Source organism: Paraburkholderia sp. BR10954, from assembly GCF_040965775.1.
Lineage (GTDB): Bacteria > Pseudomonadota > Gammaproteobacteria > Burkholderiales > Burkholderiaceae > Paraburkholderia > Paraburkholderia youngii.
The window spans coordinates 1-113208 of sequence record NZ_JBFRCK010000026.1 but is presented as its reverse complement, the minus strand read 5'-3'; the positions used below and the strand labels follow the sequence as shown (position 1 = coordinate 113208).

Here is a 113208-nt window from a genome sequence, read left to right as displayed (position 1 = left end):
ACGCGGGCATCGTCGTTGCTGCGTGCCGGTTCCAGCAGATCGATCCACTGTGCGTCGCCATGACCCAGCCCTTCCAGTTCCAGCGCAGTCAGAAAACCCTTGAGCGCTGCCGCGCGCCAGAAGTCGATGCTGATCGCGTGTCGCGGCAAACCCAGACGCCGGCCGCGCAGATCGCGCGGATGCTGGATGCCTTTGCCTGGCAACGTGACGATCGCCTGAAACTCGTTGGTCCACGAGAGACCGACCACTCGCGTCGCGGCCCCTCGCGAACGCGCCCACAGCGCAGGAATATTGCCGCCCTGGCGAAACGACGACGGCAGGCTGTGATCGAAATGCGACTCGTAGATCGCCGGCTCCCGAGTCTCCTGGAGCGAATTCAGCGTGATGCCGTCGGGCCCGAACTCCTCGGCGAACCAGCCACGATGAACCGCAATTCCAAGCGCTGTCGGCACGGGACAGCGGGTGTACCACAGTGCATCGCACGTCGCGGCTCGCGCAACGGTTGTACTCATCGTCGGATTCCTTGCTTGTTGTTGTGTGCGGCTGCCTCCTCTTAGAAGCGCAGCCACTTCCGTTACGCCGTCGCGACGCGCAGCGCCGCTGCGTTCCTGCCTGCGCCGATCGCGCCGGCCACCAGCGGCAACACTTCCTCGCCTACTCGATACGCTTCTTCAAGATGCGGATTGCTCGCGAGAATGAAGGTCGACACGCCGATATCCACGTACTCGGCCAAACGTTCGGCCACCTGCTCGTGACTGCCGACGATCACGCAGCCCGGACCGCCGCGGATCTTCGACATGCCCGCCCACAGGTTGGGACCCACGATCAGATTGTCGAAGTTCTGCGTATTGCCCTGATGCAGGGCGAACTGTCGCTGCGCGCCCACCGATTCGGAGTCGCCCGTGCCAAGCGTGCGGCGCGTGCCGCCAAAATGCGGGCTATCGCTGACGGTGGCGAACATCTGCCGCAATTCGGCCCACGCCTGCTCTTCCGTCTCGCGCGCCAGAATGTCGATGCGCATGCCGAAACGCAGATCGCGCTCGGCGTTCCGTGCGTCGAGCGCGCGTCGCACGTTGTCGATCACTTCCTTCTGTTTGGCGAGCGGCTCGCCCCAGCTCAGGTGCACGTCGCCGTGTTTGGCCGCGACTGCCATCGCAGCTTCGCTTGCACCGGCCAGATAGATTCGCGGCACTTTCTGGCTGCTCAACGGGGCGAGCAGGCCACCTTCTTCCACCTGGTAGAAGCGTCCGTGATGGGTGTACGGCGTGCCGGCCGAATAGCCCTTGACGACGTCGAGAAATTCGTCGGTGCGGGCATAGCGGCTATCGTGGTCGATAAAGTCGCCATACGCGCGTTGATCCGCGCCGCCACCGCCCGTCACGATGTTCCACTCCACGCGGCCACGGCTGATGCGTTGCAGGCTCGCAGCCATCTGCGCGGCATAGGCCGGATGCATGAACCACGGCTGCATCGCGATCAGCAGGCGCAGATTGCGCGTTTCGCGCGCGAGTGCAGCGGCGACTACCCAAGGTTCCTCCGTGAAGCGAAAGATCGGAATCAGCGCGCCGTGAAAGCCGACAATATCCGCAGCACGGGCCACCTGCGACAGGTAGTCGATATAGGCGAAGTCGTCTTTGTCGATCTTGGGCGCGACACGTGAAGCCGTTTGATTGTTCCACTCGCCCCGGGTGTGCCGGTCGTGTGCTCGCCTGCCGTCGCCATGCATCGGCAAACGCCACAGAAATTCGACAGCCATTGTTGTGCTCTCCTTGATGTTCGCGTTCGGCGCGGCTCATCGAATGCCATCTCCTGTATCCATGCCGCGACCGGTTCGGACCTCTTAAAGCACGGCCTATGCCAATCAATCGCGGAGCGTGCCAGCGCGCCGCACAATCTGCCGTGTTCGCCGAGCTTGCGGCCACTTCGGCGACGCACGAAAGCCAGCGCCGCAGTCTTTGACGAAGCTGTTGCGTCAACACCTGCTCTGTTGCTGGTGCAGCACACCGGCGAGGGGATGTTGCTGCAGCAACACCCCGTCACGCGTGATGCACCACTTGCTGGCTGCCCACGCAGTGCTGGTTCGGTCGGCAACCATTGCCAGACCGACACGAGTCGCCTCGAAGTCGAGGTACTGCCTGCCTGGCCTGGTACTTGCATCAAGTAGCCGCGCCGCCGCGCTCGTTCTTAGGCAACGACCGGCAGGCAAGATGAACCTCAACCCGGAAAGTGAACATGACAGACAGGCCCGATTCGTCACCGGACAAACCTCGCCCCTTGTGGTACGCGCGCTCGCCAGTGCCGACCCCGCTCGGCATCGCCGTGCATCTCGGTTGGCTCAACGGCGAGTTGTCGGCGGACGGCGTGGCGATCCGCTCGCTTCGCGATTCGACGGGACACGATGCCTCATCGCTCAGCGATCACACGCTGGCCATGTCATTCCGGCAGGGCGGCAGCATTCCGGCGATGTGGGCACGCTCGCAACAGGCCAATACACGCGTGATCGGTCTGTCGTGGGTCGACGAATCGCAATTGATCCTCACGCTGCCGGGCTCCGGCATCGAGTCGGTCAAACAGTTGCGCGGGCGGCGTATCGCCATTCCGCACAGGCCGACGGATCGCATCGACATCTTCCGGGCGTCGGCGCTGCGAGGCTTTGTCAACGCGCTGAGCCTCGAAGGCCTCACAACGCGCGACGTCGAGTTGATCGACGTGCAGGCACGCACGCTTCAGGCCGTCGGCAACGATCCGTCCGCCGAACTCTTCACCCTGCCGCTCGGACTGTCGAGTCGTTCGCTGTATGCCGCCGAAGCGGGCGCCTTGCTGCGTGGCGCCGTGGATGCGATCTATGTGAAAGGCTCGATCGGTCTCGAAGTCGCGCAACTGATTGGCGCGCGCGTCGTCATCGATATCGGATTTCACCCGGAACGCCATATCCGCAACAACAACGGTACGCCGCGTCCGCTGACCGTCAACGGCGAGGTTCTCGCCCACCATCCCGATATCGTCGCGGGCTTCCTGAAACTGGTGATCGCCGCCGGTGACTGGGCGCGCACTCACCCTGACGAAACCGTGCAGTATGTGTCGCACGAAACCGCTTCGGCGATCGAGTGGGTTCATGCGGCCTATGGCGCCGACCTGCATCACCATCTCGGCGTGAATCTTGAAGAAGAGTCGGTCGCCGCGCTGCACGACTTCAAGAATTTCCTCGTCGAATGGGACTGTCTCGAAGCCGACTTCGATATCGCCGACTGGATCGATCCGCGCCCGATGGCTGACGCCCTGCGCGACACCTTCGAATCCACCAGTCGGCGACGCGCGTGACCGAATGCTTCGCGCCGTCGCCCCTTGTTGCTCCTGTTATAAGGCTCTGTCCGTCCATCATGAAACGCTCCCCTACGCTATCTCTGCGCCGTGCCTTGCTCGCCTGGTCCCTCGCCGTTCCGCTTACCGCTGCGAGCCTGTTCGGGCCGACGTTCGCTCGCGCTGAAGACGCACCAAAGGTCGTGCGTATCGCTGTAGTGGCCTATTCGAGCGGCGGTAAAACGCAATATGCGGGTGCCTCCGCCTTGATCGACGCGGACAAGTCTCTTGAGAATGCGCTGGCCGCACGTCACATCAAGCTGCAATGGGTGCCGGTATCGGTGGCGGCGGTCGGCACGCTCGTCAACGAGGCGTTCACCAATCACAGCATCGACTTTGCCGGTTATGGCGATCTGCCCTCGGTCGTCGTCAACGCGTCCGGAACACACACCAAACTGATCGTGCCAGGCGGCGTCGGCAGCAATACGTATCTGGTCGTGCCACCCGATTCGACCGCGAAATCCATTGTCGATCTGAAAGGCAAGCGCATCGCACTGAATCGCGGCCGGCCGTGGGAAGTGCCGTTCGGCAAGCTGCTTGCCGCCAACCATCTGAAACTGTCCGACTTCAAGATCTACAACCTCGATCCGCAGGCCGGCGCGGCGGCTGTCAGCGCGGGTCGCGTGGATGGCTTCTTCACGTTGTCGGATGCCTATTCGCTCGTCGACAAACAGGTCGGCAAGATCATCTGGTCGAGCAAGGAGGCACCGAGCGCGTGGAAAATGCGCGCTGAACTGTGGGCCTCGGACGATTTCGTGCGCCAGTATCCCGACGTCACTCAACTGGTGGCGAGCGCTTACGTGCGTGCCGCCTACTGGATTTCGCAAGCGCAAAACCGCGATGCTTTCATCAGGATCCTGAGCGCGTCCGGTCAGCCCGAAAGCGTCGTACGCCGTGAATACGACGACGAAAAGCTGCCATGGAAAGATCAATGGACGCCTCTCTTTACGCCCTCGCTCAGCGCGCACTATCGCGATGTGTCGGCATACAGCCAGCAAGCTGGACTCACCTCCGATGGCGCGGATGTTAACAGTCTGCTCGCGCCGCAGTTCGTCAACAACGCATTGAAGGAACTGAAGCTTGAACATTACTGGGATGCGAGCGCTGCAGCGAATGTCGCCAACCGCTGATACCGTCGAGGACGCCGTTGCTCGGGCGGCAATCCCAGGCGCGCCTCGAACGCTCGACTCCCAACCCGGCAGCCGTCGCATGTTATTCACGGGGCTTCGCGGTCTCGCGAGGCGCGCGTCCGTCCTGCTATGGTGGGTTTCGCCCGCATTGCTGTTTCTACTGTGGTGGTATATCAGCGTGCGGCACTGGTTCGCTCCGCAACTGGTGGTGCCACCACAAAAGGTCTTTACGACCCTCAACGCGCTCGCGGCGGGGGGCGACCTGTGGGATAACCTGCAAATCACCTGCCGTCGTCTCGCGATCGGCTTTGTATGGGGCAGCGTGACGGGCGTAGCTTGCGGCGCGTTGCTCGCGCTCAGCCGAACCTTCTCCGATTATGTCCGCCCTCTTTTCGACGTCCTGCGTCAGGTCCCGACCTTGACGCTGATTCCCGTGCTGATCCTGCTGATCGGCATCGATGAATCGCTCAAGGTCGTGGTGGTCGCCAAAGCGGTGTTCTTCCCGGTCGCGCTTGCGACGTACGGCGGCGTTGAAGGCGTGCCGCGCGATCTGGTCGAAATGGCTCGCCACTATGGGCTGGGACGCGCGGCATTGTTTCGCGACGTGCTTCTGCCTTCGGCCATTCCATCGCTGCTAACCGGCATCCGCATCGCGATCGCGCGTGCGTGGCTCTCGCTCGTCGCGGTTGAATTGCTGAGTGCCGACAGTGGCATCGGCGAAATGATGGAAATGGCACGACAGATGCTGCGTATCGACGTGGTCCTGGTCGACGTGATCCTCATCGGTCTGATCGGCTTCGTGCTCGATCAGAGCGTTGCACTCGTCCAACGCTGCGTGTTGCGTTGGCAGATCTCCCCTCGCTGATTTCAGCGTCCCGTTGGGTATTTGATGATGAGCACGCTAACCGCCACTCATTCGCTGCGTCGCCGCGCTCGCGGCTTTGCCGTGCCGTTCGTCCTGTTAGCGCTTTGGGAGTTCACCGCGCATCGCGACGCCGCGCATCAATATGCGTTCGTCCCGCTCGAACAGGTGGCGCGCGCGAGTGTCGAACTGATCCGCAGCGGGGAACTGTACGTCGATCTCGGCGCAAGTCTGCGTCGCACGACGATTGGCCTCGTGACCGGTGCTATCGCGGGCATCGCACTTGGCGCGCTGACCGCCCTGTCACGCAGTGCGGAGAAGCTGGTACATCCGCTGTTTCAGGCCCTCCGGCATGTGCCGCTACTGGGCCTGATTCCGTTGATCAGCCTGTGGTGCGGTACCGGCGAATTTGCCAAGGTCTTCGTTATCTTTCTCGCGGCGTTTTATCCGATGGTGACGAGCAGCTTCGACGGAGTACGCAGGATCGACCATCGCTATTTCGAACTCGCTCACTCCTATGAGCTGACCCGAATGAACTGGCTGCGCGACGTGCTGATTCCCGGCGCATTGCCAGACGTGTTCGCCGGGATCCTCCAGGCGGTTCCGTTTGCATGGATCACCGCCACCAGCAGCGAACTATTCTTCAATGCGGGCTCGGGTATAGGCAGCCTGATGCAGTCGGCTCAGGCTGGCGCACGTGTCGACGTGCTGATGGTCTGCGTGGCCGGCGTAACCCTATTGGCGGTCGCAATGGGTGTGCTCTGCGATCGGGTCGCCCGGCGCGTGCTGCGTTGGCGCGATCACGCCTGACGGCGACCGGCGGCGACGCCGCCGGAGTCGGCGGGGTCGGTGTCGGCGCCGTCAGGGTCGGCGCTGTCGCGCAGTTTGAGAATGCCCAGTTGAGCAAGACGTGCGCGCACGATGTTGCGCGACAGGTCGAGCAGCCGCGAGGTGCGCAACTGATTGTTCTCCGAGAATTCGAAGGTGCTGCGATAGACCGTATCTTCGATATGTTGCCAGAGCCTGGGCGTGCCGAGCTCGAGCAGGTCGACGATTGCGGTGCGCAAGGCTTCGGTGGCTTCGGTGATGTCGCGCGGCCGGCGTGACGGGCTCGCCGCCGGGGGCGCGGCATGCGCATCGGCGGTAGTGGGCGTGAGCGAAAGCGCTGAAAACTGCAAGTCATCCACGTCGATGAATCCGCCGCTACTGACAAGCAGCGCGTGGTGAATCACGTTCTCGAGTTCCCGAATATTGCCCGGCCAGGTGTGCGCATGCAAGCGCTGCAAGGCCGCCTCGGTGAGCGTCGGCGGGGTGATCCGCAAACGCTTCGCGTAGCTCTCCAGAAAGTGCTGAATCAGCGGTCCCATGTCGCCTGGCCGCTCACGCAAAGGCAACAGGCTCAGCTTGACGACATTCAAACGGTAGTACAGATCCTCGCGGAAATTTCCAGCTCGCACCGCCGCTTCCAGATTGACATTGGTGGCGGTGACGAGCCGGACGTCGATCTTGACGGTCTTGCGCGACCCGACCGGCACGACCTCGCGCTCCTGCAACACACGCAGGAGCTTGACCTGAGCAGCGAGTGGCAGGTCGCCAACCTCATCGAGAAACAGCGTGCCACGATTGGCCGATTCAAACCAGCCCGGCTGGCTGCTGATCGCTCCCGTAAACGCGCCGCGTTCGTGGCCGAAGAGTTCGCTCTCGATCAGGGTCTCCGAAAACGCCCCGCAGTTCACGGCGATGAAGGGACCGTCGCGCCGGTCGCTCAACGAGTGCACGAGCCGCGCGATCAACTCCTTGCCGGTGCCGCTTTCGCCGGTCACGAGCACGGTGGCATCGCTCGGTGCGACCAGACGGATGCGTTCGAGCAGGACCAACGATTTGGGATCGTCAAACGTCAGTGCCTTTGCACGAATCGTAATGGCGTGCGAGGTGGGATCGGGAAAGCTGAAGACTGCCATTGATCAACTAGCCAGAAATGCGAAGGGAACCTGGAAGATATCAAGGGCGGTGTCCAGCACGAACCAATTCATCGAGCTAACGGTATGACATAACTGGCAATAGCATATGGCGAGCGTGGACCAAAAGAATGGCACGACTGGCAAGGTCGTGCCGTGGATCGAAGACAGTTGTGTGGGCTGGTCGGCGCTTGCCGTGCTCAGGCGAGACCCGTCATCTTCCATTGCTGTTCGAGCACACCGGGCCCGAATTCCTTAGATCCCCCCAGCGATTCGGCCAGCGCCTGAAAATAGGCGCCCTCTTCGAGAATAAGAATGTACTGCGACACCTCGAGGATATTTTTACCCCAGAATGTCGCACCGCCGTTCGCTTCGAGAATCGCCGGAATGTTTGGGTCACGCCTGATGGTGTCAACAATGAAGCGGGGCTCTCCGGGACGGCGATCGATATAGATTGGAATCTCGCGCGCCTTGGTGTAGCGCTGCGCGGGTGCATAGAGAATAGGCAACGGACGGTGCGCGCTAGCCCACGCGCCGAGATACGGGCCGTGCACGTGGATCACCACGTCCACCTCCGGCGCTTCGAGGAACACTCCTGCATAGCGCGGCCCGTGAGCCGACGCCTTTGGATCGCCGTGGACGACCTTGCCGTCCAGCGAGACGACCACCGCTTGCACCTCTTGCGACTGCGCCCATGGCGTCGGCGCCGACACGGCTACCACGAGGTCGGTGTCCGGTACACGCTGATAGGCCTGGAAGGTATTGGTCGCGGAGAGCGTGCGGGTCTCCTTGAGTACTCGTGCGGCTTGCGCAAATTCGCGGCGCACGCGTTCAACAAAGGCTACCAGGGCGCCGCTTTCCAGCGTGTGCGGAACAGACATGTCGAGTCCTTTTGATAAGTGATTGTGCGGCCCCCTTAAAGCAGCAAGCGTGCCAAATTGCTGTGACGGGGCGATAGCCCTTCCGTTCGGCGCATACAGCAGATGCAGGGGCGCGAGGCTCGGTCTCGAGAGCGGCGGTTCTGCTGCACGACCACCAGCGCGGCATCAGCGAGTGTTGCGCCTGAGGCAATGCGAAGAGTCAGAAGACCAAAAAGCTGCGATGCCACGCGGTTTGTGCGCGTATGACGCGATGGTTCGAAACTTGCGTTGAGAGCGCCCCGCGGGTTTCGTGGAGTGCGGTGGGCGTCATGGTCGGCCTGCGCACGATCCCGCACCTTTCTCACCATCGATCAGGGCATCACAATGAAAGAAGAAACTGTTCGCGCACGAGGTTGGCGCGCTTCGAGATACGCTGCACTTGGCGCCACTTACGCGGCTTTTCTGTTGTCCAACGTCGCATTGGCCGCGGGGGCAAGAGTGCCGCCCCCGGATCCCTTACAAGGCGATGGCCGCGTGTCCTCTTTCTACACCTGGGACGACGAGATCCCCGCCCACCCCGGCGAGCTGCTCCGCTCCGAGCAACTGCCCCAGACGCTCGGCCTCGCCAGCGCCGGTCGACAGCTGCGGCTGCTTTACAGCTCGACCGATGGCGTGGACGGCAAGACGCCGATCGCCGTCTCGGGCGCGCTGTTCGTGCCCAAGGGTCAAGCACCGCAAGCAGGTTGGCCGATCGTCGCGTGGGGCCATGGCACGTTCGGCATGGCCGATATCTGCGCGCCCTCCTGGTTCGGCCGGTCCTATCGGGACGTGCGCTACCTGAACGCCTGGCTTCAGCAAGGCTTCGCGGTGGTGGCCACCGACTATCAAGGGCTCGGCACGCCGGGCCCGAATCCCCAACTCAACAATCGCTCGAATAGCTACACGATGCTCGACAGCGTTCGCGCGGTCCTGCACAGCGTTCCGGGGCTGGCAAATCAGGTGGTGCTGGTCGGCCAGTCTCAAGGCGGCTCGGCTGTTGTCGCGGCAGCCGGCTATGCAAGCACCTACGCTCCGGATCTGAACATCCGAGGCGCGGTGGCGACGGGCGTGATCTACAACGCGTCGAAACAGACGCTGGCATCGCTCGCGCCGTTTCAGAGCGCTTACCACCGTGATCCGAACCGGATCGACAGCACCCTTGCCTATCAGTTCTATTCCGTGCTATCGGCGCAGCAGATCGATCCGAGCCTGAAGGCATCGGAGGTCCTCACCGACTCCGCGCTACCGCTGCTCGAACAATCGCGTATCAGTTGCCTTGCATCGCTTGAAGACGATTCCGCGTTTGCGCAACTGACTAGCGCGAACACCGTGAAACCCGGAGGCATGGCCCGGCTGGAGGCCTGGTGGAACGACTATCTGAAGTACCCGACCCTGAAGCTCAAGACACCGCTCTTTATCGGCATTGGCGCGGACGACGGGCTCGCACCGCTAGAACTGTCATTGGCGAAAGATGCCTGCGCTGCCGGTACCAGGGTCGAGGCTCATCTGTACGCTGGGCGCGAGCATAACGGCACGGTCAACACCTCGCTCGAAGACTCGATTCCCTTCGTCAGGAAAGTGCTGGCCGGGGAAACGGTGACGCCAGTCTGTACGCCGGTCGAACAGCAGCCCAGGCTCTGATTGAAACGGGCCGACCCAGTGCCAGATGCACACGGTAGCCATCGTTCCTCGACTGAACCTCGAGCCAGAACCAGTTGCTTCGATAACCACTACCACCAGTTCTTCGCGGTGCAGAGCAGCGGCGCACGGACTTTCTATGCGGCCGCTCACGCGGCAACCGGCAGCAACAGATCCTGATCGGGAACGCGACGCGTCAGCGCCGTTCCCTGGCTGTCGAACAGGTGCAACGCTCTGAGCGTCAACGTGACCGCGATGCGCTGCTCCGGCGTCGCATGTGCATGGCCAGGAGCTTTCGCGACAAGCGGAGGCAGGCTAGCCCCGTCGTCAAGGTACGGAAACGTCGACTCACCGAGCCGCTCCTGCCATTGCAAGTCGCGCACAGTGTCTCGCGACACGCCGCCAAGCTCGATGTGCTGTGGTCGTACGCCGACCGTGGACATCCACACCGGCTTGCAGTGCGCTTGCATCAACTGGCGCTTCAATCGTCTCGCCGGTGCGAAGCCGTACAATTGCCCCATCCGGTCGCCCTGCCACGAGCGTCCCTGGGAGGAAAGTTATCTTCAGCGATCCGATGAACCCCGCGACGAACAGATTGCGGGGATGCTGATGCAGCTCGAGCGAACCACACTGCGCGACACTGCCTTCGCGCGGGACTGCGTCGCCGCTATTGACCAGAATGATGCGCTCGGTGAGCGTGTTGTCCATTTGTCGTCTGAGGGAGAGTCGCCTTCGGTCAGCAATTCGATCGATAGGAAATTTAAGTGAGCTGATAGTAGGTGTGTCGCGACTTGGCCATTGGTGATTTTGCCCTGAGGTGGAGTGCCGCCGTTGAGGCATGCGCGGCTCGTGGCATGAACGGATGCGGCTTCAGACAATCGCGCCGCAGTTCGAGCAATGGTGGGCCAGGGGCTGTACGAGCCCACACGAGATGGAGCGGAAAATGACCCAGGAACTTCGAATTGAGAACGAAACGTTGCGGCAGCAAGTGCGCGCACTTGCTTCTGTTAACGAAGCTCTGCGAAGAGAGCTTCATATACAGCACGCCATGGCCGGCAGAAATGTCGTAGCGTTCAAAGGGCACGCGGACGGACGATGAGACGAGGTAAAGCCGAACGGCGGCAAGGCGAAGCGTATCCGTTACCTCGGCTAAAGGCCGCCGGCAGACCGTCCAACGACAGTGACCTGTCGCTCCTGTCGCCTCTGCAGGCTCTCTTAACGGATACCAATTGGCATCATAGCCACCAGGGATGGCTTCGCTTCGGGCTCCGCTTTCAAGAAATATAGCTGACCGCTTCGGGTCGGTTTCGGGCGACCGCGTCAGGCAGTGACCGGCCCATGCGCGTCGTTCGACGCTCCGCCTGTCTGGTTCCGCCCGCATCCCTAAGCGGTCACTCACGGATCGGCGCCGGCCCAATCAAAGCAGATGCCCTCCGCGAATTCCGGAGGCGGATCACCGCAGGCGGATCTGACAAATTCACTCACTCGGCACTGGGAAAACGTCGCTGACGCGACAGGCGTCGCTTATTGTGGCTATGCGACAGACCATCTGCGGACAGCGAAGGGATTGAGGAGTGCAGCACGGCGAATTCGCCGGCTCGCCGTCCCGACCCTGCTACAAGCATTCCTGCGCTTGCTCAGGTAACGGGCACCTACTCTCCTTCGGCGAAGAACCACGCCGACATCGTCCGTGCCAGTTCGAGCACGACCTCCGCGTCGGTCCGACCGGAGGACGCGCGCACGTGGAACGAATGATCTGCGTCGTCCACCACATGCAGCGTGGCGCGTGGCCCCAGCATCTCGACTACCGACCTCAGCAGGTGAAGCTCGGCCAGCTTGTCGCGCGTGCCCTGCAGGAAGAGCATCGGCACCGTGACGTCCGCCAGGTGCCGTGCCCGCTCCATGCCGGGCGCGCCCGCCGGGTGCAGCGGGAACGCGACGAAAGCGAGGCCACGCACGCCGTCGAGCGGGGAGATGGCCTGGGCCTGGGACGTCATGCGGCCGCCGAACGACCTGCCGCCCGCGAAGAGCGGCAGGGCTGGCAGCCGCCGGCGGGCCTCTGCGACGGCTGCCCGCACGGCAGCATGTGCCACGGCCGGCGAGTCCACCCGCTTGGAGCCCCGCTCCATGTACGGAAACTGGTAGCGCAATGTGGCGACATTGGCCGCCGCAAGCGCGTCGGCCAATGACGACATGCCGGCGTGCTGCATGCCCGCCCCGGCACCGTGCGCGAAGACATACAGGGCTCGCGCGTCCTCCGGCACCCGGAGGAGCGCAGAGACCTTAGTGCCGTCGGGCAGTGCCATGGAAAGCGATTCTGGGTCGTCCATCGTATTCAGGTCGTGTCGTTGTGGCCTTAGCGCCGATTCTGTATCAATGAGGCATCGCGGAGCGTTCGTGGCGGCCTCCGGCAAGGCATTGCGCAGGCGGAGCTTGCCGGCCGATCCATGGAGCGCGCGCCCATCGTGAACGGCGCCGCAGTCGCGATGTGTCGGTTGACGACCGCAGTCCCGACCTGTGGGCCGCAGGATTCGCGCCGTGCGAATCGAGCAGCATCAGCATGGCTGCTGATGCCAGTCCAGTCATTCAACGACCATTCTAAGCCCCGCGCTTCGTCAGCGAATTGACCCATATCGGATGTGGGCCGGATCGACGCTAGCCGACCAGTCGCTGTCTGCCGTTCACCACATGATGTAGAAAATGCGTTACCGGTGCACACGGGGGTGCCGCGGCGTAGCGGATGGTATGGCAATGCCCGCGCCTACGCGTCTTGTTGTTCGAGCTAGTTAGCGGTACGTCGCGGCAGTCCCGAACCACACCGGCCAGCCTCGGTTGCTCAGGCAGCATGACGCGCCCCAAGTCAGTACTGACACGCCAAAGGCAAGAATGGTGCAAAGCATCATCGCTGGCATAGTTTCGCGAGCCTATACTTCGCAAGACCGCTTCACCCTTGGGCGTTTTGCGATGATGTCATTCGCGATCGCGGACGCTGTAAAACCAGTAGCATTGTCCGTGCAGGGATGCACGTCCCAGGTCGAGCAGCGCAATACGACTTACCTACGCCGATTTTCCCCAAACGGAGAAGCGCATGAAATTCCGCCGCGGCGTCAGAGTAGTGCTGCGGACAAACGTAGCGGCGATCGATTGCTTTTCTCGGACGTCTGAAGAGGAGAAGCGACCATGAAAATCCTGTGGGTCGATGACCACGAACTTCTGTGCGTCGCCCTTTCCGAATATTTACAAACACACGCTTCGGAGCTGAGCGCAACCCCAATCGACGTCACGCCCGTCTTTACGCTTGCCCGCGCGCTTGAAGAAGTCAACAAGGCACCTCCCCCCGATCTGGTATTCCTGGATCTTAATCTGGACGATGAGAACCGTGGCGCCGCGACACTTGAGCATTTCCAGGCCGGAAATCCATCTAAAGTTCCCGTGGTCGTCTGCACAGGACTCACTCCCGGGAACGATCAGGAAGTTGAAATTTTGCGCATGTGCATGCGTGACTACGCCGCTCGGGGAATCCTGTTGAAAGGAGGCGCGCACAAAAAAATGTTCATTGGACTGAGCAGGATCCTGGGAGGTGAACTCTGGATTCCGGAAGAAGTCCTGCTCCGCTTTGCCCGCTCGACACAAGCGCCCTCAGCTAGCCGGAATGAGCACCATCTTGGGCTTTCTCCTCGAGAGTGGGACGTAGGGCGTTGCATTGCACGTGGCCTCTCGGGAAAACAGATCGCTAGAGAGCTTAACGTCACCGAAGGACATGTCAGACAGGTATCCTGTGTTATCTACGACAAACTTCGAGTCAGAAACCGCGTAGAAGCGGCACTTAGAGTCAATGCCGAGTTGGGTGGTGGAAGCGGGCCAGACAAGGGACCGTCATGAAGATCTTTGCTATACCGCGATTTATGTTGCACTGCGAACACTAGCACCCGCCTTCGGCCGATTTTCCTGGGGCTTATGTTTTGCAAGTAAGGTCAATAAGGTCTGTTCGGAAACCGGTTTCGACAAAAGCTTCATGCCGCTGGCGGCGACTTTTTTGAGCACAGCTGACGAGGTGTCCCCCGACCACAGGATCGCCGGGATCGAAGCGTCGGTAGCAGCGCGGACCGCCAGAATCGCAGCAATACCGTCCTCGTTTTCCAGCCGGTAGTCTGAGAGGATGAAGTGAGGACCACTTGCCAGCGCTTCAATGCGCAACTGTTCGATGACGTCGGATGATGATTCCCCCGCCACGACGTAGCAGCCATGCTCGATCAGGCGCATCGATATTTCGATTCTCAGGTCGCTGTTGTCTTCGATGATCGCCACGACCATATCGGTCAGGTCCGCTTCGCCGTTTTCAACCGTTTGAACCTCGCTGAGCAACTCCGGCGGTATGCGTTCCACGAAGGGGACCGTCACGGAAAAACGCGATCCCCGCCCGGGTGCCGAGTTCACATCCAGTTTGTGACCAAGGAGGTTCGCGAGCCCCTGGACAATGGCCAGACCCAGTCCGAACCCTTTATCGCGATTCCTCTCGGGATTGGCAACCTGGACATAGCTTTTGAAGATATCCGCCTGTCTATCTTCAGGGATACCGATCCCGTTGTCCCAGACACTTATCCTTACGCAGGTGCCACGTCTCTGGCAACTCACCAGAACATGTCCGTTCTTTCCTCCCTGCCCGGAAGGCGTGTAACGGACCGCATTGATCACCATATTTCGGACGATCCGGTCCAACGCATGCCGATCGGTGCGGACCAGATAAGGGCGACTATGGAGTCGTAATCTCAGCCCCTTCGCCTCAGCCAGCGGCTGCATATCCGCAACTATGCCGCGTAAAAGGGAAGTCAGCGCTACCTCCTGAATTTCCACATTCCAGGTGCGGGACTCGAGGCGGCAGATATCCAGTGCCCCGTTAATCATCCCTTCCATCGCAGCCACCTGCCTTTGCGCAATTGAGACGTCTACGGCCAGGCTGGTCGATTTAACGCATCGCTCGATAAAACCTAACTTCAGGCCGAGCGTGGTGAGCGGCTGGCGCAAGTCATGGCTTATGGCAGCCATAAACTGGTTCTTTTCCAGCATTGCGGCTACCGCCTGAGCTCGCGCTTCCTCGAGAACAACCTCTTTTACACATATGAGTTGCTGATCGTTGCAGATGTACCAGGCGACAACGCAATAGCCAATTAGTTGAGCCGTATACCAGTCAAACATTCCCGGCCGGTGAATAAAAAACCCCGGTGCCATGTCAAATGCGAATGGGATCGTGCCGACCAGCAGTGCACCTAAAGCCGCACGAAAACTGGGTGCGAGCAGCAGCAACGTAATTGCCTGGCCGATCATGGTCAGTTCCATGAAGCCATACCTGGCAAATCTGAAGTGGTGGCTATGGACGATCACGCCGATCACGTAGGTGGGTGGTATTAGCCCAAAGCTGGCCGCAGCCCACCAGAACGATGTCAGCATGACCAATGCAGCCCATGCCCAATGTAGCTGCCCGACCGCGCTGACGCCGGCGTGCTTCGGGAGCATCATTGTTTTTTTCAGTAAGTATGCTGCGAAAGGAGCCGCCAGCCCCCAGAGTCCCATGATCCAGACGACACGGAACCATGGATAGATATCCGACGTTTTGGTCCAGGCTCCAACTATGAACCAGAACGGGCTTACGACCAACAAAAGCGCGATCCAATATACCGACCGGCGGGACAGCGATTGCAATAACTTGTGTTTGACGAGGAGATTCTGTTCAGCACTGAGTGCTGCAACGGCAACCGGTCCGACAAAAAATCTTCTGAATTCAGCGAACCTGCGGCGCGCGATTTCCTGAATCGTTTCACTCACGCCCACTGATGTTCTGGCCCTGACATTTTCGCTCGCGGCAGAATCACTTGATGTTCGAGAACAGGACGCCATAACAGGCCTCCGGGCGGGAGTCAGGGGCAGCTACAGACTATTGTGCTAGCAGTCCGCCAGCAAGTCGATGACAAGTGTGCTGTTTTAGGCCGAACAAATGTTCGTGATCCACGCAGGTGGTTCCAACCGCCCGCAGTACCAGCAAGCCCGGCTCGCCAGTTGCGATATTGGTCGCTCCATGTATGCCGCGTCGAACTACTTCCGTAACCGGGCACGCTCCTTACTCTGACAACGGCATCATGCCGAACAATCGTAAAACGACACCGAACATTTATTCTCCAGCAAAAGGAACATTTAATACCGAACATCAAACTATCGACGTAATTACAACTGACACGGTTTCACGGCGAAATAACGCAACATAATTTGACACAAGGAGGGCGTTAATGACCGCACAACTGGGCCGCCTTCTTCTCCTGTCAAGTGCCTATTGTGAGTACGTCTCCATAACCGGCCGGCGCGGAAAACGCAGTGCGTACGGGCGCCCGTGTTGCCGCAGTGCCGGATGGACAACCATGAGGGGGTGCATCATGAAGTGGCTTATCCAGGCAGTTGCACTAGCGGGCGCGATCGCCGCGCCGATGGCGTCTTTCGCGCAATCGGATCGGCCGGTCACGCGTGACCAGGTCAAGGCAGAGTTGCTGCAGCTCGAACAGAATGGCTATAACCCTGCTGCCAAAAACGATGCCCAATATCCCGCGGATATTCAGGCTGCCGAAGCGCGCGTAGCCGCGCAGCGCGCAAATGGCCAGGATACGTCGGGATATGGGGCGCCGCTGGGCGGCTCGTCGCAATCCGGTTCTGGCCAACATCCGATGGTGGTTAATCCGGACGGTCAATGACGCGTGGTGAACGGCCTGCCGTGACGATACCGCCGCTGCGGGTCGTTTTCGTCCTTAGCGCCGCTCTGGGACTTGTCCTCGTGACGCACGTTGTTCATTTTTTGCCATCGTCTCCCGTCTATCGTCTGTCGGCACCCGTATTGCCGCAGTGCCGGATAGACCACTATGAGGGGGCCATCATGAAGTCGCCTTACCACGCAGTTGCGAAAACTGTCGCGTACCTTTTGGTCGCATGCTCAGCATCGCTGGCTGCACCTGCTTTCGCAGGCGCGTACGTACCTTGTCGCTCCGGCAGCGCAGCGACAGCAACGCAAAGCGGTAAAACGATGCCGTTGCACCACGCCAGCGTGGTTCACAAGAGTAATGGCGGCGTCAACGGCGGCATGCCGACCCCGTCGCAGTCCGGCAAACGCGTTCCCGGGGGCGACTCCATCGATCCCATGTATCGAGGAGGTTGATGCGCCCAAGACAGCACACTTCGAGAAAACTGGCACGCTGACCAGATGTTTCCGAAGCACGCTACGGCCGGGAATGGTGATCGTGCTTACGTGAGGAGGTCGCATGCGCAAGTTCAAACCCGTAGTTGCGCTCACACTCGTCGCAGTGCTGCTGGGAGTCGGTCTGGCGAATTACGTCAGTCTGGCACACGACTGGCCGCCAGACCCGCTTTTCGTCCGTAACGCCGAGCCGGGGCCTGTCCTGATAAAGGACGTTCTTGATTTTCTGGTCATCGTCGATGCGCACCCGCATCGCCGCAGTACCGGATAAACAACTGTTTGGAGGTGCATCATGAAGTTGCTTTTGCAGGCAGTAGGGCTTGCGGCCGCGATCGTCGCGCCGATCGCGTCTTTCGCACAATCGGAGCAGCCGGTCACGCGCGCGCAGGTCAAGGCGGAGATTCTCCAGCTTGAGCAGAATGGCTATAACCCGGCCAACGCGCTCGATGCCCAGTATCCCGCGGACATTCAGGCCGCCGAAGCGAAGATCGCTGCACAGGACAGCCAGCAGGCGGCCGAAAGTGACGTTGGCGGCGCGACGACCAACGCCACTGCACAGGCAAGCCAGCAGGCGGGCAGCAATGACGTTGGCGGCACGACCGTTGGCACCTCCGCTTCCAGCAGTGCCCAGCATGTGTCGAAGCCCTCGCCGTCTTCGTGCGTTGGTCCCGCAAGTTACTGCAACCTTTTCTTCGGTAATTGACCGCTGATGGGGCCGTCCGACACCGCGCCGACGATCCGGGTAACGTGCCTCTGGATCGTCGGGGCGTCATGGCTGTACAGAGTACGACAGCTACCAGCTCGATTTGGCCTTGAACGGTCCGCAAAATGAGGACAGTCCATGGACATGAGCACCAGAGAAACCAGCCCGGCGGCACCGACGCAGAGCGGCGTATCTGCTGCACCAAAGGCGTCGACGCCAGATAGTGGGGTCGCGCGATCGTTTGCAATCCTCCTTGGGTTTCAGTGTCTCGGCGAGTTAATCGCCTATGTCACGCGAGCTCCTGTTCCCGGACCCGTGCTTGGCATGGTGCTATTACTTTGCTTGCTCTCGGCCAAACCCTCTGTCGTGCCTGCCGTCGAGCAGGTCTCTCGCGGACTGTTGAATCACCTTTCACTGTTTTTTGTGCCCGCCGGTGTGGGCGTCATGGTCTTCGCGCCGCAGCTGAAAGGCCAACTGTCCGCACTCGCCCTTGCCATCGTTATCAGCACGATTCTTTCGATGGCGATTGCTGCGCTAGTGACAGGCATGTTGCTGACGAGGCTCGACCGAAAGCAATCACACCACAAGGCTGCGACGGCGCCACGCGCTTAGGCAGATTCTGCCGCCGCAAGCAGGAGGGGCCATGTCAATCGGTGAACTGTCCGTGTCTGTCAATGCGATCGTGGGCGCGTCGCCTCTGCCGGCGCTCACGGCAACCGTCGGTGTCTACATCGTTGCCTGCCGCCTTCACACTCTGGCGCGGAAGAATCCCCTGGCCAACCCGGTAGCGATCTCCGTGTTGCTCATGATCGCGATACTGTATTTGACAGGCACCTCCTACAGCGCATATTTCGCGGGCGCGAAACTGATTCACTTTCTACTGGGCCCGTCGGTCATTGCATTGGCTATTCCGCTACACCATCAGATGCCCAGGCTCAGACGAGCGCTTGTGCCGCTGCTTGGCGGGCTGATCGCCGGCTCGGCCACGGCTGTTGCCTCTGCGATTGCGATATGTGTCTGGCTACATTGTCCGTTTGTGACTGTCGCGTCGGTCGCTCCGAAGTCGGTCACTACGGCCGTAGCAATGCTGATCTCGGCAAAAATTGGTGGTTTGCCCTCGCTCACCGCGGCGATCGTCATCCTGACAGGCATTACCGGTGCGACGCTGAGCAACGTGGTCCTGGATACCGTTGGTGTGCGGCGTGACGACGTGCGCGGCTTTGCAATGGGTGTTGCTTCCCACGGCATAGGTACTGCCAGGGCGTTTCAGATCAGCGAAGAAGCAGGCGCCTACTCGGGACTGGGCATGGCGATGAACGGCACTATGTCGGCGTTTGTCCTCCCAGTGCTCCTGCCCATCCTGAGCGGTTGGTTGATTTGACGAACGGCGGATCCCGGCATGCGCCCGCGTTCCTATCGTTACCGGGCGGCGTGTGGGCCGTCCGGTGGACGGGCGTTCAAGGCAGTGGCGGCAGTGGCACTGGCCACGCTATCGCTGACCTGCGTCGCTCAGACAGATGGCAGATGCACAACCGCGACCATACGAGGAACGTACGGTACAAAAATCCACGCGGACCTGCTCGGAATTATCACTCGAACAGCGTCCACCCAGACGCATTGTCCGAAAAAAACGAATGCCTTTGAACGGCTAAAGCGCCCCAGTCTGTGGAGTTGATGTCGACACGTGATGAGTGATAGTTTCGACGGCCTGCTCAACAGAAACGGTAGCTGTGTCGACTACAAGATGCTCTGATTCCCATGCATCATATCGGCGCTCAAGCACGCTCTTCCATGTCGGCAGGTTGTGGCCAGAGATATCTGCCCGTCGCCCCTCGACTCTCAGACGGTGCGCAACAGTATCAGAACATATCAACTCTATCTCGAAGACGCGTGCACCTGCTTCGAGCGCCACACCTCTCCAGTGACTTCGCGTGATATGCAACGCATTCACCGAGTCCGCGACGACGGTCAACCCGAGGCGCAAATTGTCTTTCGCAACTGCGTAGCCGGCCAGATAACCGGCAGGTCCAACATCCTTCCCGCCGACCCCAGAAGCGAGAAACGCCTGTTCCAACGTATCAATACGCAGATAAGCTGCGGCGAGTTTGCGAGCGAGTGTTTGCGCTACCGTTGTCTTTCCGGTGCCCGGTAATCCACCGAAAACAATCAACATTTTTCGTGCTCCCTGGTTTTCGAATATTTGCTGATTGTCGCGGATTGCTGCCGCGATCTCCAGTGGCCATGGCCGATCGGGTGAAATCGCCAACGGCCGCTCATTGGCACTCCGGTTCGCAAAAACTGAATTCATTTGACTGACCGGTTTGGAGAAGGTCATCTGACCGGAGGGTCGATTTCGGATATTTGATCAGTCTGACTCCGATCACGTTCGAACGAGAGAGGGTGTAGCGACGCGTTGCCCGCCGTCTATTAACCGTTGCAAAGGGTCACTGCTTTACACTCAGAAGCCGCGGCCTCCTCTGTCTGATTCGAAACCGACACCTTGAGAGAGGTTGTGTCGAAAAACAATCCATGGCTCTTTACTTCGACAGACGCAGCTTCTTCGATAGCACGATACCCCGCTGCGGGCTCACCAACCAGATGGCGTGAATGTCGGTGTAAAGGGTCGAGGTTCTTGTCGTGATGTCGGTGGGCTCGTCATTGCTGGGATCACTATGTTCGCGCCGGTCGGTCAGGTAAGGCGGCGCCATGCTGCACATCAGCACAATCGCGAAGTCTCCATTCGCTTCGTCGAACGCCGCCTGCGAGAGTGTCACGCGTCCGTGAACCCTGGTTTTGGTCCGTTCACCGGACTTGAGCACAATCAGATCGATATGTTGGATGTACCCCTTAGCCTTCGCCTCTGGCGCCACCACCAGCCCTCGACCGCGTTGTCCGGTAATGGTTTTCTTGAGTAGGATCGCTCCCGGCTTGTTGTCGTCGGATAGATCTACGTCTACCGTCAGCAGGTGCGTCTTTGACTGATATCGTATTCCGTAGGGCGCAGGTACGACGAAAGCAAGGTCGCGCTCGAGACTGGCTTTCGGCGAGTCGAGCTCGCTTGGCGCCTTAGGGACAGGGACGTGGATCAGGTTCCTGATGCGATCGCTCAACGAAGGCGAGTCGGCATTGAACCTCTGGCCCGCCAAAGCGTCCCTGATGGCAACCGGGTCGTCGCCGACGAAAGGCTGAGTCGACAGGACATCTGCAGAGGCGGAAATTTCAGCCTCAATCGCATTGGGAACAGTGGCTGAGTCTGCCGACATCCCGGCGTGCGCCAGGAGCGACATGCAAACAAGGGTGCAAGCGACGTTCGAACGGACCAACACGGTTTTGAGATCAGCCACGACAAACCCCTCCAGGATCAAGGCAGTCTATCGCAAAGCCTTACATGGGAAACTCGACCGCATCAATCTGAGCGGCCAACAATGCTCGCTCTACCGAGCGGGGGCGTCTCCCCTGTTAATCCCTGTCAGCGTGCCGGATTGCGTGCCATGACGATCCACGCCGCGCCGTCGATCATCACCGACCGCTCGCCGGGCAGGCCCGCGAAGGCGGCACGAACCGCGGCCGAGGCGCGGGCGCGGATGTCGTCAGGCTTATCAGCGAGCGCGCGCGACAGCGGGCCGACCTCGAGCGTCATCTTCACCGCGTCGTCGATCGCAGCGTCCCGCGTCCCGCCCTCGCCGAACGGGACGGAAGCATCGAAGGGCGCGATAGCGATATCGGTGAAGCCGGCCGCCGTCAGGATGCGTGCCACGCGACCCCGGTCGCCGAACGAAAATGGGCCGGGCGCTTCGGGATCAGGCGCCGCGCTCGGCGGGAGGATGCCCTTGATCGCGCCCATCGGCAGGCGCACCCAATCGTTCTCGGCCGCGCCGCGCCAGCAGACGAAAGCGACCCGCCCGCCCGGCCGCAGCGCGCGTCGCATATGGGCGAACGCTCCTGTCGGATCGTCGAAGAACATCACCCCGAAACGCGAGAACAGGATGTCGAACGCGCCCTCGGGCAACTCGGCGCTGCTGGCGTCGGCCACTCGGAACAGGGCCGGCGTATCCTGTGGCGCAAGCGCGCGCGCCCGGCTGATCAGCGGTTCGGATATGTCCACGCCCAGCACTTGGCCCCCCGGGCCGACGCGGGCGGCCAGAGCCAGACTCGACGCGCCCGCGCCGCAGCCGACGTCCAGCACGCGCTCGCCCGCCACGGGCGCGGCGGCTTCTATCGCGGCCTGGCCGAACACCGCCACCATAGCGTCGAGCCGGGCCTGGTTGGCGACCCAGCGCTCCCCGCTTTGACCACTCCAGTCGGTCACCTGATAAGCATTTTGCTCTGCCATGTCATCTCCTTGCTCTGATTCGTTCTTAACTAGCTACCCTTTGTTCGAGGCAAGGGGGAGCCGAACCTCGCCCGCATCGTAATGACCGAAGAGCCGCGCACGTTCATGGATGTACTTCGCTTCGCTGCATTGCGTACATTGATCATAAGGGGAATGCACGGAGGCGAAGTTGGGCTGTTGCCTACCGATTGGAAACGGGAGCGTGCTTACTTCGATTCGAACGGGCGGCCACCTGGCGAACTCGGTGGTATCTCTACTTCCCTGATGATCCGACATTTCGCGAGAAACAGCAGGACGAAGAGTCTGATAGCCGGGTACTTCACGAGGAGACTCAGCCAGCGCCGGACATGTTCCGGGCGCTGCTAACGGAGACGCTTGATCGCGTAGCCGCAGTCACAGCCCCCCGCCCCCGACATTTGGATCTGGCTTTGACAAATGAATGGGCGCCATGTCATCAGCTTTTTAAGGGACTTCCCGAGGGTCGTGACTTTTGGATTGCGTCGTCGTGCCTTGGCGGGTTAATGTAAGCGCTAACACGTCTCGACTTGCAACCTTCACCGGTCCTCATCGCATGTCATCCCTAAAAACATTTGGAAATGTAAGCGCTAACATGCACTCGACCGAAGCATCCTCCTCGGTCCGGCTCATCGTCGCAGGTAGCGCGAACATGGATCTCGTGGTGCACGCGGAGCGTCTGCCGGCGCGGGGGGAAACCTTGCTCGGCGGCGCGTTCGCCACATTCGCCGGCGGCAAAGGCGCCAATCAGGCGGTCGCAGCGGCGCGGCTCGGCGCTTCAGTTGCGATGCTCGGCTGCATCGGAGACGACGACTTCGGCGCACAGCTCCGCGCGCGTCTGGACCGCGAGCACATCGACACGGCGCACCTGCACATGGTGAACGACATGTCGACCGGCATCGCCGCCATCACGGTGGCCGCGGACGGTGCGAATACGATCGTCGTTTCGCCGGGCGCCAACGCCGCGCTTACTCCCGCTCACGTCGATGCGGCGCAAGACGCCATCGGCGCCGCCGGCATGCTGATTTGCCAACTCGAGGTGCCGCTCGACACCGTGCGGCACGCCATTTCAGTTGCGGGAAGGCTCGGCACGCCGGTGCTGCTGAACCCGGCTCCGGCGCAGCCGCTTGCGGACGCGCTTTACCAGCAGGTCAGCTATATGGTTCTCAACGAGACCGAGGCCCACTTGTTGACGGACGTGCCCGTCGATGGCCCGGCGTCCGCGCGTGAAGCCGCAGCGCACCTGCGTGCGAAAGGCGTGGAGACGGTGATCGTCACCCTCGGCGCCGAGGGCGTCTGGTACGCGACAACCGGGGAAGAAGGTCACCTGCCCGCGCCGCGCGTCGATGCGATCGACACCACGGCGGCCGGCGATACCTTCGTCGGCGGCTTCGCAGCCGAGCGCGTGCGCGGCGCCAGCATTCGCGACGCGATCGAGTTCGGACAGCGGGCCGCGGCGCTCAGCGTCACGCGTCAAGGCGCGCAGGCATCCATTCCGACCCAGGCCGAAGTGCGGGCGCAACCCGCGTTCCCGGCAACGGTTCGATAGACCCGGCTGCGCGGGATCGCAGCCTATCCACAACACAACATGGAGACGACAGCATGAACCCAACCCCCGTGTCCGAGCAGGCACCTCCGCGCGTGCGCCGCGCCCAGATCGTGGCGCTGACGCTGCTGATGGTGAGTGGCATCGTGAACTATCTCGATCGCGGCACGCTCGCGGTCGCGAATCCGTTGATCCGCAAGGATCTCGGTCTGTCGCTCGGGGAAATGGGGCTGCTGCTGTCGGCATTCTCATGGAGCTACGCGCTCTTCCAACTGCCGGTCGGCGGCCTCGTCGATCGCATCGGACCGCGCAGGCTGCTCGGAGTCGGCCTGATCATCTGGTCGCTCGCGCAGGCCGCGGGCGGCATCGTGTCCACCTTCGGCTGGTTCGTCGTCGCGCGCATCGTGCTCGGCATCGGCGAGTCGCCGCAGTTTCCGTCGGCGGCGCGCGTCGTGAGCAACTGGTTTCCGCTGCGTGCGCGAGGCAAGCCGACCGGCATCTTCAATTCCGCGTCGCCGCTCGGCACGGCGCTCGCACCGCTGTGCCTGTCGGTGCTCGTCGTGGAATTTCACTGGCGCTGGGCCTTCATCGTTACCGGCGCGCTCGGTCTCGTGGTTGCGGTGATCTGGCTCGCTATCTATCGCGATCCAAACCCCTCTGCGCTCACTGCAGAGGAACTGCACTACCTCAAAGGCGACGCCGCGGAGACGAAGCCTGCCGAGCAGCTCAGCTTCGCCGACTGGCGCGCGCTGTTCTCGAACGTCACGACCTGGGGGATGCTGATCGGCTTCTTCGGCTCGGTCTATCTGAACTGGGTTTATCTGACCTGGCTGCCCGGCTACCTGACGACAGAGCGCCACATGACTCTGATGCACACGGGAATCGCGGCCTCGGTGCCCTTCTTCTGCGGCTTTCTCGGCGCGCTCTGCGCAGGCTGGTTCTCCGACCTCATCACGAAGAGGAGCGCCTCGCCGGTGGCGAGCAGGCGCAACGCGGTCGTCATCGCGATGCTCGGCATGGTGGCGTTCACCGTGCCGGCCGCACTCGTCGAAAGCAATACGATCGCCATCGTCTGCATCTCGGTCGTGATTTTTCTCGCCAATGCAGCATCAGCCTGCTCATGGGCACTGGCAACCGCAGCCGCACCGGCCAACCGCGTCGGCTCGCTCGGCGCCATCCAGAACTTCGGCGGCTTTCTCGGCGGCGCACTCGCGCCCATTCTCACGGGCTACATCGCGCAGTCGTGGTCCTTCGTGCCGGCTTTGCTGACGGCCGCGGGAATCGCCTTCGTCGGCGCAATGAGCTATCTCTTCCTCGTGCGCAAGCCGATCGAGTTCGAGATCGAACCGGGTACGCCGGCTCGCGCTCACGCCTGAGAAGCGTCATTTTCAATTCTCAAGAGGACAACACCGACATGACCCTCCCCACTTCCCTGCCGCGCTCGACGCGCTCGATCGAAGGCATCGTTCCCGTCATGCTGACGCCTTTCGACGACGCCGGGACCATCGACTATGCCGGGCTCGAACGACTGATCGAGTGGTATCTCGCGCATGGCTCGGACGCGCTCTTCGCGGTCGCCCAGTCGAGCGAAATGCAATTCCTGAGCCTCGACGAACGCGCCGCGCTCGGCCGCTTCGTGGTCGAGCACGTGGCCGGCCGCGCGCCGGTCGTGGTCTCAGGCCATATCAGCGACGATCCGGACGCGCAAGCCGAGGAGCTGAACGCGGCCGCGGCGACGGGCGCGGACGGCATCGTGCTGGTGACGAACCGGCTCGATCCGCGCCGCGAAGGCACCGAAGCGTTCACGGCGAACCTGCGTCGCCTGATGAGCCGCCTTCCTTCCGACATTCCATTGGGGCTGTACGAGTGCCCCGCTCCTTACCGGCGCCTGCTGTCCGACGACGAGCTCAAGATGTGCATCGATACCGGCCGCTTCGTGATGCTGAAGGACGTCAGCTGCGATCTCGACACCGTGAAGCGCCGCGTCGCGCTGGCGAAGGGCTCGCCCATGAAGATCCTGAACGCGAATGCCGCGATCGCGTGGGACGCGATGAAAGCCGGCTCGGCAGGTTTCAACGGTGTGTTCACGAACTTTCATCCGGACCTGTACAACTGGTTGCGCAGCCGCGCCGACGAGAATCCGGCGCTCGCCCGCGAGCTTTCGACTTTTCTCGTACTCGCTGCGGTGTCAGAGGCGCTCGGCTATCCGGCGCTCGCGAAGATGTATCACCAGCGCATCGGCACTTTTCAGTCGATTCGTTGCCGCGCAATCGACTACGACGTGCGCGAGCGCTTCTGGGCGCTCGACGCGGTGCTCGACAGGATCGTCGAAGGCACCGAGCATTTCCGTTCGCGCATCGCCGCCGGGATTTGACTCACTCATCACCCCGCCGCGGGTAAGATGACGGGCGTTCTTTTCGAATCACACCGTTGATGCCTCGCTCCTCTGACTCCGCCTCCACTCTCGAAGAACCGTCGCCGACCGGACGTTCGGCCGGCGCGCGCGCCCGCCGCGGCGCGGGCCGCCCTGTCCTGTCGGATGTCGCAAAACGCGCGGGCGTGTCCACGGCGACGGTATCGCGCGTCTACAACGAGCCCGGCAAGGTGTCCGACAGCGTGCGCGAGCGCGTCGAACAGGCCGCGCTGGATCTGAACTGGTTTCCGAATGCGGCCGGGCGCGCGCTCGCGTCCACCCGCAGTCATATTGCGGGCATCGTGATTCCGACGCTCGACGATCAGGTCTTCGCCTCGCAGGTGAGCGGCATGCAGGCGGAGTTCGCCGCGCGCGGCATCACGCTTTTTCTAGGATGTTCGAACTACAACCCCAATGAAGCGCTCTCTCAGGTTCACGCGATGCTCGCGCGTGGCGTAGAGGCTATCGCGGTCGTGGGCGAGGCGCATCCGCCGGAACTCTTCGAAGCGCTGCGCGTGTGGCGCGTGCCTTACGTCGTGCTCTATGCGTGGCGCGAGGGAAGCCCCCACGATTGCATTGGCTTCGACAACCGCGCGGCCTATGAGCAGATCACCGAGCATCTCGTCGCGATCGGACACCGGTCATTCGCGGTCTGCATCCAGCCGACGCGGGATAACGACCGCGTGCAGGCGCGGCTCGCGGGAATTCGCGTCGCGCTCGAACGTCATGGTCTCGCGGTTCGGCCGGAGCATCTGATCGAAGGTGAATCCACGCTCGATTTTGGGCGGCGGGCGTTGCGCGCGCTCTGGCAACAACCGGGGCCGCGTCCAACCGCCGTGATCTGCGGCAACGATCATATTGCGCTGGGCGTCTTACGGGAGGCGGAAGAGCTCGGCATCGCGATACCCGAGCGGCTTTCGGTCACCGGCTTCGACGATCTCGCGATCGCGCGCGAAGCGCGGCCGCCACTGACCACGATGCATGTGGACACGCGCGAGATCGGCACGGTCGCCGCGAAGCATCTGCTCGATGCGCTGGATGGACGACCGACGCGACAAGGGTATGCCGTGCCGGTGGAATTGAAAGTGCGCGGGTCAACCGGGCCGTGCGTGGGATGAGTGTTGTTGATGTCCTGCAGCCTAGGGGCACGGAGGCGCGCTCTTTGAAGTAGCTCGATAATCTGATCGAACCGCACCATCGTCGCATTACAGCGATGCCTGGATTCGTGCTCGTGGCGCGGTCCGCAGCCGTGCTACCGGGACGCTTGCCGGGGCAGCAGCTCCTCCCGTTGCGTGCGCAGCGGCCTGAGAATCCAGACGGAAGAACGAAACGGCCTGGTTCAGCTGCCGGCCCTGATCCTCGAGCGATTTCGACGCCGCCGCCGCTTCCTCCACCAAAGCGGCATTCTGCTGCGTCACTTCATCCATCTGCGTGATTGCCTGATTGACCTGCTCGATCCCGCGGCTCTGCTCGGTCGACGCGGCTGCGATTTCCCCCATGATGTCGGTCACCCGCGCGACGGCCTGGGTCACCTCCGCCATCGTCTTCCCCGCCTCGTTGGCAAGCGACGACCCATTCTGGATCTTCTGCACGGACGCGTTGATCAGATCCTTGATCTCCTTCGCGGCACTGGACGAGCGCTGAGCGAGGCTGCGCACTTCGCTCGCGACCACCGCGAACCCACGTCCCTGCTCGCCTGCACGGGCGGCCTCCACCGCGGCATTCAATGCGAGGATGTTGGTCTGGAAGGCGATCCCCTCGATGATCCCGGTGATATCCGCGATTCTGGTGGAACTCGTCCTGATTTCGCTCATCGTATCGACCACCTCGCCAACGACCTGATTGCCCCGTCCCGCCACTTCGGATGCGTTGGCCGAGAGCGAGCTCGCCTGCTGTGCGTTCTCGGCGTTCTGCTTCACCGTTGACGTCAGCTCCTCCATGCTTGCCGCAGTTTCCTGCAGTGACGCAGCCTGCTGTTCTGTACGCGTGGAAAGGTCCACGTTGCCCGACGCGATCTGGCTCGAACCCGTCGCGATACTGTCGGCGGAAGTACGAACCTGACCGATCAGGTGAACGAGGCTAACCTGCATCTTGCCCATCGAGGCGAGCACGCTTCCGGTCGGCGCACTGTTCGCCCCCGGCACCGGGCTCAGATCGCCGCCGGCCACGCGCTGCGTCACTTCGACCAGTGCCACGGGCTCGGCGCCCAAAGCGCGTAGCAGGCTGCGGGTGATGACTGCACCTGCCACGACCGCCAGCACGAGCGCAGCCAGACAGATTGCAATCAGCAGATTCCGCTGAGTCGCGAATTGATCGCTCGATTGGCGGACCATTTGTTGTGCGCGTTCACGGGTGAAGTCCTCGTACTCGTTGGACGCCTTGATCAGAGCCGAAAGCAGTGGCCTGCATTTGGTATCAATTGCCGCAATCGCCGCGTCGCGCTGATTACTCACCGCCAGCCTGTTGATTTCCAGGGCCACGGGGCGGTAAAGCGCCTCGATCCTGGGAAGTTCGGCCGCGAGTCTGCGTGCCTTGTCGCTCATGTCGGAAGCGCCCGCTACCATGGCATTGAACTTTTCCAGGTTAGCCTCGACTCTGCGTTCAGCGTCGATGACGGCGGCCTTTTCCAACTCGATGTCCTCAGGCGTGGTGACCAGCACCAGATTGCGCACCGCCACGGCACGATCATCAACTGCGGTGCGGACAGCTTCAGCGATTGTGGCCCGTGCGTTAATACCATTGATGTAGCCGGAAAAGCGGTCATTCGCGTCGTTCAGCTCCTTCAAGGCGAGTCCTGAAACGATCAGTACAACAACGGCCAATGCTCCGAAAGCCACCGTAAGCTTCGTCTTCACAGACAAGTTATTCAGGATCATTTTTCGCTTCCATTTTCGACGGAAAGACACGTAAATGCGGGCGAGCGTTCTTGATGCCCGAGTCACGCACCGGTATGCGCCCGCGCCCGTGAAAACTGATGCGCCTCGCATATGCATTTACGGCGGCAGACCTAATGAACTGAAGCCAGGATTGCCCCGTCTATCGAATGCGCAAACGTTGGCGCGATATTGATTTGTTCTATCGGGAATTAGGTATTGTTTAAGCGCGTTTTTATCAGACAAAATAGGATCGGTGAATATAGGAAACCTCACCGATTTTCTCTGGCGTTGTAAATCAATCGTGATATTCGCGAAAGCGAATTTTAAAATCGGTTGGCAGTCCAGACATGAATCGGTAGGCGACTTCACGAGAGTCCAAATGTCTTTCTCAGGTTTGCGTCGAGGGGTCCAGCAGGCACGAAGCGACGCAATTTGCTTAGGAGAGAAGCCTGGCCTTTTGGAGTGCGCCTCATTCTCCATGCGCCCAACGCGGAATCGACAATCGTGGTTGCGACGCCATCAGGTGCCGGCGCCTCATTGACATTTTTTTGAATCGCGCGGGACACGATGGCGCGCTCATCGTCATAGGCTGCGATTTTGGAAGCCGCATGCGGTGCATTGAGATCCAGATTGGTCCTGGTATAGGAAGGCTCGACAAGCACCACGCGGATTCCTAACTTGCGCACCTCATGGTCCAAGGTTTCAGACATTCCCTCGACGGCATGCTTGGATGCCGAATAGAGCCCCATGTACGGAGCCGGAAGGAAGCCCAGCACTGAGCTCACATTGACGATTCTTCCCGAACGTTGCGAGCGCATGTGCGGCAGTACCGCTTGTGTTGTGCGCAGAATCCCGAAAACGTTGGTATCGAATAGCGACTGAGCCTCGGCAATCGACGTTTCTTCCGTCGCGCCGAGCAGCGTCACGCCCGCGCTATTGACAAGCACATCGATGCGGGTGGCTTCCGCGATGACGCTCTGGATTGCATGTTCCACTGAGGCGTCGTTACGGACATCCATCTCGACCAGCACAACACCGGGTATCGATTGCGCGGTTGTAGCGTTGCGTACGGTACCGAATACCCGGCAACCCCGGCTGGCAAACTTCTCCGCGGTGGCTCGTCCGATCCCCGACGACACACCAGTAACAACGACGACTTTAGAATTCGACATGGCAGTTCCCTTCGATGCAGGTGAATGGAATAAATAGCGGATCAGCCGCTCCGATTGATCTTGCAACCAAGGTTCATTGCCTGGCAGCGAGCACATCCTGCGGCATTTCTTTCGCAGGCTGCGCCTGCTCATGCCTGCCTCTGCGCAGATTAGTCGTATCGCCCGGCCGAATCCTGAACCAGATGGAATACATGGCCGGCAGGAACACCAGCGTCAGGATCGTTCCTGCAAAAGTGCCACCGATCAGCGTATACGCGAGCGTCCCCCAGAACACCGAATGGGTCAGCGGGATGAACGCCAGGATCGCCGCCAGCGCGGTCAGGATCACGGGCCGCGCACGCTGCACGGTTGCCTCGATCACGGCATTGAACGGATCCAGCCCGGCCTGTTCGTTCTGGTGAATCTGGCCGATCAGAATCAGCGTATTGCGCATCACTATCCCCGATAGCGCAATGAGGCCGACCAGCGCATTGATTCCGAACGGCTGCCGGAAAAGGATCAAGGTTGGCACGACACCGATCAGTCCCAGCGGGCTGGTCAGAAAGACCATGACCATCGCGGAGATCGAGCGCACCTGCAGGATGATGATGAGCAGCGTGACCGCCAGCATGATCGGAAAGAGCGGCAACATGGCTGTCGTCGCCTTGCCTGATTCTTCGATCGAGCCGGCCTGCTCGATGCGGTAGCCGTCCGGCGACTTGTCCATGATGGGCCGAAGCTGCCTCGTGATCGCCGTCGATACGTCTGGCGGCTGCAAGCCATCGGCGATGTCACCGCGCACGGTGATCGTCGGCATCCGGTCGCGCCGGCGCATGATCGGTTCCTCCATGCGCACGTCGACCTTGCCCACCTGCGACAGCGGGATGCGCTGGCCGTTGGCGCCAGCCAGCGTGAAGTCGCCGATCCGCGCCGGGTCGAGCCGGACCTCGCCGGCCGAGCGCGCGATGACCTGCACCGTGCGAATGTCCTCGCGCACGACGGTGACAGGCACGCCGGTGAGCAGGAATTGCAGTTGTTGCGCGACCGCGCTCGATGTCAGCCCCACGGCCTGCAGCCGGTCCTGCTGCAAGGTGAAGTGCAGCGTGGGCGTGCGCGTCCCCCAGTCGGTGTTGACGGTGCGCATCATCGGGCTCGCCGCCATCACCTGCTGAACCTGCTCCGCGATACGGCGGAGCTTGTCCGGGTCGGGACCCGTGACCCGGTAAGCGACCGGGTACGGCGAGTACGGGCCGAATACGAGCTGCGTGACGCGCAGGCGCGCCTCAGGCGCAAGCCCATCGGCGATTGCCTGGCGCAGCCGCTGTTTGAGTGCCTCGCGCTCGTCCTGGTTATCCGTTCGCACCACGATCTTGGCAAATGACGGATCGGGCAGCTCCGGTCCCATCGAGAAGTAGAACCGCGGTGCGCCCTGACCGACATAGGCGGTGACGATTCTCGCTTCCTTCTGTCTGGCCAGCCAGCCTTCGACCTTCGCTGTGGCGGCGCTGGTCTGGGCGATCGACGTGCCATACGGCATCTGCACCTCGATCAGCACTTCAGGGCGGTCGGAGATCGGGAAGAACTGTTTCTTGACTACCGCCATGCCAAGGACGGCCAGCACGAAGAGGCCCACGACCGAACCGGCGACGAGCCACTTGCGCGCAATGACGCGCTTCAGCAGTTGACGGAAACCGTTGTATCGCGGCGTGTCATAAAGCGCGTCGTGGCCACCTTCGACTTTCTTGAAGTCGGGCAGCATCTTGACGCCGAGGTAAGGTGTGAACACCACGGCGACCACCCACGATGCGATCAGCGCGATCCCAACGATCCAGAACATGTTGCTCGTGTACTCGCCCGCAGTGGATCGGGCGAAGCCATTGGGCATGAAGCCGACCGCCGTGACCAGCGTGCCGGAGAGCATGGGCGCCGCGGTATGACTCCAGGCATAAGCGGAGGCGGCAACGCGGCTGTAGCCCTCTTCCATCTTCACCACCATCATTTCGATGGCGATGATGGCGTCGTCCACCAGCAGGCCGAGCGCCAGGATTAGCGATCCCAGCGTGATGCGGTCGAAGTTCTTGCCAGTTGCGAGCATCACCAGGAAGACCACCGCCAGGGTCAGCGGCACGGCCGCGGCAACCACGAGGCCCACGCGCCAGCCCATGCTCACGAAGCTCACCAGCATGACCACCAGCAGGGCCGCGAAAAACTTCACCATGAACTCATCGACCGCCGAACTGATGTTGACGGCCTGGTCGGTGACCTTGGTCAGGCTCATGCCGAGCGGCAGCCTGCCGTTGATCGCGCCCACCTCGCGGTCCAGCGCGCGACCCAGGTCGAGGCCGTTCCAGCCGTCGCGCATCACGACGCCCAGCAGCAGGGCAGGTTCGCCGTTATTGCGGATCAGGAAGGTCGCCGGATCTTCATAGCCACGCGTGACGGTGGCAATGTCCGATAGCTTCAGCGTGCGTCCCTGCGCCACGACGGGCGTATCGCGGATCTTCTGCAACGCGTCGAACGCGCCGTCGAGGCGGATGAACACCTCCGGGCCCCTGGTCTCCACCGAGCCGGCGGGCGTCAGCGCATTCTGGCCGTTCAGCGCGGCGAACACGTCCTGCGGACTGACGCCCAGCGTTGCCAGACGGTCATGCGAAAACTCGACATAGATCCGCTCCGCCTGCTCGCCAATGATGTTGACCTTCTTCACCCCCGGCACGTGCAGCAGCCGCTGCCGCAGCGTCTCGGCGTCGCGTACCAGCAGGCGCTGCGGTTCGCCTTTGGCCTTGAGCGCAAACAGCGCGAAGGTGACGTCTGCGTATTCGTCGTTGACCATCGGCCCGATCGCACCAGGCGGCAGGTTGCCTGCCTCGTCGCTGATTTTCTTGCGGGCCTGGTAGAACTGTTCCTGCACTTCCGAAGGCGGTGTGCTGTCGAGCAGGGTCAAGGTCGTGAAGGCGAGGCCCGGCCTTGTGTAGGTCTCCGTACGGTCGTACCAGCGCAGCTCCTGCATGCGCTTTTCGAGCTTTTCGGCGACCTGGTCCTGCATTTCCTGCGCGGTGGCCCCCGGCCAGGCAGTGATGATGGTCATCACCTTGACCGTGAAGGCGGGATCTTCGGCACGGCCGAGCTTGAAGAATGAAACGAGTCCGGCCAGCGAGATCAGGCAGATCAGGAACAGGGTGATGGAGCGCTCGCGCACAGCGAGCGCGGAAAGGTTGAAACGACCTTCGCTCACGGACGGACTCCCTCGGTTGCGGTCACGGGAGCCTGGCCCGCCACACGGACCGGTTCGCCTTCGCGTAGCAGATGCGCGCCGAGCGCGACGATCCGGTCGCCTTGCTTGATCGGGCCGTTGATGCGGACGTCGTCGTCATCCACGTGCTCGACCGTGACCGGCCGCCAGGAGACCTTTGGCGGCTCGCCGTCGACGACCCATACTCCCGGTCCCTTGCCCGCATCGAAAAGGGCGCCAAGCGGCACCTTCAGCGCGCTTTGCACGGAACGATGCGCATCCGGAATCTGGATAGTGACCGTTGCTCCTAGCGGTGCATCGGACAGCGTGCCGCCGAGCACGTACCGAGCCTCGAAGGTGCGGGTGAGCGGGTCCGCAGCATCGGATAGTTGCCGCAATTCGGCGGGAACCGTGACGTCTTGCTTGCCGAAGAGCGTTGCCTGCGCGACGGAACCGACCTCAGGGCGCAGGGTTTCCGGCAACTGGATGACGGCCTCGCGACGTCCTGCGTGAGCCAGGCGCACCACGGTCTGCCCGGCGTTGACGACCTGCCCGGGCTCGGCCAGCGTTTCCATGACGACACCATCGGCGTCGGCCATCAGCTCCGTATAGCGACTCGCATTAAGCGCGACGTCGGCTTGGGCTTCGGCTGCGCTGAGCTGGGCTTTGGCCGCATCGGCCGCGGCCTTGACCTGGTCGTAGGCCGAGGCGGAAATGGCGCCCGTGCCGCGCAGATCGCGGTAGCGCGCTTCATCCTCTGCCGTCTGCTGCGCCCGTGCCCGCGCGGCAGCGACGGCCTGCTGCTGCGCCTGCGCGGCCAGCTTCAGATCGACGGGGTCGATGCGCATGAGCGGCTGGCCGCGCCTGACGCTCTGCCCGGCATTGACCAGCCGCTCGAGCACCTTGCCGGAGACCCGAAACCCCAGGTCGCTCTGCACCCGGGCGGCTACGGTTCCGGTAAATGAGCGCGAGGCGGGCGGTGCGTCCCGAACGATGGCGGAACGCACCAGCGGCGCCTCCGTGCGCGGATCGGGCGGTGCTTTTGCGCCGCAAGCGGCCAGCGCAAACGGCAACGCGAAGACGACGGCTGAGGTAGCGAGGCGGCGCGCAAGCATGAAAGACCCATCGACGAAAGGATGATGGATCCGATTATGGTTCTAGTGACCAATATAGTCAATAGTCACAAATGGTGCGCGTTAAGGTGAGAGGCTGCGGAGCACCAGACTGGACAATTTCGCCGGCGCCTCCTCGGTGTAATCGAAGCTGTGCTGCAGGATCAACGGGTTGAGGTACGGGCGTAAAACCAGGTAGATCGCCATCGCGGTCTCATCCAGCGGCGTCTTGCGCTCGAAGTCCCCGCTTTGCCGCCCCTCCTGGAGGATGTCCTGAAGCAGCTTCTGGATGCGCTCTTCATAGGCGCGCGTCGCCTGCCATTGCTCGGTGGCGGCCGACGCGGCAATCTCGTAAAGCTTGCGGTCCTGGGAGAACAGGCGAAGGCTCGCCTCGACGATCGCCTTGAACATCCGCCGCAGTTTCTCTGGCGGCCGGGCGACCTCTTCGACGGCAGCTTTGACCTCGCTTTCGATCTCGCGCAGGCAGTTCGCGCAGATCATCTCGCCAATAGCCTGCTTGGACTCGAAGAACTTGTAGATATACGCCTTTGAAAAGCCGATGGACTTGGCGAGATCAGAGACGGTCGTTTTCTCGTAGCCATACCGGCTGAAGTGCTCGGTGGCCGCGGCAACGATCTGGTCGCGCACGTCATGGTCGGCTGGGCCGCGGGCCGAAATGGGATAGGTGGCTGCATTTTTCATGGTTCCTAGCTTACCGCCGCCCCCAAAAATCGACAACAAGTGACTAAATTGTATTATAGTCACCTTTACTCGTCCTCGTCGCCCGGATGAAGCTCATGCTGCCCAAACGCACCCTTGCCATGCTTGTCGTCGCCAGCCTTTCGGCAGGCTGCGCGGTAGGTCCCGATTACGTTCGGCCCGATGTACCGATGCCGGAGCGGTTCATGGGCCAGACAGCGGTCGATCATCGGCATGCAACGGCCACTGCGGACCTCGTGACCTGGTGGACGGCGTTTGGCGATCCGCAACTGACGCAATTCGTCGCGCTTGCGCTGGAGCAGAACCTTGACCTCGCGCAAGCTTCTGCTCGTGTCGCCCAGGCACGTTCAGCACTGGGGGCGGCGAATGCCGCGCTGCTGCCTTCCGGCAATGTCAGCGGCCAGGCAGCCAGGGTCTACCAGTCCGTTGAAACGCCCCTCGGGCGAGTTTTGAACTCGACGCCCGGTTTCGACCGCTACGGCAACGAGTACGAAGCCAATCTCAGCGCGAGCTGGGAACTGGATGTGTTCGGAGGCCTGCGTCGTGGACGGGAAGCGGCGCTCGCCGAGTACGAGGCTTCGGAAGCCGGCGCCGCGGCCACACGCCTGGCCGTGGCTGCACAGACCGCCGACATCTATATCAGCATCCGCGGATTGCAAGCCCGTCTGAACGTCGCGCGGCGACAGGTGCAGACGCAGCAGGATCTGCTCTCCACCATCAACCTTCTGTATGGCAAGGGGTTGGCAGCCGAGCTTCAGGTAAGACAGGCCGAGGGGGCGCTTGCCCAGGTCCGGGCCTCCGTCCCGGTCCTCGAGACGGGCCTCGACGCGGCCATGAACGCACTGGATGTGATGCTCGGCGCCCAGCCCGGCGTACATCGGGCCGAGCTGCTCGAAGCTGGCGACATCCCCGTCCCCCCGCAGATCGGAGCCACCGGATCGCCGCGCGAGTTGCTCAGGCGGCGGCCAGACCTGATCGTGGCCGAGCGACACCTCGCCGCATCGAATGCGCGTATTGGAGTGGCCATCGCCGAGTACTACCCCAAGGTCTCCCTCAGTGGGCTGATCGGCAGCGCGACATCCGTGGCCAGCGGCAATCTGTTCTCGAGCGGCGCCAGCCAGGCCGCCGGCGTGCTGGGTCTGCGCTGGCGTTTGTTCGACTTCGGCCGGATCAATGCGCAGATCGGCCAGGCCAAGGGTCAGGAGGCCGAGATGCTGGCTGCCTATCGGCTTGCCGCATTACATGCGACTGAGGACGTGGAGAACGCTTTTTCGGCACTGGTCAAGCGCGAGGAACAGGCTGCTGCGCTCACGCAGGGCGTGGACTCGCTCGGCCGCGCAAGAGCTGCCTCGTTTGCAGCCTATCAAAAAGGCGTGGTCAGTCTGATTGAAGTCCTGCAAGCCGACGACAGCCTGCTACGCACTTCCGATGCGCGAGTGCAGGCACAAACGGAGTCAGCCCGCGCAGCAGTCGCTGCTTTCAAGGCGCTCGGGGGTGGTTGGCAACCCAGCGAATCCGAAGCGACGGTTGCCACCAGGTAGCTAGCGCACGCGCCGAAAGCACGCAAAGCGGCGTCGGGAATTTGGCAATCTTTGTTCTTCGATGGCCGTTGATGAGGACTCCGCTTCTCCCGCGCAGCGGAGCGGCTACCTGTCGAAAGGTCCCTGCAGTCACTTGCCATCAGGAAATGGAAGCGCAGCGTTTCGTCTACACCGCCTTATCGCATGTCACGCAAACGATTGACCCGGGAAGAATCCCGCAAAGAGACCCGCAGGCGCCTGCTCGGTGCAGCGGCCTTGTGCATTGCCAGCAAGGGGTTGGCCGCCACGAGCGTAGAGGATATCGCCGCCCGGGCCGGCTATACCCGTGGTGCGTTCTACTCGAACTTCGACAGCAAAAGCGACCTGTTCGTCGAACTGCTCCGTCTCGATCACCAGAACATCCAGGAAAACTTGCGGAAGCTGTTAGAGGCCGGTTCGTCCAGCCAGGACCTGCGAAAGCGGCTCACCTTGTTATACGCGCAGCGTTATCGCGACGACAACAACTACGTCATGTGGGCCGAGGCACGCCTGCATGCCATGCGTGACGCTAAGTTCCGACAACAGATGAACGTCCTTTGGCTAGAAAAGCGCGAGATGATCGCCTCCTTCATCGAGCAGTTCTGCAAGCACGTCAACATGCAAGTGCCAGGAGCCTGTGCCGCCCAGGCACTTGCCACGATCGCATTGATGGACGACGTCCTCTATTTCACCATTACCATGCCCAACGAGCTGTCGAAGACTTCAGCCGAAGCGGTTGTGAGCAACATCCTTGCGAGAATGTTCACAAGTTCATCGTTCTGAGTGAACCTTGATTGGCGCAAGGTCCGTTCTAGCTGGTTGATCAATCCGTACCCGACGACGACACAAAGCAGCGGTCGACGCGTACGAGATCGAGTTGGATTTCAGTAATCTCTTCCGCACGTTGGGTGCCAATCGCATCGTCGATGCGCTCGTCGGACCCATTTCGACGTGTCTCGTGGTCCTTACCCGTTCATCGCGGAGACACGCCGATATAACGCGTCGCGGCGCAAGGTGGAAAGCGCAAACATCTTTGCGCCCCGTAATCAGCAAAGGCCTCCCGCGCAAACGTCCCCATTTTCGATGGCTGGCAGCGAATCCGCGCACGCGTGTGGGCCGTTAACCGCGTCTTTCGGACAGGCATAGGCCAACCTCTGAGGCACGTGGACTGCTTGCGAAACATGTATCGAAGCGTAGAGGCCAGAGAGGATTCAGTGCACCGTCTGGGCGCTAATGGCTCATGGTCGAACGTATCAACCCGGTTACGCGCTTCACGCCGCGTAGAAGACCCACTTACTACGGAGATTGGTCGCACCTGGCAAACGGGAAGGCGTCCATACAACTTAGAATGACCGACGTATCATGGCAGGTGACGCATCGGGAGTGGGTGATTCGTTCCTCACCGGAGAAGAGAGGCTTTCACTACCACGCTCGCGTGGAGGTTGAGCGCCGCCCTCAGGACTACGTAGACAATCGCCAAGTCTTTCGCTTCACCGACATCGGCTATTTCGATACCCAGGCTTCCGCAAATGAGCGCGGTGTGGCCTGGGCGAAGGCATGGCTCGACGTCAACTTCTAAGCGTTGGCAATTCCCCTCACATCAAGCAAGTCTCGTCCTCTTGACACGCAGCCGATGCTTTTGCCAGCACGGTTGCGCCGTTTTTTGCCGCCTCGACGTTTTCCCAAAGATGCTTCGATATCCGCGATGGCCAGGGAATGCGGCACTCTCCACCTGTGCGAAGACATATCGCGAGCCCAGTGAACGTCGCTGCGGTGAGGACCATTGACGATCCCCACTGGCGGCCGCCGGTTTGAATGCGTGTGGGTCCGTCTCGGGCATATTCGTTGCGCCAGTGAGGGCTCTAAACAACCTTTTAGGAGCTCACAAATGTCACAGCGAAAGACGGTCGATGATCTGTTCGTGCACATGCTTTCCGATATCTATAGCGCGGAGAAGCAACTGACGCGAGCACTGGCGAAACTCTCCCGCGCCGCTTCCGACCCGGCGCTGAGCGACGCATTCAAGACTCATCTTGAAGAAACGCAGGGACAGGTCGAACGGATCGACAAGGTGGTGGAAACTTGCGACATCCGCCTGAAGAGAATGAAGTGCATCGCGATGGAGGGATTGATAGAAGAAGGACAGGAACTGATCGACGAGATCGAAAAAGGTCCGGTCCTGGATGCGGGCCTCGTGGCCGCCGCGCAGAAGGTCGAACACTACGAGATCGCCACCTACGGTAGTCTGTGCGCCATTGGCAAGCAACTGGGTTTCACCGAAGCCGTGAAACTGCTGACAGAGACGCTGGACGAAGAAAAGGCCACGGACCTCAAGCTTACCGAGTTTGCGGAAAGAGCCGGTAACAAGAAGGCTACGCAACAGTAAACCATGAGGACACAGCGCAGGCGTACCGGTCGAATGGTCTGCCTGCGCTCGCCATCACGTGATTTACCTTCGATTTGTGCCTGTCACATTGGTCCGTGGGTCCGATGCTTCGATTCATCACTGGCCGTTTTGCTGCTTGCCATCCGTATTGTCGTTCGTGCCGTGGCCGGTGTTGGGACGGGTGCTATTGTTCATCCCGCTCGACCGGTCCCTCGACGGGTTGTCAGGCGCAGCGCCAGTTCCGGTTCCCATACCGCCACCGGTTCCTGTCGCACCCGTCGCCATCCCTCCGGCGCCCCCAGCATTGCCGCCGCCAGCGGCCACGCCGTTCCCAGCTCCGCCTCCGCCGCCGGTCCCGCCCGCTCCGCCCCCGCCACCACCTTGCGCATAGGCGCCGCCCGACAGTGCCGTCACCAGCGCAGAAGCCAGCATCGCTTTTGTCGTGAACTTCATGGTTCGCCTCCATTCCATTGGATCGATGTCGCCAGCTGTCGGGCGCAACGCCGCAGTCGCTTCGTCACTTGCGACAGCCCGCCACTGCCGAACGTCAGTCTCGCGGCAGCATCACCTGGAATGAGCAGGGGTTATTCCCGGGACCGGACTGGAGGTTCTCGATAAGCCCTCGCTTCACGCCTCCGGCTGAGCGCCGACGCATTAAAGCCAAGGAATCCGAATCGGGCATGCCGTTGTGTCGTGCCGTGGCATGCCGGATGCGCGATCGCCATACATTTGTCGGCATTCAACGAGTCATGTCGCGGATTGCTCACTGCGTGATCATCGGAAAGATCGACCGGCCGATGCCGCCGGGAGAAAGGATGCCCGTTCCCCGTGGCAAGCGAACAGGTGAAAGATGCTGATCCACATGACGATTCGCCTCGCGGACAGGTCAGGCCTTCTGCTTCTATGCCGGGCGTTGCACGACAGCGATGCGCAACTTGCGGGCAACGTCAGGCAGTTCAACGACCAGACCGTTGAACTGTGTATTTTCGCCACGTGCGCGTCAGACGTGACATGGCTATGCAGAGAACTCGTCAACACACGGCTTGCGGAAAACGTGCTGGTGCGACGACTCGACATCGACCCGACAAGCGGAAGCTGATAAGCGCAACAGCCGCTTTGCGAGTACCCCGCATGCGTCAAGATACTCACGGATTCGACGTGCGCGAATGCCAAGGCTTTCGTGAAGCCAGGTTGCTCCCGATTGCGCACACACCGCCACTGCTCCACCAATTGAGCTAACGGCCCGGCCAGCCAGAAAGTCCCCGCTGCCAGGCAATTCTGGCCTGGGTGCTACCCAATATCGATGGTCCGACTAGTGGAGCGCGCCGGTTCCGTTTTCGGCACGGTCAATGTAAGAATGCCGTTGTCAAACTTTGCCAATGCATGGTCTGGATCGGCATTGTCCGGCATCGGAATTCTGCGCACAAAGCTTCCATAGGCTCGCTCCAACCGATAGCATCCGTCCTCCTCGCTGCGCACGTCCTGCTTCTTCTCGCCGCGCAGCACGATTGCCCCTTCCTCGACGCTCACGTTCAAGTCCTCGCGTCCCATCCCGGGCAGTTCCGCAGTTACGCGAAGCACCGGCCCTTCGTCCACGACGTCGATGCGCGGCTGGAAGCGCGACGAACTGAAGTCGCCAAACCATCGTTCAAACGCACCACCGCCTGCAAATGGGTCACGAAAAAATTCCTCCACGGCACGCCACGGTTCACGAAGAGATAGTCGTGGAATGTCAGGCCATGCGGCCCGCCACTCATCCGCGCGCCGACCGTCCGTGTCGTCCGCATCGGATTTGCGGGCGGCTCCGCGAAGGAACTTGAAGGGGTTCCATTTTTTCGGATCAGTGTTCATCATGTGCTCCTTTCCTATCAGCGTCGAAACGGGATTCCGGTCTCCGCACCGCGACTGCTTCGACTCGACAGCCGAAAGGCGGTGGCCGGAGGACAGCATCCAGCTTCTTGCTACTGCTGTCCCCCTCCCCCGGCCGACTTCAGTCGGTACTCACCTCGATGCGGCGCGGTCGCGCTTCGTCGCGGCGCGGTATCGTCAGCTTCAATACGCCGTCCTTCAGATTGGCTTCGATTTTCGACGCATCGAAGTCGGCGCTCATCGAGAACGCCCGCGCGAAGTGAGGCTGCCGGATCTCCGCATGCTGCAGGCGCAGTTCCGCCGGTGTCGGCACCACCGCTTCTGCTTCGATGTACAGGTTGCCATCGTGGACCTTGACGTCCAGCCGCTCCCTGGTCACGCCCGGAAGATCCGCCCACAGCGTGATGCCGTGGCTGTCCTCGAAGATGTCTACCGGCGGTGTCAACGTGATCCGGCGTTGCGACGCATCACCGTCGCGCTGGGCCACCGCCGTTTGGTCCTTTCTGGCGAGTTCAGTCGTGTCGTTCATGATGTCCTCCGTAGTTCTGCCAGCCGCTCACTGAACGGTGATCGCCCGCGGCTTTGACGCCTCGCTTTTGCCGATGCTCACCATCAGGCATCCATTGGTGTACCGCGCGCTGACCTTGCCAGGGTCCGCGTTTTGCGGGAGCTCGACCACGCGCCGGAACGTGCCAGCGAATCGCTCCTGCGCATAGGTGCGCACATCGTCGCCGCGGGTTTCCGGTTGCGAGCTCGCGCGCTCGCCGCTGATGGTCAGCAACCCCTTGTCTAGCGATACGTCGAGCCTGGCCGGATCGACCCCCGGCGCGAACGCGACGATCTCGATCGAGTCGTCGGTCGAACCGATGTTGATCTGCGGGAAGGCGCCAGCGCGGCCTGAACGGATACTGGAAGGGAAGCCGCCGAAGAGGCTCGCCATCTGCCGTTGCAGACGGTCGAACTCACTGAACAGGTCGGTCCCGAAGTAAAGGTCACTCATGATCGTTTCCTCCTTGGATGCAGCACGGAAACGAACCGGCCTACGCGCTCCAGTCCGTCTGCCGGGCTGCGGCAAACAAATCGAAACACGCAGCGCGCCGCATGGCGGGCGCGGCTGCCTGAGCGGAATTTAGAATAGTATGCACGGAGAAAATTTCAAGGTGGGTAGCGCAAGTTCCATGCCCTTAGCCTCGACGCTCGCCCAGCCGGTCGCAGATTCTGATTCCGCGTCCCTAACCGACATTTACGGACGGCTTAGCAAAATCGCGAAGCGACATGCACCGGCCCTGACAAGCTCCTAATCGCTAACGAGCGGCATTCGTGGCACGCCGGTTGCACACTCACGATGCCGCGCATTGCGCGCGGGCATGGTGGCAGTGCCCGGTCGCAACAGTGCGCAGGAGAGGACCACTGCAACCGCGCTCAATCTGCCACCACCGCTCCAAGGATGACGGATGAGTCAAAGTCGGGCCAACACAAGCAGCGCACGGGCCGCGTACGCTGGGACCCGTTCTCACGACGATCACTGCGATGTCGGCCGCACGGAAACGGGCGACACGCGTATGCATCGCAAGATCGCGCTGGTTGCCAGCGCCATCGCCGGGAGTGCCGCCGCCGTGGCGCTGCTCCGCTACTGGGGGCGCCTGCGTCAAACGCCGGAGCTGACTGAGGCAAGCCGGCTCTCTGGAATTCGAGGGCGCTGGGTGCAGGCGGGTCCTTACAGGATGTTCGCGCGGACCGCAAGCCCGACCGACGCCACCGCCACGAATGGATTTGCCGCTCGCCCGCCAGTGATACTCGTCCACGGTCTCGTCGTCTCCAGCCGCTACATGGAACCGCTTGCACTAGCTCTAGCCAGGTGGTTTCCAGTGTTTGCTCCCGATCTACCTGGCTTCGGTGAAAGCGCATTGTGCGGCCGCTGGCTCGATCTGCCCGGTCTCGCCGATGCTTTGCACCTGTGGCTGGTTGCCACCGGGCTCCGACCGGCCGTTCTTGTGGGCAATTCGTTCGGCTGCCAGATCCTGACCGAACTCGCCGCGCGTCATCCCGGCGACGTCAAGGCATTGGTGCTGCAAGGGCCCACCGCGGATCGCCGGGCCCGGCATCTGCCGGTCCAAATCCGGCGCGCCCTGGTCAACGGCCGCCGCGAGCGGCCTCATTCGCCGGCCGCGCCAGGGCGCATCGATTACGCCAAGGCCGGACTGCTGCGCGCGCTGGCCACGATGCGCATCATGATTCGCGATCGCATCGAGAACCGGCTCCCGCTCGTTCGCGCTCCCGTCCTCGTAGTGTGCGGCTCCCGGGACCCTGTGTCGCCGCGCGAGTGGGCCATCGAGGTGACGGCGCGGCTGCGCTGCGCGCAACTGGTCATCATCGACGGCGGCACACACACTCTGAATTATGTGTATCCACACAGTCTTGCGCTGACGATCCGTCAGTTCGTCGACGCGTTACCCGGCGAACCTTCCGGGCGAATGGAGCAGCCATGAGCAGCGCACCGCGAGGAATTGCGCGATTCGATTCGGCCGCCGCGATGGTCGGTGCACTGGGCGCCTGCCTGCACGGCAAGCCTTTTAGCAGCCCGAGCGGGTCACCACTGCTCGACCGCAGCATGCCGCTGATCAATCTCCTGCCTCGGTTCGCTCGCGAATGGGCGTACTCCATCGGCGGCGCAACCGAGGCGATAGGTGAGCGCGCGGCGCGGCGCCTTGACATCGAGACCATAGCGACGTGGCTTGCCGATCGTTATCCGCGCCGCCAGTACCCGGCCGCCTTCGTTGGCTCGTCCAACGGCGCGCTCGTGCATCTGGCCGCCGCCATGGGCGTGCCCTGGCTGCCGCAGACCTTTCTCTGCCCCGTCCGTGCGCCCGGCAGCGATCCCGATGATGCCGCAGCAGGCCTGCGCGACGGCAGACATGCGCGCGAGGCGCTGCTCGCGGCAGACGGACGAATCGCCGTTCACCACATGCACGATCCAAATCAGGACCGGCTCATGTTGCGTACGATGCGCTACTACCGCATCAAGCAGCGCGCGCTGGCACTCGGGTTTCGCGAGTTCCTGCTACGCAGTCTGCCCGCCGGCGCGACGCTGTATGTAGACATATGCACTTTGCAGTGGCCCGTCACGCGTATCGGCGAGCGCGCCTTCTTTCAGTTTGGCGCGGCGGGTGGCGCGACACGCGAGGAATATTTCGGTGGCGGCCCGCGTGTGCGGGAATACCTGGCCCGTTATGGCAGCGCCCGCACCCGCTGGGATCCGCCCTCGCCAGATGCGCCCGCGCCTGAAGCCGAATGGGGCTTCGACATGAGCCTGCTCGACTCTCTGCGTGCCCTCGCGCAGCAGGCCGACTGGCGCCTAGTCGAGTTTCGCTTCGAGGAACCCGAATCGCTGAGCTTTTTCGCGTTCGACACGCTGCGCGAATGGTACTGTGATGAAGGTATCGAGCCGCGGCACCTCGTCGTCGATAGCTTCGTACTGCTCGATCCATACACGACGATGCATCTTGGCGCGTTGCCGTTCTGGCTGGTGTTCTGCACCGAGCCATCGGCGCGAAACCTCACGCGGCTGCTTCAACGGGAAGGCCGTTTCGAACACATTGACCTGATGCTGTTTTCGCACGGAACCGAAGGCGTCGGCGTGGTGCCCGCGCGCGAATGGCAAACGATCATCGCGTCGGCCTCGCCCGACGCGCGTCTGTGCGGCGTCGATGCGAAACGCTTTCCTCGCGACTTTGCCACCTTTGTGCGCTTCGACGAAGCACTCGCTCGACGCGGCAGCGAAAGGCCACGCATGCCCCTACCGGCGCCGCTGAGCGTGCAAGCATTCGACGCCGCCCTGCTGCGTCACGGGAGCCGGTATGGCGTCGCCGCGACGCTGCCACGCGCCGAGCAGGTCTCATGATCGGCGCCACCGCGCTGCTGGCCTGGTTTTGCGGGGCCTGCGCCGCGACATACGGCGCGGCGGCCGCCACACTTTTCTGGATGCAGGGACGCCTGATTTATCCGGGGGAATGGCGGCGGCGTGAGCCGAACGAAGCGGGGCTCGCCGACATGTCGGTAGTCACCGCCACCACAGCGGACGGGCTCGATCTGCATGGCTGGTACAAAGCGCCGGCATCGTCACGACGCTTGACCGTGGTGCTTTTTCACGGCAACGGCGAAGACCTCTCGCAACGCGGGCATATCGCGCGCGCACTGCTCGACTGTGGCTACGGAGTCTACCTCGCCGAGTATCGCGGCTACGGAGGCAATTCCGGCATACCTCACGAAGCGGGCCTTTACGAGGATGGGCGCGCAGCACTTCGCTTCGTCGAGCGTACGAATGCGCGCATCGTTCTACACGGCTATTCGCTCGGCTCCGGCGTGGCGGTGCAACTCGCGGCCGAAGCACAGGCTCCAGGGCGGATCGAAGGCCTGATCCTCGAAGCGCCTTTTACACGGATCGCAGATGTCGCGGCACGGGTCTTCTGGTTCATGCCAGTGGGCCTGCTGGTTCGCGATCAGTATGACAATCTCGCGAAGATCGCGCGGGTGCGGGTGCCCGTCGTGATCTATGGCGGAACAAATGACAACGTGATCCCACCGCAGCATTTCGCCCACCTATATGCGCACACTGCCGCGCCGCGGCGACTATTGATGCTGGAGGGTGCAGATCACACCAATTGCTGGGAACGCGGCGGCGGCGAGACCGTACTGAGACTTCTCGAGGATATCGAAAAGGCTTCGGGGACACGCCGCTAGCAGCACAGGACAGGACCTCGTGCGCTCCTGGGCGGCCCTGCGCGCTCGCCGGCTCGAATAGCTGCGCATTAGTGAGTCCGCTCGAACTCGCCACCGGCGTTCCCGAGCCCACCCCGCAGTCGCCCCGGACGACTCGCTATTCCAGAACACTCTCATTCGATGATGCCCCGCGAGCCTGTTTGCGTGATGTTCAGATTCGTTCCGTCTGGGCAATGCTTCCTGATCCGCCTACGAAGCGGCCGCCTTGCGGCAGCGGTCCTGCCGCGAGAGTGCGCCTCTCGGTGGTCCTGTCCTTCCCGGTATTCCGGGAAGGACCGCTCATGCGTTGTCTGCGAACTGGCCGGTCACGCGGGAACGAACGATGCTTTGGCATCGCTGTGCTCAGCGGGAGCGGGACGGATGAAAAAGCTGCTCGAGATTTCTCTCGGCATTGTGACGAGCGTTGGGGGCTTTCTGGAGATGGGGTCGCTGTCGACGGCGGCGCAAGGAGGCGCCGCGTTCCGTTTCCAGCTGGCTTGGCCGATCGTCGTCGGCACGGTATGCATCGTCTTTCTGACCGAGATGTCGGGACGATTCGCCGCGGTGAGCAGCCATACGATCGCCGACGGAATTCGTGACCGGTTTGGCATCAAATTCTTCCTTTTCCCCTTCGTCACGACGCTCATCGTCAACGCCCTGGTGCTGTCGGCGGAGATCGGAGGCGTCAGTGTATCGCTCGAACTGGCCAGCGGGGTAAGACACGAGTGGTGGGCCTTGCCGGTTGCCGTGCTGGCATGGTTTGTCCTGTGGCGTAGCACGTTCGGGCTGATCGAAAAAGGTATGTCGCTGCTCGGCCTCGTCACCTTGAGCTTTGTCGCGGCAGCAGTCGTGCTCAGGCCCGATTGGCATCAGGTAGCGTTGGGCGCGATGCCTGGCTTGCCGCGTAACGATCCGGCGAACTACTGGTTCACTGTCGTGAGCATTCTCGGCGCGTCGATAACGCCATCACTGTTCCTGTTCTATTCGTCCGGGGCGATCGAGGACAGTTGGGACCGGAGCTATCTTGGCGCGAACCGCGCGATCGCCGCCCTCGGCATGGCGTTTGGCGGCGTCATATCGCTAGCCGTGTTGATCACTGCCGGATGCGTGTTTCGCGCGTACGGCATCACGCGCGTCGACAGCTATCACCAGTTGCCACTGATGCTCGTCGCGGTCTTCGGCTTCTGGGGATTCATTCTGTTCATCGCGTCGCTGTCCTTCGCGTGCTTCGGTGCGACGCTGGAGATCGCGCTCGAGCAGGCGTACTTCTTTGCCCAGGGCTTCGGCTGGAACTGGGGCGAAAACCGCAAGCCGCGCGAGGACCCGGCATTCAGCCTCGTCTACACGTGTGCGCTTGCGGTCAGTGCGATACCGATCGCGGCCGGCATCGACCCGCTCAAGCTAACCGTATTCTCCATGGCTCTGACTGCGCTGAGCTTGCCGCTCACCGTGATTCCGTTCCTGGCGTTGATGAACGATGAGAGCTATCTCGGGCGTCACTGCAACGGCGTATTTTCCAATCTTGTTGTCATCGCGATCGTCGCGCTCAGCTTCGTGCTGGCGATCGTCACAGTGCCACTACAGATACTCGGAGGTGCGTAATGGATCTTGTTCGAGACGTGCTCGATAAACAGCTTGTCGATCGCTATGGTGCGAAGATGGGGCGGGTCGACGGTATCGTCGCCGAATTGCGGCCGGGACGGCCGCCAGAATTGGTTGCGCTCGAGACGGGTTCAGTCGCGATGGCGCGACGCATTGGCGAGCAAGCCGGGCGTCGGGTCGCGCGACTCGCTGGCAAAATCGGCGGCGCGCGTTACGTCGAACCGTACTGGATTCCCTGGAGTCGGGTCCGTCGCTTGGGGGTCGACATCGAGGTGGACCTGGATGCGCGCGATACCCCGCTTGGCAACTGGCAGCGCTGGCTACGCGAGCACGTCGTCGAGCGCATTCCGGGATCGCGATGATGGCGCAGATCAACATCGATCTGATCGTCGGTCGGCAAGTGCTGACGCGAGACGGCTCATCACCAGGCCGCATCGAGGCAATCAAGCTCGTTCAAGACCACGACGCCTGGATGATCAGCGAATTTCACATCGGTCCGAGTGCCTTGGTCGAGCGGCTCGCCGTACGCTGGCTGCCAAGGCTGTTGCGTGACGTGGCGCAGCGCAAGGGGCGCTGGCGGCATCATCGGATTGCGTGGAACCAGATCGACGTGTCCGATCCCAGGCACCCGCGCCTGCTGTGCGATGTGGCTGAGATTCAGGGACTGGCGTAGCCGCTGAAGATATCGACCGGAGGCCGGAACGCGGCACAGAGCGTGCTTCCCGCTTAAGCGATAGAAAAAAGGACGGGGCGCCAAATGGCCGAGTATCTGAGCGCAATCTTCCGCTCTTATCGCGACGCTTCTGACGCACGCCAAGCTCTCGCTGAGTCCGATTTATGTGAGCTGGACGTGTTCGTTTTCTCACTCGCGGCTTCGCCTGGCGCCGCGAAATGGGTGCTCCCGACGCACGAAATGGATCATGCAGAATATGCGGCTCACGGGGAATGGGGGTCGATCGCCGTCAACCGGTTCATCGAGCCGCAAGCCGACTGTTTCGTAGCGAGCATAAGTGAGGACAGGCGTGCCGGCCACGCATTGCTGGTCGCCGCCGATCCGCCGCCAGCACTGCTGGTACAGATCTGCGCAAGGCTGAAAGACTGCGGGGCGTTCGCCCTAAGGCCGCCGGGATCCCGCTGGCGACTTTGCAACTCGCACTGACGTCCGAAGGCCAGCCGCCCTTCTGCTCAAACACATGAAGGGTCGGCTGTGCGCCTTTGTTGTCGCCACCGATAGGAAATGGAAAAAGTGCCTGGAAGTTCTACGGTTTCATCACCACCTTGATGCAGCCGTCTTCCTTCTCCCGAAACACGCGGTACATGTCGGGCCCTTGTTCGAGTGGAACCGTATGGGTGATCACGAACGACGGATCGATATGCCCATCCTGGATCCGCTTCAGCAGATCGTCGGTCCAGCGATTCACGTGCGTCTGCCCCATGCGAAACGTCAAGCCCTTGTTCATTGCGGCGCCGAACGGGATCTTGTCGATCAGGCCGCCGTACACGCCCGGAATCGACAGCACGCCCGCCGGCCGGCACACGTAGATCATTTCGCGCAGCACATGCGGACGGTCCGTTTCCAGCATCACCGCCTGCTTTGCGCGGTCGTAAAGCGCATCGAACGAGCGCGTCGCATGCGATTCCATACCGACCGCGTCGATGCATTTTTCCGGACCCTTGCCGTGCGTTAGTTCCTTCAACCGGTCGAGCACGCTCTCGTCCTCGAAGTTGATCGTGATCGCGCCGACGGCGCGCGCCATGTCGAGGCGCTCGGGAACGCGGTCGATCACGATCACCTGCTTTGCGCCGAGCATGATCGCACTGCGGATCGCGAACTGGCCGACCGGGCCCGCGCCCCAGATCGCGACAGTGTCGGTCGGCTGTATTTCGCATTGCACCGCGGCCTGCCAGCCGGTCGGCAAAATATCGCCAAGAAACAGCACCTGCTCGTCGGTCAGGCCGTCGGGAATCTTGACCGGCGTGACGTCCGCGAACGGCACGCGCACGTATTCGGCCTGCCCGCCCGGATAGCCGCCCGTCAGATGCGAGTAACCGAACAGGCCAGCGGTGGTATGGCCGAACACCTTGTCGGCCATCTCCTTGTTGCGATTCGAACGCTCACACACCGAAAAGAAGCCACGCCGGCACTGATCGCACTCGCCGCAGGCGATCGTAAACGGCACGACTACGCGCTCGCCCACTTTCAGCCTCGCGTTGCCGGAGCCGACTTCGACGACCTCCCCCATGAACTCATGGCCGAGGATGTCGCCCGACTTCATCGACGGCATAAAGCCATCGAACAGATGCAGGTCCGAGCCGCAGATCGCGCAACTGGACACCTTGACGATCGCATCGCGCGGATGCTCGATGACCGGGTCCGGGACGTTGTCGAAGCGGACGTCTTTCTTGCCGTGCCAGCAAAGGGCTCTCATGTCGTGCCTCGTAGTCGATGGGCCCGTCGCGCGGGCCAACAGGGTCGGGATTCGCGGATGCGCGTGCGACGACGCGGCGTGTCGATCGCGCCGACGCCATCGCAAGCGCCACCGTGTAGGAGCAACGGACGTGCCGTCGTCAACCCGGCTGTCCGAACCTATCGCACGACAGCGACGAAAATCATCAACATCCCCATGTCTCGCGCGCGTGGTACAGCCATTGCTGGTCCGGTTTATTCATCAACGGAGTAGTCAACATGGCAGGCGATAACTCTTTCAAGCCCGGCGAGATCGTCAAAACGTCCGGCATCTATTCGGTTGTCCATGACGATGGCAAGGGGACTTTCGAAGTAACGTGCGTGGAAGGAGAGCATTTTCCCCCGACACGCAGCGGCAAAGGAGCTCACTACGAGCTCAAGTACGCAGCGACGCATTCGCACCGGCACGCTGAGCTGAAAGGCACCGAGCAGCGCGGCAGCTAGCGCTTCATGCCCACGGCGCGGCGCATCGCGGCGGTGATTCCCTGCCGCGTGCGCCAGTAGTCTTCCCATGGATCGAACTTCAGGGAACGCTGACGTTCGATCGCCTTGCGCATGGTCCATTCGTCGCCTCGGCCGACCCCCCGCAATTCGTCCCACGACACCGGCATCGAAACTGCCATTCCGGAACGGGCCCTGACCGAGAAAGGGGCAACGGTGCTCGCGCCGCGGCCATTGCGAAGATAGTCGATAAAGATTTTGCCGATGCGGTTTTTAGGACCAAGGACCGCCGAAAAGCGGTCTGGCACCACCCGCGACATGTGACGGGCGACCGCCTGCGCGAACTCCTTTGCTTCACTCCAGGCCTGACGTCGCGTCAACGGCACGACGACATGGAATCCTTTGCCTCCGCTGGTTTTCGGGAATGACCGCAAACCTATCTCGTCGAGCACGACCTTCAGCAGCTCGGCCGCTTCCAGCATTGCGCTCCATGGTAGGTTCGGGTCGGGATCGAGGTCGAAGATGATCCGGTCGGGATGCTCGAGGTCCGGTGCTGCGGCGTTCCAACAGTGCAGTTCGACAACGCCCATCTGGGCGAGACCGATCAGCGCCTCCGGTTTGTTGGCAACTAGCAGCGGCGGATGCCTCGGATGCAATTCGGCAGGCAGTTCTTCGACGCCGGGAATCTGGAACTTTTCGCTGTGTTTCTGGAAGAACAATTCGCCCTTAATTCCGTTTGGCGCGCGAACCAACGCCAACGGCCGGTTATGCAGATGCGGCAACGCCCATTCGGATATCGCAGCGTAGTACTCGACCATGTCGCGCTTGGTGTGCCCGGTCACCTCATCCATGACCCGCTCGGGGTTGGATATCCGGATGCCGCCGATCGTCACGGCTCCTTTCGGCCCTGGACGCTGGCGAGTCGAGCCCATATCGGCCTCGACCGGTTCGTCCGACTCGACGGCGATCATCGGCTCTTCGGTGATCGAGCCCGCGGCCTTGTCTTCCCGGATCGCATGAAAAACCGGATGTCGGACTTCGCCAGCGGGCGTCCATTCGAGGAACGAACACTCGACGACGAGCATCGGCTCCAACCAAAGATAGTCGCGGTTTTTTTCCGGTTTGGGAGGGTTGTAGAACGCTGTTTTGCTAGCGGTGACTGGGCTGGCGCGCCGCAGGAAGGCGTGCGCGGCGCGACTGGACAAGTATGGCTTGACGTTGCCCGCGTAGCGCAGCGACCCATCCTGTTCGTACACGCCGAGCAGCAGGGAATGAACACCTGAGCGCGCACCTTTGGTCCGGGTGAAGCCGCCTACCACGAACTCCTGGCGCAAATTGCATTTGAGCTTGATCCACTCGGTGGATCGTCCGGAGCGGTATGGCGCGTCGCGGCGCTTGCCGATGATCCCTTCGAGCTTCATGCGGCAAGCGGAAGCGACCAGCGACACCGGGTCTTTCGCGAAGTCTTCCGACAATCGCAACACATCGGCGTCCGTTTCATGCATCAATGCGCGAAGAAGCTTGCGACGCTCACGCAACGGGTGTTCACGCAGATCGGTGCCGTTCAGCCAGAGGATATCGAAGACGAACAGGACGATGTCCGCGGTGCTGCGCCGGTCAAAGGCATTCTGAAGCGCATTGAAGTCGGGGCGACCCTCCGCGTCCAACACGACTACCTCGCCGTCGAGCCACACCTCCTCGACTGGCAAAGCCGTGAGTGCGTCGGTCAGACTGGGCATACGTGAAGTCCAATCATGTCCGTTGCGGGTAAAAATCTGGACGGTGCCACGCTCGATGCGGACCATCATCCGATAACCGTCGAACTTGATTTCGTACGACCAGTCGCCGCCTGCCGGTGCGCGATCGACCAGCGTAGCGAGCTGTGGCTCGATCAGAACGGGGAACGTTCCGGGCTCACCCACAGGAGCACGGGCGCGACGGGTCCGCGAGGAGTTCCACCGGCTGCTCATGTGATGAGCCTATTCGGCTTCATTGACGACGGTCAATTCGATCGGCATCGCCACAACTGCGTTCGCGCATTGAACGATCTGGGCCGCGTTGCCTGCCGGTCGGCCAACCAGCCTCTTCACCTCCTGCGGTAAGGAGCATCTTTTCAAAGCAGCACGCGTCGGACTGTTCTACGTATGACCCGTACCGTTGAGCCGCCCTGAAGCCGTTGCGCTCATAAAATCGGATCGCGCGCCTGTTTACCGCGCGAGTCTCGAGGACCAGCCTTTGATAACCGGCGGCTGCCGCGTTGACTTCAAGCTGCTGCAGAATCACTTTACCGACGCCTGAATAATGCGGCCTGCTGTAGATTCTCTTGAGTTCCGCCGTGCGCGAGTCGAAATGCCAGAATGCGCCGCATCCAACCGGTTCCCCGACCAGGGTGCGGGCAACGTAAAACCTTCCATTCGACGAGTGAAAGTCGGCGAGACAAAACCTCGACTGCCCGCCATCGCCTGAAAATACCGCCAGCGTGGCGCTGAGTTCATCAAGCAGGATTTGTCCATCAAGCGAGGCAGGGTCCTCGCGCCGGACGGTTATGGCAATGCATGACTGAGTCATTGGTCCTCCGTTGACGCGCCTTCGGCTTCAGCCTGTTTTCGTTGCATCAGTGGTCATTCCTGAAACCTCATGCGTCCCCGTCGGGATGCAACATGCGACTGACAAAACGAGTGCCCGAGGAATCTGCTCATCGGACATCGCCTCGCTGTGCCTGTTTACTGCGCGCCTGATGCAGCCGTGTCCGACGCGCCTTTAGCGTGTGGGGCTTTCTGTGGGAGTCGGGTTGGCGACCCCGCCGTCGAACCTTTCGACATGGATGTCGAACCACTGGTCGCGCCTGTGTTCGGCGCACTGATTCCCGCACCACCCTGGCCCGCTCCGTTGGCTCCTCCCGCCACGCCAGCACCAGCGCTCGTCCCACCGCCTCCACCGCCTCCACCGCCTCCACCGCCCTGCCCATAGGCCGCGCCGACCGACGCTAGCGCCAATGCAAGACAGACGATTACTGTCTTCGTTGCTTTCATGATTGCCTCCCTTGAATGACCGCAAACTCGCGGCAACGCCGTTGGGCGAATCTGCGCTATACCCGGTGGGGTGCCAGATTTCGCAAGCCGGCATTTCCCGAAGCGCAACGAATATGCCAGACACGCATCATGAGTCGCCGCGCCTCGGGTGCTGCACAACCGCAAACTCCCATCGACGCCCATCCGGGCAGCCAGCAATGGCGTCCTTGCCGCGAGATTGACGACGATATGGAAACGTTGACCGCATGGGGGCGCTATCTGCGCCGCCGAATGATTGAAGTAACACGCGCTAGCGCCGGACAATCGACCTGGTCCACGGGATGCATCGACGCGACGGCAAGGCGGTCGAGCACCGCGCTCGCCTCGGCGAGATGGCAACGGCCCGCTTCTGTCGAGACTTCGAAGCCGCCGGCCGCGACGAATGAACCGGGTGGTCATTCGTCGGACCATCCATGGAGTACTGCGATAGCTGGCTGATTCCGTTCCCGTGGCATTCATATGCCTGGTCCATCCGGTGAGGAACGGGAGTTGCTATGACTAAAACGTCAAGCGTGCATATAACGCGAGCTGCCCGCGATGGGAGGAGGACACATCATGTTGTATTACGCCCTTGTATTTTTCATCATTGCGATCATTGCCGCAGCGTTCGGCTTTGGCGGCATCGCTGCAGGTGCAGCCAGCATCGCAAAAATACTTTTCGTCATATTCGTTGTGATTTTCCTGGTCACGCTCGTGATGGGCCTCATGCGACGGTGACACGAGACATTGCAAACGCGGGCGCCGTTATGTTGGTGCGAAACATCAGAAAACGCCTCTAACGTCAAACACGGGAGCAGCGCGAACACGCCGACTTGCTGGGTGAGACGAGATAACCGTCGACCTCGCGGCAGGGTCACCCCGACTCGCCATGGCGCCTTGCGACGCAGAACATCACCAGGCCAAAAAGACTGCGATGCAGCCATGCCATGAGCCATGCATAGGGTGCTGCCGATCGGCATCGGAACCAGCAGGGCCGAGGACATGAAGTTGCCGAACCGCTGGACGGTGACGTAGCAGCTTGAGGCCGGCCAGGCCGCGTCGCTCCCAAAGCAATCCCCGACGACGACGAGGTCGGTCGCAAACCGACGAGCAATCGAGAGGCTGCGAATAGATGGCTGGTTTCGGTCCGGAAACAGCCCGTCGCGCCGTGTAAAACTTTGTTTGTCGAGTGCGGACACGCGCAATAGTGTTCGATGTCTTCATGGATCAGAAAGCGCGTCTAGCTTCGTCGCAGTTCTAAAGTTCATACCTGGGATGCCGATAAATGGCTTGCCGGTCCCTGATTTCCCGGGATGGCCATTATTCAAAAAGGCGCTGGGCGTCGACGCTCTCAATCCACAGATACACAATCATGAAGACCAAAGCACTTTCAAAGTTCGTGCTCGCCGCGGGTTTTGTCGTCACAACACTGCTCACCGGTTGCACTTCGCTTCCGAAAACCGACCTTGCCGCCAGCAATCGACAAAAGCTCCATACGATCGCCATGTTGGACGTCAAGGAACCGCGCGGAGAGAGCGTGGTCAACTTCGGTGGCGCTGCTGGAGCATTTGGATTGATTGGTGGATTGGTGCAAGCAGGGGTCAACGCCAATCATACGAGTACGTACACGCAGCGTGTGGCGAGCGAAAAAATCGTTTTCGCTCCCGTTGTTGATGATGGCCTTACAGCGCGACTTTCCAATGCCGGCTATCAGATCGTTGCGTTGCACGGCCAGAGCGTCAAGCTCGCAAGCGATGGCAAGTCGGACGACTTCTCAGATATCAAGACCGACGCGGATGCCATCCTGAACGTGTGGATTACTTCCTTTGGCTATGCATCCCCACCGGACACGAGCGACTTCATTCCGTGGGTCGTTATCCGTGCGCGCCTGCTCGATTCCAAGTCCAGGCAGGACATGTACTTTAAGACATTCGCTTGCGGCTGGGACATCAAGGCCAATTCGATTCATATCGAAGCAGACGCCAAATATCGTTATGGCAGCTTCGGCACGCTGACCGACCAGTTCGATCAGTCGGTGACAGGTCTCAAGGATTGCGAACAGGCAGTCGTCGCAGCAATTGGGCAGGATTTGACGAAGCCGCAGTAAGCGGCTGATAGCCGAAGACGCCGGGCCAACTGCAATCAATGCGGCAGGCACTCAGTTTGGAACCAATAGTCGACCAGGCGCTGGGCCGCTTGCAGATCATCCGGGTAGTACGGGTCGTCATTCCACGGCGACGGGTCGTAACCTGCTTTCCTCAAGGCCGCGAGTTCGTTCTGGTGCTGTGCCAAGGTCGGAGGCGCGTTGGTTTTGAGCGCCGCCAGGTCGCGGCACTCCGCCGGGCTGAGATGCCGCCCGGTATATGGCATGCCGCCGACGACACAGCCAGCGAGCAAAAGTACCACGGCAGGAAGCGTCAATCCTGTCTTAAGCGACTTGGTCATAGTACGTGGACTTCCCTTCATTGCATGATAGTACGTCGTCGCGACTGGCGCCTCGTCGCCAGGTCGTTCCTTCATACCGCAGCAACTGGCAAAACGGCCCCGCCACCATCTGAACCGCGCTGGCATCGCGCTCACGTCGTCGAGCGCGCAGCGGCAACTGGCATTGGTCCAGAGGAACGTTGCTTTGTACTCAGTCGCGATTTGCCTGCAACACCGTGAGCGCGGCCATATTGATGATCCGACGAACCGTCGAACTGGACGTCAGTATGTTGACGGGTGCATTGACGCCGAGCAGGAACGGCCCCACAGCAACATTACTTCCTGCCTCCGTCTTCAGCAGGTTATACGCAATATTTGCCGAATCGACATTCGGACAGACCAGCAGATTGGCGGCGCCCTTCAGTCGCGACGTGGGTAAAACACGCTGACGCAGCGCTTCATCCAGCGCGCAATCTCCGTGCATTTCACCGTCGATCTCGATGTCGGGCGCCTGTTCGCTAACGAGTGCCAGTACTTTCCGCATCTTCTCGCCCGATGCAGAACTGCCCGAGCCAAAATTCGAACGCGATAACAACGCAACTTTGGGCGACAGATTCAACCATGCCATTTGCGCTGCGGCCGCAACCGTGAACTCCGCAATCTGTTCCGCCGTGGGGTTGTCGTTGACGTGTGTGTCGACGAGTGCCAGCGTGCGCCTGTCGAGCAGCAGGATATTCACCGCCCCATAAGTTTGTGCGTCGTGTTTCCTGCCGATCACTTCGTCGATGAAGCGCAAATGCTTGTGATAAGCACCGACAGTCCCGCATATCATCCCGTCCGCGTCGCCCAGTCGCACCATCATGGCGCCGATCAGCGTCAGGCGGCGGCGCATTTCAACCCGCGCCATTTCCTTCGTGATCCCATCGCGGCACCGCAGTTCCCAATACGTCGTCCAGTATTGGTGAAAGCGTTCGTCGTTTTCCGGGTTCGTGACCTCGACGTCCTCGCCGAGCTTCAGCCGCAGGCCGAATTTCTCTATTCTCGATAGCAGCACTTCCGGTCGGCCGACCAGAATCGGCCGCGCCAGCTTCTCGTCGACGATCACCTGAACCGCCCTCAGAACACGTTCCTCCTCGCCCTCCGTGAAGACGATGCGCGAGTTCCTACCCTCGCGCACGAATTGCTTCGCGGCGGCGAACAACGGCTTCATGAACGCGCCGGAGTGATAGACGAACTGCTGAAGCTGATCCGCGTAAGCATCGAAATCGGCAATCGGGCGCGTAGCCACGCCGTCCTCCATCGCAGCCCTTGCGACGGCGGGTGCGATGCGCACGATAAGCCGGGAATCGAACGGCTTTGGAATCAGATACTGCGGCCCGAAGGAAAGATCGTACGCACCATACGCGGCCGCGACGGAGTCGTTCGGTTCCTCTTGCGCGAGGCCGGCAATCGCGTGAACGGCGGCCACTTCCATGTTCCGCGTGATGGTGGTCGCACCAACGTCCAGCGCTCCGCGGAACACATAAGGAAAGCACAGGACATTGTTGACCTGATTCGGATAGTCCGAACGGCCCGTCGCGATGACCGCATCATCACGGGCTTCGCGCGCTTTCTCCGGAAAGATCTCCGGCGTGGGATTGGCGAGCGCGAGAATCAGCGGACGCGGCCCCATCTGCTTCACCATTTCCGCCGTCAGCACTCCCCCCACCGAAAGCCCAAGGAATACGTCGGCACCTTCGATGACATCGGACAGCACCCGCGCCGACGTGGCCTGTGCAAAGCGCGCCTTGTCGGGGTCCATCGCGGCCTTGCGTCCTTGATAGACCACACCTTCGATGTCGGTCACCCAGACGTTTTCGCGGGGCAGTCCGAGACCGACCATCAGCTCGAGACACGCGAGCGCCGCGGCACCTGCGCCTGAAGTGACGACCTTCACCTTCGAGATGTCCTTACCCACCACTTTCAGACCGTTGAGAAACGCGGCCGATACGGTGATCGCAGTACCGTGCTGGTCGTCATGGAAAACGGGAATCTTCATACGGTCGCGCAGCTTTTGCTCGACGATAAAGCAATCGGGCGCCTTGATGTCCTCCAGATTGATGCCGCCAAATGTCGCCTCGAGGCTCGCGATGATATCCACGAGCTTGTTGGGATCGCTCTCTGTAATTTCGATGTCGAAGACGTCAATGCCCGCGAACTTCTTGAACAGGACCGCCTTGCCCTCCATCACCGGCTTGGACGCGAGCGCACCGACATTGCCGAGACCCAGCACCGCCGAGCCATTCGTGATCATGCCGACCAGGTTTCCTCGGCTCGTGTAGCGGAACGATTCGCGCAGGTCCGCCGCGATTTCCTCGCATGCGACCGCCACGCCCGGCGTATACGCGAGTGCGAGATCGCGCTGCGTGACGAGCGGTTTGCTTGCGCTCACCGATATCTTGCCCCGCGTAGGAAACTCGTGATACTGCAGGGCTGCCTCGCGTTCGGTCCTGTCCATATGTGCCGTGCTCCTGTGTGTACGCCGGGCCCATCCCGGCTGATCGTCATGGAACACATTCTAGGAACGAGGCATGCGGGGTTTATTTTGTTTTATTATCGGGGCATCACCTTTCGGTTATGGCTGGATTCCCACTATCGTGTCATTCAACACGGATGAAGTGATAAGGCGCTTGAGCGCGCGCCTGAAAATGCGCCATCTCATGTTGCTGCTGCAAATACGGCAACATGGCTCTCTAACACGCGTAGCCGAGCACATGGCGAGCAGTCAGCCAGCCATCACGAATGCCCTCGCTGAACTGGAGGATATGTTCGGGGGCGCGCTGTTCGAGCGTTCGTCGCGCGGCATGATTCCGACGGCGCTCGGCACGACCGCCCTCGCACGCGCCGAGTCGATGCTGCACGATCTCGACCACCTCGCATCCGATGTCGGTGCGCTGATCTCCGGTCACGCAACGCGGTTTCACATTGGCGTGATTTCCTTCATTTCAGGAAAGACTCTGGCGTCGGCAATCCGTCATACGCAGTCGGAGATTTCGCAGCGGCTCACGTTTTCCATCCACGAAGGCACGAGCGAAGGGCTAATGTCCCAATTGCGCGACCATACGCTCGACATCGTGATCGGACGGGCATCGTCGAGCGTCGATCTCGACGACCTTCATTTCGAAGTAATTCATCAGCAAAAACCCCGTCTGATCGCGTCCCGACGCCTCGCTGCCAGACTCTCGCGCAGCGCAATGAACTGGCGAAAACTCGCCGAACTCGACTGGATTCTCGGTGCATCGCAAACCCCGATGCGCGACCAGATATCCGATCTGTTCCTGTACGCCGGCGTTACACCGCCCTTTCCCGTTGTCGAAAGCCTTTCGCCGCGGCTGATTGGCGAGACGGTCGCATTGAACGAGAACGCGGTGTCCATCATGCCCGCAGACATCGCGGAAGAACTGGTACGGATTGCGGGTGTGGCGATTGTCCCCTATGCGTTCGACTGGACCTTGCCACCCGTTGCGCTGTTCACCCGCCCGGGTATTCCGCGCGAGATAGATACGATTTTCGCCGCATCATTGCGTGCGCAATACCAGACCAAGGTAGTGAGCGATCCAGCGTCGCTCGGGTAGCGTTGGTCGCAAGGCGCTGCTTGAGAAACGTGACCATTTTCTATTGCGCCCGCATGATCCTATGCCTAAACCTTCGGGACGAACCAAATGACACTCGACGAAAGTGCACAAGCAGCCGACTGACCCCGACCGCCGAACTGCTGCAGGACGCCGCGCAACGTGCGCTCGCCTATGTTCAGTCTGTGCATGACAGGCCTGTCAACGTTTCTACCCAGGCATTGCAAGGCCTGAACGAATTCCGGCACTCACTGCCAGACGCTGGGCTGGATGCACGTGAAGTCTTGCGCCGCCTCGACGAGGCTGGGTCACCCGCTACCGTCGCGACAACGGGCGGACGGTACTTCGGTTTGGTGATCGGCGGCGCGCTGCCCGCGACCATCGCAGCAAACTGGCTCGCCACTGCCTGGGATCAAAACGCGTGTTTTCGGTGGACTTCGCCGATCGCGGCAACGCTCGAAGACGTCGCGCTACGCTGGATCGGCGACCTGTTCGGCTTGCCGGACGACATTGGAGGAGCCTTCGTTACGGGTGCCTCGATGGCGAACTTTGCGGCGCTGGCGGCAGCACGCCACGCCCTGCTATCCCGCCTGGGCTGGGACGTGGAGGCGAAGGGGCTCTACGGCGCTCCGGAACTCCGCGTAGTCGTCAGTAAAGAGACTCACGTGACCGTCTCCAAGGCGTTGTCGATGTTAGGACTCGGACGCGAGCGGGTCATCGTAGTGCCAACAGATCACCAGGGCCGGATGCGAGTCAGCGAGCTTCCGGAACTGGATGAGCAAACGATCGTGTGCATCCAGGCTGGCAACGTGAATACCGGCGATTTCGATCCGGCGCGCCAGATATGCCGGCTTGCGAGGAAAGCCGGGGCTTGGGTCCATGTTGATGGTGCATTCGGTCTATGGGCGCTTGCAAATCGTCAGTTCGACACTCTGACGGATGGCGTCGCCGAAGCCGACTCCTGGGCGACGGATGGGCATAAATGGCTCAACGTACCGTATGACAATGGCATCGTTCTAGTGCGCAGAGCTGCCACTCTGCGTGCGGCAATGTCGTTGAATGCCGCATACCTGGCAGAGGGCGATGCGACTGACCGAGAACCGTCGCACTACACGCCGGAATCCTCGAGACGAGCGCGTGGTGTGGATATCTGGGCCGCGCTTCTTAACCTGGGCAGAGATGGCGTTGCGGGGCTAGTCGAACGTACCTGCCGCTATGCCCGAATGTTTGCCCAAGGTCTCCAGGCCAGTGGCTTTGAAATCCTGAATCGTGTCGTACTCAATCAGGTGCTCGTCTCATTTGGTACCCCGGAGATGACGCGCGCCGTAATTGACCGTCTTCAAGCCGAGGGGATTTGCTGGTGTGGCGGCACAGTATGGCAGGGCCGCGTCGCCATGCGAATCAGCGTCTCCAGTTGGGCCACCACTGAGACGGATGTGCAGACGAGCCTTCGGGCAATGATTCGCGCCGCGCAAGCAGGTGTGCCGTGACGCCGTGCAGACACTGATCAGCAGCCCGGCTGCGTAACTGCTGACGAAGGGGCGCGACGCATTTCCCGCGTCTATTTGTGGGCTGATTGGTTTAGTTACCAATGGAAGCTATTCATATAGCAGCGGCCCTGCTTGTTCCTTTGCTGTGGGGATTTCAGTATGTCGTCGTAAAAGCGGGGCTCACGGTGCTGCCACCGCTATTCTTCGCTGGGCTGCGATTTGCCGTGATTGCCGCGATTCTCATTCCCTTCGTGGCACGAATCCGCGGCCCCGAGATTTGGCCCATCCTCCTCATCTTTTACACAACTCCAGACCAATACACTCACGCAACCGGTTTCTTGCGACGAGGGTGAGGCCGAGGCCATGCCGACAGCGCAATATCAGCCAGCCGCTTCAATATTGCCCTGCATGCCCCGTCACAGGCTTGCGCCGACATGCCTTGCACAACCGCCTCGTAAAAGCGGGCGAGAGCTTCGGTGTCGGTCTCAGCGGCAAGCTCACCCTCGGCGACGGCACGGTCGAAGCGTGTCTTGACGGCCTGGAACCAGGACTCCCGCCGCTCGGCGACCGTCCGTGCGACGGACTCGCTCTTTTCGGCATATTGAAGAACAGCCGTCGAAATCATGCAGCCGCGCGGCCTTCCCGGGTCGGTAAAGCGTGCCGCGGCGTCGTGCAGGTAGAACGCTATCGCATCGTAGGCCGGCATGTCTCCTTGCAGCGCTTCCAGCCACTGCCCGTTCTCACGCTTGCTGATATGGTCGACCGCCTGTCTGTAAAGCTCCTCCTTCGAGCCGAACGTTGCGTAGAGGGACGGCGGCGGGATACCCATGGCCTCGGTCAGGTCGGCTATCGAGGTGCCCTCGTATCCATGCTCCCAGAACAGCCGCGCGGCGACATCAAGCCCCACGTCGCGCTCCAGCAACCTCGGTCTGCCACGTTTTCGGGCGGGGTAACTCATTTTGTAGCGATTCCTATAAAAAACATTGACAGCGTGTTTCCAGCGTCATTAATATAACGATCACTATTCAATTCGGAAAGGAGTGAATGATGTCTGGAAAGCTTTCAAGCAAAACGGCCATCATAACGGGAAGCTCGCGTGGTATCGGCCGTGCTGGGGCACTGGCCTTCGCGCGAGAAGGAGCCGCGCTCATCGGCGTGCATTACGGCAGCAACGCGGATGCCGCTCACGCCACCGTTCGCGAGATCCAGGCCCTCGGAGCAAAAGCCGTCGCCATCAAAGCGGACTTGACCCGCGGGAAGGAAGCAACGGACAGTATCTGGGAGCAGTTCAAGGCAGCCGCGATTGCCGCCACGGGCGAACCTCGGCTTGACATTCTAGTCAACAACGCCGGCATTGCACCCGGGATTCCCTTGTCCGAGACCAGTGAAGCGACCTTCGACGAGGTCCTGACGGTCAACTTCAAGGCACCGTTCTTTCTGATCCAGGCCGTTGCCGATCATCTCCGCGACAATGGACGAATTATCAACGTTTCGACTGGCTTTACGCGTGTGGCCGCGCCAACGCATCCCGCGTACGCCGCATCGAAGGGTGCCGTTGAGACCCTGACGCTGGCGCTTGCTCCCGAGTTCGGGCGTCGCGGCATCACGGTCAATACGGTCATGCCGGGTGTGACGGACACCGACATGAATGCGGAGTGGCTGACCGTACCGGAGGCGCGCGCCGGCGCGGAGGCCATGTCAGTATTCTCGCGAGTGGGTCGACCTGACGACGTGGCTGACGTGATCACCTTCCTGGCCTCGAATGACGCACGCTGGACTACGGGACAGGTGATCGACGCGACCGGCGGCGCCCGGCTCTAAACATTGATCCCGGGACTAAGCACCGCTTGGGTCTACCGCGATCCCGGCGTCTCCGACGCGAGCCGCCACGTGAGATTCCCGCGAGCACGCATCTCGCATCTCGCGTGGAAATAGTCCGTGAAATAGATGCGAGGTCGTGCAAGCAGGCTGCCCAGAAACTTTCGCTCCTGCAAGTCATATGCGAGGTCGTCAAGGTCCGAGCGCTCTCTGCGCACGCGCACTCCTTCCGCGAGAAACCGGGATCTCGCTGCGCCCAGGACAGCGAGGTCTATGTCGCATGTAAAGCGCTCGTCGAGCTCTTCCGGCGCGCCGGTATGTCGGGTAGCGAGGATCATTGCGCAGATTCGCTCACACATCGCGATGCGATCGCCGGCCGAGCGTCGAAGCCAGTCCGCGCTGCGCCGCTCGTTGTCGCTTGCGCCTGGAACATAGATGATGTCGTGGCACCACAGCGCAAGTTCCACGAGATCAGGATGCGGGATCGCGCTGCGTGCCGCATCGAAATAGCGCAGACAGCGGCGAACGTGACGCAGCGTGTGATAGTGACGAATGGGTTCGCTGTAACGTTGCGCGAGATCGGCATAGACAGCCTCGGCGCGTGCGCCGCCGCAGCGCGTCCATAACTCGACGAAGCGTTCCTGCAAGTGGCTCATCTCTGCTCCTTTGCGCACGTGGCTCACTACGACTGTCCGCCGCTTTCTTCAGCAGGCTGCTCAGAGAAACTCCGCGCGAATGTCGATGCTGGAGCGTCGACCGATATCCGCGTAGTGCCGCGCGAGCCACGCATCGGCCTCGTTGCGGCCGTTGTCGCGCAGTTCGCAGAGAAAGCTCCAATCCGCGTTGTACTTGCTGGACAGGCTGAGCGCGCACATCGCGGCGTCGGAGCGGATCGAATGAATCAGCATTTCCTTCATCTCGTCCCGAGCGAGTTTACCTTGCTGAATCAGATCCGTGACAAATGCAATTGCACGCATCTCGCGCATCAGCGATGAATTGAAGCTGATTTCGCTGATCCGATTCAGAATTCCGGCGGCCGTGACTGGCACGCCGGCGCGTACGAGCGGATTGATGTGGACGATCACCACGTCGCGCGTCTTGCAGTGATAGATCAGCGGATAAATGGCGGGGTTGCCCATATAGCCGCCATCCCAGTAGTGCTGGCCTGCGATCGTCACCGCATGGAACAGCGTCGGCACGCAGGCGGAGGCGAGCACCGCGTCCGCGCAGATGTCCTCACCCGTGAAGATGCGTATCTTGCCCGTCTCCACGTTGGTCGCGCACAGATATAGCAGTATCGGACACCGTTGGCGCAGTGCCGCAAAGTCGACCTGGCGTTCGAGCACTTCGCGCAACGGATTCAGACTGTGCGGATTGAACTGATAGGGAGAAAACACGCGCAACATCATGTCCGCGAACGCATAAAGCGGTGAATGATCGAGACCGAAACTGTGCGAGCCCTTGAGCCACGGCATCCAGCGCAGCACCGTTATCGGCGCACGTCATCGATCGTTCGCGCGTTGCTCGATGGGAGCGCATCGAGCAACGCCTTGGCGTCTCGCAAGTCGCCGGTGTCCAAACCCTCCGTGAAGGTGTCGAAGACTTCAGACAGCACCTGCCTCGCCTCGCCCAGTCTGCCCGCACGCTGCCACTGACGGGCCAGATTCGTTGCCGCGCGCCGGATGCACCATGGGAGCAGTCCGGCTATTCACCTGGTGTTTCGGCCGCCGAATCCCCGGGACACGTATACTCCCCCCAAGTATTGTCCTATACTGCCCCCTAGTATCAACACATCGTTGCTGTCATGCCTCATTCCGCCGAAGAAAAGAAACGTGTGCTGACACGCGTGCGCAGGGTTCGCGGCCAACTGGACGCGCTCGAGCGCGCGCTGGAGGACGGCGCCGATTGCGCCCCGGTGCTCCAGCAACTGGCGGCCATCCGCGGGGCGATCAACGGTGTGATGGCCGGTGTGCTCGAAAGCCATCTGCGCGAGGAGTTCTCGCACCTTGCGGGATCCGCGGATGCCTCATCGGGGTCGATCGACGATGTCGTGACCCTCGTTCGAACCTATCTACGCTAGTTCAATGCGGGAATTCCACCCCGCAATTGGCGCCCCTTTCTTAACAGGACCACTATGAAATCGCGTGCTGCAGTTGCGTTTGCGCCAGGTAAGCCCCTCGAGATCGTCGAGATCGACGTCGAACCGCCTCGCAAGGGCGAAGTGCTGATCAAGATTACGCATACTGGTGTGTGCCACACCGACGCCTTCACCCTCTCGGGGGACGATCCCGAAGGCCTTTTCCCAGTCGTGCTCGGTCACGAGGGCGCCGGCATCGTCGTGGAAGTGGGTGAAGGCGTGACGAGCGTCAAACCCGGCGATCACGTGATCCCGCTCTACACCGCGGAATGTGGCGAGTGTCTGTTCTGCAAGAGCGGCAAGACCAATCTGTGCGTGTCCGTGCGCGCCACGCAGGGCAAGGGCGTGATGCCCGACGGCACGACCCGCTTCAGTTACAACGGCCAGCCCCTCTATCACTACATGGGCTGCTCCACGTTCAGCGAGTACACCGTGGTGGCCGAGGTGTCGCTCGCCAGAATCAACCCGCAGGCCAATCCCGAGCAGGTGTGCCTACTCGGCTGCGGCGTGACCACGGGGCTGGGCGCGGTGAAGAACACCGCGAAGGTGCAGGAAGGCGATACCGTCGCCGTATTCGGGCTGGGCGGCATTGGCCTCGCCGTGATCCAGGGCGCCAAGCTCGCCAAGGCTGGCCGCATCATCGCCATTGACACCAACCCGGGCAAGTTCGACCTGGCGCGCGCCTTCGGGGCGACCGACTGCATCAACCCCAAGGATTACGAAAAGCCGATCCAGCAAGTCATCGTCGAAATGACGGGCTGGGGCGTGGACCACAGCTTCGAATGCATCGGCAACGTCAACGTGATGCGTGCGGCGCTGGAATGCGCGCACCGTGGCTGGGGCCAGTCGGTCGTCATTGGCGTGGCCGGTGCGGGTCAGGAAATCTCCACCCGTCCGTTCCAGCTCGTGACCGGCCGCCGCTGGCTCGGCACCGCCTTTGGCGGCGTGAAGGGCCGCTCGGAACTGCCCGGCATGGTGGAAGACGCGATGAAGGGCAAGATCCAGCTCGCGCCGTTCGTTACCCACACGAGGCCGTTGTCTGGCATCAATGAAGCTTTCGATTTGATGCACGAGGGCAAATCGATCCGGACCGTGGTTCATTACTGACACCGAAGGACGGAGAGAGGCCCCGGTCTCGGCAGGCTAACCGGGGCATCGGGAACGCGCGCGAACTTCGCGGGCGCCGCCGCTCGTAGCGGCGGCTGGCCGCGCTATCCGCGCCCTGGGTCCCTCCGGAATGGGAAAAGCTACAGATCGAGAATCAGATCCGAAGTCGGTCGGCTGCAGCACATCAAGCGCATGCCCTTGTCGATTTCACGCGGGCGGATGCCTCCGTTGTGCCTCATGTCCACCGAGCCATCGAGTACTTTCGTCTTGCAGGTCCCGCATATGCCCTGGCTGCATGACGATGGCAAGGGCACACCGGCCTTGCGCGCAGCGACGAGCACCGTCTGCGATCCGTCCATCGTGAACGTGCGACCCGAGCGCGCCAGCTGCACCGTATAGCCTATCTGCCCGCTCGCTTCTGCGCTGGGCTCCGCGCCCGGCCCTTCAGCGCACTCCATAGTCTCCGCGAAGTTGAAGCTTTCCTGATGATATCGGGAAAGATCGTGCCCACCTTCCTCGAGCATCTTTCTGCAAGCGTCCATATAGCCGCCCGGGCCACAGATGAACACTACACGAGCGCGGTAGTCCGGCACATGCTGGCTCAACAGTCCAAGACCAAGACGCCCCACGGGACCCGACCAATCAGGCTCACTCCCGGGCGCCTCGCATACGTGCACGACCCGGAGCTTGTCCGAGAGCGCGCACAAGCACGCAAGCTCGTTGCGAAAGATGATGTCTTCCGGCGTCCGGGCGCTATGAATAAACACGATATCGCGATTCAGGCCGAGGTCGAGTGCCGCCCGCGTCATTGACATAAGTGGTGTCACGCCCGATCCCGCCGAAAGATACAGAAGCTTTGCAGCGGGGCCCGAAGAAGGTGTGAATACGCCCGAAGGCCCGAAGGCTTTCAGCTCGCCACCCTCCCTCATGTTCTCGTGCAGCCAGTTCGACATGACGCCGCCCGGCGTGCGTTTGACCGTAATGGAAAGCGTATGGGGGCGTGTCGGCGGCGAAGAGATCGTGTAGCAACGGCTGACCTCCTTGCCGGCGATCACGGCCGATACCGTGATGAACTGCCCCGGCTCAAAGCTGAAGAGCCGGCCGTCCCGGGCGCTAAACACGAATGTCCGGACATCGTGCGTTTCAGCGGACACCCGCGTGCACGTGAGCGTGCGCTGCTCGTGACTCGGCCACTGCGTGTCCGCGAGTTCCCACGTGCTCGCACTGCAAAAGCGATCAGGCATTTCCCGACCCGGCTCGATGAAACATGAATCCACGGCAACGTTCATGGCGACCTCAAACTCCGTGCGCTCTCAGCTTCGCGTCGTACCACCGCGAAAACTGATCCAGCGCTGCCTCTGTATAGCTCGAAAACGGCCCAGGGATATAAGCCGGATCCTGCGTGCCTGCGTGCGTGTTCGCGACGAGTTCCGCGTCCTGGTTCGTCGTCGCAATCCAGACCTCGGTTAGCCGCTTCAGGTGATAGTCCACACCTTCAACAGCGTCCGCGTGGACGAGCCAGACCGTGCGCACGAGCGTCTTGTCCGGCGCGAGAGGCAAAAGATAGGCGATCACCGCATGGTCGCTCATCACGTGAGTCCACGAATGATGACCCCACATGTGGACGTCACCAAGGTCGCGCCGGCTGACTCCGCCGAGCAGTTTCGTGCATGCGACTTTCGTGTCCAGCGTCTGCGATTCGTTGGACCCCGAGATGACGAGGCGCTGGGTCCGGAAGTTGGTATCCACAGTCTCGTCGAGCGATTCGAACGTTGCGCAGAGATAGCCGTCCTTTTCCCAGTTCTCCCTGCAAGCCGCGTTGCGTTTCAGGTAGTCCTCGTAGCTTCGCAGCGATTCTTCGCTCTGGCCGTCCGGACAAAAACCGAAGTCCTCCGCCAGGAACGAGTTTGTCAGTTCCGGATGGGTGCCGGCGCAGTGGTAGCACTCGCGGTTGTTTTCCATCACGAGCTTCCAGTTGCCGTTTTCGACGATCTCCATCTCATGGGCGATCTTCGTTCGCGTCAGATCGTACGGCGCGAAGCGCGGGGCCATCACGGTCTCGAGCTTCTCGAAGTCCGCGGGCGGAACGTCGGCGAGGCAAACGAAGATATGCGCGCCCACCGTCTTCACATGGACGGGAATCAGGCTGTGGCAGCTTGCGTCGAAGTCCTTGCCCATATGCGTCGAATGCTTGAGGCTGCCGTCGAGATCATAGGTCCACTGATGGTATGGGCACACGAGCATCCCCACGCTGGCCTTGCCGGCCTTCTTCATGATCCGCGAGCCGCGATGGCGGCAAACGTTGCGATAGGCGCGCACGTTCTGGTCGTCGTCCCGCACGATGACGATCGATGCCCGGCCGATGTCGACCGTGTGGACATCGCCCGGTTCCGGTACATCGGCTGTGACGCCAACGAGAATCCAGAGCTTGTAAAAGAACACCTCGACGTCCGTCTCGAAGACGTTACGACGCCCGAACAACTCGCCGGGCATGCCGTGTCCCTTCTTGCGGCTTTCGATTAGTTCGCGATGCGTTTGAAGCTGAACTTCAGACATGGTGGACCTCGTGATGAGAACGTTTCGCAGCGCTCGCGGCACTGATATGGCGTCGAGTATTGGATCGTCGAAACGCATCGTCAACGTCCTTTATAAGCCGGTTCACATTCCTTTAAATCATGCGAGAATCCACGTGAAACCGGACTCCTGAACCGGGCATCATGGATCTGCTCTCAAACCAGGGTTCCGCCTGAGCAAGATGAAAACCACCAAAGCAACCAAAGGCTATCGTCGGATCGTTCCCTCGCTGACCGCCCTTGTCGAATTCGAAGCCGTGGCTCGGCTTGGGAGTTTCACCTATGCCGCGAGTGAATTGGGCGTCACGCAGTCCGCGGTGAGTCGACAGGTTAGATTCCTCGAAGAGACGCTCGGCGTTCAACTCTTTCACCGGCTGCACCGTTCGATTGATCTGACGAGTGAGGGCGAAGCGTTGTACATGGTCGTCGCCGAGTCGATGCAGAAAATCGCCGGCGTGTTCGATCGGCTGGTGACGGGAACCGAATTGCGGGAACTGGTGCTGGTGTCGACGGCCGCCTTTTCGCAATTCCGGCTCTTGCCGCGGCTCGCGAAGCTAAAGAAGCTCGTCCCCCCATTGCAACTGCGGCTGTCGACCGACATGTTCAAAGCGGACCTGCGCCATGTCGAAGTCGATGTCGCTGTGCGCTACGGGGACGGCAACTGGCCGGATGGAACCTCGACGTTGCTGTTCGACGTCGAAGTCTTCCCTGTATGTTCCCCGGAGTTCCTTCGGGAATACGGCACACCTCGCTCACTCGATGAACTGGCGAAGCTGGCGCTCGTCGAGTCTGACGCTACGACTGAAGGTTGGATGGGCTGGAACGAATGGTTTCGCGCGGTCGGGTACCGGCCTGGACGACTCAACAAGGTGCTGCGGTGCAGTCTCTACACCGATGCGATTCAAGCCGTGAGATATGGACAGGGAATTGCGTTGGGGTGGAGCCGCCTGGTCGATGACCTGTTGCTCTCAGGAGAACTGGTCCGGATGGACGTGGCGACGTTCCGGCCGAGCGACGCCTATTTCGTCGTGGTTCCGCATGGTCGGACCATCACACCGGTCATTACGCAGCTAATCGAATGGCTGCGGGGAGATCCGGCGCCCCGCTGACTTCTCGCGCAGGGCAGCGTCGGTTGTCGCTCAGGCCCAGATATCACCCCGATCACCACCACCGGAAGAGCGCTGTGGTGTTTGCTGGTGTAAAGGCACCTCGGCGACGGTTAGCGGCATCCGCCGAGTTCGACATATCGGCCTGCTTCTGAGAGCATCCATCGCTCGAACGCTTGCACCAGCGGCATATTCTGTTTGCACTCCGGATATACGAGGTAATAGCCCTTGTCGCTGCGCAAGGACAAATTGCACGGCACGATCAATTCACCCAGTTCCAATTCGTGCGACACGAAGAATCGAGGTACGAGCGCGATACCAAGGCCCGCGCGCGCGGCTTCCACGAGCATTGAAAACAGCTCGTAGCGCTGCCCACCCGATACTGGGAATTTTTCGCCTCACGTTCCTTCCTCAAACGCACAACGTTGCGAGTTTATATCGTTTGCGGGGCGGTAGCCGACGACGCCACAATTAATTCCAACTTGCCGAGCGACGGACAACGCACCCGTCCGTTCGGTTGGCTTCACGTCGCAGAAATTCCTTTCGCTTCGATTCATCATCGCCCGGCAACAGTGGCGGTGTTCGTCAGCATCTTTCCAAACCTCACGAAGGATCAGGCCATGACTTTCGACTCGCCCCCTGTAAAGTTCAAACCATATACCCGGCAGACGATCAGCCAGGCGCCACAGTGGCAACATCTTCCTGAATCGCTGCGTGAGGCCGTGCAGGTCGTATCGCGTGTCATGCGTTTCGTACCGACCAGTATGTGATGGACGAACTGATCGACTGGGGCAAGGTGCCCGACGATCCCATCTATCGCCTGACGTTCCCGCATCAGGACATGCTCTCGCCCGCCGACTATTCGAAGCTGCGAGACCTGGTGCTCGTGAAAAAGGACGAGGCCGCCAGCGAGGAAACAGTTCGCGGTATCCGGCTGGCGATGAATCCGCACCCGGCCGGACAGATGACACACAACGTGCCGTTCATGAACGGGCAGCCCGTGAGCGGACTTCAGCACAAGTACAAGGAAACGGTACTGTTCTTCCCGAGCGCCGGGCAGACATGCCACGCGTACTGCACATTCTGTTTCCGCTGGCCGCAGTTCGTGGGCATGGACGATCTCAAGTTCGACGCTCGCGAATCGAGCGAGCTCGTTGCGTACCTCAAGCTGCATCCCGAGGTGACCGACGTGCTGATCACCGGTGGCGACCCGCTCGTCATGAACACGCGTTCGCTCGCCGGGTATATCGAACCTCTGCTGGCACCCGAGCTTTCGCATATCCAGAATATCCGCATCGGCACCAAGTCGGTCGCTTACTGGCCACAACGCTATGTGAGCGACAAAGACTCCGACGACTTGCTGCGTCTATTCGAAAAGGTCGTAGCGTCCGGCAAAAATCTCGCGATCATGGGCCACTACAATCATCCGGCCGAACTGCGAACCGAGATCGCACAGCGCGCGGTCAAACGGATCGTCTCGATAGGCGCGACCCTACGCATGCAGGCGCCGCTGATCCGGCACATCAACGAGGACCCCAACGGGTGGGTGGAACTATGGACGACGGGCGTGCGTCTGGGCGCCATTCCCTACTACATGTTCGTCGAACGCGATACCGGGCCCAGTCATTACTTTGAACTGCCGCTCGCAAAAGCATACGAGATATTCCAGTCTGCTTATAAGCAGGTGTCGGGACTTGCGCGTACGGTTCGCGGCCCGTCGATGAGCGCGTTTCCCGGCAAGGTGGTCATCGACGGCATCGTCACGATTGCCGGCGAAAAGGTGTTTGCCTTGCAGTTTCTCCAGGCACGCAACCCGGACTGGGTGCGTCGCCCCTTCTATGCCAGGTTCGATCCCACCGCGACGTGGCTCCACGATCTCGTTCCGGCTTTCGGTGAAAAGAAATTCTTCTTCGAAACCGATGAAGACACGCGGCATAAAACCGTACATATCATGTCGCGGCACGCTGGCCGGCATGTTCCTGAGTCGACAGTCGAGATACCCGCGGTAACGGCCGAAGCGTAATCCATTGCCAACAACCGGTCCGCTCCCGGCGGACCGGCGTCTTATCGACTCATATTGATAGGGATTCGAAATGACTTACGTGGTAACCGAAGCTGCATCCGGTGTCGCTATACCGACTGCGTAGAGGTCTGCCCCACCGACTGCTTCCGCCAAGGTCCGAACTTTCTCGTGATCGATCCGGATGAGTGCATCGACTGCGGAGTTTGCGCGCCAGAGTGCCCCGTCGACGCGATTGTGCCGTCCGAGGACATTGCCGAAGACCAACTCGGGTTCGTTGAACTGAACGCCGAGCTTGCCAAACAGTGGCCGACGATCGCCGCCCGACAGGCGCCGCTTCCCGACGCCGAGGACTGGAAAGATGTTCGGTCGAAGCTTCGATATCTTCAGAAAGAGTCCGTTGCGTGCTAACCGTCGCCCGGCAACTCACTTGGCACCGATGGTCGTCACGGGCACCCACTTGCCGCCTTTCACCTGATAGAGCGTCGACGTCGGGTATTTCAGATCTCCGTACGAATCGAATTCGATCTTTCCCGTGATGCCGTTGTACTGAATAGTTCGCAACGCAGGCATAAATACCTCGGGTTTTGAGGAATTCGCCTGTTTCATGGCGGTGATAGCGACCCACGCGCAGTCGTAGGCGAATGGCGCGTAAGTCAACGTATCCGCGCCGAATCGTTTTTTGAACTTATCCGCGAACGCTTTGCCTTGAGGAAGGGACTCGACTGGCCGTCCGTACTCCCAGGCCATTGCGCCTTCGGCGGCGCTGCCGGCAACGCCGATGAAGATGCTGTCGGCGATGCCACCGCTCCCTACGAACTGCGTCCGCATGCCGAGTTGTTTCATCCGCCTGGTAAGAAGGGCCGCCTGGTTATCGAGGCTCGCAAAGTACAGCAGGTCCGCGTTCGACGCCTTGATATTCGTGAGCTGTGCGTTGAATTCGACGGCCTTGTCGTTGGTGTATTCCGACGCGACGATATGGCCGCCGGCCGCGATGACGGCCTTCTTGAATTCTTCCGCGGCACCCTGGCCAAATGCCGTGCGATCGTCCATCACTGCAATGCGCTGCGCCTTGGTGACCGCTACCGCGTACTCCCCTGCATTGCCCGAGTTCTGTGCGTCGGTGGCGATAATACGGAAGACGTTCTTCAGCCCTTGTCGGGTTATGGCCGGGTTCGTGGCGGCGGGGTCTATCAACGGAATGCCGGCCTTGGCGAATATCGGCGACGAGGGCAACGCTACTCCGGAGTTGTAGTAGCCCACCACGGCGACCACGCCATCATCGACGAGCTTCTGAGCGACTTGTACGCCAATGCGTGGGTCGCCCTGATCATCGACGGAGTCCAGCTCGAAGCGCACCTCCTGGCCGCCCAACTTCGTGTGCTGGGCGTTGGCTTCTTCGACGGCGAGCCGAACACCATTCTCGATGTCCTTACCGTTGGCGGCTCCGGCGCCGGTCAGCGGGGCCGATACGCCGATCTTCACGACCTCCTGTGCGAACGCCTGACTGCTTGCGAGCAATAAGGCGACGGCAGCCAGTCCAGCCGCAAAGCATTTTTTGGAGGTGTCGAGCATCTGTTAACTCCTGGACGTGCGAACTCCAGCTTCGAGCGGGTGCAGCCGCGCCGAACCTTCACGGTCGTCTCGAGGCCGGAACGCGGCCACTTTTGCTTTGCGACAGGATTCATCCAGATATCACAGCAGTAAAACCATTCGTGAAAGGATCGCTGGGGTCCAGCACGTATGTACTGAATCCATAGATCCACGAATGTCGCGACACTGTCGGCACGTGTGGATCAACGGCGTGACGCTGGCCAACGCCGTGAATCTGGCTGGGAGGTACGGCGACGGCTCGCTGAGTTCGCAGTACAAGATTACCGGGTCGGGCACGACCGGCCTTGCACCGAATCGTTCGACCGGCCAGGGCGGATCGATCACATTCGACTGCGATTACAGCCCGTCCGGCGATGCGGTACGCTGGAGCCCGTCGCTGATCGCCGGGTCCGGTGTTCGTGACCAATGTGAGCGGCATTAAGCTGAACAAGGCGGTGATCGCGGGCACCACGTACAACACGTCGCTGACCGCACCGGCATCCTGATGCCGGCGCACATGGGCGCGGGCAACCGCTGTCCGTGTGCGCGTGACAGCGGGCAGATCAAGCGACGAAACGATGCGAACCGAGGTACGACTACCACCCCTTGTTCTTTGGCTCCTTGACGCAGTCGTCGTGTCCTATTGCCACTTCGCGTGCTTATGACGATTGCGACCGACTACGTCCCACTGCTTTCTCGCTTCCTTTTGCGCCGACTTGCCGTAATCATGCTGATGTTCTCCGTCGGCTGCTTGACCGGCCTTGGCGCCGCGCCTTGCGAACCTGAACATTTCGGCGAATTTCATCTCGATCTCCTTGTGCGGTAACGACGCCGCAAATCCAGTGTACTCCGGCTGCGAGGTCAAAAGTCGCGACTCGGACCAGCTTGCGTCCGGGTTCTGACCGGGTTTGGCTTTCCCAGGAAACGCAACGATCGACGCGTCAATTCAAATAATCGTTCTCGTTCTTGTCGCCTCGATCGCTGTCGCGCCCGGGCGCGAATATTTCTGAATCTCAGCGTTGCAGCGCGTCGCGTAGATGAATGTCAGATCCGAAGCGTCTCGATGCGGCACTTGAAAAGTACCCCAATCCTCGCCTGGTTCGCTGAGGCGGTCACATAACAGTTCGATCACTGCATCCGGAGCGGGTGCGCAGTTCATGAACGGCTTGTGCGACATCAGAAACGTCCGCATTGTCTCTGGTCGTTCCAGATTGAGCGGAACGTGCCACGGCAGCCGGCCAGATGTTCCGTCAAACTGCACATACAACACCGGCGGAGCCTTGAAGTGCATGTGGAACAACCCATGCACATGGATCGCGAAACGCTCGAAATAGTCCTCCATGCGGGACTGCAGGCTTGAGTGGGAATAAAGAAGTGTCGCGCTCGCGGTGGCTTCCAGACGAAAGGTGACAAACCTTGCTTCGCCTTCCTGTGAAACCACCCCAACTCCGTACTGCCCTATCACCTGAAACGGGGTAGCGCGAGGCGGAGTATAAAAATATCGATCGACGTAAGAGACGGGTTCCCCATCGTCATCATCATCGCGGAAGTTGCGCGCTCGAGAACTCGCGGAGGCTGGATTGCCGGGATTCAATTGGGTGGATCTAACGCCCCTATCGCTTTTGCTCGACATAGTGGTGCCTCCGCATCCGGTTCTGGGAGAAGCAGCATATGCGTCCGATCCGACGGGCTCGGCCTTGCGTCTGCCTTGCGAAAATCACCCTTTCGGATCTTTACGTACCAGGGAGTTTTGCGGTCCGTGAGTCGTGCGCCTCCAGGCCTCGTCCGCTCTTTGTTGAGCCGATTTCACGGTATGTTCGATCCGACGCTTGCTAGTGGGCGCATGGGTAATCGCCGAAGTCAGAGTGGAAAGTGTCCGTCGGACAGTCCTGGTGACCATAACTCGCTCCGCGTTCTTGTCCATATCCATATGATAAGTCTAGGCCGATACGTGAAGTGCGCGCTACTGTACGTTTGAACAGCACCTTGGTGAGTCCATCATGGACATCGTCTCGTTTCATCGGAGCAATGAGCCTCCGGCTACGGCAGCGCGCGATTCACAACTGCCCTGAAGGAGCCGCGCAGTTCAGTCAGCGCTTCACGTCTCTGGCTTGGGGCCTCTAACCGCAGCGAAGCGGTGTTGTATCGCGACTAGTTGGTCGTCCGTGGTCGCGACCAGCCACAAGCGTGCGTGCTCCTCGATTTTCCGGTTGTGGTCCTTCAGCGGCCCCATCGAGGTCGCGGCCTTCCAGACCACCGGGCCCACTCGGCTGCTCCTGCCGGACGGGGCGCCTACCAGCAGGCAATAAGGTCCAAGAGGAAGCGATACGAACGGTACCGCTGGACTCCCTCGCACGCGCCAGTCGATGAAGGGCGTCTCGCTAACAAGCAGCGGCGTGGCCAAGCCGTAAAGCACGCTGAAATCGTACAGCGCCAGTTGCTTGCGCAGTCCCGCGTAACCGCGCCGGATATCAGCAACGACTGCCGCGCGGATTTCATCCTCGAACATCGGCTCGTTCGCATAGCGCGCGAATGCCTCCCGGGCGTCCGACTGATATGCGCTGAACACCCCGAGTTCCACGCAGTCCTGAACCGCGCGGTGGATCTCCGCTACCGAGCCGGCCTCATCTGGCTTGCCCAATTGCGCTGCCCGCAAGAACCGGGCAAGTCCCGCTTCCTGGATCGGAGGGCCATCCGCGGATGTGTCGCCGTCAGCGTCCTGATCGAGCGGCACGTAGACGTATTTTTCGGCCGCAAAGCGCGATTTCTTGCCTTCATCAAACTTGATTTGGCCATCGCTACAGTCGAGATAGCGAGTACCGATTCGTCCATGCTCCCAGATCCAGTTCTTCAGGAGCGGGCGGAGTGGATGCAACGTGTCGTGGTCAGCAGCCATTCAGCCTCCCAATGCCTTCGGCTAGTTCCGCGTGGTCGCCTGTTTCGTCGAGAATCCCCAACAGCGATGGTAACGGAGACACGGCCCTGCGGCTTCCATCCACTCGAAGTGTGCGGATTGCGCGAACAGGTATCGCGTGTCTGTTGGGCGATGGGCGCCACGGAGCGTTCGCGGCACTCGAACCACAAATCCAATCTCTTTGTAAATCAACGAAGTAGAGAAATATGACGAATTGGCACGTCGCGTGCAGTGTTGGGTTCAGCCCGCGTTGCCCTGCGCTGAATGGCGTAAGACGCCATCGGAGGGACTTCGAAACACCGTCGCGCATCGGCGTCCGGTGTGGCTTCCTGGAGTCTACCTATGCCGCTCGCTCGACTGCTCCTCTGCTTTCTCCAGTGCTCGCTCGCAGCCGCGGCGCTGTTGCCCATCGTCGCCGGCGCCGCGAACCTGCCAGCCGCATCGCAACGCTATGCGTCCGGCACGCTCGATGCGGGTCCCAGCGATTCGACGACGCCACCCGAGCTGAAAGCCGGCATCGAGCGCCTGCGCACCGGGACGTGGTGGGAAGCCAACCGCAAGATCCGCCCGGAACTCGCGCAAGTCGGCGACCTGATGTTCCTGCTGCCGCTTGCCGACAGGCAGCTCGAACCATCGTCGGATGCTATCGGCCGCGTGCAGCGCCTGCGCGAGGCGCTGCGCGGCCACCTGATGCGCGAACCCGCCGGCTGGACTCGCCTCGTTGCGCAGGTGCGGGCAGAGCGCGCGAAGGCCGGCGATGCGTCAGCGGTGCTGCTCGCTGACGCGCTCGTCAACGAGGTCCGCTACCGCGACGGAACCGACGGCAGCTACTACGCGCCGGCACGGTTCTTTGCCGAAAGCGGCGTGTGCAAGGACTTCGCCGTCGCCAAATACCTGCTGCTGCGCGACGCGGGGTTCGACATCGAGCGGCTGCGTCTCGTATCGCTCGCGCCGCGCCACAACAACACGCCGGACGACTGGCACGTGATCCTCGTCGTGCAGATCGATGGCGCGAGCGAACCGCTCGCACTCGATTCACCGAACGCGAAGCGCGCCGCCGATGCGTCCAGCGAGACATCGGCTTCGAGCGGTCCGTCCGCGCTGCTCGGCGCAATCCTCGCCGGCCGCGAGCCCGCCGACGCAGTGCTGCGCGCGCCCGCCGGACCGCTTGCCACACCGCTCAGCCGGTCCGGGCAAGCGCGGCGGCCGCTTGCGACAGTGTTCAACGAACTGGGCAGCCGGTCGTTCGAACGCGCTGCGCCGGGCGCGCTGCGGTGCGCGTCGGCGGCCAGGCGAAGCGCGAACGCGATGTATGTCGACGAAATGGGCGAGTCGTGGACAGTCGACGGCTCCGGCACGTTTCCGAAGTGGCGCGTCGCCGTTGACCAGGCAGGCGCGCCGCCGGAGCCGGGTCCGACGGCAAGGTTGATACGCGTGGCGGCACGCTGACTAATGTGGGCATGGCACGCGCGCCGCCGCCTCGAAAGTCTTCTGACGCAGATCCCTCATCCAAACCGAACACAATAAACAGGCGGCAAATGCGCTGATATCAATTGCCAGTTTTCACCGCCGTCGTCGGACGTCCAGAGCGAGCCGGTGGTCGACCCCATCGCGAGGCGCATGCCAGAGTCATCCACCGCGAGCCCGTGCCGATACACAAGGTCATACGCCGGTGTCCGCGGCAACCCGTTCGAGAAGCGTTCGAACGTGCGGCCGCCGTCGCGTGTGCGCGTGACAACGAATTGGCCGTCCACCGGAATGCGGCACTGGTCTTTCACGGCAGGCACGAACCACGCGGTGTCCGGGTCGCGCGGATGGACGGCAACCGCGAAGCCGAAGCTCGATGGCTGCGCTTCGATCCGCTGCCAGTGAGCCGCACCGTCGAGCGAGCGGAAGATGGCGCAGTGATGCTGAGTCCACAGCGCATCCGGGTTTGCCGGGCATTGCACGACGCGGTGCGGGTCTTGCACGTTGGCGTCGCCGCGCCGCTCCGGCGGCATGTAGTCGGCTTCCATGCCCTCGGCACTCACGCGCCAGCTCGCGCCGCCGTCGTCGGTTTGCCAGACGCCGCCGCACGATACACCGATCGTCACGTGCCGGCTGTCGCGCGGATCGACCATCACGGAATGAATTCCCGCCGCGTCGTAGCCGCCACCGAACCATTCACGGCGCTCCGGGCGATCCCACAGCGCGCGGTTGAGCACCCACGTGTCGCCGCCATCGCCGGATCGGAAAAGCCCGCCTGGAATCGTGCCGGCCCACAAGACGCCCGGCTCGTCGCGGCCGCCTGTTTCGAGCGACCATATCTGCTGAAGCGTCCAGGGAGTGGCTGGCCGGCTGGGCGGGGCTTCGTCATCGCTGTCGGCGCCTGCGCTCGCGTGCGCGCCGTCCGCGGCAGGCGTCTCGTCGGCAGGCTGCGGCGGGTAGACCGGAACCGCGCACTCCTCCCAATCCGCGACGCCCGCGCGCCGGCGATGCAGCTTCACGCCGAAGTGGCCGAGATTGAGCGCCGCATACAGCGAGTTGTCGCGCGGATCGCGCAGCACCATACTTACTGGCTCGCCGGCGAAATGCAGATCGCCGAAGTGCCAGCCGCCCTCACCATCGGCTCTGACATCGAACAGGCCCTTGCGGGTCGCGACAAGCAATCGATCGCTCATATCGAGTGACTCCTCGAGTACTGATAGGCCCTTTCACCCGCCCGACAGCGCCTGAACCACGTAAACCCGGCTTTGCTCGCCGAGCGCGTCGGACAGATGTTCCCGGTCGTGGACCCGCCGGCCGTCGACGAACACCGCGAGATGCGGTCGCAGCGAGCCCTGATCGTCAAGGATGTAGCCGCGCAGTCGAGGTTGCGCGACGAACACGGCTTCGAGCGCTTCGCCGAGTGTGCGCGCGTCGATCTCGCGCTCGGGCGTTGCGATATGTCGCTGAATCGAAGCTGCAAAAAAGATATGCGCCATGGCCGGATAGAGTCGCGGGGACGACAGCGTCCGTAGGTTCTGTAGTCTAGGCGATTCCGCGCTTGCGGTTGAGTGGCGCAATGACCGCTATTCAACGCCGCGCGGCGCGCCGCATGCCGCATCGTCTCGGCCAAGGCGGAGCCTCGCTCACCGCCAGCTTGAGACCAATGACGACGATCGCTATCGAAATGAGCAACGGCATCGAAGGCGGACGCCGCGCGATGAACAGTTCGATGGCCGCGGCCGTGACCGGCCCGAGCGCCTGAAACGCGACGACGCGGCTCGCATCGATACGCGCGAGCGCCCACAGCAGACAAAGATATCCGATGCCGCTCGATAAGCCAATGACGCCGACGTTCGCCCATTGCGTTGCGGTCAAGCCGGGGACGAGCGGCTCCGATGCAACAACGCACCATACGGCGAGAAAGACGACCGCGGCGGTCATCGCCAATGCGCTGGTGGGCAGCGCCGGATAGCGTTGCACATACGGCCGGTACATGATGCTGCACACCGCGCCGATCAACGTTGCCCCGAACAATGCAGCGAATGCAGGGGCCGTGCTGGGATGCGCGCCAGCAGGTGAAGCCGACGACGCCAACAGCAACGCGATGCCGCAAACCGCAAGCGCGAGGCCGGCAAGCTTGGTCCAGCGAAAGACCTCGCGGCCAACCATGATTGCGAAAATCATCGTAAAAAGCGGCATGGTCGAGAACACGAGCGCGCAGCTAGCCGCGGACAATGTTCGCAACGCGTCATTGATCAGCACGATCAGAAGCGCGAACTGAAAAACGCCAAGGACGGCGATCGCGATGGCGTCTTTCAGCGTGAAGCGCGGCCGCGGGCCGCACAGCGCCGGGATGGCGAGGACGAGCGTGCCGCTCAGGTACCGCAGAAAAGCGAGCGTTGGCGGCGATGCATCGGTCGACACCGCGCGCGTCGACACCATTGCCACGCCGACCAGCACACCGGTGATTGCGGCGGCCGACGACGCCTTGCCATCCACCTTCACAGATCGAGCGCCCAGTTCTGACCGATCAGGTCCTTGCCGAAGCTGTGATGCGGCTCCTCCTCTATCAGCGTGAAACCCGCCCTTTCATAGATGCGGCGAGCGTCGGTGAGCACGCTGTTGGTCCACAGCACGAGTTGCCGGTAGCCGGCGTAGCGCGCGAAGCGGATGCACTCGTCGACGAGACGATGGCCGATGCCGAGGCCTCGCGCGCTTGCTTCGACGGCAAGCAGCCGCAGCTTCGCGGTCGCGTCGTCCTGCCGTACCACGAACACCGAGCCGACCGGCTCGCCGTCTTTCTCGGCGATCCAGCAGCGTTCGCGCTTCGGATCGAATTCGCGGACGAACTTCGCGACGATTTCGGCGACCAGCGCCTCGTACTCCGCGTTCCAGCCGAACTCCCGCGCGTACAGCACGGCTTGCCGATGCACAATCCAGCCCATGTCGCCCGGTTGCGGCTCGCGCAGAATGAAGCCCGGCTCCGGATCGCTCAGCAGCGCGCGGATCTGTTCCATCGCATCGACCAGTTGCTGCTGCGCGGTTTGCGGCAGCCGCTCGAGCATCGCGATGACCTCGCGCTGCGAGGCTTGATCGAGCGGCGCAAAGGTCGCGCGGCCTTGGTCCGTCAGTTCCAGATGCGCAACGCGCGCATCCGTCGCCGAGCGCGATTTGACGACGAGGCCTTTCTTTTCAAAGCCCGAGATCACGCGGCTCAGATAGCCGGCATTGAGGCCCAGTTCGCGGCACAGGTCCGAAGTCGTGAGGTCCGTGCGGTGCGCGAGCTCATACAGGATGCGGACCTCGGTCAGCGAAAACTCGCTTTCGAGCAGATGCTCGTGCAGCACGCCGATCTGGCGCGTATAGAAACGGTTGAAGCTGCGAACGGTTTGCGCGCGCTGGTCGACGGTGACATCTGACATGATCGCACCCACATATTTGCCTTGAGCAAATTATTATTTGCCTAAGGCAAATATGTCAACGACCGATGAGCCGGGCGAACGACGCTCAGAGCACTGCCAATGGGTTCGCGGAAAGCGCGTCATTTTCCCGTGACCGACCTGAGCGCCGCGCGTAGCAGGCCGACCGAGGCCAGCGCCCACGCCGCAAAGGCGACAACGACGGTGACACGAGCCACGGAACTGAGAGCGTGAAGCTGGGTGGCCTCCGCGTACAGACAGGTCACGGCGGAGTACATGCCGAGCGGAAAGACGACGGACCATTCAGCCGCCGTATAGCGAACTGGCTGGCCGACGATCACGTGCTTTTCGATAAAAAGCGCGTCCATTCGCGATACCGCAGTCGCAAGCACGGCAATCGACTCGGTCGCAACGAGCAGCAGCGGCCAGGTTCCGTTGAGTCCAGTGTGCAGACCGGGCTTGCTTTGTCCGATCGTCATCGCGGCCAGAAACGTATAGGTGATGACGAGCCACATCGCGGCCGCGAGACCGAGGAACGATGGCACAACGCGCGGCAGGACGCGATACACCGATCGTTGGCTGCCGAGCATGGCCGTCGCCGCGACCAGCGTCAGAAAGCCCGGCCCGCGGCTGTGATCGACAACATCGGCATGCACCGCGCGCGGATAGCGCAACAGACGGCATAACGTGATGGCGAGCAAGACAGGCCACCTCACCGCATTGATGCCGAGAAGGAGCCAGCCAACGATGTCGTAGTCAAGCAGATGCGCAGCGATGGAGACGATGCCTGTCGCCATGACCATCGCGAAGGCGGTGGGCGGGAAAGCCTGTAGCCAGGACCGACGTGGTTTCAACGCCGGCATTTTCCGCTCCTCGACGTCGAATAACCGCCAGCTTTGAGGATGCGTGGTCGAATCGTCCAAGCCCCGCCCGACGCCGTATACTCGAGAAAGCCGGACCGCTTCGTTTAGATGAAGTGAATGCACGAATGTTTCATTTAGAGCTTCTTCAGGAAATCGACTTCAATGCGAAAGGCGCCCTACATCAAAGGCCGGTTACTGATCGTCGCTATGTTCGCGTTGCTCGCGTTCATGTTCACCAACGGCTGTAAGTCGACGACCACGGCGAGACCGTCCGCGACCGCGCCGACGGCAGTCGCCACTGACGACGCCACGCTCGCCGGCCGAGTAAAGCAGGCGCTTGCCGCGGACTCCACGCTACGTTCGTTGCCGATCAGCGTGGCAACGTACCGAGGCGTCGTGCAGTTGTCGGGATACGTGGATTCACAGGCTCAGATTCTGGAAGCCCTTGCGGTGACCCACAGCGTGCCGGGGGTGCAATCCGTGAGCAACGATCTGCACCTCAAGTCGCAATGACAGGCGTTCGCCGGTAGGCGGATGACACGAGAGTCGCGCGGGCCCGCGCACGCCCTCGCTTTCAATATGTCTCAATGTGATATGTCGGCCAGCAGGCCAGCTGCGAAACCGGTGTTCGACAATCGAAAGGTATGCCGATTGCTCATGCGTTATGACGAGGCGGTTCGCGATTGACCGGTTAACCGTCACTTTGCGGCCGTCTGATTGTGTCTCGAAAGGAGTTTCGATCGTGCCGCTCTCTCGCCGTCATTTCATGATACTTGCCGCATCCGTTGCCTCAACGACCGTTCTCTCGACGAAGTCAAACGCGGACGCGCCCGTGCTGGCCGAAAACGATCCGACCGCGCAGGCGCTCGGATACAAGATGGACGCGTCGAAGGTCGACAAGGCGAAATTCCCTCGGTATCAGACAGGGCAGACTTGCGCCAATTGCCAACTGTATCAAGGCAAACCCGATTCCACGAATGGACCTTGCCCGACCTATGGGGGCAAACTGGTCGAAGCAAAAGGATGGTGTAACGCCTACGTGAAAAAGGTGTAATTTACAAACTGCGAGTGTTGAACGAGAACTGTCACGCACCGCAAGGAACAATAAGCCCGCCTCCCGTTCAGCACCATATCACCTGGTCATATCCAACCGTGCGCCGGTATACGTGCGTGGCGTTCCAGTTGCACGTCGTGTATTCCATGTACGCATTGGTCAGAACAACGATCCAGTGTGACAGCGTTTGCATCACGATCTCCATAGGTCGGGAAATGCCCTTGAGGCTCCTGCGGCGCAACAATTCCGTGATTTGTTGAGCCCTCGATGTGTCGTCGGACAAGACGACCGCACGGTCCACCTTCGAGATTTCGATTTCGTCGCGAATACCTGGCCAGATCATGCGGTTCATCATCGCCTTCTGGGCAGCAACCGATTCTTCGAGGACCTTAATCGACCCGGAGCCAAAAACCGCCAATGAAAAAAATGGCGAACCGTTGTCGCGATGCAGCACTAAAGCGACCCCGGCAAGGGAGAGCGATGCATGATGTGACTCCATGCTGCCGGTTGTGCCTCGACGCGGCAATTGCGAAATCCGCCACCGTGATTGCTGATTCTTGCCGTCGTCGAAAATAGATAGGCACGCGGCGCACGACGACGCCTACCCGATGCTCACCGAAGCGAGCGGAGAACGACATCGTTCTCGCCTTCGTCAGACGGATCGTTTCGTAACATGGGCCTTACCATGTCGACCACCTTTTACGTCATGCCTGGAACGTGCCGCGCCTCGTGTGCCCAGCATCGCGTCGACTAAATTCTCCAACTGCGTAGCGACACGATCCGCGCCTAAAGATTGCGCCGCAATCTGGGCACCCTCGAAGCACAGATGCAGGATCATCGCGCAATGTTCGGGATTTCCAAGCCCGGCCTCGCCGCATAGTGTCTGAATGCGCTGCAGTTGGGCATTCTTGTGCCGGTCAATTACCACGCGGGCCGGATGGTTCTCGTCCGGGAGTTCCGCCAGGCTATTCGCGAGCGCACATCCGCGGTTGCCCTCGGTGCGAAGTCGCTGAACGACGGACTGGACCAACGCCTTGAGTTGCGATGCGGGATCCCCGGGGTACAGATTTTCCCAATGGGCCCACATCTGTTCGTACTCGTGCGCCACCGAAGCCAGCCAGTAAGTGACCAGATCGTCTTTGGTATCAAAGTGACGATAGATCGCCATCTTGTTGGTGTTTGCGGCTGAAGCAATAGCCTCGACGCCGATGCCGCGAATGCCCTCACGATAAAAGAGCGACTGCGCGGCTTCGATGATGCGTTCGCGAGGCGAAAGTGCGGAGGTAGTCATGTTTTCTGCAGATTTGAGTGGTCTGCCTCAGTCGCCAACTGGAGAATTCGGGCTGACTTGTTGACCACGATACTGATCGGTATCATACTAGCACACACAATGATACCGACCAGTATCATTTCAATCATTCAGGACAATACATTCGCAACCCGACAGGAGCAGTGACATGTCAGCGTTAGTCACCATCGATCTTGAAGTACACGACCGCGCCAGAATGAAACCGCCCGTTGCCTGAGGAATCGTGGCCATGAATCAACACACTCGAACCACTGCTTCCGGTGAAGTGATCGTGATGCTCAACCTCCACTTCAAGCCGGGTTCAGCCGGAAAGGTGCTGGAGAAGATGCTGCCAGGCATCCGCCTCACGAGAACGGAGACAGGCAACAATGAGTTTCAGATGTTCAAGGTAAAAGGCAGCGACGACAAATACGTGGTGTTCGAGCGCTGGAAAGATCAGGCTGCGTTGGACTGGCATTGGCAACAGCCCTATACGAAAGAGGCGCTGGAGCTTTTTGGTGAACATCTGGCAACGCCGCTGTCGGAGACCGACGACGTCGCCTACCTCACTGACGTGATGGAAGCTGACGAATAGCGGGGGAGCGCGACACAGCCGATCCTCTCGGTTCAGCTTTGAAAGTACGTCAAGCCCAGCGCGCTTTTGACCTCTGACAAAGTTTCTCCCGCCACCTTCCGTGCGCGCATCGTACCGCGACGCAGGATCGCAAGCACCTCGGCCGGGTCTTGCTCCAGCTCGCGACGTCGTGTGCGAATCGGTTCAATGAGCGACTGGAGCCGCTCGTTCAGCACGCGCTTGATCACGCTATCGCCGAGTCCACCCCGCCGATAGTGGGATTTCAGTTCGTCGACTTTCTGCACGTCCGGCTCGAACGCATCGAGAAACGCGAACACGACATTGCCTTCCACCTGACCAGGATCGCTGACTCGCAAGTGGTTCTGGTCGGTGTACATGTTGTTGACCGCCCTGGTGATTTGGTCCGGCGTAGCGCCTAGTGCGATGGCGTTCCCGAGGGACTTGCTCATCTTGGCTTTGCCATCGATGCCGGGTAATCGCGTGACCTGTGACAGCACCGCCTCGCATTCGACCAGCACAGGTCGGTCGACGGTGTTGTTAAAGCGCCGCACCAATTCGTTGGTCTGCTCGATCATCGGTAGCTGGTCATCGCCCACGGGTACGTGGGTTGCCTTGAACGCGGTGATATCAGCCGCCTGACTGATCGGATACGTCAGGAAGCCCGCCGGGATGTCACGCTCGAAACCGCGCAGGCGAATCTCCTCCTTGATGGTCGGGTTTCGCTCGAGGCGCGCGACCGTCACGACGTTCAGCAGATACTGAAACAGCTCGGCAAGTTCTGGCACTTGGGACTGGATGAAGATGGTCGACTTCGCTGGGTCGATGCCCACCGCAAGATAGTCGAGCGCTACTTCGATGACGTTCTGGGTAACCTTCTGATGCCGGCCGACGTTGTCGGTTAACGCCTGCGTGTCAGCGAGAAGCAGGAACTGCTGTGCCTCATGCTGAAGTTGGACGCGCGCACGCAGCGAGCCGATATAGTGGCCGAGGTGAAGCGGGCCGGTGGTGCGGTCACCGGTCAAGATCGTGGGGCGGTTGGTGTGTGTCATGGACAGGAGGTTCCTGATTTGGATGCCACCAGCCACGAGCGTGCTGAAACGAAAATGCCGCCAGGACTGGCGGCATCACGTTTGCGAATATGCGTATGTGTGTGGAAACGGGCCGCCGGATTCAGGCGTGCCACCAACGATGCAGTTTCAGCGAGGTCAGTTTCGTATCCATGGAATCGAGTATAACGCAGCCTCAAACAAATTTGCCTGAGGTCGGCGACGCGTACCAAGGTGACGCGCTACGTGCAGGCGCGAAAAAGGGAAAGTGATACGATTGTCGGGCGTCCGATCAGGAGACGAATATGCCCATCTATCAGATCACTCGCAGTGTTCTGGAGCGCGTCGCCCAGGCGGTATCGCGCTCCTTCCACGATGACGCTATCTACAGCGAAGAGGCTGCGGCGGACGGTCGGTTGAACGTGCTGCTAGTGCGCAACCCAGCCGGGCCCGATACTCCCTACATTTCGCTTCGCTTCCCCGGCGACCTGCTGGGTCGCCTCGAAACACTGGGGCCCAAGCAAACCGCGATAGTCGGGAATCACATTCGAAACATCGTTTCGGCCCGTCTTGCCGAGTACCGGAACGCATCCGACGCCGGAACGCTGAGCCGGAACGCCCCCTTCCCGATCGAATTCGACGAGCGCATTTTCGACGACACCGCTGGAGCGGATGAGCTTACTTGAGCTCGTCGGAAGGAAAGGCGGTGAGAAAATCAAAGTCGCACCCTGCCGCGGCGGATAGCACGTGATCGTGATAAAGCCGCTGGTAACCGCGCGCATACATCCCTTCCGCCGGACGAAATTCACTGGCACGACGCGCCAGTTCGGCGTCGTCAACCAGCAGATCGATCCGCTTGTCCCGCGCCGACAGCCGGATCCGGTCGCCGTTGCGCACCAGCGCGAGCGGGCCGCCGAGCGCCGCCTCCGGCGTCACGTGAAGCACGATGGTCCCGTATGCGGTGCCCGACATGCGCGCATCGGAAATGCGCACCATGTCCTTCACCCCCGCCCGCGCAAGTTTCTGCGGAATCGGCAGATAGCCGGCCTCGGGCATGCCTGAAGCACTGCGCGGCCCCGCGTTCTGCAACACGAGAATGTCGTCCGCGCGAACGTCCAGATCGGGGTCGTCGATGCGCGCGGCCAGATCTTCGAGCGAAGTAAATACCACCGCGCGCCCTTCGTGTTCGAGCAGTTCGGGGGTAGCGGCGGCGCGCTTCAGAACAGCACCGTCAGGCGCCAGGCTGCCGTTCAGAACGATCAGCCCGCCCTCGGCACTGACCGGTTTCTCCGTCGAGCGGATCACTGCCGTATCGATCGGATCGGCAAGCGGCTTGTTCAACCGCTCATCGAGGCTCTGCCCGGCGATGTCGCGACAAGTCAGATCGAGTTGGGGCATCAAGCCGCGCAGAACGCCCTCCAGCCCGCCGGCCGCATGGAAATCTTCCATGTAGCCGTTGCCTACCGGCTTGAGATCCACGAGTACCGGCGTTTCATCTGACAGCCGGTTGAACTCGTCGTAATCGATTTTCAGTCCGATACGACCGGCGATCGCCGCCAGATGAATCACGGCGTTGGTCGAACCCGAGACCGCCAACAATACGCGCAACGCGTTGCGCACCGATGCGGGCGTCACGATCTCGGCCGGTTTCGGTCCGCCATCGAGGGCCATGCGCGCAACCAGCGCTCCGGTTTCCTCGCAATTGCGCAGACGATCCGCGTGCACGGCCGGGATCGCCGCCGACCCGGGCAGCATCATGCCCAGCGTTTCCGCGATCAGCGCCATCGTCGACGCCGTGCCCATGACCGCACACGTTCCCGCGGTGACGGCCAGACGCCCCTCCACCTGCCTGATCTCCTGCTCCGGGACTTTCCCCGCGCGGAAATTCGCCCAGAAGCGGCGGCAGTCCGTGCAAGCGCCAAGCCGCTCGCCGCGATGTCGACCGGTCATCATCGGACCGGCCACCACCATGGCAGCGGGCCGCCCTGCGGAGATCGCGCCCATCAACATCGCCGGCACGGTCTTGTCGCATCCGCCGAGCATCACCACCGCATCCATCGGCTGGGCGCGGATCATTTCCTCGACGGCCATCGCCATCAGGTTGCGATAGACCAGCGAAGTCGGCGAAAGGAATACCTCGCCAAGCGAAATCACCGGAAATACCACCGGCAACGCGCCCGCCGCGAGCACACCGCGCTCGACCGCCCTGACCATTTCGGGGAAGTGACGATGGCAGTTGTTGAAACCACTCTCCGAGGTGCAGATCCCGACGATCGGCTTGTCGAGCGATTCGCCGGTGTAGCCCATCGATTTGGCAAACGACCGGCGCAGATAGCGCGCGAAGTCGTGATCACCGTAGTTCGTCAGGCCATTGTCCAAGCCACGCGGTTTTTGATTCATGTCCCATTCCTTACGATCAGGCGATGACGAATGTATTTGGGCGTCAGGTAATCGAGTATGCCGAGGCTACCGCCTTCGCGGCCTCTCTGAAACGGGCGACATCATGCTGCGCGAGTCGGGTAGTTGAACGGGGCTGATATCTGCAGCGGCAATCCCAGCAGCTACGTCCGCACGCGACGATGCGTTGACGGAAGCCGCAGCGCGGTGAAACTCCGAGCGCGCAAGGCAGAAACGCATAGTGAGTTGCGCAAATAGGCGCCTCGAGGATATGTTTCGTTGAGCCAGCAGTCTGCCGGCTACAACTTATGGCGCCCAGTGTATTTCGACGGTCGAAACGGCAACCTTCAAATCGTCCGTCTTAACACAACGGGCTTTCCACCCATCGTCTGTTTGGTCATCCATGCGGCAAGCGCCGAATCCAGGTAGTCGGCGTGTCCGGGAAACCAGTTGTACAGATGCATGCCGATGTCATGCACCAGCGCGCAACCAGCCTGCCCTGCTTCGACCGCTGCTTTAACGTCCCGCACTGACTTCAGCACGGCTTCGTGTTCTTCGATGTGGCAATCGCGCGGGGGAAAGTTGGTCGTGCGCATCCATTCGTCTTCCTGCTCGAAATGGCTGACGGCGTGTTTTTCGAATTCCTCGATCGCGGCAAGGGCACTCGCATCGGTGCAGGTCACGAGCCTCAGCGCGACTTCGTAGAATTCCTTATGCACGTCATCCATCGGCGTAAAGCCGAGTAGCCGTGCGTCTGACCACACAAGACTGTTGTCACTTTCCCGCACAGGGGCTTCGACATCTTTCAATACAGAGTCTGTCATGTCCGTTCAATCCGGCTTTATCAAGGGCTCTATCATAGCCGTCCAACATAGAACGCCGCGAATTTGCCAGCGTTCCATCATCAGCGTGGCTTGAATCCTTCCGTCTTTCGAGACTAGCCGGGTGGAACACCAGCGCCTCGCAAATCGGATTCGTCGGCGATGAATCCCGCGACTTTACATTAGAGATCGAATATTCATGAGCCAGGGTCGCTTTCGACCATACGTACTTTCCCGGATGTCTCGAAAGGCTCTTGCCATTTTCACTAGATATCTAATATAGTTGGGCAACACCTGTTGATGAAGGCGAGCTTTCGCCGGGAGACATTACATGCTGACCCACCAAGAAAATGAATTGCTGTGCCGCGTCGAAGGCGATGCCCCGATGGGCCAACTGATGCGCCGGCACTGGACGCCGGTTTGCCTCATCGAAGAAGTCAGCGAGCCGGACGGCGCGCCGGTCAAGGCGCGCGTATTTGGCGAGGACCTCGTCGTATTCCGGGACTCGGAAGGCAGCGTTGGCGTGCTGGACGAGTACTGCCCGCACCGTCGCGCATCGCTCGTCTACGGCCGCAATGAAGACTCCGGCCTGCGCTGCCTGTATCACGGCTGGAAGTTCGACGTCTCGGGCAACGTGCTTGAAATGGTGTCCGAGCCGGCAGCGAGTTGCATGACCGACAAGGTCAAGCACAAGGCCTACCCGGTGCAGGAATGGGGAGGCATGGTATGGGCATATATGGGCCCGCAAGACGCGATCCCCGAATTCGTGCCGCCGGCCTGGGCGCCGACTTCCAACACCCGCGTGAGCATCGCCAAGGCGCTGCTGCCGTGCAATTGGGCGCAAATCCTCGAAGGCGCGATCGACTCCGCGCACAGCTCCAGCCTGCATTCGTCGGACTTCGTGCCGGCGCGCGTGGGCGGCGCCGAAGCGACCGCGAAGAACTGGTTGCGCCCGTCCACCGACAAGGCCCCGCGTCTGCAGGTCGAGCGCACCGACTACGGCTTCCGTTACGCCGCGCTGCGCCGCCCGATCTTCAACGCCAACACGCACGACTACGTGCGCTCCACGGTGTTCGTCGCGCCGGGAACGGTGCTGATTCCGCCGAACAACCTCTACAACGTTGCGAACATCAACGTGCCGATGGACGACACGAACACGGCGTTCTACTTCATCGCCTGGGGCGATCCGGAGACGACGCCGGAAACCGAAACGTGGCGCAAGTTCCTGCGTCAGCAGGTCGGTGTTGACCTCGACCAGTACTATCGCCCGTTGCGCAATCACGACAACCGCTTCTGGCAGGACCGCCAGGCGATGAAGGCTGGCAATTTCACCGGCATTTCGGGCTTCCCGAACCAGGACATTGCGATGTGGGTCACGATGGGCCCGATCGCGAACCGCTCGGACGAACGCCTCGGCGCGAGCGATCTCGCGATCGTCGAATTCCGTCGCCGCATGATCGATGCGCTCGCCGAATTCGAGAAAGATGGCGACGCAATTGGCACCGGTGCAAAAGCGATTCCCCGCGAAGTGTGTTCGTACCAGGCTGTCGTGCCGAAGGAAATCGACTGGCGCACGTATGCCGCGCGTTACGTCAGCAAGAGGAATCCGGAACCGGCCGACCAGCCGTCCGCGCTCGCAACGGACTATCAGGTCAAGCAATAACGGGAGGCACACGGCCATGGAGCAACGCCGTTTGCGCATCGGGGTCGCAGGACTGGGACGGGCATTCTCGCTGATGCTGCCGACCTTCCTGCGCGACCCCAGAGTCCAGCTCGTCGCTGCGTGCGATCCGCGCGACGAAGCGCGGCGGCAGTTCGCCGCCGACTTCGCGGCGCCCACCTATGCGGACGTGGCGGAGTTGGCGGCTGACCCCAACGTCGAGATCATCTACGTTGCGAGTCCGCACCAGTTCCACGCGCAGCACACTGAAATTGCCGCGGCAAAAGGCAAGCACGTGCTGGTCGAAAAGCCGATGGCGCTCGCCGCTGCGGACTGCCATCGCATGATCGCTGCATGCCGCGCAGCGAACGTGCATCTGATCGTCGGCCATTGCCATAGTTTCGACACGCCGTACCTGCGTACGCGCGAATTGATCGGTCGTGGCGATTTCGGCGCAGTGAAAATGATCCAGGCCGTCAACTACACCGACTATCTGTATCGCCCGCGCCGGCCCGAGGAGCTGGCCACGGCTGAAGGTGGCGGCGCCGTCTTCAGCCAGGCGGCTCATCAGGTCGATATCGTGCGGATGCTCGCCGGCTCGCGCGCGACGCGGCTGCGCGCGAGCGTGGGACGGTGGGATCCGTCCCGCCCGACCGAAGGCGCTTATTCGGCGCTGATCTGGTTCGAGAACGGTGCTTATGCCTCGCTCTCGTACAACGGCTATGGCCACTTCAACACCGAAGAGTGGAGCGGCTGGATCGGCGAAATGGGCGATCGTACGAGCCCCGACACGTACGGCAGCGCCCGCCGCCGTCTGGAGACGCTCGCGTCCTCGGGCGACGAGGCCAGGCTCAAAGCGGCCGGCACCTACGGCGGTTCCGCATACAAGCCGCCAACGGCCGACGCGCACGAGCCGCCGCGCTTTCATCAGCATTTCGGCCCGGTCATCGTCTCGTGCGAACGCGCCGACCTGCGCCCGCTGCCCGATTCGATCGTCGTCTACGGCGACGAGCAGCGCCAAACGCTGCCGCTGCCTGCGCCCCCCGTGCCGCGCGCCGAAGTCATCGACGAGTTGTATGGCGCGGTCGTGGACGCACGCTCGCCCCTTCACGACGGCGAATGGGCGAAGGGCACGCTGGAAATCTGTATCGCGATACTGAAGTCGAGCGAAACGGGCGCAGATGTGACGCTTGGATAGTTCGAGGTAAGCGCAAAAACCCTCGTCTTGAACTGCGCCATGCACAGTTAAAACGAGGGATTTTTTTATCGGCACTTCCTTCTACGGAGCGCACACATGCGCCCCGACCTCCGCTTATCCGGCGAACGCCGCGAAGCGCAGTGAAAAATCGATCGCCCTGATGTTCTTCGTCAGCTTGCCCAACGAAATGCGGTCCACGCCGGTTTCGGCAATCGTTCGCAGCGTCCGCTCGGTCACACCGCCAGAGACTTCCAGCTCGGCGCGCCCCGCGGTGACACGCACAGCCTCGCGCATCGATTCGATCGAGAAATTGTCGAGCAGAATCGCCGCGGCGCCAGCAGCCAACGCTTCCGTTAATTCATCGAGCGTCTCCACCTCGACCTGCACGGGCACACCTGCACCCAATGCTTCGGTAGCGCGAAGAGTCGACGCAATGCCGCCACCCGCCGCGATGTGGTTTTCCTTGATCAGGATTCCGTCGTACAGCCCCCGACGATGGTTTTCGCCGCCGCCAACACGAACTGCGTATTTTTGCGCGAGGCGCAATCCTGGCAGCGTTTTTCGCGTGTCGAGAATCCGCGCAGACGTGCCTTCGACGATCCGCGTCATCACGCTTGTCTCGGTGGCCACGCCAGAAAGCAACTGAATGAAGTTGAGCGCGGTGCGCTCGGCGGTGAGCATGCCGCGCGCCGGACCAGCGATCCGGCAGACGGTCTGCCCTTCGTGCATCCGTTCGCCCTCGCCGACCAACCATTCAATCGTGATGCGCGGGTCGACCTGCCGCAGCGTTTCATCGAACCACGGTCTGCCGCACAACAGCGCAGGTTCACGCACCGTCAAGACCCCTTCGGCTGAGGCGTCGAGGTCGATCAGTAGCGACGTCCAGTCGGCCTCGCCGACATCTTCCGCGAGCGCATCGCGGACGTTGCGCGTCATCGCCGCGCGGGTCATTCCATCCATTCCAGATCCGTATGTTTTGAGCGAGGGAGCAGCAGCATGCCATGGCCTGCCGTCGTGCCTGTCGTGGACTTGGCACGCCCGCCAATATTATTAGATCTATAATGAATCTGCCACTCGGGAATGACCCGAAACGCCGAGCCGCGCGTCAATCCTGATCGACTTCTTCCCCGCGCGCAGCGATCAGATTCCCCACTTCCCGAGTCGACGGGATACGCAGCGCCGGGTCGTCCGACTCCGATTCGTCGCGTGCCATGTTCTCGATGATCGTGAGCAGAACCTTGCGGGCGACGTTGATCTCGGTGGCTTTCAGGCCCCGGACGCTAATTTCGTTGACTTCTTCCGCGAGCGGGACAAGTTTGTGTTTCAGGCTCCGTCCGCGCGGCGTCAGATAGACGTGCGTGTTCTTGCGATTGCCGGGTTCGTAGCGGCGCTCGACATAGCCGAGCTTTTCCATTGCCGACACCGCACTGAACGTGGTGGGGGTGGTGGTGCCGGTCTCGTCGCTGAGTTCCTTCTGCGTCAGCCCGTCGGTGACCCATAGCACGCGCAGATACGCCCAGTGGCCGAACGAGACTTGATGCTGCGCCAGGCGCATTTGCAGACCGCGAATCATCGCGCGGCCCGCATCCTTCACCAGGTGAGCGAGACGATCGTCCGGTACCGCCTCACGCCAGTGCCGCAGAATGGGGTCCTCGCTCGCGACCCCGCCCTTGCCCTTGCCTCTGCCCGAAGTACGTGCTGCTGCCATGCCTTCCTCGCTGTTATTGTGATCACACCGCTGATAATCATAGCGCTTTAACCCGCGCGAGAGGCACTTGAGCGCACCGCCCGGACCGCTTAGAAGGTGTGGCGAATGCCCACGGTCACGCCCGCCTGGTCCATGCCTGGCGCAATATCCACGCCCGTGCCGCGAATACCGACATTGGAAAACGAACGATTGGAGACATACGCCCCTTCCGCATACACGTCGGTGCGCTTGGACAGCGAGTAGTCGACGAGCAATGCTCCCATCGTCGGGCCGCCGTGCGGATTGCGAAACTGCGTGTGATAGACGCTGGCGGAAATGGAAAGCGGTGCATTCACCCTCCAGGTCACGCCACCCCAGTAGAGCAGCGAACTCGGCGGCGCATCCGTATTGCGCGTGTTCAGCCAGCGCAGGCCTGCCAGCGTCGTGACCGGCCCGAAGTCGTACGAGAGGCCGAGCAGCGCGCGCTGCTGCGCGTCGCTCTGCGTCGCGATCGAGGTGCCCTGCAACTGGTCGTACGTCAGGCCGATGCTGAACGGCCCGCGGTCATACAGCACCGCCGCGCTCATTTCCCGGCCCACTTTCGTTGCGCCGGGCACATTCCCCCCGTTCGGAATCGTCGCGTCGAACCCAGTGCTATACAGTGCCGCGAACGTAACGCCGCCGAGATGCACGCCATAGCGCACCGAGTTGTCCGCGCGGTTCACGAACTGGCTGTCCATGCTTTGCGCGGAGTAGCTGGGGTTGAACGTCAGCGCGTCGTACTTGTACATCAACTCGTAAAGCAGGTTCTGGTGACGGCCGAGCGTGAGCGTGCCGTACGGCGTCGAGACGCCAACGAATGCCTTGCGGCCGAACAGCCGTCCGCTCTGACCCAGCGCGCCGGTGTTCACGTTGAAGCCGCCCTCCAGCGTAAACACGGCCTTGTAGCCGCCGCCGAGATCTTCCGAGCCCTTGAGCCCCCAGCGCGATCCGGCGAGATTGCCCGACTGCTCGCGGATCACCGAGCCCGTCTGTTTGCCTTGGGTCACCCGGTTGACGTACTCGACGCCCGCATCGACGATGCCGTACAGCGTAACCGAACTCTGCGCATGGGCCGCCGTGCAGGCGAGCGTCAGCAACCCGCCGCAGGCGAGCGGGAAGGTGTGTCTCTTCATTTTCATCTCTATTCTGGACGACTGATTATTCTGGATGCGTTGTTCCCTTGCGCGTATCCATCGCGCACCCAGCACCTGCCGGATGCGCGACGGCGCGAACAACCGCCGTGAGGGATCAGATCTTGAATCGCTCCAGGCTGGCCGGGTGGAACAGTTCGGCAGGCTCGAGGCGTCGACTCGACAGTCCCTCGGCGTGGTGCTGCGCGAGAAAGCGGTCGATCACGTGTTCATTGTTGGCGAATCCATACGACCAGAAGTCGTGCCCCATCAGACGCCGCGCATTGCGCAACTGGTCCTCGATGAACGGCAGCGTCACCTTGGTCGCCGAGGTGTCGCTCAAACGGGACAGCGCGACTTCCTTCGATTGCTCGAACGCCTTCGCGATCGCACCGGGCAGCCACGGGTGCTGATCCGCGAGCGTCTTGCGAATGCCCAGGGTGTGCATGATCGGGAAAAGCTTCCTGCGCTCGTACCATTGGGCGGCGCTCTCTTGCGGATCATCGAAAAGGTACTTGACCCTCGGATGCCCACGGTCGAAGCACGACGGCGCGCGCGGTCCGATCACGCCGTCAATCTCCCCATTGGCCAGCAGATTCGAGATCGTCTGTCCTTCTGGCGCGTTTTCCAGCACGACGCCTTCGGGAAGCTTCAGCGCAATCTTCTCAACGCGCGTCGGATCCTCGTAGCCGCCCCGCACCCAGCGGATATCCGATGCTTTCACGCCGTATTCTTCTTCGAGAAAGAGCCGCACCCATACGTTGGCGGTCAGCTGATATTCCGGCACGCCGATGCGTTTGCCCTTCAGGTCCTCGGGCCGGTCGATCCCGCGGTCGGAACGCACGTAGATCGAGCTGTGCCGGAACGCCCGCGACGGAAAAACCGGCACCGCGATGTAGGGCGACGTGCCCGCGGCCGTCTTCACCGAATAGCTGCTGAGCGACAGCTCGCAAATGTCGTAATCGGCGTGCCGGAACGCACGAAAGAAGATTTCCTCCGGGTCCTGCAGCATGAACACGGGGTCTACTCCGTCGATCTGCACGTCGCCGTCGATCAGCGGTCGCATCCGGTCGTAGTTGCCCACCGCGATGGAAAGTTGAAGCTTGCTCATTCCTGTTCCTGTCTGACTGTCAAAATGCTGGTCGTCGCGTGCATCGTCACGCGCCGGATTGCTGTGCCTGACGCTCGCGCGGCACGCCGAAGAAGACGGCGATGCCGCCGATGAAAACGAGCGCCGCGACCAGCAGGATGCCGGCCGAGAAGCTGCCGGTCGCGCTCTTCACCCAGCCGAGGACTATTGGTGCGAAGAAAGCGCCCACCTGGCCAAGACTGCTGATCACGCCGATCCCGCCGGCGGCCGCCGCGCCCTTCAGGTAGTTCGGCGGAATGGTCCAGATAATGGCTGCGGCCGCGAAATAGCTCACCGAAACGAGGCTCAGGCACGCGATGGCGGCAACCGAGTTGTTCGTCAGCACCGTCAGGAGCACCGCGCCCGTGGCGCCCGCTGTCGTCGACAGCACGAAGTGCCAGCGGCGCTCGAGCCGCAGGTCGGAGCTGCGTGCGATCAGCAGCATGGCGACCGCGCCGACGATATAAGGCAGCGCCGACAGGAAGCCGATCTGCAGCAGGTTGGAAACACCTGACTGCTTGATGATCGTGGGCGTCCAGTAGTTGAGGATGGTTCCGCAGATGGGCACCGTGGCCCAGCCCGCGGCAATCACGTACACGCGCGGGTCGCGCAGCGCCGCGAGGAGCGTGCTCGGCGAGTTATGCGGCTTGCTGCGGCCTTCCTCGTCGAGCGCGCCGATGACGATTCGTTTTTGCTCCTCGGTCAGCCACCTCGCATCCTGCGGTCGGTCGATCAGGTAGAAGTAGGCAACGACACCGGCAATCACGGCCGGCAAGCCTTCAAGGAAGAACAGCCACTGCCAGTTGCGAAAACCCCAGACGCCCATGAAGTTTTGCAGGATGAACCCGGAAAGCGGGCCGCCGATAATCCCCGCAACCGCGATCGCCAGCAGGAACCGCGATGTGATACGAGCGCGGCGCTTCGCCGGATACCAGTACGACAGATAGAGGATGATGCCGGGCCAAAAGCCCGCTTCGGCCGCGCCGAGGAGCGTGCGCGCGAGATAGAACTGCCACGGAGCGGTCATGAAAGCCATGGCAGTGGAGATGCCGCCCCACAGCAGCATGATCCGGGTGACGGTCTTGCGGGCGCCAATGCGCCGCAGCAGCAGCGTGCTCGGCACTTCGAGCAGGATGTAGCCGATAAAGAACAGACTCACGCCGAGCCCGTACGCCGCGTCGCTCAACCCGAGATCGTGCTTCAGTTGTAGCTGCGCGAAGCTGACGTTGACGCGATCGAGATAGTTGAGGACCCAGCACAGGAAAAGAAAGCTCATTAGCCTCAGCGTGATCTTGCGGTATGTCGCCTCCTCCGCCGCCGAATCGGCTATGGCAGACAGGGATAGGTCCCCTGAGTGCAACGTTGAATGTGCCATGACTGAATCTCTCCGAATTTCTTTCTGGATAGTTTGATTAGAGCTCTAATATTCAGGTTACGGCGGCTTTATGTCGCTGACAAGCACGGGTTTATACCGAGAGCAACACCGCGAAAAATCGTGCGCCTTGACTTGCATCATTAGAGATCTAGCAATAAGATGCGTCCATGTTGATGCAACGCAAGACTGGACTGGTCAGAAGGAGACAGACATGACGCCCCCACTCGAAGACGGTTTTCTTCGACTGAAGATTGCCGGCAAGGAGAAGATCGCCCGTGACATCTGGCGCTTTGAACTGACCGACCCTCAAGGCGCGCCGCTGCCGGCGTTCGAGGCGGGGGCGAACTTGACCGTCGTGGTGCCCAACGGTTCGCGACGCAGTTATTCGCTGTGCAATGACTCGCAGGAGCGCGATCGTTACGTCATCGCGGTCAAGCGTGACAGCAACGGACGCGGCGGTTCGATGAGCTTCATCGACGATACGGCCGAGGGTGACGCCGTGGACGTCTCCTTGCCCCGCAACGAGTTTCCCCTCGATGAGCGCGCCAAGTCATTCGTTCTCGTCGCGGGCGGCATCGGTATCACGCCTATGTTGTCGATGGCGCGGCAGTTGCGGGCGGAAGGCCTGCGCTCGTTCAAGCTGTACTACCTCGCCCGCGATCCGGAGGGAACCGCTTTCTTCGATGAACTGACCAGCGAAGAATGGCGTTCCGACGTGAAGATTCATCACGATCACGGCGACCCGTCGAAAGCATTCGACTTCTGGCCCGTATTCGAGCGGTCGAAGCCGGCGCAACACGTGTACTGCTGCGGCCCGCAGGCGCTGATGGACACCGTGCGGGACATGACCGGCCATTGGCCGTCGGGCACGGTGCATTTCGAGAGCTTCGGCGCAAGCAATGCGAATGCACGCGAAAGCACGCCGTTCACCGTGCGGCTTTCGCGCAGCGGCACTTCGTTCGACATTCCGGCCGATCGCTCGATCCTCGAGGTGCTGCGCGATGCAAACGTGCGCGTGCCGAGTTCGTGCGAAAGCGGCACCTGCGGCTCGTGCAAGACAGCGCTGTGCTCAGGGGAGGCGGATCATCGTGATCTGGTGCTGCGCGACGACGAGAAAGATACGCAGATCATGGTATGCGTGTCGCGAGCGAAATCCGCGGAGCTGGTTCTGGATCTTTGAATATTGCCGTTCCGCGTGCTGGTCCTGATTCAGGAAATCCTGACGGCCGAAATCAGCGCTTCCTGAGACGACATTCCGCCCGCGCCGATTGGACGCACGCGCCGATATCCATAGCATCGACTCATCGGATATCGAAGGGAAAATCATGGCGGGCAACAGGTCACTGCGTTCCGAGGTCGAAAAACTCGTAGGCCCGACGCGGGGCCGCGGGGCGTGCGTGCGTCTGCTCGACCGCTGCCGCTCGGGCGGCACATGCCGCGTGTGCATCCAGATCGATCGGCCGTCCGGGACGTTTTCACTCTTCTTCTTTCGCCATGCCGACGGCACATGGCACGTGTTCCCGCCGGGCCTGCGCCGTCCGGAAATGGGGATAGGCCGCCTGGCTGCCTGATCGTTCATCGATCGATGAAACGTCACATCGTCGGGCGCTATCGCGGATTCGTCATCGAAGCGCACATGGAGCCACGCACGGCCCGTTTGTCCGATGGCATCGCGCTGACCTATCGCGTCACGTGGTCGTTACGCAGAAGGACACGAAAACAACATGTCGCCGGCGACTTCGCCGATCCCGTCACCTACGAGTCGGAGAGCGTTGCGCTCACGTGCATCGACCGCGAGGCTCGCGCTCTTATCGATACGATGCTGGCGAATCACGCCTAGCGCACGCTAACCGCTACCACGCGTTCTGCAGATCCGCGATCGTCGCCGCCAGGAAGCGCGCCGCCTCGCCGCCTGTCACGACGCGATGATCGAACGTCAGGCTGAGCGGCAAGATCCGGTGCACGGCAGGCGCGCCGTCTGCCGCGACGACCTGTTCGTGGATGCGCCCCGCGCCGAGGATCGCGACGGTGGGCGGCACGACGATGGGCGCCGCGTACTTCCCCGAAATCATCCCGAAGTTCGACAGCGTGATCGTGTTGCCGCGCATTTCTTCCGGCGGAATCTTGCGCGCGCGGATATCGGCGCGCATCCGGTCGAGACCGCCGCGCAGATCCGCCGCATCGCGATGCGCGACGTCGCGCAGCACCGGCACGAAAAGCCCATCGGGCAGATCGACGGCAATGCCGAGATCGATCTTCTCAAGTACGTGGCGTCGCCCCGTATGTCCGTCGAACCATGCGTTCAGTGCCGGCTCGGCGCGGCAGCCCGCGACCAGCGCGCGGATCAGGCGGATCGTCACGTCGGTGTGCGGCGGCCATGCGTGAATGTCGGCATCGTCGATCACGGTCGCGGCGGCCACTTCGCTTTGCGCTCGCGCCATGTTGTGCGCCATCGCACGCCGCACGCCGCGCAGCACTTCGGGCGGACCGACTTCGCCAAGTATCTTCGCGACGCGCTGTACGTCAGCCGCCGTGATGACGCCTTCCGGGCCGGACGGCGTCACCATCGAGAGATCGACATCCAGCTTGCGCGCCAGCGCGCGCGCCGCCGGAATCGCCTTGATCACACCGCCGCCCGCGCTGACGCCACCGCCCGTGCCAGGCGACGCAGGCGCGTCCTGCACGACATGCTGGCCAACTTCCATATGGCCGACGACAGTGCCCGCGTCTGCATCATCGGCCTCGCCCTCGAACGCGACGAGCGGCGCGCCCAGATGCACGATATCGCCCGTCCGTCCGAACAGCTTCGTGATGCGGCCGGATTGCGGCGACGGAATCTCGACGATCGCCTTCGCCGTTTCGACCGACAGCAACGGTTGATCCGCCCGCACTTCATCGCCGTCGCTCACATGCCATTCGACGATTTCCGCTTCCTGCAAGCCTTCGCCGAGGTCCGGCAGTTTGAAGATTTTCATGGCTTTATGACGCCTCCATAGCTTGCCGCACCGCGGCGACGATGCGCGAGGCACCAGGCATGTATTGATTCTCGAGCCGGTACAGCGGCACCACGACGTCGTAGCCGGTCACGCGCTGCACAGGCGCGAGCAGCGAATAAAGTCCGCGCTCGGCGATATTGGCGGCGATCTCCGCGCCGATGCCGCCCGTGCGCGAACCCTCGTGCACGATCACGCAGCGACCCGTCTTCGCGACCGAGGCCAGGATCGTGTTCATGTCGATTGGCTTGAGGGTCGCGACGTCGATCACTTCTGCCATCACGCCTTCCTGCGCGAGCAGATCGGCGGCGCCCTGTGCGTCCTGCACGGCACCGCCCCAGCACACCAGCGTCACATCCGAGCCGTCGCGCAGCATAAAGCAGGTGTCGAGCGGCAGCCCTTCGCCGTTGTCTTCCACTGTCTGCCGGAACAGCCGATAGAGGCGCGTCGGCTCGAAGAAGATCACCGGGTCGGGATCGCGAATCGCGGCCAGCAACAGCCCGTACGCGCGCGCCGGCGACGAAGGCGTGACAACGCGCAAGCCGGGAATGTGCGCGAACAGCGCTTCGGGGTTTTCGGAGTGATGTTCGGGTGCATGGATGCCTGCGCCGCACGGCGTGCGGATCACGAGCGGACAGGTGAGGCGTCCGCGGGTCCGATGCCGCAGACGCGACGCATGATTGAGCACGTGATCGATCGCCGGATACAGAAACCCGCTGAACTGGATCTCGGCAACGGGCTTCAGTCCCATCGCCGCCATGCCGATCGCGGTGCCCGCGATCGCTGCCTCGGCGAGCGGCGTGTCGAGCACGCGTTGCGTGCCGAAGCGTGCCTGCAGGCCGACCGTCGCGCGAAACACGCCGCCGTTCACGCCGATGTCCTCGCCGAGCAGCACGACGGCGGGATCGTGCTCGAGTTCGTACGCGAGCGCCAGATTGAGCGCATCGATCATGTTCAGATCAGCCATGGCCGTTGCCTCCGTTCTGACCATGCCGACCATTGCCCGCGATCGGCGCGAATCGCTGCGCGCTTTCCAGTTGCTCACGCATGGCATGCGGCAGCGTCTCGTACAGGTGATCGAACATCGCGGAAGTATCGGGGGGCGGCACAGCCAGATACGCCTCGACGGCTGCCTCGACCTGCGCGTGACACGCCCGGCCGAGTTGCTCGTCCTGCGCTTTGTCCCAGAAGTTCATCCGCATCAGATACTTGCGCAAACGCAGCAGCGGCTCTTGTTCCCATTGCTTCTGAATCTCATCCGAGTCGCGATAGCGCGTTGCATCGTCGGCCGTCGTGTGATCGCCGAGTCGATAGCTGAGCGCTTCGATCAGCGTCGGGCCGTCGCCTCGGCGCGCTTTCGCGAGTGCCGCATGCATCACCTGATGCACGGCGATCACATCGTTGCCGTCGACCTGCAAGCCGTCGATGCCCGCCGCGATTGCCTTCTGCGCGAGCGTCTGCGCCGCGCTCTGTCTGCTGCGCGGCACCGAGATCGCCCACTGGTTGTTGTTGACGACGAGCACGAGCGGGGCCTGCCAGACGCCCGCCATGTTCATCGCTTCGTAGAAGTCGCCCTTCGATGTGCTGCCATCGCCGCAGATCGTCACGGCGACGCGCGGCTCGCCGCGCAGCTTGAACGCGTAGGCCGCGCCGGCGGCATGACACACCTGGGTGCCGATAGGAACGCAATTTGGAAAGTCGAGCCGCGGCACGCTGAAGTCGCTGCCGCGTTCGTCACCGCCCCAATACAAGAGGCTTTCCGTCATCGTGACGCCGCGCAGCAATTGCGCCGCATGATCGCGATATGAAGGGAACAGCACGTCATCGGCCTGCATCGCGCTCGCGACGCCCACCCCGATCGCCTCCTGCCCCACCGACGATGCAAATGTGCCGAGCTTGCCGGTGCGCTGCAGCGCGACCGCTTTGGTATCGAATGCGCGGGTCAGCACCATCGCGCGATAGAGGGAAATCAGCGCCTCGGGTTCCCGCGCGAAGGCCGGCAATGGCTGCACGGGCTCGCTTTCGGGTCCGAGATATCGCGTATACCCGATGTGAAAACTGGCAGTCGTGGTCATGACCGCCCTCCCTATTCGTCCGATGTCGAATGCGTGCAGGAGATCACGTGCACAACCCGTGCCTGTAGGCGCGGAAGTGCCGGCGCCCTGAACGGCGGTTCGGGCGGCTTATCGTTTGACAGAGAAAGCGGGGATAAGGTGCGAAATTTTCTGCTGCGTAGTGCGCGTCAATGCAGGTGGAGAAGCATGCGCGCAGCGATGTGCCCGCAAATTCTCCATCCCTTGCCGAGCGGCGACCGACCCGGAAATCCCGCCATATTGCTCAGCTGGGCCAGTTCATTCGTTGCGTCGCGCAGTGCGAACGGATACTTGCTGGCGATCCGCCCGATCGACGATCTGTGGGGCAACCAGACCTGAGCCGCCTCTTCTGTGAGAGAAGCACGCGGGCTCCGCGATGGAGCCCGCTTCGGCGGACAGCTTCGGCTTACTTTGCGACGCTATCCAGCGCGGTGGCGCGAATGAGCCGTGTCTCCTGCGCCGTGATCAGATGGCCCGATGCCTTCAGATAGGCGGGGAAGTCCGGGTGCGTATCGCGTGCCAGGCACCGTCGTTCGTAGTCGGCCAGATCGTCATATCCCCACAGGTGGGTGAACTGGTTCTGCGGCCCGACCATGCTCGTCCAAAAGCCGAGCGGATGTCCAAGCGTCTCGAGCAGGATTGGCATCGCGAGCCTGTCGAACACGTCGAGAAACTCGGGCATGTTGCGTAGCGCGATCGTGTAGACCCGGAAATCCAACAGGGGCTTTGCCAGATACATGGAGCGTGTATTCATGCGCCCACCTCCTCTTTGGAAGTCATGGCTTTGGTGGCGATCGCGTTACCGGTGACGAAGCCGAACGTCATATTCGGCCCGTGCGTGATACCGGCGCCCGGATAGTTGCCGCCCATCACGCTGCGCCGGTCATTGCCGACCGCGTAAAGGCCCTCGATCTCGCTGCCGTCGGCCCGCAGCACCGACCCAGTCACGCTCGTCTTGAGGCCGTCGAAGGTGCCCAGATCGCCCATCACCACCTTCACCGCATAGAAGGGGCCGGTCGCGATAGGCGCAACGCAAGGATTGGGCTTGTGGTCCGGATCGGCGAGATAACGGTTGAACGAGGTGCGACCGCGATGGAACGCCGGGTCTTCTCCGCGCTCGGCATCGCGATTGTAGGCATGGACCGTCAGTTCGAGCGCATCGGGAGCGATGCCGCAATTGCGCGCCAGCTCGCCGATCGTGTCGCCCTTGATCAGGTAGCCTTTGCGCAGCAGCGGCCCCACCGGCATCGGTGCGGGCTTGGCATAGCCCAGTCCATACTTGCCCAGCGCCACCTTATCGCAGATCAGCCACATCGCCGTCTCCCGTTCACCCTCGCAGGCGCGCATCAAAGCGGCGCCAACGTCGTGGTAGGAGTTCGATTCATTGGTGAAGCGCTGACCGCTGCGCAGCACGCCGATCACGCCGGGCTTATACCGGTCGAGCAGATGCGGAAACACGCCAGTGCGGCTCTTGCCGAAGGGCACCTTCGAGACAGGCATCCAGGCCGCCGCATCGGCGAAGCCGAGCTTCACGGCACCACCCACCTTCTCCGCCAGGGTCAGCCCGTCGCCGGTATTGCCGACGGGCGTGGGCGACAGATGCTCACCGCCACGCTTCACATGTGGATAGACCTGCGCAATGCGCTTCAGATCGTGCGGGAAGCCGCCACAAGCCAGCACGACGCCGTGCCGGGCAGTGATTCGAAGCTCACCGGCCGCGGCGCTCGCGCGCACACCGGTCACCTTGCCGCTCTCGCTCTGCAGTTCCTTCACGGGCGTCGAAGTGAGGATCGGGATGTCGATCGCCAGCGCCGACTTCGCGAGCCTCGCGGCGAGCGCGTTGCCGCTCGTGACGTTGATTCCGCGCCGGTAGAGCGCCAGTTCCTTGATGTGCGTAGCCAGACGGCGCGCCACATAGAGGAACGAGACGATCGACCTGGTCGCGCGGAAGAAGTGCTTGAGGTCCGCGTTCGAGGAATTGAACATCATCCCCATGAACGTGATCGTCTCGAGCGGCTGCTTGAGGCGGCGCATGTCCTTGCCCAGCCCGCGAATGTCATAGGGCGCGGCGAGGATCGAGCGGCCGATGTCGACGCCGCCGGGCGCATCCGGGTGATAGTCCGGATAGAGCGTGGGCACGAACTTCATCTCGGTCTCGCGCTCGAAGAACTCGACCATTTTCGGCCCGTTCTCGACAAAGCACTCGACCGCGGCGGCATCGTAGTTATTGCCCATCTCGCTCATCATGTATTCGCGCACGCGCTCGACGGTGTCGGCCGGGTTTTGCTGCCGGCCGTATTTGCTGAGCGGAATCCATAAGACCCCGCCCGACAGCGTGGTCGTACCACCGAACACGGGCTCCTTCTCGAGCACGATGACATCGAGGCCGCGCTTGCGTGCGGTGATCGCAGTGGCGAGGCCCGCGGCACCCGATCCGACCACGACCAGATCGCAGGTGATCTCCTTGGTCATATCCAATCTCCTTGTCGTTGAGGTGTGATGGCGCTCACGCGGCCGCGGTAGCGTTGAAGCCGGGGCGCGGAACCATGTCCATCAGCATGCAATCGAGCCCGCCGTCGACGAGCACCTCCGCGCCATTGACGTAGGCAGCCATATTGGAAGCGAGGAACAGCGCCGGGCCGGCCAGGTCCTCCGGCTCGCCGATGCGGCGGCTCGCGGTGGCGGCGGCGCGGCGAGCCTCGAAGCCGGGCTCCTCGTAGAACTTCGCGGACAGCGCGGTGCGGATCATGCCGGGCAGCACGCAGTTGCTGCGTACGCCGCGTGGGCCCCATTCCGCCGCCAACTGCCGCGACAGCAGCAGCACGCCCGCTTTGCTCGGGCTATAAGAACCGCTATTGGTCTGCGGATTGAGCGACGCAATCGACGCAACGTGGACGATACTGCCCTTGCCCGCCGCCAGCATGCCGCGCCCGAACGCCCGGGCACACAGCAGATAGCCGGTCAGGTTGACGGCGATGGCCTGGTTCCAGTCCTCGATCGAGACCGTCTCGAGCGCGCCGGCGCGCAGCAGCCCTGCATTGTTGACGAGCGCGCTGACCGGCCCGAGCTCCGCGCGAACCTTGTCGGCAGCTGCCGCAACCGAAGCTTCGTCCGACACGTCGCAGCCGATCGCCTGCGCGACCGCACCGGCCTTCCGAAGCTCGGCGGCGACAGCTTCAGCACCGGCAAGATTCCGATCCACGAGCGCCACGTGTGCGCCGACAGCGGCGAAGGCGCGCGCGATGCCGGCACCAATGCCACTGCCCGCACCCGTGACCACGCAGACCTTTCCGTGCAAGTTCAGCGCGTACGGGGTCGAGGCCGCTGCGCGATTTTCAAGTTCCTGTCTCATGTAATTACCTTCCTGAAATACGTATGCGATTACGCTTCCTGATATCCGTATCGCCATTGAACGCGTCGAGCGCCTGTGGAACAATGGACAGAGTCGACATAGAGCAGGACATAACGTGCATCATGGCCTCTGACCAGCAGCGCCGCCGGACCGTGCTGCATTTCGCGCTCTATGGCGCGGAAGCCGACCAGCCTTGGGTCGACATGGTCCATTACGAGCGCATTCCACTGCGTGCCGGGCGTTTCGATTTCGACATCGAACCGCACGTCCACGATGCGCTGATCCAGGTGCTGTACGTCACCGCCGGCGGCGGCGAGACTTTCATCGACGGCAAGACCTGGGCCGTCCAGGCGCCATGCCTGGTCGTCGTGCCGGCGCGCTCGGTCCACGGCTTTCACTTCCGCAGCGACATCGACGGTCACGTGATCACCGCCGCGCAGTCCGCGCTGGAATCGCTGGCGATGACGGCCGCGCCCGAGCTGCTGGAATTCATCCGCACGCCGACGGTGTTGTCGATCGATCCCGACGTGGAGCGCGGCACATCTCTGGACACCCTGTTTCAGTCGATCGGGCACGAGGCGGAGAGCCACGAGCGCTGGCAGTTCACCGCGGGCGCCGCACTCACCATCACGCTGTTCGTCAAGATCGGGCGTCTCAGCGAGAGCGCCCGGCTTTCGGCCAGTTCCGAGCAGCGCACGATGGCCGCGCGAATCGAACGGTTCCGCGCCCTGCTCGACCGCCATTGCCGTGAGCGGCGCCCGGTCGCCAGCTATGCCGGCGAGATGGGCGTGACCACCGGCCAGCTCTCCCGCATCTGCCGCGCTACGTTCGGGGTCTCGGCCATCGAGGCGATCGATGCACGCTCGATCCATGAGGCCAAGCGGCTGCTCGGCTATTCGACGCTCAGCGTGAAGCAGATCGCCAGCGAACTGGGCTTTCAGGACGAGGCGTATTTCGGACGCTTCTTCCGCAAGCAGACGGGACTGCGGCCAACCGAATACCGCTCCGCGGCCCACGATCGATCCTTGCCACCTGAAAAGGCGAGAGCGAACTGACTCGCTTTCGCCCCCCTGATCCGCGTCAGGACGACAACGCACCCAGCTTCGCGAACAGATGCTCCGGCCCGGAGTTGGTCAGATTGTTGCCCCGCACATACTGGATCGGCCTGGCCGGATCGAGCGCGATCTGGCCGATCTCTTCCACACAGTCGCCCAGAACGTATTCGCCGGACTCGCAGACCGCCTTGCAGGTGCCACACACACCATCGCGGCAATCGAGCGGGATATTGATCCTGGCGCGGATGGCGGCATCGGTGACGCGCTCGCCCTCCTCGCAGTCGATGAAGCGGGTCACTTTGTCCTCAAAACGGAGGGTTATCTGGTGGGCCATGCCGGTGTCTCCTCCAGAGCCGTCCGAACAGTCCGCTTCGCTGTCGGTATGTTCGCGCGGGTGGCGCGCGAGGTAATCTTGTTTCTCGCGCAAGCGCCAGTTGGGCTTAATGGCGCCAATTTAGAGCCTGAGCCGCGTTCCCCGCAACGGACAGAGACGACGTTTGCCTGGACAAAACGTGCATCGTGATGGATGCCCGATGGCGCTAGTAATCTGCACCTCCCTGGTTCGGAGCCGAACTCAATAAGGCTAAACGGCGCCTATCATCCAGATACCGCCCGGCAGCGCATGCGCCACAGGACCGGCGGGGACTCACGCACTGAAAGTGTTCGGCAGTCGATCCCAGCTTGGGAGGTCTCATGTCATCGCTACACGCCAACGATCTGCTCCGTTCGAAGGAAGGAATCCGTCTGCATGGCCCGGACCTGGACTGCTGGCGCCGGTGGGGGCCTTATCTGAGCGACCGGCAGTGGGGCACGGTTCGCGAGGACTACAGCGACTACGGAACCGCCTGGGAGTATTTCCCCCACGATCAGGCGCGCAGCCGCATGTACCGCTGGGGCGAGGACGGCATTGCCGGATTCGGCAACGATCCACTCGACTGGTGCGTGTCGCTCGCGCTCTGGAACGGGCGCGACTCCATCCTGAAGGAGCGGCTGTTTGGCTTGACCAATGCGCAGGGCAATCACGGCGAAGACGTGAAGGAGCTTTACTTTTATGTCGATGGCACGCCGACGCACTCGTACATGAAGATGCTCTACAAGTACCCGCACGATGCGTATCCGTATCAGGACCTGATCGGCGAAAACGGCCGGCGCGGCGCCGATCAGCCCGAATACGAAATTCTCGATACCGGCGTGTTCGACAACGATCGCTATTTCGACGTCTGGGTCGAATACGCGAAGCACACACCCGACGACATCGTGATGCGCATCAGCGTCGAAAATCGCGCGGATCAGCACGCGCCACTTCATGTGCTGCCGCTGTTCTGGGCGCGCAACCGCTGGGCCTGGTCGGGCAAGCCCGGCAGGCCCTCGCTGACGCTCGAGACGCAGTCCGCCGAAGGCGCGCGCGTGATCGCGCACAATCCCGCGCTGGGCGCGATGATCGTCACGGCCTCGGCGCCGCAGCCGATCGAATGGCTGTTCTGCGAAAACGAAACCAATGTGCGCCGCATTTTCGGCATCGCCGGCGCGGGCCCGTTCAAGGATGGCTTCAACGATTACCTCGTCGATGGCGACGAGCAGGCGATACGCCGCGACGCGGGCACCCGCGCCGCCGCGCATGTGGCGCTGTCGCTCGCGCCGCACGAGCGCGCGGTGCTGTATCTGCGCTGGCGTCCGGCGACACTAGCGGGCATCACGCGCGACGACGCGCCGCTCGACTTCGAAGCGCTGTTCGCGCGCCGGATCGCGGAGGCCGATGAGTTCTATGCGGCGCTCCAGCACGACATCGCCGACGCCGATGCACGGCTCGTGCAACGCCAGGCGCTCGCCGGCATGCTATGGACGAAGCAGTACTACCAGTTCGACGTGACGCGCTGGCACGACGGCGACCCCGGTCAGCCGAAGCCGCCGAAAGGACGCCGGTACGGTCGCAATGCGGACTGGCGGCATATGTGCAACGGCGACGTCGTCTCGATGCCGGACAAGTGGGAATACCCGTGGTACGCGTCGTGGGATCTCGCGTTTCATGCCGCAGCGTTCGCGATGATCGATCCCGACTTCGCGAAGAAACAGTTGCTGCTGCTCGTGAAAGAACGGTACATGCATCCGAACGGACAATTGCCCGCGTACGAATGGGCGTTCGGCGACGCGAACCCGCCGGTTCATGCATGGGCGACATGGCGCGTGTACGAACTCGACCGTGAAGTCACGGGCGTCGGCGACCACCAGTTTCTCGAAGTGATGTTCCACAAGCTGCTGCTGAACTTTTCGTGGTGGGTCAACCGCAAGGATGCGGAGGATCGGAACATCTTCCAGGGTGGCTTTCTCGGGCTCGACAACGTCGGGATCTTCGACCGCTCTTCGCCGCTGCCGACCGGCGGCCGCATCGACCAGGCCGACGGCACCGCGTGGATGGCCTCGTATGCGCTCGACCTGATGCAGATCGGACTCGAGCTCGCGATGACGAACAACGCGTACGTGGAAATCGCGGTGAAGTTTTTCGAGCACTTCCTGTATATCGCGGAAGCCGTCGGTTGCAGCGAGGGCTGCAGAACAGGGCTGTGGGACGGCCGCGACGAATTCTTCTATGACGTACTGCATCTTCCGGATGGAACGCGTGTGCCGATGCGCGTTCGCTCGATCGTCGGCCTGATTCCGCTGTTCGCCGTGCATGTGCTCGAAGAACGGATATACGGCCATCTGCCCGGTTTGCGAGAACGGCTCGCGTGGTTTCTCGATCACCGGCCGAACCTGGCCAAGCTGGTGTCGCGCTGGACCGAACCCGGCAAGGGCAATACCACGCTGCTGTCGCTGCTGCGCGGATACCGGATGACGGCGCTGCTGCGCCGCGCGCTCGACGAAGAAGAATTTCTGTCCGATCACGGCGTGCGTGCACTGTCACGTGTGCATCGCGATACACCGTACGAGTTCGATCATGGCGGCGCGCATGTCTGCATCGAGTATCAGCCGGCCGAATCGGATTCGCGCGTATTCGGCGGCAATTCGAACTGGCGCGGACCCGTGTGGATGCCCGTCAACTATCTGCTGATCGAATCGCTGTATGAATTCCATCGCTACTACGGCGACGAGTTCCGCATCGAGTATCCGACGGGGTCAGGCAAGCGGTGCTCGCTCAGCGAGATCGCCGACGGTCTCGCACGGCGTGTCACCACCCTCTTTCTGAAGGACGAGCACGGCATGCGACCGGTGATGGCGGCTTATCCGCAGTTGCAGGCCGATCCGCGTTCGTCCGATCTCGTGCTTTTCCACGAGTACTTTCACGGCGACAGCGGGCGTGGCGTCGGCGCTTCGCATCAGACGGGCTGGAGCGGTCTCGTCGCGCTGCTGCTGCAGCCGCGTCTGATGAAGCTGGCCCATGTGGCGTCCGATACCGCCGCCGCTGCCGAAGATGTGCGGGCGGGAGCGCCAGTCGCCGAAGACGCACTCCCCACGATGGCGCGTTAGACGACGCTCACCTGCGGCCATTCTTCATAACGATCGCTCGTCATCGTCGTCGCGCGGTTTCGCATCCTCAGGCGTCGAGCTGTCGGACCAAAGTCTCATTGACCGACCTGAAGGTCGCGTGTCTTATTGGTTGGGGAGACTCCACGTGCCCGAGGAGTCTCGTTTTCATCGTCCGAGGCGAATCGCGACGTAGGAACCGTGCAATCATGGACTGGAACCGCTGGTACAGCCTAAAGAGTTACCTCAGGTCTTCCCTGTGGACGGTACCGCTCGTCGCAGTAGCGATCTATGCGGTGGTGAAGCCGCTCACTGAAATGCTGGGAAGGTGGTTGATCGGACACGACATCCTCGATCCAAAAACTGGCCTTTTCGGGCTGTCCATGACTGGAGCGCGGTCGCTTGTCGGCGACATCGTTTCCGCGGACCTGGCGTTTCTGGTATTTACCTTCGGGTCGCTGCTCGTCGCGATCCAGGTCGCTGGCGGTCAATACACCCCGCGGATCATCGCGACGACCTTGCTGCGCGACAACGTGATCCGCAATATCTCGGGATTGTTCGTTTTCACACTTCTATTCGCCAACAGGACCCTGGGCTGGATGGGTGACAGCGAGGTGCACCAGCTTCAGGTATTCATCGCAGCGCTATTCGGATTCGCTTCCGTCGTCGCCTTCCTTTTCCTGATCGACTATGCGGCGAAATTTCTGCGTCCAGTCAGCCTCGTGGCGCGAGTCGGAGAGCACGGGATCGCGGTCATCGAAAGCGTTTATCCCGCGCCGGCGACGGGCCGGATCGCCCCGCCGTGCCTTGACCGCCAGCGAGGCGTGCCTGATCGCATCGTTCGCCACAGCGGTACATCCGGCATCGTTCTGGGCGTGAATCTCGAAAGACTCGTTGCCAAGGCGAGGCGCACGAACTCGGTTGTCGAATTCGTGCCGCAAGTCGGCGATTTCGTCGCGGTGGACGAACCCTTGTTCTATCTCTACGGGGACGCGGGCGCAATCGATGAAAACCGGCTGCGTACGCTGGTCGCCTTTGGGACCGAACGCACGATGGAACAGGATCCCATGTTCGCGTTCCGCATCCTCGTCGATATTGCGCTGAAGGCGTTATCGGCCGCGATCAACGATCCCACAACTGCCGTGCTGGCCATCGATCAACTACAGCGGCTATTGCGCGTAGTCGGAAAACGGTCTTTGTACACCGAAGAGATCAGGGATAAGTCTGGCCGCGTGTGCGTCATCTTTCGAACGCCGAACTGGGAGGATTTCGTGCATATCAGTTTTCGCGAGATACGTCAGTATGGCGCGGGCAGCATCCAGATCGCGCGGCGTCAGCGCGCGGCGATAGAGAATCTCCTCCAGTGCTTGCCTGAGCATCGTCACGACGCATTGCGGGTCGAGCTGACCCTGCTGGACCGTGAGATCGGCGTGAGGCATCCATTTCCGGAGGACCTGGCGTTGGCCCGTATCCCGGACTCGCAAGGGCTTGGAGGCTCGGAGACCTCGGCGGCAAGGCAACCCGTCGTTTGAGAGGCGATCGTGCGAAAACTCATCATGGGCATCGTCGAGTTCCGGGAGAAGATGCTGCCGCAATACGCACAGCAGTTCAGCAAACTGGCGCTCGCGCAGACTCCCGATGCGCTCTTCATCACCTGCTCGGACAGCCGCGTCGTGCCGGACCTGCTGGCATCGACCCATCCCGGCGATCTCTTTACGATGCGCAACGTGGGCAATCTGATCCCGCCGGCCACTGCGGACGGTGTCTCCACCGGAGATCTTTCCGAGGCCAGCGCAATCGAATATGCGGTGCTGGTGTTGAAAGTCGCGAATATCGTCGTGTGCGGGCATTCTGAGTGCGGCGCGATGAAGGCCGTGTTCTCACGCAACGCCAAGCTGAAATCGCCAAACCTCGATAAATGGCTATGCCACGCCAACACCGCGGCGTTTCGGCTCGAACAGGAAGGTCCGCTCGATGACAGCTTGAAAGCGCACGATCAATTGTCGCAACTCAACGTGCTCGTGCAGCTCGAGCACCTGATGACCTACCCGATCGTCCGCCAGCAAGTCACCGCCGGGGCACTCGTATTGAGCGGCTGGTGGTTCGATATCGCGACTGGCGCCATGTATGCCTATGAGCGCACGAGCCGTTCATTCGAAGTCATCGATCGCGCAATGGCTGAGCGGATCATTGCGCGCCTTGCGGCACGGGCGAGGTGATGGTTTGCCGGGCTTGGCGACGGGACCGGATTGGCGCTGCCAATAACCGCGCTATTGCACCACGCGGGTAAGTCCGAATATTACATATATATTAACAATTCCATACTCCGTCACGACGGGCGCTCAGGCTCCCTGAGAACGTCCAGTCGGCGTGCATGGAAGCCGCTTCCAGGCTCTGTGCAAAAAAAGACATGCTACGGAGACAGTATGGGAATTCGCTTGAAGAGCGTCGTGAGCGCGCTCGCGTTGTGTGCCCTCATTGACGTCAGTTACGCCGCCGACCCGATCAAGATCGGTGTCGACGGGCCTTTCACCGGCGGTTCGTCTTCGATGGGCGTGAGCATGCGCGACGGCGTGCGGCTCGCCACCGCGGAAATCAATAAAGCCGGTGGCGTACTTGGCCGTCAGATCGTGCTGGTCGAGCGCGACGACGAAGCGAAAAATGAACGCGGCGTACAGATCGCGCAAGAGCTGATCAACAAGGAAAAAGTGGCTGCTGTGGTGGGCTACATCAATACCGGCGTGGCACTCGCGTCTCAACGCTTCTTCCAGGAAGCGAAGATCCCGGTGTTCAACAACGTCGCGACTGGCAGTGTCCTGACGAAGCAGTTCACCGATCAACCGGATAACTAGTCGGGTCTGAATAATTCGTTTTGGACGGCGCTTGCCCTCACGGCTGGTATTCGACAGCGATTGAGCGGTTGAGCAAAGCGGCCAGAACAGCGGCGTAAAAAAGCCTCAGCTTCCTGAGGATCA

106 protein-coding genes and 6 pseudogenes (1 of these 112 only partly in view) are annotated in these 113208 nt (G+C 61.6%); 56 read left to right on the top strand and 56 right to left on the bottom strand.

Translation table 11 applies throughout. From position 1 onward, the window contains the following. Together AB4Y34_RS29430 and AB4Y34_RS29425 are read right to left on the bottom strand one after the other, a co-directional pair. A protein-coding gene (locus AB4Y34_RS29430) for an ABC transporter substrate-binding protein (RefSeq protein WP_368717992.1) crosses the window boundary here: on the bottom strand, positions 1 to 512 show its 5' end (the start). 580 nt of this gene lie to the left of the window's left edge; only the first 512 of its 1092 coding nucleotides appear in the window; it begins with the start codon at positions 510 to 512; its stop codon lies beyond the left edge, outside the window. Between the two features lie 62 nt (positions 513 to 574). Further along, positions 575 to 1756 carry an LLM class flavin-dependent oxidoreductase gene (locus AB4Y34_RS29425; protein ID WP_368717991.1) on the bottom strand — a complete coding sequence of 394 codons (1182 nt, stop codon included), beginning with the start codon at positions 1754 to 1756 and terminating at the stop codon, positions 575 to 577. Positions 1757 to 2232: 476 nt separating this feature from the next. On the opposite strand from AB4Y34_RS29425, the gene AB4Y34_RS29420 reads away from it, so the two are divergent. The 4 genes from AB4Y34_RS29420 (at position 2233) to AB4Y34_RS29405 (ending at position 6162) form a co-directional block, all read left to right on the top strand. After that, positions 2233 to 3321 (top strand): ABC transporter substrate-binding protein, encoded by a 1089-nt coding sequence (locus AB4Y34_RS29420; protein WP_368717990.1) that lies wholly within the window; start codon positions 2233 to 2235, stop codon positions 3319 to 3321. A 59-nt stretch (positions 3322 to 3380) separates the two neighbouring features. After that, a complete protein-coding gene (locus AB4Y34_RS29415; protein WP_368717989.1) occupies positions 3381 to 4490 on the top strand; it encodes a PhnD/SsuA/transferrin family substrate-binding protein in 1110 nt (369 codons plus the stop codon). Positions 4491 to 4569: 79 nt separating this feature from the next. Further along, positions 4570 to 5355 (top strand): ABC transporter permease, encoded by a 786-nt coding sequence (locus AB4Y34_RS29410; RefSeq protein ID WP_368717988.1) that lies wholly within the window; start codon positions 4570 to 4572, stop codon positions 5353 to 5355. A gap of 27 nt (positions 5356 to 5382) precedes the next feature. Further along, the gene (locus tag AB4Y34_RS29405) at positions 5383 to 6162 is read left to right on the top strand and encodes an ABC transporter permease (protein ID WP_368717987.1); all 780 of its coding nucleotides are present in this window, start codon (positions 5383 to 5385) and stop codon (positions 6160 to 6162) included. On the opposite strand, the gene AB4Y34_RS29400 is transcribed toward AB4Y34_RS29405, so the two are convergent. Together AB4Y34_RS29400 and AB4Y34_RS29395 are read right to left on the bottom strand one after the other, a co-directional pair. Next, entirely contained in the window at positions 6153 to 7313 is a 1161-nt protein-coding gene (locus tag AB4Y34_RS29400) for a sigma-54 interaction domain-containing protein (RefSeq protein WP_368717986.1), read from the bottom strand. The two genes, AB4Y34_RS29405 and AB4Y34_RS29400, sit on opposite strands and share 10 nt — an antisense overlap. Positions 7314 to 7510: 197 nt before the next feature. After that, positions 7511 to 8191, bottom strand: a complete 681-nt coding sequence (locus AB4Y34_RS29395; RefSeq protein WP_176383275.1) for a class II aldolase/adducin family protein — start codon at positions 8189 to 8191, stop codon at positions 7511 to 7513. 444 nt (positions 8192 to 8635) lie between these two features. Here AB4Y34_RS29395 and AB4Y34_RS29390 point away from each other — a divergent pair, with 444 nt between their 5' ends. Then, positions 8636 to 9850, top strand: coding sequence for an alpha/beta fold hydrolase (locus AB4Y34_RS29390; protein WP_368717985.1), 1215 nt, complete (start codon positions 8636 to 8638; stop codon positions 9848 to 9850). A gap of 146 nt (positions 9851 to 9996) precedes the next feature. Here AB4Y34_RS29390 and AB4Y34_RS29385 read toward each other — a convergent pair whose 3' ends face one another. Beyond that, the gene (locus tag AB4Y34_RS29385) at positions 9997 to 10245 is read right to left on the bottom strand and encodes a hypothetical protein (RefSeq protein WP_176383174.1); all 249 of its coding nucleotides are present in this window, start codon (positions 10243 to 10245) and stop codon (positions 9997 to 9999) included. A gap of 37 nt (positions 10246 to 10282) precedes the next feature. On the opposite strand from AB4Y34_RS29385, the gene AB4Y34_RS29380 reads away from it, so the two are divergent. Further along, a complete protein-coding gene (locus AB4Y34_RS29380) occupies positions 10283 to 10615 on the top strand; it encodes a hypothetical protein (RefSeq protein WP_368717984.1) in 333 nt (110 codons plus the stop codon). A gap of 175 nt (positions 10616 to 10790) precedes the next feature. Beyond that, positions 10791 to 10946, top strand: coding sequence for a hypothetical protein (locus tag AB4Y34_RS29375; RefSeq protein WP_176383169.1), 156 nt, complete (start codon positions 10791 to 10793; stop codon positions 10944 to 10946). Between the two features lie 553 nt (positions 10947 to 11499). Here the strand turns inward: AB4Y34_RS29375 and AB4Y34_RS29370 are convergent. Continuing rightward, positions 11500 to 12177, bottom strand: coding sequence for an alpha/beta family hydrolase (locus AB4Y34_RS29370; RefSeq protein ID WP_368717983.1), 678 nt, complete (start codon positions 12175 to 12177; stop codon positions 11500 to 11502). An 850-nt stretch (positions 12178 to 13027) separates the two neighbouring features. On the opposite strand from AB4Y34_RS29370, the gene AB4Y34_RS29365 reads away from it, so the two are divergent. Continuing rightward, positions 13028 to 13729 carry a response regulator transcription factor gene (locus AB4Y34_RS29365; protein ID WP_176383165.1) on the top strand — a complete coding sequence of 234 codons (702 nt, stop codon included), beginning with the start codon at positions 13028 to 13030 and terminating at the stop codon, positions 13727 to 13729. 21 nt (positions 13730 to 13750) lie between these two features. Here the strand turns inward: AB4Y34_RS29365 and AB4Y34_RS29360 are convergent, their stop codons facing one another. Continuing rightward, positions 13751 to 15670: a hybrid sensor histidine kinase/response regulator gene (locus tag AB4Y34_RS29360; RefSeq protein WP_368717982.1), complete on the bottom strand. Its 1920-nt coding sequence runs from the start codon at positions 15668 to 15670 to the stop codon at positions 13751 to 13753. Between the two features lie 602 nt (positions 15671 to 16272). Between AB4Y34_RS29360 and AB4Y34_RS29355 the strand changes: the two genes are divergently transcribed. The 5 genes from AB4Y34_RS29355 to AB4Y34_RS29335 all read left to right on the top strand — a co-directional run bounded on the left by AB4Y34_RS29355 (position 16273) and on the right by AB4Y34_RS29335 (position 19165). Then, positions 16273 to 16584, top strand: coding sequence for a DUF4148 domain-containing protein (locus AB4Y34_RS29355; RefSeq protein WP_176383273.1), 312 nt, complete (start codon positions 16273 to 16275; stop codon positions 16582 to 16584). Positions 16585 to 17145: 561 nt separating this feature from the next. Further along, a complete protein-coding gene (locus AB4Y34_RS29350; protein ID WP_176105280.1) occupies positions 17146 to 17352 on the top strand; it encodes a hypothetical protein in 207 nt (68 codons plus the stop codon). Between the two features lie 21 nt (positions 17353 to 17373). Continuing rightward, positions 17374 to 17784: a DUF4148 domain-containing protein gene (locus tag AB4Y34_RS29345; RefSeq protein ID WP_176383161.1), complete on the top strand. Its 411-nt coding sequence runs from the start codon at positions 17374 to 17376 to the stop codon at positions 17782 to 17784. A 138-nt stretch (positions 17785 to 17922) separates the two neighbouring features. Further along, on the top strand, positions 17923 to 18396 hold the full coding sequence (locus tag AB4Y34_RS29340; RefSeq protein ID WP_368717981.1) for a CidA/LrgA family protein: 474 nt from the start codon (positions 17923 to 17925) through the stop codon (positions 18394 to 18396). 31 nt (positions 18397 to 18427) lie between these two features. Then, complete coding sequence (locus AB4Y34_RS29335; RefSeq protein WP_368717980.1) at positions 18428 to 19165, top strand: LrgB family protein; 738 nt, start codon at positions 18428 to 18430, stop codon at positions 19163 to 19165. Between the two features lie 267 nt (positions 19166 to 19432). Here the strand turns inward: AB4Y34_RS29335 and AB4Y34_RS29330 are convergent, their stop codons facing one another. The 3 genes from AB4Y34_RS29330 to AB4Y34_RS29320 all read right to left on the bottom strand — a co-directional run bounded on the left by AB4Y34_RS29330 (position 19433) and on the right by AB4Y34_RS29320 (position 22117). After that, on the bottom strand, positions 19433 to 20119 hold the full coding sequence (locus tag AB4Y34_RS29330; RefSeq protein ID WP_368717979.1) for an AAA family ATPase: 687 nt from the start codon (positions 20117 to 20119) through the stop codon (positions 19433 to 19435). A 202-nt stretch (positions 20120 to 20321) separates the two neighbouring features. Next, positions 20322 to 21128 (bottom strand): hypothetical protein, encoded by an 807-nt coding sequence (locus AB4Y34_RS29325; RefSeq protein ID WP_368717978.1) that lies wholly within the window; start codon positions 21126 to 21128, stop codon positions 20322 to 20324. A gap of 125 nt (positions 21129 to 21253) precedes the next feature. Further along, a complete protein-coding gene (locus AB4Y34_RS29320; protein WP_176383159.1) occupies positions 21254 to 22117 on the bottom strand; it encodes a class I SAM-dependent methyltransferase in 864 nt (287 codons plus the stop codon). A 610-nt stretch (positions 22118 to 22727) separates the two neighbouring features. Here AB4Y34_RS29320 and rbsK point away from each other — a divergent pair. From rbsK to AB4Y34_RS29300, 4 genes are read left to right on the top strand one after another with little or no spacing between them, the layout of a single operon-like run. After that, positions 22728 to 23681: a ribokinase gene (gene rbsK, locus AB4Y34_RS29315; protein WP_368717977.1), complete on the top strand. Its 954-nt coding sequence runs from the start codon at positions 22728 to 22730 to the stop codon at positions 23679 to 23681. A 53-nt stretch (positions 23682 to 23734) separates the two neighbouring features. Next, positions 23735 to 25054 (top strand): MFS transporter, encoded by a 1320-nt coding sequence (locus AB4Y34_RS29310; RefSeq protein ID WP_368717976.1) that lies wholly within the window; start codon positions 23735 to 23737, stop codon positions 25052 to 25054. Positions 25055 to 25092: 38 nt separating this feature from the next. Next, the gene (locus AB4Y34_RS29305; protein ID WP_368717975.1) at positions 25093 to 26052 is read left to right on the top strand and encodes a dihydrodipicolinate synthase family protein; all 960 of its coding nucleotides are present in this window, start codon (positions 25093 to 25095) and stop codon (positions 26050 to 26052) included. Positions 26053 to 26111: 59 nt separating this feature from the next. Next, positions 26112 to 27209, top strand: coding sequence for a LacI family DNA-binding transcriptional regulator (locus AB4Y34_RS29300; protein WP_368717974.1), 1098 nt, complete (start codon positions 26112 to 26114; stop codon positions 27207 to 27209). An 87-nt stretch (positions 27210 to 27296) separates the two neighbouring features. Here the strand turns inward: AB4Y34_RS29300 and AB4Y34_RS29295 are convergent, their stop codons facing one another. The 5 genes from AB4Y34_RS29295 to AB4Y34_RS29275 all read right to left on the bottom strand — a co-directional run bounded on the left by AB4Y34_RS29295 (position 27297) and on the right by AB4Y34_RS29275 (position 35164). Next, a complete protein-coding gene (locus AB4Y34_RS29295) occupies positions 27297 to 28967 on the bottom strand; it encodes a methyl-accepting chemotaxis protein (protein WP_368717973.1) in 1671 nt (556 codons plus the stop codon). 365 nt (positions 28968 to 29332) lie between these two features. Then, on the bottom strand, positions 29333 to 30139 hold the full coding sequence (locus AB4Y34_RS29290; protein ID WP_176383155.1) for an oxidoreductase: 807 nt from the start codon (positions 30137 to 30139) through the stop codon (positions 29333 to 29335). A 73-nt stretch (positions 30140 to 30212) separates the two neighbouring features. Then, on the bottom strand, positions 30213 to 33353 hold the full coding sequence (locus tag AB4Y34_RS29285; protein ID WP_368717972.1) for an efflux RND transporter permease subunit: 3141 nt from the start codon (positions 33351 to 33353) through the stop codon (positions 30213 to 30215). Beyond that, positions 33350 to 34465, bottom strand: coding sequence for an efflux RND transporter periplasmic adaptor subunit (locus tag AB4Y34_RS29280; RefSeq protein ID WP_368717971.1), 1116 nt, complete (start codon positions 34463 to 34465; stop codon positions 33350 to 33352). Before AB4Y34_RS29280 ends, AB4Y34_RS29285 begins: the two co-directional genes overlap by 4 nt. Positions 34466 to 34546: 81 nt before the next feature. Continuing rightward, the gene (locus AB4Y34_RS29275; RefSeq protein ID WP_368717970.1) at positions 34547 to 35164 is read right to left on the bottom strand and encodes a TetR/AcrR family transcriptional regulator; all 618 of its coding nucleotides are present in this window, start codon (positions 35162 to 35164) and stop codon (positions 34547 to 34549) included. Positions 35165 to 35259: 95 nt separating this feature from the next. On the opposite strand from AB4Y34_RS29275, the gene AB4Y34_RS29270 reads away from it, so the two are divergent. The 4 genes from AB4Y34_RS29270 (at position 35260) to AB4Y34_RS29255 (ending at position 39127) form a co-directional block, all read left to right on the top strand. Next, a complete protein-coding gene (locus AB4Y34_RS29270; protein ID WP_368717969.1) occupies positions 35260 to 36723 on the top strand; it encodes an efflux transporter outer membrane subunit in 1464 nt (487 codons plus the stop codon). Positions 36724 to 36906: 183 nt separating this feature from the next. Continuing rightward, positions 36907 to 37524, top strand: a complete 618-nt coding sequence (locus AB4Y34_RS29265) for a TetR/AcrR family transcriptional regulator (RefSeq protein ID WP_368717968.1) — start codon at positions 36907 to 36909, stop codon at positions 37522 to 37524. Between the two features lie 565 nt (positions 37525 to 38089). Further along, positions 38090 to 38320 (top strand): hypothetical protein, encoded by a 231-nt coding sequence (locus AB4Y34_RS29260; protein WP_176383144.1) that lies wholly within the window; start codon positions 38090 to 38092, stop codon positions 38318 to 38320. Between the two features lie 309 nt (positions 38321 to 38629). After that, entirely contained in the window at positions 38630 to 39127 is a 498-nt protein-coding gene (locus AB4Y34_RS29255; protein ID WP_176383142.1) for a ferritin-like domain-containing protein, read from the top strand. A gap of 117 nt (positions 39128 to 39244) precedes the next feature. Here the strand turns inward: AB4Y34_RS29255 and AB4Y34_RS29250 are convergent, their stop codons facing one another. The 4 genes from AB4Y34_RS29250 to AB4Y34_RS29235 all read right to left on the bottom strand — a co-directional run bounded on the left by AB4Y34_RS29250 (position 39245) and on the right by AB4Y34_RS29235 (position 41996). Further along, entirely contained in the window at positions 39245 to 39580 is a 336-nt protein-coding gene (locus AB4Y34_RS29250; RefSeq protein ID WP_368717967.1) for a hypothetical protein, read from the bottom strand. Between the two features lie 837 nt (positions 39581 to 40417). Next, a complete protein-coding gene (locus AB4Y34_RS29245) occupies positions 40418 to 40978 on the bottom strand; it encodes an Hsp20/alpha crystallin family protein (RefSeq protein WP_176122214.1) in 561 nt (186 codons plus the stop codon). Positions 40979 to 41117: 139 nt separating this feature from the next. Beyond that, the gene (locus AB4Y34_RS29240) at positions 41118 to 41525 is read right to left on the bottom strand and encodes an Hsp20/alpha crystallin family protein (RefSeq protein WP_176386124.1); all 408 of its coding nucleotides are present in this window, start codon (positions 41523 to 41525) and stop codon (positions 41118 to 41120) included. A 27-nt stretch (positions 41526 to 41552) separates the two neighbouring features. Beyond that, positions 41553 to 41996, bottom strand: coding sequence for an Hsp20/alpha crystallin family protein (locus AB4Y34_RS29235; RefSeq protein ID WP_368717966.1), 444 nt, complete (start codon positions 41994 to 41996; stop codon positions 41553 to 41555). Positions 41997 to 42558: 562 nt separating this feature from the next. Here AB4Y34_RS29235 and AB4Y34_RS29230 point away from each other — a divergent pair. The 7 genes from AB4Y34_RS29230 to AB4Y34_RS29200 all read left to right on the top strand — a co-directional run bounded on the left by AB4Y34_RS29230 (position 42559) and on the right by AB4Y34_RS29200 (position 48515). Next, the gene (locus tag AB4Y34_RS29230) at positions 42559 to 43485 is read left to right on the top strand and encodes an alpha/beta fold hydrolase (RefSeq protein ID WP_368717965.1); all 927 of its coding nucleotides are present in this window, start codon (positions 42559 to 42561) and stop codon (positions 43483 to 43485) included. Further along, positions 43482 to 44897, top strand: a complete 1416-nt coding sequence (locus tag AB4Y34_RS29225; RefSeq protein ID WP_368717964.1) for a hypothetical protein — start codon at positions 43482 to 43484, stop codon at positions 44895 to 44897. Before AB4Y34_RS29230 ends, AB4Y34_RS29225 begins: the two co-directional genes overlap by 4 nt. Beyond that, positions 44894 to 45736, top strand: coding sequence for an alpha/beta hydrolase (locus AB4Y34_RS29220; protein ID WP_368717963.1), 843 nt, complete (start codon positions 44894 to 44896; stop codon positions 45734 to 45736). The genes AB4Y34_RS29225 and AB4Y34_RS29220 overlap by 4 nt, the downstream gene beginning before the upstream one ends. 399 nt (positions 45737 to 46135) lie before the next feature. Next, positions 46136 to 47356, top strand: a complete 1221-nt coding sequence (locus AB4Y34_RS29215) for an NRAMP family divalent metal transporter (RefSeq protein ID WP_176385832.1) — start codon at positions 46136 to 46138, stop codon at positions 47354 to 47356. Beyond that, positions 47356 to 47718, top strand: coding sequence for a hypothetical protein (locus AB4Y34_RS29210; RefSeq protein WP_176385824.1), 363 nt, complete (start codon positions 47356 to 47358; stop codon positions 47716 to 47718). The genes AB4Y34_RS29215 and AB4Y34_RS29210 overlap by 1 nt, the downstream gene beginning before the upstream one ends. Beyond that, the gene (locus AB4Y34_RS29205) at positions 47718 to 48029 is read left to right on the top strand and encodes a hypothetical protein (protein ID WP_368717962.1); all 312 of its coding nucleotides are present in this window, start codon (positions 47718 to 47720) and stop codon (positions 48027 to 48029) included. The genes AB4Y34_RS29210 and AB4Y34_RS29205 overlap by 1 nt, the downstream gene beginning before the upstream one ends. A gap of 84 nt (positions 48030 to 48113) precedes the next feature. Next, on the top strand, positions 48114 to 48515 hold the full coding sequence (locus tag AB4Y34_RS29200) for a hypothetical protein (RefSeq protein ID WP_176385820.1): 402 nt from the start codon (positions 48114 to 48116) through the stop codon (positions 48513 to 48515). 100 nt (positions 48516 to 48615) lie between these two features. Here AB4Y34_RS29200 and AB4Y34_RS29195 read toward each other — a convergent pair whose 3' ends face one another. Then, a complete protein-coding gene (locus AB4Y34_RS29195) occupies positions 48616 to 49785 on the bottom strand; it encodes a zinc-dependent alcohol dehydrogenase (protein ID WP_176385814.1) in 1170 nt (389 codons plus the stop codon). Between the two features lie 257 nt (positions 49786 to 50042). Between AB4Y34_RS29195 and AB4Y34_RS29190 the strand changes: the two genes are divergently transcribed. Next, a complete protein-coding gene (locus AB4Y34_RS29190; protein ID WP_368581456.1) occupies positions 50043 to 50267 on the top strand; it encodes a hypothetical protein in 225 nt (74 codons plus the stop codon). Here AB4Y34_RS29190 and ligD read toward each other — a convergent pair. Then, a complete protein-coding gene (ligD, locus tag AB4Y34_RS29185) occupies positions 50264 to 52234 on the bottom strand; it encodes a DNA ligase D (RefSeq protein WP_368717961.1) in 1971 nt (656 codons plus the stop codon). The two genes, AB4Y34_RS29190 and ligD, sit on opposite strands and share 4 nt — an antisense overlap. A gap of 19 nt (positions 52235 to 52253) precedes the next feature. After that, the gene (locus tag AB4Y34_RS29180) at positions 52254 to 52832 is read right to left on the bottom strand and encodes a GNAT family N-acetyltransferase (RefSeq protein WP_368717960.1); all 579 of its coding nucleotides are present in this window, start codon (positions 52830 to 52832) and stop codon (positions 52254 to 52256) included. A 1058-nt stretch (positions 52833 to 53890) separates the two neighbouring features. Between AB4Y34_RS29180 and AB4Y34_RS29175 the strand changes: the two genes are divergently transcribed. Next, on the top strand, positions 53891 to 54052 hold the full coding sequence (locus AB4Y34_RS29175) for a DUF1328 family protein (protein ID WP_176122082.1): 162 nt from the start codon (positions 53891 to 53893) through the stop codon (positions 54050 to 54052). A gap of 634 nt (positions 54053 to 54686) precedes the next feature. Continuing rightward, a complete protein-coding gene (locus tag AB4Y34_RS29170) occupies positions 54687 to 55421 on the top strand; it encodes a hypothetical protein (RefSeq protein WP_176111102.1) in 735 nt (244 codons plus the stop codon). A gap of 35 nt (positions 55422 to 55456) precedes the next feature. Here AB4Y34_RS29170 and AB4Y34_RS29165 read toward each other — a convergent pair whose 3' ends face one another. Next, on the bottom strand, positions 55457 to 55759 hold the full coding sequence (locus AB4Y34_RS29165) for a DUF4148 domain-containing protein (protein WP_368717959.1): 303 nt from the start codon (positions 55757 to 55759) through the stop codon (positions 55457 to 55459). A gap of 190 nt (positions 55760 to 55949) precedes the next feature. Then, a complete protein-coding gene (locus tag AB4Y34_RS29160) occupies positions 55950 to 58235 on the bottom strand; it encodes an NADP-dependent malic enzyme (protein WP_368717958.1) in 2286 nt (761 codons plus the stop codon). Between the two features lie 139 nt (positions 58236 to 58374). Between AB4Y34_RS29160 and AB4Y34_RS29155 the strand changes: the two genes are divergently transcribed. The 3 genes from AB4Y34_RS29155 to AB4Y34_RS29145 all read left to right on the top strand — a co-directional run bounded on the left by AB4Y34_RS29155 (position 58375) and on the right by AB4Y34_RS29145 (position 61192). Further along, positions 58375 to 59352, top strand: coding sequence for a LysR family transcriptional regulator (locus AB4Y34_RS29155; protein WP_368717957.1), 978 nt, complete (start codon positions 58375 to 58377; stop codon positions 59350 to 59352). Positions 59353 to 59381: 29 nt separating this feature from the next. Then, positions 59382 to 60839, top strand: a complete 1458-nt coding sequence (locus AB4Y34_RS29150; RefSeq protein ID WP_368717956.1) for an aspartate aminotransferase family protein — start codon at positions 59382 to 59384, stop codon at positions 60837 to 60839. A gap of 101 nt (positions 60840 to 60940) precedes the next feature. Beyond that, positions 60941 to 61192: an EamA family transporter gene (locus AB4Y34_RS29145; protein WP_368717955.1), complete on the top strand. Its 252-nt coding sequence runs from the start codon at positions 60941 to 60943 to the stop codon at positions 61190 to 61192. On the opposite strand, the gene AB4Y34_RS29140 is transcribed toward AB4Y34_RS29145, so the two are convergent. Further along, positions 61162 to 61797, bottom strand: coding sequence for a TetR/AcrR family transcriptional regulator (locus AB4Y34_RS29140; protein WP_368717954.1), 636 nt, complete (start codon positions 61795 to 61797; stop codon positions 61162 to 61164). The genes AB4Y34_RS29145 and AB4Y34_RS29140 overlap by 31 nt on opposite strands. Positions 61798 to 61883: 86 nt before the next feature. Between AB4Y34_RS29140 and AB4Y34_RS29135 the strand changes: the two genes are divergently transcribed. After that, positions 61884 to 62660 carry an SDR family oxidoreductase gene (locus tag AB4Y34_RS29135; RefSeq protein WP_368717953.1) on the top strand — a complete coding sequence of 259 codons (777 nt, stop codon included), beginning with the start codon at positions 61884 to 61886 and terminating at the stop codon, positions 62658 to 62660. Positions 62661 to 62692: 32 nt separating this feature from the next. Here AB4Y34_RS29135 and AB4Y34_RS29130 read toward each other — a convergent pair whose 3' ends face one another. Both AB4Y34_RS29130 and AB4Y34_RS29125 read right to left on the bottom strand, forming a co-directional pair. Next, positions 62693 to 63313 carry a hypothetical protein gene (locus tag AB4Y34_RS29130; RefSeq protein WP_176111125.1) on the bottom strand — a complete coding sequence of 207 codons (621 nt, stop codon included), beginning with the start codon at positions 63311 to 63313 and terminating at the stop codon, positions 62693 to 62695. Between the two features lie 60 nt (positions 63314 to 63373). Further along, positions 63374 to 64141, bottom strand: a pseudogene (locus tag AB4Y34_RS29125) (patatin-like phospholipase family protein); the annotation flags it as partial. A 320-nt stretch (positions 64142 to 64461) separates the two neighbouring features. Here AB4Y34_RS29125 and frmR point away from each other — a divergent pair. Both frmR and AB4Y34_RS29115 read left to right on the top strand, forming a co-directional pair. Next, entirely contained in the window at positions 64462 to 64737 is a 276-nt protein-coding gene (gene frmR, locus AB4Y34_RS29120) for a formaldehyde-responsive transcriptional repressor FrmR (RefSeq protein WP_368591950.1), read from the top strand. Positions 64738 to 64791: 54 nt separating this feature from the next. Further along, positions 64792 to 65901 carry an S-(hydroxymethyl)glutathione dehydrogenase/class III alcohol dehydrogenase gene (locus AB4Y34_RS29115; RefSeq protein ID WP_368591951.1) on the top strand — a complete coding sequence of 370 codons (1110 nt, stop codon included), beginning with the start codon at positions 64792 to 64794 and terminating at the stop codon, positions 65899 to 65901. Between the two features lie 140 nt (positions 65902 to 66041). Here the strand turns inward: AB4Y34_RS29115 and AB4Y34_RS29110 are convergent, their stop codons facing one another. Then, positions 66042 to 67190, bottom strand: coding sequence for a 2Fe-2S iron-sulfur cluster-binding protein (locus tag AB4Y34_RS29110; protein WP_368717952.1), 1149 nt, complete (start codon positions 67188 to 67190; stop codon positions 66042 to 66044). A 7-nt stretch (positions 67191 to 67197) separates the two neighbouring features. Continuing rightward, complete coding sequence (locus AB4Y34_RS29105) at positions 67198 to 68457, bottom strand: SRPBCC family protein (RefSeq protein ID WP_368717951.1); 1260 nt, start codon at positions 68455 to 68457, stop codon at positions 67198 to 67200. A gap of 199 nt (positions 68458 to 68656) precedes the next feature. On the opposite strand from AB4Y34_RS29105, the gene AB4Y34_RS29100 reads away from it, so the two are divergent. Further along, a complete protein-coding gene (locus tag AB4Y34_RS29100) occupies positions 68657 to 69583 on the top strand; it encodes a LysR substrate-binding domain-containing protein (RefSeq protein WP_176122067.1) in 927 nt (308 codons plus the stop codon). Between the two features lie 110 nt (positions 69584 to 69693). Here the strand turns inward: AB4Y34_RS29100 and AB4Y34_RS29095 are convergent. Further along, a pseudogene (locus tag AB4Y34_RS29095) lies at positions 69694 to 69957 on the bottom strand (LysR substrate-binding domain-containing protein); the annotation flags it as partial. Between the two features lie 243 nt (positions 69958 to 70200). On the opposite strand from AB4Y34_RS29095, the pseudogene AB4Y34_RS29090 reads away from it, so the two are divergent. Together AB4Y34_RS29090 and fdxA are read left to right on the top strand one after the other, a co-directional pair. Then, positions 70201 to 71603, top strand: a pseudogene (locus AB4Y34_RS29090) (KamA family radical SAM protein). A gap of 70 nt (positions 71604 to 71673) precedes the next feature. Then, a pseudogene (gene fdxA, locus AB4Y34_RS29085) lies at positions 71674 to 72011 on the top strand (ferredoxin FdxA). Positions 72012 to 72026: 15 nt separating this feature from the next. Here fdxA and AB4Y34_RS29080 read toward each other — a convergent pair. Continuing rightward, complete coding sequence (locus tag AB4Y34_RS29080; RefSeq protein ID WP_368717950.1) at positions 72027 to 73175, bottom strand: branched-chain amino acid ABC transporter substrate-binding protein; 1149 nt, start codon at positions 73173 to 73175, stop codon at positions 72027 to 72029. Between the two features lie 193 nt (positions 73176 to 73368). Between AB4Y34_RS29080 and AB4Y34_RS29075 the strand changes: the two genes are divergently transcribed. Continuing rightward, positions 73369 to 73635 (top strand): hypothetical protein, encoded by a 267-nt coding sequence (locus tag AB4Y34_RS29075; RefSeq protein WP_368717949.1) that lies wholly within the window; start codon positions 73369 to 73371, stop codon positions 73633 to 73635. 198 nt (positions 73636 to 73833) lie between these two features. Here AB4Y34_RS29075 and AB4Y34_RS29070 read toward each other — a convergent pair whose 3' ends face one another. From AB4Y34_RS29070 to AB4Y34_RS29060, 3 genes are all read right to left on the bottom strand, one after another. After that, positions 73834 to 73998, bottom strand: coding sequence for a hypothetical protein (locus AB4Y34_RS29070; protein WP_368717948.1), 165 nt, complete (start codon positions 73996 to 73998; stop codon positions 73834 to 73836). Positions 73999 to 74139: 141 nt separating this feature from the next. Next, positions 74140 to 74634 carry a hypothetical protein gene (locus AB4Y34_RS29065; RefSeq protein WP_246392265.1) on the bottom strand — a complete coding sequence of 165 codons (495 nt, stop codon included), beginning with the start codon at positions 74632 to 74634 and terminating at the stop codon, positions 74140 to 74142. Between the two features lie 657 nt (positions 74635 to 75291). Continuing rightward, complete coding sequence (locus AB4Y34_RS29060) at positions 75292 to 76089, bottom strand: hypothetical protein (RefSeq protein ID WP_176378161.1); 798 nt, start codon at positions 76087 to 76089, stop codon at positions 75292 to 75294. Between the two features lie 360 nt (positions 76090 to 76449). On the opposite strand from AB4Y34_RS29060, the gene AB4Y34_RS29055 reads away from it, so the two are divergent. Continuing rightward, complete coding sequence (locus AB4Y34_RS29055; RefSeq protein ID WP_368717947.1) at positions 76450 to 77556, top strand: transglutaminase domain-containing protein; 1107 nt, start codon at positions 76450 to 76452, stop codon at positions 77554 to 77556. 56 nt (positions 77557 to 77612) lie between these two features. Here the strand turns inward: AB4Y34_RS29055 and AB4Y34_RS29050 are convergent, their stop codons facing one another. The 5 genes from AB4Y34_RS29050 to AB4Y34_RS29030 form a co-directional block, all read right to left on the bottom strand. Beyond that, entirely contained in the window at positions 77613 to 78767 is a 1155-nt protein-coding gene (locus AB4Y34_RS29050; protein ID WP_368717946.1) for a WD40/YVTN/BNR-like repeat-containing protein, read from the bottom strand. A 33-nt stretch (positions 78768 to 78800) separates the two neighbouring features. After that, positions 78801 to 79070 (bottom strand): MoaD/ThiS family protein, encoded by a 270-nt coding sequence (locus tag AB4Y34_RS29045; protein WP_013093592.1) that lies wholly within the window; start codon positions 79068 to 79070, stop codon positions 78801 to 78803. Between the two features lie 91 nt (positions 79071 to 79161). Beyond that, complete coding sequence (locus AB4Y34_RS29040; protein ID WP_368717945.1) at positions 79162 to 80073, bottom strand: DMT family transporter; 912 nt, start codon at positions 80071 to 80073, stop codon at positions 79162 to 79164. 2 nt (positions 80074 to 80075) lie between these two features. After that, positions 80076 to 80996 (bottom strand): GNAT family N-acetyltransferase, encoded by a 921-nt coding sequence (locus tag AB4Y34_RS29035; protein ID WP_368717944.1) that lies wholly within the window; start codon positions 80994 to 80996, stop codon positions 80076 to 80078. Between the two features lie 119 nt (positions 80997 to 81115). After that, complete coding sequence (locus AB4Y34_RS29030) at positions 81116 to 81856, bottom strand: hypothetical protein (protein ID WP_368717943.1); 741 nt, start codon at positions 81854 to 81856, stop codon at positions 81116 to 81118. 162 nt (positions 81857 to 82018) lie between these two features. On the opposite strand from AB4Y34_RS29030, the gene AB4Y34_RS29025 reads away from it, so the two are divergent. Continuing rightward, positions 82019 to 82369, top strand: coding sequence for a BON domain-containing protein (locus AB4Y34_RS29025; protein ID WP_176378167.1), 351 nt, complete (start codon positions 82019 to 82021; stop codon positions 82367 to 82369). Between the two features lie 229 nt (positions 82370 to 82598). Next, positions 82599 to 82910, top strand: a complete 312-nt coding sequence (locus AB4Y34_RS29020; protein ID WP_176378168.1) for a high-potential iron-sulfur protein — start codon at positions 82599 to 82601, stop codon at positions 82908 to 82910. A 67-nt stretch (positions 82911 to 82977) separates the two neighbouring features. Here AB4Y34_RS29020 and AB4Y34_RS29015 read toward each other — a convergent pair whose 3' ends face one another. Both AB4Y34_RS29015 and AB4Y34_RS29010 read right to left on the bottom strand, forming a co-directional pair. Continuing rightward, positions 82978 to 83409 (bottom strand): hypothetical protein, encoded by a 432-nt coding sequence (locus AB4Y34_RS29015; RefSeq protein WP_368718003.1) that lies wholly within the window; start codon positions 83407 to 83409, stop codon positions 82978 to 82980. 153 nt (positions 83410 to 83562) lie between these two features. Further along, positions 83563 to 84201 carry a TetR/AcrR family transcriptional regulator gene (locus AB4Y34_RS29010; protein ID WP_176378169.1) on the bottom strand — a complete coding sequence of 213 codons (639 nt, stop codon included), beginning with the start codon at positions 84199 to 84201 and terminating at the stop codon, positions 83563 to 83565. 247 nt (positions 84202 to 84448) lie between these two features. Here AB4Y34_RS29010 and AB4Y34_RS29005 point away from each other — a divergent pair, with 247 nt between their 5' ends. Continuing rightward, positions 84449 to 84793 (top strand): putative quinol monooxygenase, encoded by a 345-nt coding sequence (locus tag AB4Y34_RS29005; RefSeq protein WP_368717942.1) that lies wholly within the window; start codon positions 84449 to 84451, stop codon positions 84791 to 84793. A gap of 32 nt (positions 84794 to 84825) precedes the next feature. Here AB4Y34_RS29005 and trpS read toward each other — a convergent pair whose 3' ends face one another. After that, positions 84826 to 85842: a tryptophan--tRNA ligase gene (gene trpS / locus AB4Y34_RS29000; protein ID WP_368717941.1), complete on the bottom strand. Its 1017-nt coding sequence runs from the start codon at positions 85840 to 85842 to the stop codon at positions 84826 to 84828. A gap of 302 nt (positions 85843 to 86144) precedes the next feature. Here trpS and AB4Y34_RS28995 point away from each other — a divergent pair, with 302 nt between their 5' ends. Then, a complete protein-coding gene (locus AB4Y34_RS28995; RefSeq protein ID WP_176122055.1) occupies positions 86145 to 86525 on the top strand; it encodes a hypothetical protein in 381 nt (126 codons plus the stop codon). Here the strand turns inward: AB4Y34_RS28995 and AB4Y34_RS28990 are convergent. Further along, positions 86518 to 88239: an IlvD/Edd family dehydratase gene (locus tag AB4Y34_RS28990; protein WP_176378173.1), complete on the bottom strand. Its 1722-nt coding sequence runs from the start codon at positions 88237 to 88239 to the stop codon at positions 86518 to 86520. The genes AB4Y34_RS28995 and AB4Y34_RS28990 overlap by 8 nt on opposite strands. A 344-nt stretch (positions 88240 to 88583) precedes the next feature. Next, positions 88584 to 89060: a bacteriohemerythrin gene (locus tag AB4Y34_RS28985; protein WP_013093601.1), complete on the bottom strand. Its 477-nt coding sequence runs from the start codon at positions 89058 to 89060 to the stop codon at positions 88584 to 88586. A 328-nt stretch (positions 89061 to 89388) separates the two neighbouring features. On the opposite strand from AB4Y34_RS28985, the gene AB4Y34_RS28980 reads away from it, so the two are divergent. Beyond that, positions 89389 to 90720 carry a Rieske 2Fe-2S domain-containing protein gene (locus AB4Y34_RS28980; protein WP_368717940.1) on the top strand — a complete coding sequence of 444 codons (1332 nt, stop codon included), beginning with the start codon at positions 89389 to 89391 and terminating at the stop codon, positions 90718 to 90720. Between the two features lie 16 nt (positions 90721 to 90736). After that, entirely contained in the window at positions 90737 to 91915 is a 1179-nt protein-coding gene (locus AB4Y34_RS28975) for a Gfo/Idh/MocA family protein (protein ID WP_176378175.1), read from the top strand. A 114-nt stretch (positions 91916 to 92029) separates the two neighbouring features. On the opposite strand, the gene nadC is transcribed toward AB4Y34_RS28975, so the two are convergent. The 5 genes from nadC to AB4Y34_RS28950 all read right to left on the bottom strand — a co-directional run bounded on the left by nadC (position 92030) and on the right by AB4Y34_RS28950 (position 97278). Beyond that, a complete protein-coding gene (nadC, locus tag AB4Y34_RS28970; RefSeq protein ID WP_368717939.1) occupies positions 92030 to 92875 on the bottom strand; it encodes a carboxylating nicotinate-nucleotide diphosphorylase in 846 nt (281 codons plus the stop codon). A 145-nt stretch (positions 92876 to 93020) separates the two neighbouring features. Further along, positions 93021 to 93623, bottom strand: coding sequence for a MarR family winged helix-turn-helix transcriptional regulator (locus tag AB4Y34_RS28965; RefSeq protein WP_176378177.1), 603 nt, complete (start codon positions 93621 to 93623; stop codon positions 93021 to 93023). Between the two features lie 89 nt (positions 93624 to 93712). After that, positions 93713 to 94783, bottom strand: coding sequence for a porin (locus AB4Y34_RS28960; RefSeq protein WP_368717938.1), 1071 nt, complete (start codon positions 94781 to 94783; stop codon positions 93713 to 93715). Positions 94784 to 94892: 109 nt separating this feature from the next. Beyond that, positions 94893 to 95885 carry an ABC transporter substrate-binding protein gene (locus AB4Y34_RS28955; RefSeq protein ID WP_368717937.1) on the bottom strand — a complete coding sequence of 331 codons (993 nt, stop codon included), beginning with the start codon at positions 95883 to 95885 and terminating at the stop codon, positions 94893 to 94895. Between the two features lie 46 nt (positions 95886 to 95931). Beyond that, entirely contained in the window at positions 95932 to 97278 is a 1347-nt protein-coding gene (locus AB4Y34_RS28950; protein ID WP_176378180.1) for an MFS transporter, read from the bottom strand. 211 nt (positions 97279 to 97489) lie between these two features. On the opposite strand from AB4Y34_RS28950, the gene AB4Y34_RS28945 reads away from it, so the two are divergent. The 3 genes from AB4Y34_RS28945 to AB4Y34_RS28935 all read left to right on the top strand — a co-directional run bounded on the left by AB4Y34_RS28945 (position 97490) and on the right by AB4Y34_RS28935 (position 99118). After that, positions 97490 to 98458 (top strand): PDR/VanB family oxidoreductase, encoded by a 969-nt coding sequence (locus tag AB4Y34_RS28945; protein WP_176378181.1) that lies wholly within the window; start codon positions 97490 to 97492, stop codon positions 98456 to 98458. A 145-nt stretch (positions 98459 to 98603) separates the two neighbouring features. Continuing rightward, positions 98604 to 98849 (top strand): hypothetical protein, encoded by a 246-nt coding sequence (locus AB4Y34_RS28940; protein ID WP_176111163.1) that lies wholly within the window; start codon positions 98604 to 98606, stop codon positions 98847 to 98849. Between the two features lie 14 nt (positions 98850 to 98863). Beyond that, positions 98864 to 99118, top strand: coding sequence for a hypothetical protein (locus AB4Y34_RS28935; RefSeq protein WP_255208671.1), 255 nt, complete (start codon positions 98864 to 98866; stop codon positions 99116 to 99118). Positions 99119 to 99131: 13 nt separating this feature from the next. Here the strand turns inward: AB4Y34_RS28935 and AB4Y34_RS28930 are convergent, their stop codons facing one another. From AB4Y34_RS28930 to AB4Y34_RS28905, 6 genes are all read right to left on the bottom strand, one after another. Further along, a complete protein-coding gene (locus AB4Y34_RS28930; RefSeq protein ID WP_176378182.1) occupies positions 99132 to 100253 on the bottom strand; it encodes a dihydrolipoamide acetyltransferase family protein in 1122 nt (373 codons plus the stop codon). Positions 100254 to 100257: 4 nt separating this feature from the next. Beyond that, a complete protein-coding gene (locus AB4Y34_RS28925; RefSeq protein WP_368717936.1) occupies positions 100258 to 101238 on the bottom strand; it encodes an alpha-ketoacid dehydrogenase subunit beta in 981 nt (326 codons plus the stop codon). Further along, positions 101231 to 102346 carry a pyruvate dehydrogenase (acetyl-transferring) E1 component subunit alpha gene (pdhA, locus tag AB4Y34_RS28920; RefSeq protein WP_368717935.1) on the bottom strand — a complete coding sequence of 372 codons (1116 nt, stop codon included), beginning with the start codon at positions 102344 to 102346 and terminating at the stop codon, positions 101231 to 101233. The genes AB4Y34_RS28925 and pdhA overlap by 8 nt, the downstream gene beginning before the upstream one ends. Before the next feature lie 424 nt (positions 102347 to 102770). Continuing rightward, entirely contained in the window at positions 102771 to 103118 is a 348-nt protein-coding gene (locus AB4Y34_RS28915) for an NIPSNAP family protein (protein WP_368717934.1), read from the bottom strand. After that, positions 103115 to 104836: an FAD-dependent oxidoreductase gene (locus tag AB4Y34_RS28910; RefSeq protein ID WP_368717933.1), complete on the bottom strand. Its 1722-nt coding sequence runs from the start codon at positions 104834 to 104836 to the stop codon at positions 103115 to 103117. Before AB4Y34_RS28910 ends, AB4Y34_RS28915 begins: the two co-directional genes overlap by 4 nt. Positions 104837 to 104870: 34 nt before the next feature. Beyond that, the gene (locus tag AB4Y34_RS28905; protein WP_368717932.1) at positions 104871 to 105716 is read right to left on the bottom strand and encodes an SDR family NAD(P)-dependent oxidoreductase; all 846 of its coding nucleotides are present in this window, start codon (positions 105714 to 105716) and stop codon (positions 104871 to 104873) included. Positions 105717 to 105838: 122 nt separating this feature from the next. Here AB4Y34_RS28905 and AB4Y34_RS28900 point away from each other — a divergent pair, with 122 nt between their 5' ends. Continuing rightward, positions 105839 to 106771, top strand: coding sequence for a helix-turn-helix domain-containing protein (locus AB4Y34_RS28900; protein ID WP_368717931.1), 933 nt, complete (start codon positions 105839 to 105841; stop codon positions 106769 to 106771). A gap of 139 nt (positions 106772 to 106910) precedes the next feature. On the opposite strand, the pseudogene AB4Y34_RS28895 reads toward AB4Y34_RS28900, so the two are convergent. Continuing rightward, positions 106911 to 107105 (bottom strand): annotated as a pseudogene (locus tag AB4Y34_RS28895) (2Fe-2S iron-sulfur cluster-binding protein); the annotation flags it as partial. Positions 107106 to 107464: 359 nt separating this feature from the next. On the opposite strand from AB4Y34_RS28895, the gene AB4Y34_RS28890 reads away from it, so the two are divergent. The 4 genes and pseudogenes from AB4Y34_RS28890 to AB4Y34_RS28875 form a co-directional block, all read left to right on the top strand. Continuing rightward, complete coding sequence (locus AB4Y34_RS28890; RefSeq protein WP_176378187.1) at positions 107465 to 110236, top strand: glucosidase; 2772 nt, start codon at positions 107465 to 107467, stop codon at positions 110234 to 110236. 206 nt (positions 110237 to 110442) lie between these two features. Next, positions 110443 to 111765 carry a DUF2254 domain-containing protein gene (locus tag AB4Y34_RS28885; protein WP_176378188.1) on the top strand — a complete coding sequence of 441 codons (1323 nt, stop codon included), beginning with the start codon at positions 110443 to 110445 and terminating at the stop codon, positions 111763 to 111765. A 9-nt stretch (positions 111766 to 111774) separates the two neighbouring features. Further along, entirely contained in the window at positions 111775 to 112452 is a 678-nt protein-coding gene (locus AB4Y34_RS28880) for a carbonic anhydrase (protein ID WP_368717930.1), read from the top strand. 207 nt (positions 112453 to 112659) lie between these two features. Continuing rightward, a pseudogene (locus AB4Y34_RS28875) lies at positions 112660 to 113082 on the top strand (ABC transporter substrate-binding protein); the annotation flags it as partial. Positions 113083 to 113208: the final 126 nt, after the last annotated feature.

Coding starts and splice junctions, on each gene's coding strand:
- AB4Y34_RS29220 (WP_368717963.1), top strand. CDS start 44,894: ATGATCGGCGCCACCGCGCTGCTGGCCTGGTTTTGCGGGGCCTGCGCC.
- AB4Y34_RS29405 (WP_368717987.1), top strand. CDS start 5,383: ATGAGCACGCTAACCGCCACTCATTCGCTGCGTCGCCGCGCTCGCGGC.
- AB4Y34_RS29075 (WP_368717949.1), top strand. CDS start 73,369: ATGTCGCGACACTGTCGGCACGTGTGGATCAACGGCGTGACGCTGGCC.
- AB4Y34_RS28945 (WP_176378181.1), top strand. CDS start 97,490: ATGACGCCCCCACTCGAAGACGGTTTTCTTCGACTGAAGATTGCCGGC.
- AB4Y34_RS28915 (WP_368717934.1), bottom strand. CDS start 103,118: ATGAATACACGCTCCATGTATCTGGCAAAGCCCCTGTTGGATTTCCGG.
- AB4Y34_RS28975 (WP_176378175.1), top strand. CDS start 90,737: ATGGAGCAACGCCGTTTGCGCATCGGGGTCGCAGGACTGGGACGGGCA.
- AB4Y34_RS29290 (WP_176383155.1), bottom strand. CDS start 30,139: ATGTCGAATTCTAAAGTCGTCGTTGTTACTGGTGTGTCGTCGGGGATC.
- AB4Y34_RS29230 (WP_368717965.1), top strand. CDS start 42,559: ATGCATCGCAAGATCGCGCTGGTTGCCAGCGCCATCGCCGGGAGTGCC.
- AB4Y34_RS29195 (WP_176385814.1), bottom strand. CDS start 49,785: ATGAGAGCCCTTTGCTGGCACGGCAAGAAAGACGTCCGCTTCGACAAC.
- AB4Y34_RS29115 (WP_368591951.1), top strand. CDS start 64,792: ATGAAATCGCGTGCTGCAGTTGCGTTTGCGCCAGGTAAGCCCCTCGAG.
- AB4Y34_RS29335 (WP_368717980.1), top strand. CDS start 18,428: ATGTCAATCGGTGAACTGTCCGTGTCTGTCAATGCGATCGTGGGCGCG.
- AB4Y34_RS29245 (WP_176122214.1), bottom strand. CDS start 40,978: ATGAACACTGATCCGAAAAAATGGAACCCCTTCAAGTTCCTTCGCGGA.
- AB4Y34_RS29320 (WP_176383159.1), bottom strand. CDS start 22,117: ATGGCAGAGCAAAATGCTTATCAGGTGACCGACTGGAGTGGTCAAAGC.
- AB4Y34_RS29205 (WP_368717962.1), top strand. CDS start 47,718: ATGGCGCAGATCAACATCGATCTGATCGTCGGTCGGCAAGTGCTGACG.
- AB4Y34_RS28885 (WP_176378188.1), top strand. CDS start 110,443: ATGGACTGGAACCGCTGGTACAGCCTAAAGAGTTACCTCAGGTCTTCC.
- AB4Y34_RS29170 (WP_176111102.1), top strand. CDS start 54,687: ATGAAGACCAAAGCACTTTCAAAGTTCGTGCTCGCCGCGGGTTTTGTC.
- AB4Y34_RS29420 (WP_368717990.1), top strand. CDS start 2,233: ATGACAGACAGGCCCGATTCGTCACCGGACAAACCTCGCCCCTTGTGG.
- AB4Y34_RS29365 (WP_176383165.1), top strand. CDS start 13,028: ATGAAAATCCTGTGGGTCGATGACCACGAACTTCTGTGCGTCGCCCTT.
- AB4Y34_RS28940 (WP_176111163.1), top strand. CDS start 98,604: ATGGCGGGCAACAGGTCACTGCGTTCCGAGGTCGAAAAACTCGTAGGC.
- AB4Y34_RS28905 (WP_368717932.1), bottom strand. CDS start 105,716: ATGAGACAGGAACTTGAAAATCGCGCAGCGGCCTCGACCCCGTACGCG.
- AB4Y34_RS29165 (WP_368717959.1), bottom strand. CDS start 55,759: ATGACCAAGTCGCTTAAGACAGGATTGACGCTTCCTGCCGTGGTACTT.
- AB4Y34_RS29145 (WP_368717955.1), top strand. CDS start 60,941: ATGGAAGCTATTCATATAGCAGCGGCCCTGCTTGTTCCTTTGCTGTGG.
- AB4Y34_RS28925 (WP_368717936.1), bottom strand. CDS start 101,238: ATGGCTGATCTGAACATGATCGATGCGCTCAATCTGGCGCTCGCGTAC.
- AB4Y34_RS28965 (WP_176378177.1), bottom strand. CDS start 93,623: ATGGCAGCAGCACGTACTTCGGGCAGAGGCAAGGGCAAGGGCGGGGTC.
- AB4Y34_RS29350 (WP_176105280.1), top strand. CDS start 17,146: ATGCGCAAGTTCAAACCCGTAGTTGCGCTCACACTCGTCGCAGTGCTG.
- AB4Y34_RS29175 (WP_176122082.1), top strand. CDS start 53,891: ATGTTGTATTACGCCCTTGTATTTTTCATCATTGCGATCATTGCCGCA.
- AB4Y34_RS29415 (WP_368717989.1), top strand. CDS start 3,381: ATGAAACGCTCCCCTACGCTATCTCTGCGCCGTGCCTTGCTCGCCTGG.
- AB4Y34_RS28985 (WP_013093601.1), bottom strand. CDS start 89,060: ATGACAGACTCTGTATTGAAAGATGTCGAAGCCCCTGTGCGGGAAAGT.
- AB4Y34_RS29425 (WP_368717991.1), bottom strand. CDS start 1,756: ATGGCTGTCGAATTTCTGTGGCGTTTGCCGATGCATGGCGACGGCAGG.
- AB4Y34_RS29050 (WP_368717946.1), bottom strand. CDS start 78,767: ATGAGCGATCGATTGCTTGTCGCGACCCGCAAGGGCCTGTTCGATGTC.
- AB4Y34_RS29060 (WP_176378161.1), bottom strand. CDS start 76,089: ATGGCTGCTGACCACGACACGTTGCATCCACTCCGCCCGCTCCTGAAG.
- AB4Y34_RS29310 (WP_368717976.1), top strand. CDS start 23,735: ATGAACCCAACCCCCGTGTCCGAGCAGGCACCTCCGCGCGTGCGCCGC.
- AB4Y34_RS29305 (WP_368717975.1), top strand. CDS start 25,093: ATGACCCTCCCCACTTCCCTGCCGCGCTCGACGCGCTCGATCGAAGGC.
- AB4Y34_RS29010 (WP_176378169.1), bottom strand. CDS start 84,201: ATGACTACCTCCGCACTTTCGCCTCGCGAACGCATCATCGAAGCCGCG.
- AB4Y34_RS29410 (WP_368717988.1), top strand. CDS start 4,570: ATGTTATTCACGGGGCTTCGCGGTCTCGCGAGGCGCGCGTCCGTCCTG.
- AB4Y34_RS28950 (WP_176378180.1), bottom strand. CDS start 97,278: ATGGCACATTCAACGTTGCACTCAGGGGACCTATCCCTGTCTGCCATA.
- AB4Y34_RS29025 (WP_176378167.1), top strand. CDS start 82,019: ATGCGAAAGGCGCCCTACATCAAAGGCCGGTTACTGATCGTCGCTATG.
- AB4Y34_RS29400 (WP_368717986.1), bottom strand. CDS start 7,313: ATGGCAGTCTTCAGCTTTCCCGATCCCACCTCGCACGCCATTACGATT.
- AB4Y34_RS28995 (WP_176122055.1), top strand. CDS start 86,145: ATGCCCATCTATCAGATCACTCGCAGTGTTCTGGAGCGCGTCGCCCAG.
- AB4Y34_RS29160 (WP_368717958.1), bottom strand. CDS start 58,235: ATGGACAGGACCGAACGCGAGGCAGCCCTGCAGTATCACGAGTTTCCT.
- AB4Y34_RS28955 (WP_368717937.1), bottom strand. CDS start 95,885: ATGAGCAAGCTTCAACTTTCCATCGCGGTGGGCAACTACGACCGGATG.
- AB4Y34_RS28990 (WP_176378173.1), bottom strand. CDS start 88,239: ATGAATCAAAAACCGCGTGGCTTGGACAATGGCCTGACGAACTACGGT.
- AB4Y34_RS29395 (WP_176383275.1), bottom strand. CDS start 8,191: ATGTCTGTTCCGCACACGCTGGAAAGCGGCGCCCTGGTAGCCTTTGTT.
- AB4Y34_RS28910 (WP_368717933.1), bottom strand. CDS start 104,836: ATGACCAAGGAGATCACCTGCGATCTGGTCGTGGTCGGATCGGGTGCC.
- pdhA (WP_368717935.1), bottom strand. CDS start 102,346: ATGACCACGACTGCCAGTTTTCACATCGGGTATACGCGATATCTCGGA.
- AB4Y34_RS29240 (WP_176386124.1), bottom strand. CDS start 41,525: ATGAACGACACGACTGAACTCGCCAGAAAGGACCAAACGGCGGTGGCC.
- AB4Y34_RS28960 (WP_368717938.1), bottom strand. CDS start 94,783: ATGAAAATGAAGAGACACACCTTCCCGCTCGCCTGCGGCGGGTTGCTG.
- AB4Y34_RS29300 (WP_368717974.1), top strand. CDS start 26,112: ATGCCTCGCTCCTCTGACTCCGCCTCCACTCTCGAAGAACCGTCGCCG.
- AB4Y34_RS29055 (WP_368717947.1), top strand. CDS start 76,450: ATGCCGCTCGCTCGACTGCTCCTCTGCTTTCTCCAGTGCTCGCTCGCA.
- AB4Y34_RS29265 (WP_368717968.1), top strand. CDS start 36,907: ATGTCACGCAAACGATTGACCCGGGAAGAATCCCGCAAAGAGACCCGC.
- AB4Y34_RS29270 (WP_368717969.1), top strand. CDS start 35,260: ATGCTGCCCAAACGCACCCTTGCCATGCTTGTCGTCGCCAGCCTTTCG.
- AB4Y34_RS29235 (WP_368717966.1), bottom strand. CDS start 41,996: ATGAGTGACCTTTACTTCGGGACCGACCTGTTCAGTGAGTTCGACCGT.
- nadC (WP_368717939.1), bottom strand. CDS start 92,875: ATGGATGGAATGACCCGCGCGGCGATGACGCGCAACGTCCGCGATGCG.
- AB4Y34_RS29180 (WP_368717960.1), bottom strand. CDS start 52,832: ATGACTCAGTCATGCATTGCCATAACCGTCCGGCGCGAGGACCCTGCC.
- AB4Y34_RS29135 (WP_368717953.1), top strand. CDS start 61,884: ATGATGTCTGGAAAGCTTTCAAGCAAAACGGCCATCATAACGGGAAGC.
- rbsK (WP_368717977.1), top strand. CDS start 22,728: ATGCACTCGACCGAAGCATCCTCCTCGGTCCGGCTCATCGTCGCAGGT.
- AB4Y34_RS29375 (WP_176383169.1), top strand. CDS start 10,791: ATGACCCAGGAACTTCGAATTGAGAACGAAACGTTGCGGCAGCAAGTG.
- AB4Y34_RS29190 (WP_368581456.1), top strand. CDS start 50,043: ATGGCAGGCGATAACTCTTTCAAGCCCGGCGAGATCGTCAAAACGTCC.
- frmR (WP_368591950.1), top strand. CDS start 64,462: ATGCCTCATTCCGCCGAAGAAAAGAAACGTGTGCTGACACGCGTGCGC.
- AB4Y34_RS29280 (WP_368717971.1), bottom strand. CDS start 34,465: ATGCTTGCGCGCCGCCTCGCTACCTCAGCCGTCGTCTTCGCGTTGCCG.
- AB4Y34_RS28935 (WP_255208671.1), top strand. CDS start 98,864: ATGAAACGTCACATCGTCGGGCGCTATCGCGGATTCGTCATCGAAGCG.
- AB4Y34_RS28930 (WP_176378182.1), bottom strand. CDS start 100,253: ATGAAAATCTTCAAACTGCCGGACCTCGGCGAAGGCTTGCAGGAAGCG.
- AB4Y34_RS28900 (WP_368717931.1), top strand. CDS start 105,839: ATGGCCTCTGACCAGCAGCGCCGCCGGACCGTGCTGCATTTCGCGCTC.
- AB4Y34_RS29260 (WP_176383144.1), top strand. CDS start 38,090: ATGACCGACGTATCATGGCAGGTGACGCATCGGGAGTGGGTGATTCGT.
- AB4Y34_RS29330 (WP_368717979.1), bottom strand. CDS start 20,119: ATGACCTTCTCCAAACCGGTCAGTCAAATGAATTCAGTTTTTGCGAAC.
- AB4Y34_RS29250 (WP_368717967.1), bottom strand. CDS start 39,580: ATGAAGTTCACGACAAAAGCGATGCTGGCTTCTGCGCTGGTGACGGCA.
- AB4Y34_RS29110 (WP_368717952.1), bottom strand. CDS start 67,190: ATGAACGTTGCCGTGGATTCATGTTTCATCGAGCCGGGTCGGGAAATG.
- AB4Y34_RS29035 (WP_368717944.1), bottom strand. CDS start 80,996: ATGTCAGATGTCACCGTCGACCAGCGCGCGCAAACCGTTCGCAGCTTC.
- AB4Y34_RS29140 (WP_368717954.1), bottom strand. CDS start 61,797: ATGAGTTACCCCGCCCGAAAACGTGGCAGACCGAGGTTGCTGGAGCGC.
- AB4Y34_RS29355 (WP_176383273.1), top strand. CDS start 16,273: ATGAAGTGGCTTATCCAGGCAGTTGCACTAGCGGGCGCGATCGCCGCG.
- AB4Y34_RS29080 (WP_368717950.1), bottom strand. CDS start 73,175: ATGCTCGACACCTCCAAAAAATGCTTTGCGGCTGGACTGGCTGCCGTC.
- AB4Y34_RS29030 (WP_368717943.1), bottom strand. CDS start 81,856: ATGCCGGCGTTGAAACCACGTCGGTCCTGGCTACAGGCTTTCCCGCCC.
- AB4Y34_RS29070 (WP_368717948.1), bottom strand. CDS start 73,998: ATGAAATTCGCCGAAATGTTCAGGTTCGCAAGGCGCGGCGCCAAGGCC.
- AB4Y34_RS29130 (WP_176111125.1), bottom strand. CDS start 63,313: ATGAGCCACTTGCAGGAACGCTTCGTCGAGTTATGGACGCGCTGCGGC.
- AB4Y34_RS29295 (WP_368717973.1), bottom strand. CDS start 28,967: ATGATCCTGAATAACTTGTCTGTGAAGACGAAGCTTACGGTGGCTTTC.
- AB4Y34_RS29255 (WP_176383142.1), top strand. CDS start 38,630: ATGTCACAGCGAAAGACGGTCGATGATCTGTTCGTGCACATGCTTTCC.
- AB4Y34_RS29200 (WP_176385820.1), top strand. CDS start 48,114: ATGGCCGAGTATCTGAGCGCAATCTTCCGCTCTTATCGCGACGCTTCT.
- AB4Y34_RS29215 (WP_176385832.1), top strand. CDS start 46,136: ATGAAAAAGCTGCTCGAGATTTCTCTCGGCATTGTGACGAGCGTTGGG.
- AB4Y34_RS29100 (WP_176122067.1), top strand. CDS start 68,657: ATGAAAACCACCAAAGCAACCAAAGGCTATCGTCGGATCGTTCCCTCG.
- AB4Y34_RS29045 (WP_013093592.1), bottom strand. CDS start 79,070: ATGGCGCATATCTTTTTTGCAGCTTCGATTCAGCGACATATCGCAACG.
- AB4Y34_RS29275 (WP_368717970.1), bottom strand. CDS start 35,164: ATGAAAAATGCAGCCACCTATCCCATTTCGGCCCGCGGCCCAGCCGAC.
- AB4Y34_RS29340 (WP_368717981.1), top strand. CDS start 17,923: ATGGACATGAGCACCAGAGAAACCAGCCCGGCGGCACCGACGCAGAGC.
- AB4Y34_RS28890 (WP_176378187.1), top strand. CDS start 107,465: ATGTCATCGCTACACGCCAACGATCTGCTCCGTTCGAAGGAAGGAATC.
- AB4Y34_RS29005 (WP_368717942.1), top strand. CDS start 84,449: ATGAATCAACACACTCGAACCACTGCTTCCGGTGAAGTGATCGTGATG.
- ligD (WP_368717961.1), bottom strand. CDS start 52,234: ATGAGCAGCCGGTGGAACTCCTCGCGGACCCGTCGCGCCCGTGCTCCT.
- AB4Y34_RS29015 (WP_368718003.1), bottom strand. CDS start 83,409: ATGGAGTCACATCATGCATCGCTCTCCCTTGCCGGGGTCGCTTTAGTG.
- AB4Y34_RS29225 (WP_368717964.1), top strand. CDS start 43,482: ATGAGCAGCGCACCGCGAGGAATTGCGCGATTCGATTCGGCCGCCGCG.
- AB4Y34_RS29105 (WP_368717951.1), bottom strand. CDS start 68,457: ATGTCTGAAGTTCAGCTTCAAACGCATCGCGAACTAATCGAAAGCCGC.
- AB4Y34_RS29210 (WP_176385824.1), top strand. CDS start 47,356: ATGGATCTTGTTCGAGACGTGCTCGATAAACAGCTTGTCGATCGCTAT.
- AB4Y34_RS29370 (WP_368717983.1), bottom strand. CDS start 12,177: ATGGACGACCCAGAATCGCTTTCCATGGCACTGCCCGACGGCACTAAG.
- AB4Y34_RS28980 (WP_368717940.1), top strand. CDS start 89,389: ATGCTGACCCACCAAGAAAATGAATTGCTGTGCCGCGTCGAAGGCGAT.
- AB4Y34_RS29345 (WP_176383161.1), top strand. CDS start 17,374: ATGAAGTTGCTTTTGCAGGCAGTAGGGCTTGCGGCCGCGATCGTCGCG.
- trpS (WP_368717941.1), bottom strand. CDS start 85,842: ATGACACACACCAACCGCCCCACGATCTTGACCGGTGACCGCACCACC.